Source organism: Microbacterium sp. ABRD28 (assembly GCF_003850245.1).
In the GTDB taxonomy this organism is placed as follows: domain Bacteria; phylum Actinomycetota; class Actinomycetes; order Actinomycetales; family Microbacteriaceae; genus Microbacterium.
On the sequence record NZ_CP031015.1, the window covers coordinates 1412556 to 1526317 of the forward strand.

Here is a 113762-nt window from a genome sequence, read left to right on the forward strand (position 1 = left end):
CGAAGGCGGCCTCACCGAACGATTCAGCGACGCGATGGCCCGCCACCCCGAGGCGAAGGTGCACACGTACGGCAAGGCGCCGCGGCCCGGCCGAAAGGTGGGGCACGTCAACGTGTCGGGCGACGACCTCGACGACGTCGCCTACGCCGCCCGGGCGGCGGCGGCGATGTTCCTTGACTGAGCAGCACCGGCATCTCAGCGCCGACGGCACCCTCGGCACCGGCGCTTGCGCGCCGACGGCACCCTCAGCACCGGCGCTTGCGCGCCGACGGCACCCTCAGCACCGGCGCTTGCGCGCCGACGGCACCCTCAGCACCGGCGCTTGCGCGCCGTTGCGGGCTTCTTCCAGTTCGGCGCCCTAGCCTTATCGGGTGACTGGGTCTTTCGCGAGCGCTGAATCCGACGCGCGCACCGCTCCGCATCACGACTCCCCGCTGCACGCGGCCTCCGAGCCGCTGGTCGGCGTGGTCATGGGGTCCGACTCCGACTGGCGGGTCATGAGCGACGCCTCCCAGGTGCTCACCGACTTCGGCATCCCGCACGAGGTCGAGGTCGTCTCGGCGCACCGCACGCCCGACAAGCTCATGGCGTACGGGCGCGGGGCGCGGGCCCGCGGCATCCGTGTGATCATCGCCGGCGCCGGCGGTGCCGCGCACCTGCCCGGCATGCTCGCCTCGGTCACCGCCCTGCCCGTGGTCGGCGTGCCGGTGCAGCTGGCGACCCTCGACGGGCTCGACTCGCTCCTGAGCATCGTCCAGATGCCCGCCGGCATCCCCGTCGCAACCGTGTCGATCAACGGGGCCAAGAACGCCGGGCTCCTCGCCATCCGCATCATCGGGACGGGCGACCCCCGCGTCGCCGAGCAGGTCGAGGCGTACGCCCGTGACCTCGAGGCGGCGGTGGAGGAGAAGAACCGCCGCCTGAAGGAGTCGCTGTGAGCGTGGCGAGCCCGCCGCGGACGACGACGCGCGGATCATCCGGTGCGCGCGGCCGCGTGCTCGAGGAGCGCCCGCTGCGCTTCCCCGACGCCGGCTCGACGGCGATGATGACCACGCGCGGCTGGTGGCTGGTGGGACTCAACTTCCTGCTCCCGGGCTCGGCGCAGATCGTCGCCGGCAATCGCCGCCTCGGCCGGGTCGGCATCGCCGCGACCCTGGTGTCGTGGGTCCTGGCCGTCGGCGCCGTGCTCACCTCCGCCTTCGCGCAGACCCTTTTCCTCACCCTCGCGACCAACTGGTTCGTGCTGCTGCTCGTCCAGGTGATCCTCATCGCGTATGCCGCCCTGTGGATCGTGCTGACGATCGACACGCTGCGGCTGGTCCGGCTGGTCCGCACCGGACGAGCCGCCCGCTTCGGCATCGCCGCGTTCGCCGTCGCCCTGCTCGTCGTCGCCAGCGGCACCGTCGGGTACGCCGCGCAGGTCACCGGTACGGCACGCGACACCCTCGGCGCGATCTTCGGTGCGAGTGGGCCCTCCGTCCCTCCGTCGGATGGGTACTACAACATCCTGCTCCTCGGTGCCGACAGCGGAGAGGGCCGCGATTCGATGCGGTTCGACAGCATTTCGGTCGTCTCGGTGAACGCCGACACCGGTGCGACGACCATCACCGGCATCCCGCGCGACATGCCCCACTTCCCCTTCGCACCCGGGCCGATGCAGGACCGCTATCCCGACGGCCACCAGGGATTCGCCGACCCCAGCTGCGGGTGGGGGAGCGGGATCAACCAGCTCCGCACCGAGGTGGAGGTCTGCCAGGACGGCAACACCATCTACCCCGATGCGGTGGCCAACGGCTCGGCTCCCGGCATCGAGGCGACGAAGGATGCCGCCGAAGGCATACTCGGGATCGAGATCCCGTACTACGTCTTCATCGACATGCACGGCTTCGCCTCGCTCGTGGACGCGCTCGGCGGTGTCGAGATCGAGGTCGCCGAACGCCTGCCCAAGGGCGGCGGGCCGGCCTACGACGGTCAGCCCGCCGAGGAATGGGCCATCGGATGGATCGATCCGGGCCTGCAGCGCATGGACGGCGACACCGCGCAGTGGTACGCCCGTTCGCGATACACCACGAGCGACTTCGACCGGATGCAGCGCCAGCGCATCCTGCAGCAGGCGATCCTCAACCAGTTCACTCCGCAGACGGTGTTGACCCGGTTCCAGGACATCGCCGCCGCCGGCGCCGACATCGTCGAGACCGACCTGCCGCAGTCGTTGCTGCCCTACCTGGCCGATCTGGCGCTGAAGGCGCAGGAGCAGCCGGTCACGACGATCGAGCTCATCCCCGAGTTCGGCATCGACGAGTACGACCCCGACTACGCCTACGTGCAAGAGCTCGTGCGCACCGCGCTTCATCCGCCCACCCCGACGCCGACGCCGGAGGGCTGATGACCGCCACGCTCCGAGTCATGCTCGACCAGGTCGCGGTGCCGACCGACAATGACCTCGCCGAGGCATCCCGCGAACTCGCCCGCGCACTCGTCGCCGGGGCTCCCTCGGGAACCGAGGTCGAAGCGATCGTGCCCGCGCAGACGGATGCCACGGCGCTGCGTGCCGCCGTTCCCGGGCTTGCGGGGGTACATCCCGCGGCGCTGCCGCGCCGCGAGCTGTCGGTGGCCGTGCAGCTGGGCGCACCCACGGGCATCGGTGCGGGCATGATCCACTCGCCGACGCTCATGGCGCCGCTCGTGCGCCACGACCGGGTGCACAATCACGACCAGACGGTCGTCACCGTCTGGGACAGCCGGGCGTGGGATGCGCCGGGCGAGCTGCCTCGCGGTGCGCTGTCGTTCCAGCGGGCGATGATCAAGCGCGCCGCGAAGCACGCCGACGCTGTCGTCGTGCCGACCCACGCCCTCGCACGAAGGATCGCGGGGGTTGTGAACCTGGGGGAGCGGATCCGTGTCATTCCCGGCGCGGCGCCGCTCGGCTTCGCCGTGCCGAACGACGAGGTCGGCCGGCGGCGAGAGCTCGACCTACCCGAGGGATTCGTGCTGCTCGCCGGTTCGGCGTCACGGAGTTCGGACGGGCTCGCGGTCGGGCTGGCCGCGGTGGCGCGATCGGGTGTGGACCTGCCCGTCGTCGTGATCGACGCGCCGGAGGGGGAGGAGCCGACGATCGCCGACCTCGCCGAGGCGGCCGGGCTCCCCGAACGACGCCTTCACGTGCGCGGAGCGTTGGAGACCTGGAACCGCGCTGCAGTCTTCGGTGCGGCGCTGGCGTTTCTCGCGCCGTCGCGGCGCGAGGCGTTCCCCTGGCGGGTGGTCGACGCGATGACGCTCGGCGTACCGATTCTCGCCGCGGCATCCGATTCCCATGCCGAGGTGGTCTCGGACGGCGGCCAGCTCGTCGACGAGACGGATGATGCCGTGCTGGGTGACGCGCTCGGGTCTGCGTTGGCGGAGGCGCTCGGGTCGGTGTCGGCCGCAGAGCGGCTGGGCGTGCTCGCGGCGGACCGCGGACGGGCGTTCTCCTGGGCGGAAGCGGCCGACAAGGTGTGGCACCTGCACGCCGACCTGTGAGATCAGGCGCGGAGGCGCCGGACGGCCTCCTTGCTGTCGCCGTCGAACGCGATCCTTCCCGATTGCAAGAGAATTCCGCGTTCGCACAAGTCGGACACCATGTTGAGATCGTGGCTCACGACGACGAGTGTTTTCCCGGCCGCGTGCAATTCTCGGATCCGCGCCAGGCACTTCTTCTGGAAGGGCTCGTCGCCCACCGACAGAATCTCGTCGATGAGGAGGATGTCCACCTCAGTGTGGATCGCGACGGAGAAGGCGAGGCGCAGGAACATCCCCGACGAATAGTGCTTGACCTCAGTGTCGATGAACTGCTCGATCTCGCTGAAGGCCACGATGTCGTCGAAGCGCTCCTCGGTCTCGCGCCTGCTCATACCGAGGATCGCCGCATTGAGGAAAATGTTCTCCCGACCGGACAGGTCCGGATGGAACCCTGCGCCGACCTCGATCAGTCCGGCCACCCGACCGCGTGTGAGGACCTTCCCGCTATCGGGACGGAGGACGCCTGAGATCATCTTCAGGGTCGTGGACTTACCGGACCCGTTGAAGCCCATGAGGGCGACCGACTCGCCTTCGCCGATCTCAAAGGTGATGCCGTCGAGCGCGCGGAACCGCGACGACAGCGGCTTGCGGCGCAGCGCGGCCACGAATGACTCCTTGATGGAGTGCGTGTGGCGCAGAGTGAAGTCCTTCCGGACATTCTCGACGACGATGCGGGGCCGCACGGCCACGAGATCAGAGGTCCTGGGCAAACCGACCCTCCAGACGACGGAACACCAGCTGGCCGGCGGTCAGCACCACCAGGGAGATCAGGAGGGCGATTCCCGCAAAGAGCCACAGGTTGGGAAGAGGTTGCGCCCCCGTCGGGCCGAGCGGGAACCACAAGCCGTAGTGGAACAGCTCGACCGTGGGCGTCAGCGGGTTGAGACGATACAGGGTGAAGACCGCCTCCGGCACGGCGTCGGCCACCATCTGCCACTGGTACATCACCGGCGACGCCCAGATGGACATCATCACAATGATCTCGACGAAGCTCTGCGCATCACGGAAGGTCACGTTGATCGCGCCGAATAGCAGGCCCAGACCGGTCGAGAGGATCGCGACGATCGCGAGGGCCAGGACGATCGCCGCAACCTGCCCCAGGGTCGGTGCCCAGCCGAAGAACAGTGAGATGGCGATGATCACGACGATCTGCGGAACGGTGTTCACGGCAGCCACGAACACACTCGCGATCGGGAAGACCTCGCGGGGCAGGTAGATCTTCTTGATCAAAGGAGCGTTGTCCACGAGCGAGCGCGTGCCGTTCGAGAAGGCCTCGTTGAAGAAGGTGACGATTGTGATGCCCGCAAGCAGGTAGATCGGGTAGTACTCGATGCTGCGGTTTAGCCCCAGGAAGACGCCCAGCGCAACGAAGAACACCACGAATTGCACGAGAGGCTTCACGTAGGACCAGGCCCAGCCGAAGATCGACCCGCGATAGCGTATGCCGACCTCCTTGCGGACGATCAGGGTGAGGAGGTACCGCCGACGGAAGACCTCGAGCAGGCCGCTCGATGCTCCAGGCTCAGACAGGCCGGCGGGAATGGTTTCGGATCGGCGCATACTTTTCTTCGGGATCAGTGCCAAACACCGATCTTAGCTGTTGCAGCCGACGGACCAGAACGGCTCCGCAGGTTACCGTGGATCCATGCGTGTCTTGGTAACCGGCGGTGCCGGGTATATCGGTAGCCATGTCGTCACACAGCTTCTCGCGCAGGATCACCAAGTTCACGTCATCGACGACCTCTCCAACTCGTCGATCGAAGGACTTCGGCGCGTCAGGACGATCACCGGCCAAGAAGTCGGTTTCACAAGGGCGGACCTTCGTGAGAAGGACACGCTCACGTCGATTCTGCGATCGTTTGGCCCTGACGCCGTGATCCATCTGGCCGGTCTAAAGTCCGTGTCGGAGTCAGTCGTGAGGCCTGCGCTCTATTACAACGTCAATCTCAATACCACCCTCGTGCTTCTCGCGGCCATGGGTGACGCGGGAATCGGGCGACTAGTATTCAGTTCGTCAGCAACGGTCTACGGTGTTCCTTCCGAACTGCCGCTTCGTGAGACGAGTGCAGTTGGCATGGGCATCACCAATCCGTATGGCCGGACCAAGTACATGAACGAATTGATCATCGCCGATCACGCGGCGGCGCATCCGGACTTCTCCGCCGTCCTGCTCCGATACTTCAATCCCATCGGAGCACACCCCTCGGGGTTGATTGGCGAGGATCCCGCACAAATCCCCAACAATCTCGCGCCGTACGTCACTCAGGTCGCGGTGGGGCGGCTGCCATACCTGCAGGTGTTCGGCGACGAATATGACACCCCTGATGGGACCGGTGTGAGAGATTATGTGCACGTCATGGATCTTGCAGACGGTCATGTAGCGGCGCTCTCACACAGTGATGCCGGAGTCACCGCTGTGAACCTCGGGACGGGGCGCGGAACGTCCGTCCTTGAACTGCTTCACGCCTTCAGCGCCGTCGTGGGACGTGAGATCCCGTACCGCATTGTGGACCCCAGGCCTGGTGACGTCGCAGCCGCCTGGGCGGACGTAGCCCGGGCTCGCGCTATCTGGGGATGGGAGGCGAGTAGGACGTTGTCCGAAGCATGCGTCGACGCATGGCGATGGCAAAGGCAGAACCCGAACGGGTTCTCGGCCCCGCCGGCCTAGTCGCGATCTCGCGGAGGTACGTCCTCATCTTGCCTCGCGGCATCCCCGGCGAGCACGACGTCGGCACGCTCCTCGACCAATGCCTCGTCCAGTGCGATGCGGCGACTCAGCAGCGTGATCCGGCGATTAACTGCGAGATTCCGTCTGTACTGAGTGATGACGAAGAGCAAGAAAACCAAGACGAACGCATAGAGGAGAAGGTCCGTTCCTCTACCCACGCCGACAAGAGAGGCGAGCCAGGTCAGCCACTCCGGAAACAATACCGACGCCACTGCGACGAGAGTGAAGAGCGCGAGGCCCAGGCGTCGTAGGGCAAGGTGACTGTCCCCACCGGGCTTTCGAATCACGAAGACCCCGCCCACGACCACGACCGCGATCAATATCGCCTGAATCCACATGTGCTACCTCACCACCAGGTCAACGAGGATATTGACGGCGTTGAGGACGCTCTGCCCCTTCGCCTTGGAGTAGTCCGTGTAGAGGAGCTGAACCGGGAATTCCTTCCACGGCAGTCCGCTTCGTCCTAGTTGAAGCACGATTTCTGTCGCGTGCGCCATCCGGTCCTGTTGCAAGTCGACCTTGCGAGCGGCGTCAACCCGCATGACCCGGAGACCGTTATGCGCGTCCGACAAGCGAAGTCCGGTCGTAAGGTTGCTCACGACGACGACGGTCTTCAGGATGATCTTCTTCACCAGACCGGGATCGGTCCGATCGTCCAAGAAGCGTGATCCGAAAACGATGGCCAGTCCCTCTCGGCGAGCTTCCTGTACCATCGCCACAGCGTCCTCCACGCGGTGCTGGCCATCTGCGTCGAAGGTAACGATGAATTCGACGTCATCGTGCGCGAGGGCGAAATCTATGCCGGTCTGCAGGGCCGCCCCCTGTCCGAGATTGACGGGGTGGCGCACCACCTGTGCTCCGGCCCGTTGAGCAGCCTCCGCCGAACCGTCAGACGACCCGTCATCGACGCAGACGACATGGACGAATCGCTCCAGAAGTCCTGTGACAACGTCCGCGATGACCGTCGCCTCGTTGTACAAAGGCACGACGATCCATGTGCGGTCGTCTCGCGGACTGATGGTCGTTCGCGACTGGGTCGTCTGCTGCCCGCGCGCATCGAAGTCGGCGTCGCTCATCGGATCACGTGGGTGAGCAGGGGCATGGGGGATCGTTTGGCTTTGAGCGCCTGCGGCAGTGTTGCTGCGGCGTTCATACGGGAGGTGACGTGAAGGCGAGCTGCGCGGGCAGCGCGCTTCCAGCCCATTCGCCTGAACCGTTTCGCCTCCTGCTGGAAGAAGCGTCTCTCCTCCGCGAACCGGCGGCCGTCGACCGCCCGCACAGAAGAATCAGAGCGCGAGTGGCGACGATAGTCGAACAGGGTATCCGGGAGGAGTGCGAGCCTGCCCCCATCGGCAACGATGTCGAGGAGCAGAGCGAGGTCTTGGGCGACGTCGAGGTCGGTACGAAATCCAACTCGCCTCACGGCGGCGGTACGCCACGCGACCGCCGGAAAGTAGGCCCAGTTACCGCGGAGAAGGCTCACGGCGAGCGGTTCGCCGGCGGCAACGGAGCCCCCCGGAGGTACCGAGGGTGAGAGCCACGCTTTCACCCGATCCGCCAGCGGCAGGATGCGACGGTCATACTCGTCGAGGATCTCCACTCGCGGCTGGATGATGTCCACTCCTTCTCGGGCCGCTCGTCCCACGGCGCTCAAGTACCCCGGCCGCATGACGTCGTCCGCGCCCATCATGACGAACCATTCAGCTTCCACAAGACCAAGTGCTTTGCGGTAATTGCCGTTAGCGCCAACATTGACGTCGTTCCGGAGGTAGGTCACCCGCGGGTCCGACAGCGATGCGAACCACCGCGCCGGCTCTGGGTCTGGATAGCCGTCGTCGAGGACGACGAGACGGAGGTCGGTGTGAGACTGCGAAAGAACGCTTTCCACCGCCTTCTTCATCAGTGCCACATCACCGTAGTACGGCAACATGACGTCGATCGCGCTCGACAAATCGCTTCCTTTCGTGGGCCTGGGGGGCACCCGGCTATTCTAGGTGCGCCCCGCCGAGTCTTTGGAAGGAGAGGGCTGTGACCGAAGCCCGATCTTCCGGGCCGCAGATCAGCGTCTGTGTAGCCACGTACAACGGCGCCGCTTTCGTTTCCGAGCAGCTCCTGTCTATCCTCGATCAACTTTCACCTTCGGACGAGGTAGTTGTCGTGGATGACGCCTCCTCGGACGACACGGTGGCGAGGATCGAGGCCCTCGTCGATCCTCGCATCCGAGTGATCGCCCTCGAGCGCAACGCCGGGTATGTTCGTGCATTCGAGCGCGCGATCAGCGAGGCTCGCGGTCACGTCGTCTTCCTCTCCGACCAGGACGACCGATGGCTCCCGAACCGGGTGCGGGACATGATGGAGGCGCTGACTGAAGCTGCCTTAGTGGTGTCGAACTTCTCGGTCTTCGGAGGAACGGCAACCTTCGTGCAGTCGCGACGCCTTCGCGCACAAGACAGTTCGCGGAATCTACGCAACCTGTTCTGGATTTGGATCGGCTTGCGCCCCTATTACGGGTGCTGCATGGCGTTCCGTGCGGAACTCACCCCCCGCTTGCTCCCTTTTCCGGCGTTTCTTTCGGAGACACACGATCAGTGGATCGGGATGGTAGGGAATGCATCCCGCAGCGTCATTCATCTCGAACGAGACACCATAGCCAGACGCGTGCACGCCGGCAACGCTTCGGCGCGGGGTAACAGACCGCTGCGGACCATACTCGCTGCCCGGGTCATGATGGCGCGTGCCATGGTCGAGGCGATTCGCCGAGGCGGCCGCCGCACCCCAACCTCGGGGTGATCAGCGACTGGCCGGACGATCACCCGGGCCCCGCAGACGGAACACCGTCCCCGCCAACCACCCGGCCACGTACTCCACCGCGCTCCGCGGAGATACAGTGCCAGCGCGCACGGACCGGAAGATATGGCTGGTCGTGGCGCTGAGCCGGCGGTCCCGCCCGTATAAAGCCTCCAGGCGGAGATAATCCTGCGGCGCGGGTTGTGGCAGTCGCTCGCCCAGGGCGGCGGCCATGGTCGAGCGCCACCCGACGCCGACGTTGTAAGTCGCGCGCGCCAGGCGTCGCGGCGTGATCCCGTCTTCATACCGACGGGCGGTGCGAGTGAGCGTCGCCCACGATCGCGTCGGACGGAAACGCTCGGTATCACTCTCCCCAATGACGTTCGCTTTGTGCTGGACGTAGTCCTGCACAACGTCGTTGACAACGCTGGCCCCGCCCAGAAAGTGAGCACAGACGGCGAGCCAATGATCATGCACCTCGGCGGGCGTCCGCAATGACGGGAAAGGAAGAGCTAACCCAAGCACTTCTCCGCGAAACACGGAGAGGGAGCCGGTGAACTGATTGTCGAGGAAATAGGACGTGACGCCGACGTTCTTCCGGTTGGTCGATACAGAGAGGATCTCGCCCGCGGGGTACGACACCACGCGGGCCTGCCCGCTCACCAGAGCGCTCTGGCGGAGGTGCGGCAGGAGCTTCTCAAGTTTGTCCGGGTACCACGCGTCGTCCTGATCACTCAGGGCGATCCATCTCGCGTCATGCGGGACCGTGGCGAGGCCGCGCTCGAAGTTTCGATAGAACCCAACTCGATTCTCAAATCCAATGACCTCGAAGCGGGGGTCGTTCCCCACCGCCTGCCGAGTGGCGCCAAGCACGGAGTCGGCTTCGCCGTCGGCGACGATCAAGCAATGGAACGCAGAAACGGTTTGCGCCTGGATACTGCGCAGCTGGCGCCGGAAGAGTTCTGGATCTGGCCGGTAGGCCGCCAGGACGACATACCCCTCACCGCCCGCCCAGTCAGTCTCGAAGATAGTCACGAAGGGAATCCCTCCACGGGCGCGGCGTAAAACCCGTCGACTCGATCTTGGTCAGATCGAGAACGCTCCTCGGAGGGCGCGGCGCCACCGGGCCGCTCGCGCCACGGAAATATGTCAGCGTGTCAACGTCCTGCACGTCCTTTCGGCTCCGGCCGCAGGCAGCGTAGACGTCGCGCGCTATATCTGCCCATGACACCGCGTCGCCCGCACCGGTGACGTTGTAGATGCCAGGCTTCGCCTGGGAATCGAGCAAATGCGCAATCGCCCGGGCCAGGTCGTCCGTAAAGGTGAGACGACCGATTTGGTCGGAGACGACGCGAGGTTGCACGCCGCGCGCTGCAAGCGACTGCATCGTCCGAACGAAATTAGAGCCCTCGCCGATTACCCACGAGGTGCGCAAGACGTAGTGCCGATCGACAGTGGAGACAATCGCATCTGCGGCGGCCTTCGTCTGGCCGTAAACACCGAGTGGGCTCACCGGGTCGTTCTCTGTGTATGGCCGTGCTTTGGCGCCGTCGAAGACATAGTCGCTTGAGATATGCACCAGAGTGAGGCCGTTCTCGCGAGCGAGTCTGGAGAGGACTGTGGTGCCTGCGACGTTGACCGCCCATGCCGTTCGGCGCCCTTCGTCCGTCTCTGCGCGGTCCACGGCGGTGTAAGCTGCCGCGTTCACGACGGCGCCGTAGTCGCGCCAGTGTCGCCGCGCCGTGCTCGCCGGATCGGTGAGATCGAACTCGGCACGACCGGCGAATTCCACCTCGGGCATCCCCTCGTAGAGCTTTCGCAGCGCGCGTCCCACCTGACCGTCAGCTCCGACGACAAGGATCTTCCGCGGCGTGACGTGGCTCGCATGGATAAGGGGAGGATGCGATCGGTCCTTCTCCGAAAGTTCCGCTCGATCCAGCGGGATGGGCCAGGGAATGGAAAGTTGAGGATCCGCCAGGTTCACAAAGGCGTATTCGCCGTCAGGCGACCAGTGATCGTTGACGAGATAGGTGTACGCCGTGTCCGGCATAAGGGTCTGGAAGGCGTTCCCGACGCCGCGAGGGACAAAGACGGCGCGAGAGGGATCGACCTCTGCCGTGAACACTCGGCCGAAAGTCGGCCCGCGCCTCAGGTCCACCCAGGCCCCGAAGATCCGTCCGCTCGCGACCGAGACCCACTTGTCCCAGGGTTCAGCGTGTATCCCGCGAGTGGTTCCAACGGCGCGGTTGAGAGAGATGTTGTTCTGTACCGGCCCGAAATCGGGCAACCCGGCAGCGGCCATCTTCTCCCGTTGCCAGTTCTCCTTGAACCAGCCGCGATTGTCACCGTGTACCGGGAGCTCGAAGAGCATCAGACCGGGGATCGAAGTCGACATCCCCGTCAGGGATTTTCCGAACTGTAAAGAGTCCGTCACGTCACTGACCCCTGGCCTGGTAGAACTCCTCAGTAGCCCGCTTGGCGGGACGCCACCATTGCGCATTTTCTCGATACCAGCGGATGGTGGCGGTCAGCCCGGCCGGGAAGTCGGAGTACACCGGTTCCCATCCGAGTTCGCGTCGCAGCTTGGTCGAATCGATGGCGTAACGGAGGTCATGCCCCGCTCGATCGACCACATGGTCGTATGCCTGCGGATCTTCCCCCATCAACTCGAGGATCAACTCGACAACTTCCTTGTTGCTGCGCTCTCCGTCCGCTCCTACGAGATACGTCTCCCCGATCTCGCCGCGCTCGAGGATCAGCAATACAGCCGCAGAGTGATCGTCCGCGTGTATCCAGTCGCGCACATTGGCGCCGGCTCCGTAGAGCTTGGGCCGCGTCCCTTCCAGGACGTTGGTGATCTGGCGTGGAATGAACTTTTCTACGTGTTGGAACGGACCATAGTTATTCGAGCAGTTGGAAAGCGTCGCGCGTACTCCAAACGAACGTACCCAGGCTCTCACGAGGAGGTCACTTGCCGCCTTCGTCGACGAATACGGCGAAGAGGGATTGTACGGTGTCGTCTCGGTGAAACGCTCCGGATCGTCGAGTTCGAGATCGCCGTAGACCTCGTCGGTGGAGATGTGATGGAAACGTCGGTCGTGCCGTCGAACCGCCTCCAGGAGAGTGAAGGTTCCCACCACGTTGGTGTCGAGGAAGGGCCGTGGTTCGGCGAGAGAATTGTCGTTATGAGATTCAGCAGCGAAGTGAACGACGGAGTCCGCGAGGCTAACGAGTTCATCGACGAGTCTGGCGTCGGAGATATCCCCACGAACAAAAGTCATCCGGTCTTCCGGGACGCCTTCGAGTGACGCGCGGTTGCCCGCGTAGGTCAGGGCATCGAGAACGGTCACGTGGTGATCCGTCCGTCGTACGACGTGATGGACGAAATTGGAGCCGATGAATCCAGCCCCTCCGGTGACCAATAACCGACTCATCGAGAACCACGCTCCAGCAAGCCCAGCAGGTAGGACCCGTATCCCGACTTTCTCAGCTCGTGCCCCCGTTTCTCAAGCTGCTCGTCCGTCAAGAACCCCTGTCGCCATGCCACTTCCTCCGGCACGCCGATCCGAAGGCCCGTGCGACGCTCCATGGTCCTCACGTACTCGGCAGCGTCCGTCATTTGGTCGAACGTCCCGGTGTCGAGCCAAGCTGTCCCGCGGGGCAGAACCTGCACCTGGAGCTTGCCCTGCGAAAGGTATGCCATGTTCACGTCGGTGATCTCGTACTCGCCCCTAGGGGATGGGCTGAGGCTCCGAGCGATTTCCACCACATCGTTGTCGTAGAAGTACAGCCCAGGAACGGCGTAGTTGCTCTTCGGTCGTGCGGGCTTCTCCTCCAAGGACACAGCTCGACCGTCAGCGTCGAAGTCCACAACACCGTACGCGGATGGCTCCGCCACCCAGTACGCGAAAACCGCCCCGCCGTCCACGTCGGTGTGGTTCTTGAGTTGTGTTCCCAGACCTGGCCCGTAAAGAAGGTTGTCCCCGAGGACGAGCGCCACTTTCTCGTTCCCGATGAAGTCAGCGCCGATGGTGAAAGCCTGGGCGAGACCATCAGGCGACGGCTGTTGCGCGAAGCTGAGCGCGACTCCGAACTGCTCGCCGTCGCCCAGAAGACGCTGGAAGGCTGCGGCGTCGTGTGGAGTGGTGATGACCAACAGTTCACGGATACCCGCGAGCATGAGGGTGGACAGAGGGTAGTAGACCATCGGCTTGTCGTAAACGGGGACGAGCTGCTTCGAGACTCCGAGCGTGATCGGATGCAAGCGCGTTCCTGAACCGCCCGCGAGGATGATGCCCTTCACCCGACAATCGTGCCACAACCGGATCACTGCGACCGTCTTCGCCACGGCGAGCACAATTTTCACACTGGTATAAGTGCGAACCATACGTCACAATGTTCACGTGCATCACGAGGAACACGCCAAGCCCCCGCTGACACGGATTGCTGCTTGGATCGCTGCCGCGGCAATCTTGCTGGGCACATTGGCTACGCTGCCCGAAGCAACGGCGTCAGCCGCCCCTCAGTCAGCCGTGGCAGGAGTGGGATCTTCCTCAAGCGCTCCTTCGGTTGCGCGGCCAGCAGCCGACCTTTCGCTCTTCCGGCCGGGGAACATCGTTGCCGACGCCGTCTTCTTCGACGCGGGGTCCATGACCGAGAGCCAGATCTCATCATTTCTCCGAGCCCGCGTGCCCACGTGCCAGGCGGGCTATGTGTGCCTGAAGGACTTCACGCAGACCACGACGAGCCGGCCGAGCGATGCGTACTGCGGGGCATACCAGGGTGCAGTCAACGAGCCCGCCGCCCGCATCATCGCTAAGGTCGCGCAAGCCTGCGGTATCAATCCGCAGGTGCTCCTTGTCACTCTTCAGAAGGAACAGGGGTTGGTGACACACACATGGCCGTCGGAGTGGCGCTACACCATCGCCATGGGGCAAGGATGCCCGGATACCGCCGCCTGTGACACTCGCTATTACGGCTTCCAGAACCAGGTGTATGGGGCAGCCCGACAGTTCCAGGTCTATGGCAAGAGCTCCTACTTCACCTGGTATGCCCCCGGAAAGACGTGGGACGTCTTGTACAACCCGAATCGCTCCTGCGGTTCTTCCCGCGTGTACATCGAGAATCAGGCGACTGCGAACCTGTACTACTACACGCCGTATCAGCCAAATGGGGCCGCGCTACGCGCCGGCTACGGCACAGGCGACGGTTGCTCGAGCTACGGCAATCGCAATTTCTTCAACTACTTCACGGACTGGTTCGGCAGCACCCAGATTGGGCGCGCGTCGATCGTCAAAGCTCCCGACAGGGCGGCGATGTACCTCGTCACACGGGGAACGAAGCACCTCATTCCCAACGAGCAGGAGTTGAGCATCTTCTTGGGCCCGCTCGGCGGCTATGCAACTGTCGCCCAGCAATACGTCGACGCTTTGCCGACCGGACGCCCGGCCACGCGTTACGTCAGGGATACGCGTGATGGCGCGGTGATGATCCTAGATGCGGCCGGCACGAAGCATTGGGTGCAGAGCTTTGATACCGCCCGACGATATGGATACGCCCCTGACGGATTCCTCGAGCTCGATCCGGTCCAGCTTGACCGCTACCGGGCGGGAGCTCCCGTCGGAGACCTTTTCCGCGCCGACTCTTCGCCTGATTACTTCAAGTGGGAGGCTGGGCAACGTCGCTACGTGGTGAACGATCTCGCGTTCGTGCAGGCTGCGTCCGCCACCTCCGCGCACGTCGTAGCCATCCCTAGTGCGAACGTGACCTCCATACCGCTCGGGCGACCTCTCCTGGCTTCGGGAAGCTTGGTAAAGGAAGCTGGCTCAGCGGAGGTCTACGTGGTTGGGGCTTCCGACGAGATCATGCATATCCCGTCGTTCGCATTGGCGGCGGAAGCCGGGGCAACTGGTTATCGCGTGGTACCGGACGGAACCCTCGCGAGCTACCGCAAGGCTGACGCTTCGCTCGCCCTGCTCGTTCAATGTCCGACCGCGACGTACATGACCGCGGGTGGGGCCTTGGTCAAGGTCGATGGACTGCCCGTGGCCATGACCGCTGCGCCAATGCCCGAGGGTATTTGTTCGGCTCTGCCGAAGTCTGCCACTACCGTGTCCGCTCCAATTTTCGTGAAAACCCCGGCCTCCCCTCCGATCTATGTTTTGGACCAGGGTCGCTTCCGACATGTACGCGACCAGCAGCGGCTGCAGGAGCTCAACGGCTCTCGACCCCTTCAGGTGCTCGAATTGTCCACGTCGACTTTGCAGAGCGTTGGTGTGGGGGCACCCCTCCTTTCCGATCGGGCTCTCGTTCGATTCGGCGGACCCGACATCTACGTAGTCGAAAGAGGGGAGCTCCGTTACGTGCCTGACTCAGCCACCTTGTTCAGCATCGCCGGTACCACTTCGCCTGCTATCGAGGACTTGCCGCGCGAGTTTGAATCCGCCTACATCAAGGGGGCGCCCCTTCCGGCCGCAACTCAGTGACGGCCGGAAGGGTCGACTACGCTCACCTGTGTGCCGAACCTGCTGCGTCGTCTGCTCGGGTTCTCGACGCTGCCGTTCCTCGGTGCGGTCCTCCCGTTGGTCGCTCTGCCGATCGTCGCTCGAATCGGGGGCGTTGACGGCTGGAGCGCGCTGAACGTCGGCCAGGCCGTAGGCGCCTATGCCGCGGCGGTCGGCTTTGTGGGGTGGAATGTCCTGGGGACGGCGATGGTCGCTGTAGAGCGGGATGCCGACGAGCGCCGACATCTCTACGCGAGGTCGTTTTACTCCCGGGCCTTCGTAGTGTCGGTCCTCACGGTGCCCACAGCGCTTGTGAGCGCCCTCCTCGCACCCGACGGCACCCGTGCTGTCGCTGTCTTGTTCGCCACTGCGGGAGCCCTCGGCGGTTTGGGCATCAGCTGGTACGGGGTCGGGATCTCCTCGATCTCGACGATCGTGCTCTACGACTTGATTCCTCGCGCCATCGCCACCGCTGTTGCGATCGCTCTCGTCCTGTGGACAGGAGAGATTCTGTGGTACGGCGCAGCGCTGCTCGTTGCTGCGTGTGCTAGTCCACTCGCCTTCCACATGTCTAGCTTCGGAAGGCTCTTCCCTCAATGGGTTGGCGCCCAAACTGTCCGTGAAGACATTTTCGCCTTTCGGTCCGCATGGGGCGTGGAGGTCGTAGGCAATCTTTACGCCAATGCGCCCGTTCCCGTATCGGCTGCCACTGCAGGAGCGAGAGACGTCGCCACCTTCTCCTCCGCGGACCGGCTGTACCGATACGGGCTCATGGCGATCGTCGCTGCAGGCAACGCGTTACAGGGCTGGGTATTGGAGGTGGCTCCTTCTCTCCGAGCAAGGAGGCATCTCGCCGCATTCCTTCTGATGGGAGGGGTCGGCGCGGTGGGGGTGGTTGTTCTCGGTGTGCTCGGACAGCCGTTGACGGCACTGCTTTTCGGAAGCGAGCTGATCGCGGAGTCTGCGACACTCTGGTGGTTGGCGGCAGCCTATTTCGCCGTGGCATCGTCGACCCCGATCATCAGGAACGTTCTCATGCCGGCACGACAGGAGCGCGCCGTCCTTCTCATCACCGTCGTGAGCGCCATCGCGGGCCTAGGAGCGATGATCCTCTGTGGCACCCTGTTCGGTGTGGCTGGCGTGGCCGCCGGATTGGCCGTGGGCGAGAGTCTGACTCTGATACTCTGCGCCTTCGTCGCCGTACGCTCGCGCGCGCTGACTCCTCGGATGGTTCATCCGTGAGATGTTTCCGCACCCCGAGATCGACAGGGGAATTATCACGATGAATCTCGCCCCGAGCGCACACGGCACCGGAGCTGCTGTTCACTTCTGTCTGCTGGAGCCCTCCAGAACCGCCATCGGCGGGTACAAGATCGTGTACGAGTATGCCAATGCTCTCGTCAAGCTCGGGGTGCCAGTGTCCGTTTGGCATTCTGGGGCCTTCGCGTCGCAGTCTTCACGGGGGCTGAGGCGCCTGCGTCGGCGGGTGGGAGCGATCGTTGGTTGGTGGCTTTTGGGAGGTCGACGTCGCTGGCGCCGCGATCAGGTCCCCTGGTTCGAGGTTTCTCCCCAAGTCGCGACCCACGCATCCCCTTTGCTCCCGGCAATGCGCGTTCGGCCTGGGGACGCCGTGATCGCAACGGCGGTCGAGACAACCCCGTTCGTCGCCAGGTACGCAGAAGACCGTAAAGCAAAATCGCTCGCCCTCATCCAGCATTTCGAGACCTGGGCCGCGACCGAGGAGTTCATCTTCTCGGCGTGGCGATCGGTCGACGAGCGCATCGTTATCGCCCCGTGGCTAGAGGAGAAGTGCCGGATGGCGGGTGTTTCCAGCCACCTCCTGCCGAATGCGCTGGACCCCACAGCGTTTCCTCCGGGTCCGCCGCTGAAAGACCGACGCCACCTGGTTCTGTCGCTGCTCTCCCCTCACGACTACAAGCGGCCGGACGTCGTCGTCGCCGCCTTAGAGGCATTAGCGCAACTCAGGCCGGGAACCGAGGTAGTGGCATTCGGACAGGCAACCGAATCCCCTGTCGCGAGTGACGTGGTTCGATACGTGCCTGACCCGTCGCCGTCCGAGCTGCGGTCCCTTTACCAGACAGCGCAGGTATACCTGTGCGGCAGCGATGCCGAGGGGTGGCACTTACCGCCTGCCGAGGCAACATTGAGCGGAGCCGCGGTCGTATCGACAGACATAGGTGGAGTCCGTGCATCGATGGCCGATGATGCGCTGTACGCGCCACCGGGAGATGTCGATGGTCTTGCGCATCAGGTGCTACGAGTGATGAGCGACCTGGACGCCGCACAACGGAGAGTCGACCGCGCGCGGGACCGCCTGTTGAGCGTCACCGTGGAAAATAATGCACGCGCCCTTCTGAATGTCGCTGGCCTTCGCCCGACTGACCTTCCCACGGAGAGCTAGCCGTCACCGTTACCCATCGCAGCCGGTCACTTCGTAGAGAGAGACTGATCCGACGGCGGTTTCCAGCTTGACAGCGGCGGACGAACGGAGGCGCTCCAGCCCCGGATACGGGTGAGCTCCGCCATGCACCTCCTGGTCGCCGAAGTCCAGCACATGAGTTACCCCTTCTCTGGACAACGCATCGCACACGGGTGACCCAGGAACCGCTGTGCGCAATTCATTGTTGATTAGCTCGATGTCAGGGTTCGACTCGGCGATCGTGTGGGCGAGCAAGACGCGTCGGTCCGCAAGCGCATAGGCCAGAGCGGTGCCCGTCCACGGGTTGCCTGCTATGACTCCGTCTGGCGGAACGTAGCGGTCGACCTCTTGGAGTAGCTCCTGCTCGTCATCCGTCAACAGCGGCGCACCAGGCCCCGCGGCATAGGAGCGGCCAGCGTTGACGGTGGACGAGCCAGACGCGTAAACCTGCGCAACGAGGAGAGCACCCAGTACGATCGCCGCTGCCGCTTTTCGTGGGAACGCGGCGTCCCGAAGGGACCTCTTGTTCAGCAAGTGCCATAGCGTAGCCGCACCGCTTGCAGCTACCGGCACGATCAAAGTGGGCATGATAGCGGCAAGGCGCGGGGCATTGTTGTACCAACTGGCCACGAGAAGGTCCCTGAGTGTCCACCAGTCGAACGAGCTCACCGCGAGGTAGAGAAGCGTTCCCGCGGCCGCGGCCGCCAGTATCCAGATATCGCCGGCGGTGTGCCTCCTCGCGGCGGTCACGACACCAATGACCAGGGTCAGCGAGAGCAGAGCAGGGATAGCCGCCCCGTAGTAAGAGGCCGTGGCGGCTTCACCGAGCGCTTGAGCAAGCGTTTCCGTGGGCGGCCACAAACGGGATCCTGGCGGCGGCTTGAGCAATTTCCAGCTTGCGGCGGCGACGACCGCGAACAGGACAAGCCATACGGTCGCGCGGATCACGCGTAGCCGAGGGGGCCGTGTAACGAGCAACGCAACGTAGCTCGTGATTGCCCCCACGCCGACAAACACGAGCCACGCTACGAAGGCGCTCGGATGGGCGAGGACGAGGGCAGGCAGCGAGCCGAGTGTGGCGAGGGCGCAAAGCCAACGTGGTTGCTCCGTCGACCCGACTCCGATGACAGGGAGCGCTGAAGCTACAGCGGCGGGGAGGAACGCGAGAGCCAGATGATACGGATAAAGAACCCCGTAGTCGATCATCAATACCGGGTACGCGGGCGACGCCGCGCTGAGCACGCCGGCGGCAACGGTCAGGACGCCGCTTGGCCGGAAGACGGTACGCGTGAGAAGCAGAACACCGGCTGGCCAGGCGAAGGCCGAGATCGTGAGGGCGAAGGCGTTCGCCGCTAAGGCGATCGGCGCGCCTGTAGTTTCCGCGATGAGGCTCACGGACGCATGCCAAAGGGCGGGATAGAACGCAGCCGCGCCAGACGCACTCGTCATGCCCCCGACGTGGAGGGGGGATGCGTTCGCCGTATCTCCGATGTATTGAACAGCGTTCAGGTGGAAGACGTTGTCGAACGTCTGCGAGATCGCCTGCGGGTCGCCGAATATGACTGCCAGCTGCACGGAGATGATCGAAGCGGCGATCCCCAAAGACAACAAGACAGAGCGGTCGCGGGGACCGCCCCGGGGCCGAACCTCCGATGCGGCCGACGCCGGAATAGGGCGGGGGCGAACAAAGGCCCGGATGACCGAGCACGCAATGGCCAGGATGATGAAGGACACGGCAAACGGCGCTGCCCACCACTGCAGCGGACCCTGGACCCCTGAGATGACGCCGGCGACTGCGATCACCGTCCCGCCGAATGGCCATGCGAGAGCCCAGAGCTGAAGCCCACGCAGCCCGAGGATAAGACCGAGCAGGGACCCAGGCACAGCGACGACCGCCACACTTGCCGCGCACACAGCCGCCAGTACCCACCACGACATCACCGACGACCTCCTCTATGTTTCGCCGATGGCAGGCGCTAGCAGCCCCCACGAGGCAATATCACCTTATCCAGCAGAGTGGGGAGCATCCTGAGCCCCGCCGGGCGCGATGAGCGGCCCAAGTACACTGTTACGGGCGCGGACGCGCCGGAAAGGCCTCACTCTCCATGGATCTCCTCATCGTCGGCTCAGGCTTCTTCGGCTTGACAATCGCCGAGCGCGCCGCAGCCGCTGGCCGCAGAGTCACCGTTATCGACCGGCGCGACCATATCGGCGGCAATGCCTACAGCGAGTTCGAGGGTTCGACGGGAATCGAGGTGCATCGATATGGAGCCCACCTCTTCCATACGTCCAATCCGGCGGTGTGGGAGTACGTGAATCGCTTCACGGCCTTCACCAACTACGTCCATCGTGTGTACACGAATCACAAGGGTGAGGTCTTCCCTCTTCCGATCAATCTCGGAACCATCAACCAGTTCTTCCGAGCAGCCTATGGACCCGCAGAAGCACGAGAGCTCATCGGTCGCCAGGCAGAAGAGTTCGATGCCAAGGACGCGGCCAATCTCGAAGAGAGAGCGATCGCTTTAATCGGTCGGCCCCTTTACGAGGCGTTCATCAGGGACTACACGGCGAAGCAGTGGCAGACGGATCCTCGGAGCCTCCCTGCCGAGGTGATCAGCAGGCTGCCCGTCCGATACGGATACGACAACCGGTACTTCAACGACACCTGGGAAGGACTCCCGGTCGATGGCTACACCGCGTGGCTCGAGCGCATGGCCGACCACCCGAAAATTGACGTGAAGTTGAACGTGGACTTCTTCGACGAAGCCCAGCCGCTGAACAAGCGGGCCACGGTGGGTCAGCTCCCGATCGTGTACACCGGTCCCGTCGACCGCTACTTCGACTACCAGGAAGGGTCGCTGTCCTGGCGGACACTTGATTTCGAGGAAGAGGTGCTCGAAGTCGGAGACTTCCAAGGCACGAGCGTCATGAATTATGCCGATGCTGATGTGCCCTACACCCGCATACACGAGTTCAAGCACTTCCACCCTGAGCGATCACAGCGTTATCCCGCTGACCGAACAGTCATCATGCGGGAGTACTCACGCTTCGCCGCGGAAGGTGATGAGCCGTATTACCCCGTGAACACGCCCGATGACCGCGCTGGTTTGCTTGCTTACCGCCGTCTGACGGAGGGGGAGCCCGACGTGCACTTCGGCGGTCGCTTGGGCACGTATCAGTACCTGGACATGCACATGGCGATTGGATCAGCGCTGTCGATGTGGAACAACCACCTAGCGTGAAAGGCAGGCCCTTCTCGATGAAGGCAGTGATGGAACGGGTGGTCGTGAACCGCACGGTGTTCCCTGTGGAGGGAGTCGCGGAGGTCTCCGCTCTCTATGTCGACACAGGCACCTCAGACGGGTCGCAGCCCGGAGAAGCGTACGAGATCCTAGATCGCCGCTCCATTCGAATCTACGCACACAAGCGTGTGTCCTTGAGCACGTATTTCAACGCTTTCCCGGCGAGCTATTGGCAGCGCTGGACCGGCGTGCGCCAGATCACGCTCGTGGTGGAGCTCAAAGGCAAGGGCCTCTTGTCCGTCTACAAGTCAACGGCCCGGGGACGAGCGACGGCGGTTGCCTCGAAGCAATTCGAGAATGACACGGTGGAATTTGACCTTCCGCTGCGGTCGTTCGTCGACGGGGGCTACTACTGGTTCGACATCGCTTGCGGTCAGGCTGACGCGACTCTCGTCTCCGCAGAGTGGCAGGTCGCCGCAACGGATGACTGGACGCCGGGTCGCGCAACAGTCGGCATCACGACCTTCAACCGCCCGACGTACTGCTTGAATCAGATCATCGCCGTTGGTGAGAACCCGGATGTGCACGACGTCATCGACCGGCTGGTCGTCGTCGACCAGGGCACGGACCTGGTGGAGGCTCAGCCGGGTTTCGGCGCCGCGGCGGCCCGGCTCGGGGATCGACTGGATCTTCTCCGTCAGCCAAACCTCGGTGGTTCGGGGGGCTTCTCTCGAGCGATGTTGGAATCTCTCGATGGCGCCTCGCGCTATGTTCTCCTTCTCGACGACGATGCCATCTCCGAGCCGGAGGCGATCGCCCGCGCCGTTCGGTTCGCCGACTTCGCGTCCGCACCAACGATTGTTGGGGGAGGGATGCTCCACCTGGATGACCGTTCAGTGCTCTACACCCAGGGTGAGGTGTGGGACTCGCGGAAATCTTGGATGTTGCCCTCCGGGGGGAGCGAGTACGACCACGATTTCGCCGAGGATCCTCTTCGGTCGACGTCCGAACTGCACCGTCGCCTCCACGCCGACTTCAACGGTTGGTGGATGTGTCTCATCCCTACGGAGGTGCTCCGTGAAATCGGGCTGTCGCTACCGGTGTTCCTGAAGTTCGACGACATCGAGTTCTCCTTACGTGCGCTCGAACGCGGCTATCCCACCGTCTGCATGCCTGGAGTGGCGGTCTGGCACATGGCATGGCACGACAAAGACCCCACGCGCACCTGGGAGGAGTACTTCATCCATCGGAACAGAATCCTGACGGGCCTCCTACGCTCGCATGTCGCAGACGGCGGCTACCTTCCTCTGCACTCCTTCCTGGGTGATGTGAAGCTCCTCTTCATGCTTCAGTACTCGACGGTTCGGTTGCGGCACCAGGCTCTTCAGGATGTGTTCGCCGGTCCGAGTGCACTGCCTCAGTCACTCGCTTCCAAGCAAGCCGAGGCGCGTTCATTGCGGGAGTCCTACTCGGACGCCCGAGTCGTTGAGGACCTTTCCACTCTTCCCCCCGTCCGGCGGTCATCGCGTGTCTTCTTCGGCGCAGTGCGTCGACCCACCAACCCCCTGGCCGCCCTTGCACTCGCCGTCCGTGTCGCAATTCGCCAACTTCTGCTGAAAGAAGCGGTGGGAAGCAGGGAGAACCCGGAGCGGATCATTCCCGCGCCGGACATCACATGGTGGCGCTTCGCAGACATCGACTCGGCGCTCGTGACCTCTCCCGACGGTGTCGGCGTCGCCTGGTACCAGCGTGACCGCGCCACGATGCGTCGCTTCCTGGTTCGAAGCCTGAGGCTGAACCTGCGTCTGCGTCGTCAGTGGAAGACGCTGCAGGATTCGTATCGTGCGGCGGTGCCGGACCTCACCTCTGCGGAAGCGTGGGCGAAGATCCTTCAGGTGGGTAACTCGAGCTGAGTCGCATGGCAGCACACCTGATCACCGATTCTCCTCTAACGACCACGGAGCCTCAGCGTCTGACCCCGGCTGGCCTCGCCCCGTCCGTGCGGCGCGCCGACATCGATGGACTCCGCGTCCTCGCGATCTCTCTCGTCGTTGTCTACCACGTGTGGATCGGCCGCGTCTCCGGCGGCGTCGACGTCTTCCTTCTGGTCTCCGCCTTCCTCCTGACGGATGCGTTCCTGCGCCGTGCGGAAAGGGGCGCCCCCGCCGCGATCTTGTCGACCATCGTCCGGCGGTTCGCGCGCCTGCTTCCGGCGGCGTCGACCGTCATCTTGGCCGTACTGGGGTGGATGGCACTTGCGTGGGCACCGTCCACCTGGCCACCCATGTGGTCGCAAGCGTGGGCCTCGCTGTTCTACGTGCAGAACTGGGAGCTCGCGTTCTCGTCGGCGGACTACTACTCCCGCGACGTCGACACGCTCAGCCCTCTTCAGCACTTCTGGTCGCTCTCTATCCAAGGACAGGTCTTCGTCCTCTGGCCCCTTCTTCTGGTCAGCGCGATCGCGGTCGGGCGCCGCTTGGGCGCATCCGCCCGTCGAAGCGTGGGTGTGGTGTTCGGGGTCGTGTTCATCGCGTCGCTTGCATACTCGGTCGTGCTGACCACGGAGAATCAGCAGTTCGCGTACTTCGACACCGGCGCGCGGCTGTGGGAGTTCGCGTTGGGCAGTCTCGCCGCGGCCGCCGCGCCAGCCCTGCGCCCGCCCCGAGCGGTGGTGCATGCGATCGCTTGGCTCGGCCTGGTCGGTCTGCTCGTGTGCGGTGTGGTGCTGAACGTCGGCACAGAGTTCCCGGGCTACGCCGCATTGTGGCCGACGCTGTGCGCGGTCGCCCTGCTCCTGGCGGGCGGGAGTGCCACGACGGCCGCTCCGACGGCTTTCCTCTCCTCGCGCCCGCTCCAGCTCCTGGCGCCGCTGTCCTACGGGCTGTACCTGGTGCATTGGCCGATTCTGGTCGCCGCTCTCATCGTGCTCGACACTTCGCACCTGGGCTTCCTGGAGGGCGCGGCCGTCATCGGGCTATCCCTTCTAGCCGCGCTGCTCGTGCATGTCATCGTCGAGCGGCCCCTACTGTCGCGGACAGATCGGCTCCGCTGGTCGTCTGGGGTCGTGGTGGCAACGTTGGCGATCGTGACCGTCCCACTCGCCGGTTGGCAGGGATACGAGCGGTGGCGAGCGGCCAACATCGAGCCGGTCGAGAATCCCGGTGCAGCGGTCCTGATGCCGTGGCTCACCATCAAGACCTCCGCTGACGCGGATCTCATCCCATATGGCTCAGCTCTCGACGAGGAATGGGTCCATCTTGATGAACCTTGTTCCGGCGAGTTCCGCCCAACTCAGGCCGCCGCTCGGGAAACTTGTACCCAGACCCTCGCCGACTCCGCCGACGCGCCGACGGTCCTCGTCCTGGGGGATTCGCATGCGGAACAGTGGATGGGTGCCATTCTTCCCGTTGCGGAGGAACGGGATTGGAACATGGTGGCCATCCTCAAAGGCGGATGTTCTCTGTCGGTGCGTGAGACGCGGCCCTCCAGCACCTCGTGTCTGACGTGGCAGGAGGCGGCTATCCGCTACGCCGAGCGGCTTGAGCCGGACCTCGTGGTCATGATGGGTACGAAAGCCGAACCCGAGGGATCGGGGGAGCGGGTGCCCCGGGGCCTCGACGACGTGATCGATCGCGTCTCCGCGGAACGGACACAGGTGTTGCTTGTCCGAGACAATCCGCGCTTCGAGGTCGATATGTTCGGGTGCATCGAAGAACACGGGCCGGAGAGCGGGCTGTGCAAACGAGAACGCTCCGACGTACTTGCGAAGTGGAACCCTGCTGAACGGCTCGAGTCAGACCGTGTTCACATCCTTGATCTGACGGAGTACCTCTGCCCCAACGGCATCTGCGAGCCGGTGATCGGCAACGTCGCGGTCTACATGGACGACAACCACCTGAGCTGGGCATATGCCCGAACTCTGGCTCCGGCGGTGGAGGCCGCGGTGGAGGAGCTTCCAGGATGGTGAGTCGCCGTTCGCGCACGGTACAGCGGCCTAGACTCTCTCCGTGAGTTCAGCGACAGTCGGCGCCCCCGGGTCTACGCGTCGCTACCTGCACTCGCTGTGGCTGCTCTCAGCGCGCGACCTGCGCGTTCGCTACGCCACGAGCGCCCTGGGGTACCTCTGGTCTGTGCTCGATCCCCTCGTGATGGCGGGGATCTACTGGTTCGTCTTCACTCAGGTGTTCGGCCGCGGCGTGGGCGAAGAGCCGTACATCGTCTTTCTCATCACAGCACTGCTGCCATGGGTGTGGTTCAACGCAGCGGTGACCGACTTCACCAAGGCGTTCAACAAGGATGCGCGGCTCGTCCGCTCGACATCGATCCCCCGCTCGATCTGGGTTACGCGCATCATCCTTAGCAAGGGGATTGAGTTCCTCTTCTCCCTGCCGGTGCTCGCACTTTTCGCGATCGTCGGTGGAGCGACGCTGGACTGGGGCATTCTCTGGTTCCCGGTGGCGGTTATCCTTCAGACCGTCCTGCTGCTCGGCCTCGGCTTGATTGTCGCTCCCCTGTGCACCCTTTGGGGCGACCTGGAACGTACCACTCGCCTGATCCTGCGAGCGCTCTTCTACGCGTCGCCGATCATCTACGGCGTCTCCGACCTGCCGGCGCCCTTCCACGAGATCGCTGCCTTCAATCCGCTGGCGGGGATCTTCACTCTCTACCGGGTGGGCTTCTTCCCCGAGCAGTGGGACACCCTCTCTGTCGTCGTCGGTGCACTGATGAGCTTCGTCTTCCTCGGGGTGGGTGTGCTGGTGTTCCGGCGCCTCGAGCGGCCCGTGCTGAAGGAGCTCTGATTGTGAACGCGATCGAGGCCGACGACCTAGGGGTGCGGTTCCGTCGGAACCGCAGAGGCCGCCGAAACATCAAGGACCTCTTCGCCGGGTCCAACCGCCGAACGGCGCCGGATGAGTTCTGGCCTCTGCGGAACGTGTCCTTCGCCGTCTCCCCCGGCGAGTCCATCGGGGTTGTCGGGCGAAACGGTCAGGGGAAGTCGACGCTGCTGAAGCTGGTTGCCGGGGTTCTGCTCCCCGACGAAGGATCGGTTCGGGTCAACGGTGGAGTGGCACCACTCATTGAGATCACCGGGGGTTTCGTCGGCGACCTCACAGTTCGCGAAAACGTGCGCCTGACGGCGGGACTGCATGGGATGCGACGGGCCGAGGTCTCGCGTCGCTTCGACGGGATCATCGACTTCGCGGAGCTCGACGACTTCGTCGACACCCCCTACAAGCACCTCAGCAACGGGATGAAGGTCCGTCTGGCATTCTCCGTGGTCTCGCAGCTCGAAGAGCCCGTCCTGCTGGTTGATGAAGTCCTCGCCGTCGGCGACCGGGCGTTTCGGGAGAAGTGCTACACGCGCATCGACGAGCTCCTGGCCGAGGGGCGGACGCTTTTCTTCGTCTCCCACAACGAGCGGGATCTCCGCCGATTCTGTCGCCGAGGCCTGTACCTCGACCGGCACCGGCTCGCCCTCGACGCCCCGATCGACGAGGTCCTCCGCCAGTACAACCAGGACCACGGCGGCTGATTCGACTGGAACCCGTCGAGATCAGGACCGCCGAAGAATCCGGCGGACCGCTCGCCGCGCCGTAGCGGCCGGGGAGTAGAGCTGGATGGCATTCCTGAGCTCAGTGACGATGCGCTGCTCGGACTCGGCCATCGCCTGTAGCTGAGCTTCGACGATGCGCTTCTCGGCTCCCTGCACCACTTCGTCGACGAGCATCGCGAGATAGAGGAGATGGCCGGTGCCACCGGCTTCGAGGTCCGTGCGCAGCTGCCGATCACGCACCAGCCGGTCATAGCGGGCATGGGCGCCGTACCCGCCGCCCATGCTGTTCGCGAGCGCTCCATCCGCCTGCGCTCGCTGATGCCAGAAGGCCAGCGGCGTGGCGGGCAGGAAATCGATCCGCCCGGCGCGAGCCAGACGGAGGTTGAACTCCCAATCGCCGACGACAGGAAGGGACTCGTCGTATCCACCGATTCGTCGCACCGCCTCGGAGCGAACCAGGAGACCGATCGGCACCACGCGATTGATCAGGAGGAGGTCGAGCAGTGTGACGACGTCGTGGGGAGGCCCGAAGGGCCGCCGCCCGGTCTCGACGATCTCCGAGCCACGAATCTCCTCGTCGACGATCTCGGTGCGTACGGCGACCGCAATGGCGTCATGGTGAGCCTGCAGATGCCCGACGGTCTCCGCGAGGAAGGTCGGAGACCAGGTGTCGTCATCGTCGTGGATCACCACGAACTCGCCCGCCGCCTCTGCGAGGGCGACGTTGGCGGCGGCCTCCATGCCCTTCGAGTCCTGATGATGGATCACCGACACCCTCTCAGCGAACGGGTCGGCACGGGCCGCAACGACTGCCTGCACCTCGGCGGCGTCCCCGCCGTCGTTCACGATGATCGCCTCCCAATCGGACCGAGTCTGAGCGAGCATGTCGTCCAGTGCTCGGGCGAGGAGGACAGGCCGATCTTTTGTGCGAACAAGGATCGAAACACGGGGGGAGGCGGGGGCAGGGGGCACAAAAGCTCCAGATCGACGTCGAACGTGGGCTGCGCAGAGGCGGCGCGGCGACTCTATCGCGACTTGGCCGTCAGCGCGGAGCGGTGGACAGCGGCGGCATCGGCGACCACGAGCGGTCGTTCGCGATCTTGCGGCCGTCGCGGAGCCCGCGGAAGAGGTGCGAGGTGCCGCGCACCGTCCGCTCCACGAAGAGCAGCCGGATCAGCTCCTTGCCGAAGGTGAGCGCCGTGCCGAGCCCGAAGAGCGCCGGGTTGTACACGCCGAGGGAGCGGTAGTAGCGCTTGATGTGGGCCCGGTTGCGCATGATGTAGTACCGGTAGGCGTTGCTCGAGGCGTTCATGTGGCGGATGCCCATGTCCCACTGCTTGATCTCGCGCGTCCGCCGCAGGACGAACTCGTCGACGATCACCGAGGTGGTCTTCCGCGATGCCAGCCACCCGTAGACCTGGTCGTCCCAGTAGATGAAGAAGCGGGGGTCGGGAAGGCCGATCTCGGTGACGATGTCGCGGTGGATGAACATCCCCTCGAAGCATCCCGAGTTCATCTCCTTGAATCCGGAAGCGTCGAAGCTCGCGGGAGCGAAGGGGATCGGGATGCCGAGCGGCTCGGCGATCCGGTACTGCCAATAGAACTCGCTGCCGTCGTAGTCGTAGCGGCGGCCCTGGATGCTCTTGAATCGCGGAGCCCATTTGCCCATCTTCGCCAGGCCGTCGGGGATGACCTCGACGTCGTCGTCCATCAGCCAGATCCAGGTCGAGCCGAGGTCGTAGGCGACCCGCATCCCCTCGCTGAAGCCGCCGGATCCGCCGGTGTTGGTGTCCATTCGGCGGTACACGAGCTGGGTGCCGAGGCGCTCGCGGAAGGATTCGACGACGTCGCCGGTGTCATCGGTCGAAGCGTTGTCGACGATCACGACGTGGCCGGGCTTCGGGTCCATCCGCTCGATGCTCTCGAGGAGCCGGGAGAGGAGCCCCGAACGGTTGAAGGTCACGATGGCGATGGTCGCCGTCGCCGGGGAGAACTGTTCAGTCACGGTCTGTTCCGGGCGTGCGTCGGCGAGTGTCATGGCGCGAGGATTCTAACAGCGGCGCATCCGAACACCGGGTGAACGCTCCGCTACCGCGGCACGTCGAAGACCGGCAGCGCCGGGCCGACATCGTCGGGGGTGCCCAGGCGCTCGCGCCAGGAGCGGGAATGCCCGGCGCGCACGGCGCAGAGGACGAGCATGAGCCATCCGATGCCGAAGAGGGTGAAGCTCTCAAACAGCGAGTCGATCAGCAACGCCACGAGGATCAGGGGTGTCCAGGCGTAAATCACCGACCGGCGCTCGCTGGCGTCGAGCCACGCGCGCACGAGGGCGGTGGTGCAGAACGCGAGGAACAGCAGAAGTCCCACCCACCCGACCTGCAGCAGCACGTCGAGGTAGGCGTTGAGCCCCGTGGCGTGGTTCGTGCGCGTCAGGGCATTGAGCGCGTTGAAGGGCCACTCGTCGACATCCCAGGGTCCGTACCATCCCTGCCCCTGCACGGGACGGAAGCGCATCAGGTCGACCATGCGGTTCCACAGTTCGACCCGGATGGAGAAATCCGTGCCGGCGCCGAGAAACGTGACGATCGGCTGCCGGGCGACGTACCCGACGCCGATGCCGATGACGACGAGGGCGCCGAGCGCCCCCTGCACCGCACCGCGGCGGGCCGGGGCGGTGTGGCGCACGAGTGCCAGTGCGGCGGTGGCAAGCCCCACCCCGACGGCCAGGACGAGCACGGTGGGGGAGTCGCTGAGCGCGGCCAGGGACCCCGCGAGGATGACGGAGTAGAGCGCCGTTCCGGGCCTGACCGACTGGGTGCGGTACTCGATGAGGAAGGTGATGAGGGCGAGCACAGCGACGAACCCCAGCACGTTGCGGGTGCCGAAGATGCCCTGGATGGGCCCGAGCTGGGCGATGTTGCCCTGGATGCCGAGGAAGCGGAACGGGGTGTCCAGAAGGATGCCGCTGAGGATCTCCACACCGAGTGACACCGTCAGCAGCACACGGAGGACGTCGCCGAGAGCCCGGGCGGTCTGCAGGGTGTCGCGCACATGGCCGAGCGTGACGGCGAGGAACGCGACGGCGACGAAGGACAGCCACCCCCAGAACGATCCCGCCGGGTCGGAGCTCCAGAAGATGCTGACGAAGGCCCAGCCCGCGAGGAGTATGAGGGTGGTCGGAACGAGCCTGAGGAGGGAGATCTCCCCGCGGCGGACGAAGAGCATCGCGCCGCCGAGGAGGCAGAGGACGGTGAGGATCGTGACGTACGTCACGCGCCCGGTCATCCGCTCGATCAGGAAACCGGAGAACACCGCGCCGAGGACGCAGAGGGAATAGGCCCGGGCAAACGCGGCCGAGTCGAGGAGATGCGACACCCACCCGCGGTGGGGCGCGCCCGCCTCCGCTGCCGTCACGGTGCCGGTTTCGCGTCGATGTCCGGTGCGGCGGTGCCGGGTGCGGGCGTGCTGGCCGCGGAGTCGCTCACCGCATCGGTGGGCACCGCACCGACAGGCGCCGAGACCGGCCCGCGGGGGCGGGGGTTGTCGGAGCGGACGGTGTCGAGCATCAGCTCGCCGCGTTCGATGGCGAGCGAGCGCTCTGTCGGGCCCACCCCGACGTGCGGGGCCTGCTTGATCTTGCCGCCGAGCATCACCAGGAACATCCAGCCCCACATGAGCAGCGGCGTGGACTCGGCGACCCCCTGCACGAGGAGGATCGCCCCGACGAGGGTGGGGAGGAGCGTGAGCGGGGAGTAGGGCCGGTCTGCGCGCAGGTCCCACCGGGGGCGGTCGACGGCGAAGAACCACGCCCGCCAGATGAAGGCCAGCAGAGCCGCGGCGAAGATGACGACGCCGATGATGCCGAGCTGGAGATACACGTCGAGCCACATGTTGTGCGCCTGCATCACGGTCTCGCCGTGATCGACGATCCACCGGTCGAACAGCGGCTCCGACGGCAGCCAGGGGGTGGCGAAACCCCACCCGACGAGGGGGCGCTCGTTCGCCCGCTCGAGCACCGCCTGCCAGATGCCCTGGCGGCCGGTGAGGTCGCTCTCGCGTCCGACGGCGCGGAACAGCACATCGCGGAAGACCCACAGTGACACGGCGCCGCCGATCGCGATGACGGCGTAGGCGATGTACCAGCGCGTGCGTTCGCCGGGGCGGCGGGTGCGGCGCATGAGCAGCACCGTGACGAGCACGATGAGGGCCAGCGCGCCGGCGAGGAACGCCGTGGCCGACGCGGCCCGCACGTACAGGAACGCGGCCAGGGCGATCCAGCCGATGAGCAGCACCCGGCGAGGGGCGCGAGCGGCGAAGCGGATCGCGAAGACGATGATGCCGAGGAGGGCCACGGGGCCGAGGAGGTTGGCGTTGCCCATGAGGCCCTGGAGGCGTCCGCCGTCGAAGAGGTTGTCGCGCGACCAGTAGACGATGGGGTCGTAGTCGACATTCGGGTCGGGGAGGACGAAGCCGGGAAGAAGAGGCCCCTGCACGAAGAGCGACACCGCGAGTTCGAACAGCAGCGACAGCCCGAGCACCCACTTCAGCGCCGAGGCCACGGCGCGGACGATCTCGCGCCAGGTCAGCATCGCCCCCACGAACAGGCCCTGCAGGGTGGTGAGCGCAAGCAGGAGCCAGGTGAGGACGGTCGTGCCGATCCACGCCGACCACGCCACCGACAGTGCCGCCCAGGCGACGTACGCCACGGCGAACCAGGGCAGCCGCCGCCACTGGAACGGCGGGCGGATGGCGACCCAGGCCGTCAGCGACAGCACGCCGGCTGAGATCATGAGCACTCCGGCGCCGGCGTCGCCGAGCACGTGGACCCAGGCGACACCGGCCAGCATCGAGGCGAGGACGAAGATGCACCATGCGCGCAGGAGCAGGTGCCCTGTCTTCTCGCGCACGGGCGGGCCGGGGCGTGCCGCGACCGGATGCTTCGTGTGGACGGCCATGGTGCATTCAGGCTACCGGCGGCGGGCCTCCTAGGCTGGACCCATGCTGGTGCCGATCGCGAACGATCCCCGTGACTACGCCTGGGGGTCGACCACCCTTCTGGCCGAGCTCGAAGGACGCGAGCCCTCGGGCCGCCCCGAGGCGGAGGTGTGGTTCGGCGACCACCCGGGGTCGCCGGCGCGGGTCGTCGGGGGGCGGTCGTTGGACGAGTGGCTGGCCGAGGAGGGCCGTGCGGCCGGAGCCCCGGCCAGGCTTCCGTACCTGCTGAAGCTCCTCGCTGCGGCATCCGCCCTGTCGATCCAGGCGCATCCGACGATCGCGCAGGCACAGGAGGGGTTCGCGCGTGAAGACGAGGCGGGCATCCCGGTGGATGCCGCGCACCGCACCTATCGCGACCTCAACCACAAACCCGAGCTCATCGTCGCCGTCTCCGACGAGTTCGTCGCGATGGCGGGGCTTCGCGACGTCGCCGCCACCCGGCGGCTGCTGATGGCGCTGGGCGACGCCGCTGCTCCGCTGGAGGCGGCGCTCGCGGCAGCCGACCCGTCGACGGGTCTGCGCGCGGCTCTGACGTGGGCGCTCTCCGGGGCGACCTCCGATGATCTCGATGCCCTGCTCGGGGCGGTGCGGGCGGCGCGCTCGGAGGAGTTCGCCGCAGAACTGGACAACGCCCGGCAGCTGATCGCCGATCACCCCGGCGACCCGGGCATCGTGGTAGCGCTGCTGATGAATCTCGTCACCCTCCGTCGGGGAGAGGGGCTGTTCGTCGATGCGGGCGTGCTCCACGCCTATGTGCGGGGTCTCGGCGTCGAGATCATGGCCGCGAGTGACAACGTGCTGAGGGGCGGGTTGACGCCCAAGCACATCGACGTCGACGAACTGCTCTCGATCGTCGACACCGCACCCGGGCCTGCCCGCGTGGTGCGGCCGCGCCCCGACGGCGAGGGCATCGGCCGCTACGACGTGCCGGTCGCCGACTTCGCGCTGACCACGGCTGAGGTGCGGGGGAACGCCGTCGAGGTGCCGCTGTCGGGCACCGCGCTCGTCGTGGCCACCGAGGGCGACGTGACGGTCGCCGGCGGCAGCGGCGATGCGGTGCCTCTCCGGCCCGGTCGTGCGGTTCTCGTCGCCCCCGACGAGCGCGCCGTCGTGCTCCACGGCACCGGTCGCGTCTTCCTCGCCGAACCCGGCCGGTGAGACTTCTCTCATCTTCGCCGGAATCATCCGCGGCGTGATCGAACCGCGACACGCCGACGGCGCGTCGTGAAGATTCACCCGCCGGTTGAGGGTTTACGATCTGCGACTTGACCACGGCGAACTACACGGGTGTAATTACTCGTACACGCAGCAGGGCGTGGATGACAGGTGGGAGAACGAGATGGCGGCGCAATACCGTTCCGGCGTTCCCGACAATTGGTTCGTCGATCCGGTTCAGCTGGGGGTCCCGGGCGTTCGTCGCCCCGTCGTCGAAGACGAAGAGACCCAGCTCGGCTGGCAGACCGACGCGCTGTGCTCGCAGACCGATCCGGAGGCGTTCTTCCCCGAGAAGGGCGGCTCGACCCGTGATGCCAAGCGCATCTGCTCCTCGTGCGATGTTCGCACCGAATGCCTGGAGTACGCGCTGCAGAACGACGAGCGGTTCGGTATTTGGGGCGGATTGAGCGAGCGGGAGCGCCGCAAGCTCAAGCGGCGGGCCGGCTGACGACGACAACGAGGGGATGCTGCGGCGTCCCCTTCGTCGTCTTCGCGGCGCGTGCGCCCCGGCCCCGCCGGCTTCGCGCCTAGGCTGACCAGGTCATGCCCGCGAGAGTCCATGCCTTTCTCGTCGTGCGCCCCGACGGGCGGACGACGGTGGCCCCCCACCTGCGTCGCACGCTGGCGGCGCTGCGGCAGCAGTCCCGTCCCGTCGACGCGCTGACGATCGTGCTCTGCGGCGAAAGCGCCGGGCTGTCTGAGATCGCGGCCGCGTCCGGTGCCGAGTCGGTCATCACCGCCTCGGCCTCGACGGGGTTCGCCGCGGCGACGGCGCTGGCCTCCCACCGGCTCGACGGCGACGCGGTGTGGCTGCTCGCCCAGGACACCGCGCCCGAGCCCGACGCGCTCCGGCAGCTCGTCGGCGCCCTGGAGCTCGCGCCGTCGGTCGCGTTCGTCGCCCCGAAACTCGTGCGGTGGGATGACCGCAGCGAGATCGTCTCGCTGGGTGTCACACTGACCCGGCTCGGTCGCTCGGTCGGACTCGCCGACGGCGAGCTCGATCAGGGGCAGCACGACGCCCGGCAGGACGTGCTGGGCGCCGACGTGCGCGGTCTTCTCGTCCGCGCCGACGCGTGGCGAGCGCTCGAGGGCCTGGACCCCGCACTCAGCGGTGCCGACGAGGGGCTCGACCTCGGCATCCGCGCCCGCCTCGCCGGGTCTCGGGTCTCGCTCGTCCCATCGGCGCTCGTCGCCAGCGAGGGCGATGGCGTCGCCGGCCTTCCGGCGCCGACGACGGCCCGGCGGCGCCGCCGGCGGGCGTTCGCGACGCGCGCCGCAGAGCTACATCGCCGCCTCGTCTACGCCCACCCCGCCGCGGTCTTCGCCCTCTGGCTGACGATCCTGCCCATCGCGGTGTGGCGCACCGCGGCCCACCTCGTCACCAAACAGCCCGAACGCGTCCTCCCCGAATGGTGGGCCGCCGTGGTGACCCTCGTGCGCATCCCCCCTGTGGTGCGCGCGCGCCGTCGCATCCGTCGCACCCGCCAGGCGTCGTGGCCGCAGCTGGCCGCCCTCCGCATCTCGCAGAGCGAGCTGCGGGAGCGTCTCGACGACGAGGCCGACGCCGAAGCGGCCACCGACTCGGGCGTCTACGTTCGGCGCGACCTGCACTTCTTCACCGGCGGCGGGGCGTGGCTGGTGCTCGGTGCGCTGGTGGTGTCGGTCGCGGCCTTCACCGCTCTCCTCGCCTGGCCCGTGATGGGCGGCGGCGGTCTGCTGCCGCTGCGCACGACGCTGGCCGAGCTCTGGGCCGACGCGGCCTTCGGCAGGCGCCAGCTCGGCCTCGACGTCGTCGGCCCGGCCGACCCGTTCGCCACCCTCCTGGCGATCATCGGAAGCCTGTGGCCGGGTGACCCGTCACGGGCACTCGTGCTGCTGTGGGTCCTGGCCCTGCCGCTGGCGGCCGCAGGCGGCTGGTTCGCCGCCACGCGCGTCACCGAGCGCTCGGGCCTGCGCCTGCTGGGCGGCGCGCTGTGGGCGCTCGCCCCGGCGTTCCTGGCCGCCCTCACCGAGGGGCGACCTGCGGCGGTCATCCTCCATCTTCTTCTGCCGTGGCTGTTCTACACCGGCGCCGTGGCCCACCGCTCGTGGGCCGCAGCCGGGGTCGCCTCCCTGCTCCTTGCGGCGGTGATCGCCTGCGCGCCGTCGCTCGCCCCGGCGTTCGTCGCCCTGTGGGTGCTGGCGCTGCTGCTGAGCATCGTCGCGCGTTCGGGACGCGGGACCGCGCAGCTGGTCTGGACGCTCGTGCCGACCGTGGTCATGGCCGCACCGCTGGTGTGGTGGCAGGGGATGGCGGGGCAGTGGTGGGCGCTCGTGGCCGATCCGGGTCTGCCGTGGTCGGGTTCGCAGGTCGGTGCCGACGTCGTCGGCCGGAGCCTGCTGATCGCCGGTCTTCCTTCCCCCGACGCCGGGGGATGGGCGACGATGCTCGACGGGATCTGGGTGTGGTGGGTGCCGCTCCTGGTCGCTCCGCTCGCGGTCCTCGCGCTCCTGGCCCCCCTCACGCCGCGGTGGGCGACCGGGATCAGCCTGCTCGTCATCACCGCGCTCGGCATCGTCACCGCTTTCGTCGCGGTGGGCATCTCGGTCTCCATGAGGGAAGGGGCGAGCGTGCCGCTGTGGCCGGGCCCCGGCCTGAGTCTCGCATGGATCGGCCTGGTGGGCGGTTCTCTCGTCGCTCTGGACGCCGGTTTCGCCCCGCGGATGCGCGGTGCACGGGTCGCCGCAGCCTTCACCGCGGGTCTTGCCGTCGCCGTCCTCGCCGTGCCGCAGCTCACCGCGCTCGCCCGGGGCGCGTCGGAACTCACCAACGGACCCGACAGCACCCTCCCCGCCTTCATCGCCGCCGAGGGTGGCGACGACCCCGACGTCGGGACTCTCGTGCTCACCCCGCAGAACGGCGGCGGAGTGGCCGCGGCGGTGATCTGGGGTGAGAGCGAGACGCTCAGCGGGCAGAGCACCCTGGAGGCCACGCGCGCCACCCCCACGGCCGCCGATTCGACCGTCGCGACCCTGGCAGTGGACCTCATCTCCACGACCGGGGAGGGCTCGGTCGCCGAGCTCGCCGATCGCGGGATCGGCTTCGTCGTGCTCGCGCCGGCCGCGATCCCCGAGTCCGACGCCGCTCGCGCGTTCCGGCTGGACGCCGTTCTCGCCCTCGACCAGCGGGACGGGCTGGACAATGCCGGCGCCACCCCGAAGGGCGAGCTGTGGCGCGTGACCGGCGAGGTCGCCGAGCGACCGGATCTGCCGGCGTCCGCCGCCGACCTCTCACGCCTGATCCTCTGGGCGAACCTCGCCGTGCTCGCGATCGCGCTCCTGCTCGCCGTGCCCACGCGGGCGTCGCGCCGCGCGGCGCGGCGGACACCCCGCATCGTCGGCTTCGGCACGAGCGGGCCAGGCGCTTTGGAGGAGCGATGAGCGATCGCCGCAGATTCCGTTGGGCCGCCACGAGTGCCCGGATGCTGGCGGGCACCCTTGCCGCGGCCGGATTCGTCGTGGGCATCGTGACTCTGTCGGCCGTGCCCTGGCCGACGGTCGAACGCGCACCGCTCGCCCTCTCGGTCACCCCCCAGCCCGACACCGTCACGCTCGCGTGCCCCGGCGGCCTGATCGCCCTGGGCCGCACCGCCGAGGACGCGCTCGGGCTGAGCCAGGCGGCCGTCGCCGCCGTGACAAGCGGAGGGACGAGCGGAGGACGACCCGATGACGCCGCCGCGAAGCCTCGCATCCTCGAGACCGAGGTGCCCGAGGCCGTCGGGCCCGAGGCGTACACGGCCGAGCCGGCCGGTCGAGAAGCCGCGGCGCTCGCCGCCGCCGGCGCGGCGACCGTGTCGGACCCCGATCTCTCCGGGTTCGCTGCGTCGGCGTGTCGTCCGCCGCTCACGGAGTCGTGGCTGGTCGGCGGGTCGGGAACGACCGGGGCCGCCGACCTTGTGATCCTCACCAACCCCGGCTCGGTCCCCGCGACCGTCCAGCTCACCCTGTTCGGTGCGTCGGGGGAGCAGCAGCCCGCCGGTGGCGCCGACATCGTGGTGCGCGCGGGGGCTCAGCGCATCGTCCCGCTGGCGGGTCTGCTCCTCGGCGAGCAGAGCCCGGTCATCCGGGTCACCGCCACCGGGGCCCCGATTCAAGCGTCACTGCAGACCAGCGTCACCCGCACCCTGCAGGCGGCGGGCATCGACCAGATCGGCCCGATCGTCGCGCCCTCGACCGAGCAGGTGATCGCCGGGGTGGCGGTGCCCGCCGCGACGCAGGGCGAAGGTGCCGGGGAGGGAGCCGAGACGATCGTGCGCGTCATGGCGCCCGCCGCCGGCGCCGCTGGTCCGGTCTCGGCGACGGTCACCGCCACAGACGCCGCGACCGGGGCGAGCATCGGATCGCCTGTCGTCGTGCCGCTCGAACCGGGTGTGCCGCTCGAAGCGGAGGTGGCCGGTCTCACCGAGGGTGAGTACGTGATTCGCGTCGAGGCCGACGCGCCGGTGGTGGCCGCCGCGTGGCACACCAGCGGGTTCGTGCAGGGAAGCGACTTCGCCTGGTTCACCCCGGCCCCGGCCCTCGGCCAGACGGCCCTCGTCGCCGCTCCCGCGGGCCCTGCGCCGGTGCTCACGCTCGCCAACAGCGGCGAGGAGCCGGCGACCGTCACCGTCTCGACGCTCGAGGGGGCCGTGATCCAGACCGTCGAGGTGCCCGCGGACGGGTCGGCGGTCGTGCCGGCCGAACCCCGCACCGTCTCGGTCATCGAGACATCGGGCGGCGTCATCCACGCCGGGATGTCGCTGTCCGGTGACAACGCTCTCGCCGGCTACCCGGTGTGGCCATCGGATGCGGCGGCGCCGCCGACCGTCGTCTACCCCTGAGCCGACATCCGGGCGCAGCTCAGAGGAAGCGGAAGCGCTCCGGACCGAGGTCCCACGGATCGCGGTCGAGGTACTCGGCAGCGGCGCGGAACACGCAGCTCTCGATCATCATGCGGCGGTGCAGATCGTCGTTGCGGTGCAGATGGCCGAGGCGTTCGATGGGGATCCGGTAGAGGATGATGCGCTTGCGCTCGCGGGAGACGACCCAGCGGGGGATGCCGTCGGCGTCGGTCGCGGGAGGCATGTCGGCCATCTCGAAGCTCACCTCGCGCAGCTCGGGCCACGCGGAGCGGAGGAATTCGGCCACGGAGCCCACCGCCAGGTCGAACCTCTCCACCCGGGTGTCCAGCGGCGGGAGCGGCGGGCGCACGACAGGGCTGCGACCTTCGCGACCATGTCGTCCGTGACGGTCGGGGCGGGAGTACGCCTGCGCGCTTCGTGCTCGACGCCAGGCCATGCGTTCATCCTACGGCGCGGCATCCGGTCGCTGTCCGAGGTCGTGACTAGCGTGAAGGACGATGCGCGACAGACTCTGCTCCAAGGTCGGCTGCGCCCGTGAGGCGACGTCGACACTGACCTTCGATTACGGCGACCAGATGGCGGCCCTGGGGCCGCTCGGGCGGACCGGCGATCCCCATGCGCACGACCTCTGCGCGATCCACACCGAGCGGATGTCGGTCCCGAAGGGCTGGGTCGTCGTCCGGCACGAGACGCTGCGCGTCTGACGCCCCCCCCGCGCGCAGCCTTGAGCTGCCGGCCGGCCGGGAGAAGCGACGGCGTGGGAGAATGGGCCAATGGCCACTCCCTCTGTCGCCGTCGCGCCCGCGGCATCCGATTCCTCCGCCACCACCGTCGACGAAGCCCGCTCGATCGACTACTCCGTCGCCGACCTGTCGCTCGCACCGGCCGGACGCCACCAGATCCGCCTCGCTGAGAACGAGATGCCCGGACTCATGGCGCTTCGAGAGGAATTCGGGCCGTCGCAGCCGCTGCGCGGGGCCCGCATCGCCGGATCGCTGCACATGACCGTGCAGACCGCGGTGCTGATCGAGACCCTCGTGGCTCTCGGCGCCCAGGTGCGCTGGGCCAGCTGCAACATCTTCTCCACCCAGGATGAGGCCGCCGCCGCGGTCGTCGTCGGCCCGACCGGCACGGTCGAGCACCCCGCCGGGGTGCCGGTGTTCGCGTGGAAGGGCGAGACGCTCGAGGAGTACTGGGCGTGCACCGACCGCATCTTCGACTGGTCGGCCGAGGGCGCAACGGGGCCGAACCTCATCCTCGACGACGGCGGCGACGCCACGCTCCTGGTGCACAAGGGCGTCGAGTTCGAGAAGGCCGGCGCCGTGCCCGATGCCGACGAGGGGGCTTCGGCGGAGTACCGGATCGTGCTCGAGACGCTTCGCCGGAGCCTCGCCCGCGATCCGCAGCGCTTCACCCGCATGGCCTCCGACCTCATCGGCGTCACTGAGGAGACGACCACGGGCGTGCACCGCCTCTACGAGCTCGCCGCCGCCGGGACGCTGCTCTTCCCCGCCATCAACGTCAACGACTCGGTGACGAAGTCGAAGTTCGACAACGTCTACGGCATCCGCCACTCGCTGCCCGACGGGCTGAACCGCGCCACCGACGTGCTCATCGGCGGCAAGGTCGCCTTCGTCGCAGGGTACGGGGATGTCGGCAAGGGCGCCGCCGAGGCGCTGCGCGGCCAGGGAGCCCGCGTGATCGTCGGCGAGATCGACCCGATCTGCGCGCTGCAGGCCGCGATGGACGGCTTCCAGGTGGCGCGACTGGAGTCGGTGCTCGGCCAGGTCGACATCGTGGTGACGGGAACCGGGAACACCGGCGTGGTCACCGTCGAGCACCTCCTCGGGCTCAAGCACCTCGCGATCGTGGCGAACGTCGGCCACTTCGACGACGAGATCGACATGGCGGGCCTGGAGTCGCTCGCCGGTGCGGAGCGTGTCGAGATCAAGCCGCAGGTTCACGAGTGGCGCCTGCCGAACGGTCGGAGCGTGCTCGTTCTCAGCGAGGGGCGCCTGATGAACCTGGGGAACGCCACGGGGCATCCGTCCTTCGTCATGAGCGCGTCGTTCACCAACCAGGTGCTCGCCCAGCTGGAGCTCTACACGCGCCGCGAGGAGTACCCGACGGGTGTCTACGTGCTCCCCAAGGCGCTGGATGAGAAGGTCGCGCGTCTGCACCTCGCTGCGCTGGGCGTCGAGCTCACCGAGCTCTCACCCGCGCAGGCGGCTTACATCGGTGTGCCGGTGGAGGGTCCGTACAAGCTGGATCACTACCGGTACTGAGCCGACAGGGCGGATGACCCGGAGTCAGCGCTCCGGGAAACCGCGCGGTGCTGCGGTCTCACCCGAGGTGAGGGCGGCCACGCGCCGCGCCTCCAGGGTGAGCGCGCGATATTCGCGGTCGCGGCGGATGCTCGCCACCGCCCGCAGGAGGGTCTCGGGGTCGGAGGGGGGCAGCGGCGAGACGTGCGCCGCCACCTCGTTCGCGAGCGACATCGCCACCCGGGCGCGAGCGGCCGGCTCGAGGTTCACCGCATTGCGGACGAACTGCGCGATGCGCCGGGCGAGCGGGTCGGGCAGCCGCGCGACATCCGCGATCGTCGCCCAGCCTTCGAGCGCCGGCGGCATGCCGGGCGCCGGGGCGGGGAGGCGCGGGGTGCGGGTGCGCTCGGCGTAGGTGCCGGCCAGCAGGTCACCCAGCCGCTGCGAGCGCGGAGTGAAGGCGCCCACGATGGCGGCGAGGGCCCCCACCGTGAACCAGATCTCGAGGACGCCGACCAGGGCGCGGATGAACGCCTGCCGGAAGCCGGAGGCGCCGCCGTCGCTGCGGACGATGCGCCCGCCGACGGCGAGCTTGCCGACGCTGCGGCCGCGGGTGGCGGTCTCCACCACGGTGGGGAGAACGACGAGCACGATCACGATGACCGCGATGGTGAGGATCGGGGTCACGACCGGGTCGAGGGCGCCGGAGGCGGTCAGCCACCCGGCGGCGATCGCGAACAGGATGAGGATCGCGGCCCCGATGAGAACGTCGATGAGAGTGCCGAGGGCGCGCAGGAAGAAGCCGATCGGCTGCACGTCGAGGGCGACGGCCTCGCCGGTGAGGATCTCGTCCTGGTCGATCTCCACGATCTGCGGACGGGCTGGCCCGGCGTTTCGCGGGTCCGTGCCGGCGCGCGGGGAAGAGGTGGTCGCCGAGCCGTCGGAGGGCATGACTACAGTGAAACACATGGACCTCGACGCCCTCACCGCTGCGCGGCGGGAGGAGTGGGCGCGACTGGACGAGCTCAGCAGGCGCCGCCGCCTGACCGGAGCCGAGGTCGACGAGCTCGTTGACCGGTATCGCGCGGCGTCGGCGGATCTCGCCGAGATCAAGACCACGGCGGGGCGGACACCCGAGGGCGACCACGTCTCGACGATCCTCGCCCGCGCGCGGCTGCGGCTGACCGGTGGGCGGGAGAACCCGCTGCGACAGATCCCCCGATTCTTCCTGCTGCAACTGCCCGCGGCCCTGTACCGGCTGCGGTGGACGACGCTGGTGATCGCGCTGTCCTTCATCGCCGTCGGCGCGGTCGTGGCGTTCTGGATCTCCTCCGATCCGGCGCTCGTCGCGACCCTCGGGCCGCAGGCCCAGTTGGAGTACTACGCCGAGGAGCAGTTCACCTCGTACTACAGCGAGAACCCCGCAGCCGCGTTCGCCGGCACGGTGTGGACCAACAACGCGTGGATCGCCGCCCAGTGCGTCATGTTCGGCATCACCGGGATCTGGCCCGTGATGGTGCTCGTTCAGAACGCCGTCGCCGTCGGAACGGCCGCGGCGATCATGCTCGCGTTCGACCGCGGCGACGTCTTCATCCTGTTCATCCTTCCCCACGGTCTGCTCGAGCTGACGTGCATCTTCGTCGCCGGGGCAGCGGGACTCCACATCTTCTGGGCGTGGGTGGCGCCGGGTCGCAGGCCGCGGGCCGAGGCTCTCGCCGCCGCGGGGCGCTCGCTGGCAACGGTGGCGATCGGCCTCGTGCTCGCCCTGGCGGTCGCCGGTGTCATCGAGGGCTTCGTCACGGCGCAGCCGTGGCCGTGGCCGGTCAAGATCGGCATCGGCGCGCTGGCGCTCGGCGCGTTCCTCGCCTACATGCTCATCGTCGGCCGCCGCGCCGACCGACTCGGCGAGACCGGCGACATGACCGAGTTCGAAACCGGCACACCCACCCTCGTCGCCGGCTGAGGGCGCCGCGCGGGCGCGAAGGTCGCGCAGTTGGCGGGACGGAACTCGCGGCTGCTCTCGACACCTTCGCGCAACGCGCCCGACACCGCGTGTTCTTTTGATCGACTAAAAAGAACGGACTAGGGTGGTGGCGTGACTTCGCCCGCCGCACCGACCTCCGCCGCCGCGCTCCGCGCGGCGGGCCTGCGGGTCACCGACTCGCGGCGCGCGGTGCTCGATGCGCTCACCGATGCGCCGCACTCCAGCGCCGACGAGCTGTATCGGCGCGTCGCGCGGATCAACCCGCAGACGAATCTGCAGTCGGTGTACAACGCCCTGGCCGACTTCGTCGCTGCAGGGGTCGCGCGGCGCATCGAGCCGGCCGGTCACCCGGGGTTGTACGAGCGCCGCGTCGCCGACAACCACCATCACCTCGTCTGCACGTCCTGCGGCGCGGTGGCCGACGTCGACTGCGTCGTCGGCGAGGCACCCTGTCTGCATCCGTCGTCGGCGCACGGTTTCGCCGTGCGCACCGCCGAGGTGACGTTCTGGGGCCTGTGCGCGGACTGCCGGCCCCTCGGCGCCACATCGGACACCGGCGTCCCGGCGCCCGTCCCCCCGACGACGCGGCGGTGACGCGACGGGCTTCGGCCCGGCATCCGCGCCCTGTCCCTCGCGCCGCCACGTCCATCATCCCCACCCCTGAGGAAGGAAACACATGACGCATCACGACGACGTCACCACCGCCACCGACAGCACCGACACCGCCACGGGCATCGGCGGCGAGACCGAGGTCGACCAGGCCGTCACGGTCACCGACGAGCCCGATCAGCAGGCAGGCTCGTGCCCGGTGGTGCACACCGCGATGCCGCACCCCACCGCCGGCTCGGCGAACCGGGTGTGGTGGCCGAACCAGCTGAACGTGCGCATCCTGGCGAAGAACCCGGCCGAGCGCGACCCGCTGGGTGCCGACTTCGACTACCGCGCCGCGTTCGAAGCCCTCGACCTGGCCGCCGTCAAGCGTGACATCGCCGAACTGCTCACCACCTCGCAGGACTGGTGGCCCGCCGACTTCGGCCACTACGGCCCGCTGATGATCCGCATGGCGTGGCACAGCGCCGGCACCTACCGGGTTACCGACGGGCGCGGGGGCGGCGGCGCCGGACAGCAGCGCTTCGCGCCCCTGAACAGCTGGCCCGACAACGTCAACCTCGACAAGGCACGCCGCCTTCTCTGGCCCGTGAAGAAGAAGTACGGCCAGAGCATCTCGTGGGCCGACCTCATGATCCTCGCCGGCAACGTCGCGCTCGAGGACATGGGCTTCCCGACCTTCGGATTCGCCGGCGGCCGCGCCGACGTGTGGGAGCCCGACGACGATGTGTACTGGGGCGCCGAGACCGAGTGGATGGGCAGCGACAAGCGTTTCTCGGGAGAAGGGCGAGAGCTCGACAAGCCGCTGGGTGCCACCCACATGGGGCTCATCTACGTCAACCCCGAGGGGCCTGAGGGAAACCCCGACCCGGTCGCCGCTGCGCACGACATCCGTCAGACCTTCGCCCGCATGGCGATGAACGACGAGGAGACCGTCGCTCTCATCGCCGGGGGCCACACCTTCGGCAAGACCCACGGTGCCGCGCCGGACTCGGCGCTCGCCGACAACCCCGAAGCCTCTCCGCTGGAGGAGCAGGGGCTCGGGTGGCGCAGCTCCCACGCCAGCGGCAAGGGCGATGACACCATCACCTCGGGCCTGGAGGTCACCTGGACCTACCACCCCACCCGCTGGGACAACGAGTTCTTCCACATCCTCTTCGCCTACGAGTGGGAGCTGATGAAGAGCCCGGCGGGCGCCCACCAGTGGCGTCCGAAGAACGGTGCCGGCGCCGACATGGTGCCGCTGGCCCACGACGGCTCGAAGCGGCGCGAACCGCGCATGCTCACCACCGACCTCGCGCTGCGCATGGATCCGGAATACGAGAAGATCTCGCGCCGGTTCCTGGAGAGCCCCGAAGCCTTCGCCGACGCCTTCGCCCGCGCCTGGTTCAAGCTCACCCACCGCGACATGGGTCCGCGTGACCGGTACCTGGGTGCCGAGGTGCCCGAAGAGGTGCTGCTGTGGCAGGACCCCGTGCCGGCGGTCGACCACGAGCTCATCGACGCTGCCGACGCGGCGGCTCTGAAGACCGAGATCCTCGCCTCGGGTCTGACCGCCTCGCAGCTCGTCGGCACGACCTGGGCCGCGGCGTCGACCTTCCGCGGCAGCGACAAGCGCGGCGGCGTCAACGGCGCACGCATCCGCCTGGCCCCGCAGAAGGACTGGGCGGTGAACAACCCCGCGCAGTTGGCGGAGGTGCTGCCCATCCTCGAGGGCATCCAGCAGCGCTTCAACGAGGCGCAGACCGACGGCACGCGCGTCTCGCTCGCCGACCTGCTCGTCCTCGCCGGCAACGCGGGTGTCGAGAAGGCTGCGGCCGAGGCCGGTGTCACCGTCGAGGTGCCCTTCCGGCCCGGGCGCACCGATGCCACCCAGGAGATGACCGACGCCGACTCGTTCGCGTGGCTCGAGCCCGTCGCCGACGGCTTCCGCAACTACTACGGGCCCGACGCGACGCTCCCGGCCGAGTACCACCTGCTCGACCGCGCCAACCTCCTCACTCTCACCGCACCCGAGATGACGGTGCTCGTCGGGGGCCTGCGGGTGCTCGGCGCGAACTGGGACGGCTCGGACCACGGCGTCTTCACCGATCGGCCCGGCGCGCTCACGAACGATTTCTTCGTGAACCTGCTCGACCTCGGGGTGACCTGGAAGCCGCTCGACCCCGGCTCGCACGCCTTCCAGGGACGCCGTGACGGCAGCGGCGAGTCGGTCGGCATCGGCACCCGCGTCGACCTGGTGTTCGGCTCGAACTCCGAGCTGCGCGCGCTCGCCGAGGTGTACGCGAGCGACGACGCGACCGAGAAGTTCGTGCGCGACTTCGTCGCCGCCTGGACCAAGGTCACCGAGCTCGACCGCTTCGACCTCGTCTAACGGTCGCCGCCGAGCATTCCTCGCAGGGATCGGGCCCGTTCTCCTCACGGAGGGCGGGCCCGTCCTCGTCGAAGGGAGGGCGTGAAGAGCGGATGACGCGGCCCGGCGTCAGCGCGTCCGGGCCTCCTTCTGCGCCGGCGGCGCAGGCGTCTTCTCGAACAGCGCCCGGTGCAGGAATCCCGCGAGGAGACCCCCGACGATCGGGAACACGATGAAGACCCACAGCTGCAGGAATGGCTCGGCTCCGCCGTAGACGGCGGTCGCGATCGAACGCGCGGGGTTGACGGAGGTGTTGTCGATCGGGATGGTCGCGAGGTGGATGAGGGTGAGGGTCAGGCCGATGGCGAGCCCGGCGAAGCCCGCGGTGCCGCGCTGCGGGTGGGTGACCCCGAGGATCACGATGACGAAGATCGCGGTGAAGAGCACCTCGGTGATGATCGCGGCGCCGAGGCCGAAACCGCCGGGGGAGAGCTCTCCGAAGCCGTTGCTGGCGAAACCGCCGTCCTGGGCCTGCGCGAGCCAGTCGCCGGGGCCGAAGAGGCCGATGAGCACGATCAGCGTCGTGCCGACGAGTCCGCCGACGATCTGTGCGATGAGGTAGGCGGGCACGTCGCGCCAGGCGAAGCGGCCGGCGGCGGCGAGTCCGAGCGTGACGGCGGGGTTGAAGTGACCCCCCGAGATCGGGCCGAAGGCGTAGATGCCGGCGATGAGGGTCAGACCGAACGCCAGGGACACGCCGACGAATCCGATGCCGAGCGAGGTGCCGTTCTCACTCGCGCCGACGTCGGCGGCGAAGAGGGCTGCCGAGATCGCGCCGAAGACGAGGAGGAAGGTTCCGAGCGCTTCGGCCACCAGCTTCGTGCTCGTCGAGGGCACGGCATCGCGCGCAGCGGGGTCGTGTCCGGCCGTGGGTGGTGCGTCCGACATGTCGGATTCCTTTCGTCGCGCCGAGCGTAGCGTCGCACGGGGGCGGCCTGTGTCCGCACACGCGGCTCACGCGCGGGCTCGCCTTCCCGCCCGAGGTCTGCCGCACACGCGGCCGGTCACAGCCGTCCGGCCGCCTTCAGGGCGAGGTAGCGGTCGGCGACGGCGGGCGGAAGATCGTCGGGCGAGGCGGCGATCGGCTCCGCGCCGGCACGACGGACCGCGGCGGCGACCCGTTCGGCGTCCCGCGCCGCCCGCGCGTAGGCGGCCTGCCGGTAGAGCTCGTCGGCGTCGGGTCGCGGGTCGGCGGGCACGGGATCGTCGGTGACCGAGGCCACGACGACGCGGGTGCGGGCGGTGAGCGCCGGGAGCGACCCGAGGAACCCGCGAGCGGCCTCGGGGGCGTCCTGGGCGGTCAGTAGTACCACGAGCGAGGGGCGGGAGGTGAGGCGTCGCACCTGTGCGATCGCCGCGTCCCAGTCGGTGTCGATCAGCTGCGGGTCCACCGGAGCCATCGCGTCGACGAGGGCGGGGAGGAGCCCGGGGCCGTCGACCCCGGTCACCCGGGCACGCACGAGGCGATCGAACATCACCAGGTGCACGTGGTCGCCCGCCCGCGATGCGAGGGCCGACAGCAGAAGTGCCGCTTCCATCGCCGCATCCATCCGCACCCCGTCGCCGACCCGCGCGGCCGCGGTGCGGCCGGTGTCGATGATGACGACCACGTGCCGGTCGCGCTCGGGCCGCCAGGTGCGGAGCATGGTCGTTCCGGCGCGGGCGGTCGCCCGCCAGTCGATGGAGCGCACGTCGTCGCCGCGGACGTACTCGCGCAGGCTGTCGAACTCGGTGCCCTGCCCCCGCACCTGGACGCTCGTGTTCCCGTCGAGTTCGCGCAGTCGTGCCAGGCGCGAGGGGAGGTGGCGCCGGGAGGTGAAGGGCGGAAGGACCCGCAGCGACCCCGGGGCGTCGAGGCGCCGCTGCCGGCCGGCGAGCCCCAGCGGACCGGCGCTGCGCACCACGAGGAAGTCGGTGCGCAGCTCACCACGCCGGCGGGGGAGCAGCGGCACCCGCACCCGGCGGGACTCGCCAGGCGGGATGTCGACCGCGGCGCGCTCGGGCGGCGCCCCGGCCGTGGGCTGCCAGGCATCGCGAACCCGCCCCCGCAGCGGCCGCGCGCCGGTGTTGCGGAGCGTCACGCCGGTCTCGACCTGCTGACCGAGAAGGCTTCGCCGAGGAGTGTCGCGGACGACGTCGAGCTGGCGCGGATCGGGCGCCGCCGCTGCATCCGCCAGCGCCAGAGCGATCGAGAGCACGGCCCAGCCCAGCATCGCCAGCCACGCGTCGACACCGGCGATCGAGAGCAGCACGACCGGCACCACGCCGAGACCGACGAAGAGGGGGAGGCGCCCGGTGACGTACACGCTCAGACCGGCACGCGCGTCTGCTGCACCACCGCGGTGAGCACAGCGTCGACCGACACGCCTTCGAGCTCGGCGTCGGGCCGCAGCCGGATCCGGTGCCGCCAGGTGGGCACGAGCAGTGTCTGAACGTGGTCGGGGGTGATCGCGGGGTAGCCGCCGAGCCAGGCCCAGGCCTTCGCCGCCGCGAGGAGCGCGGTGGTCGCCCGGGGGCTCACCCCCAGCTGTACCGATGGGCTCTGGCGGGTCGCCTGGGCGAGGTCGACGACGTACCCGAGTACATCGTCGGTGACCGTCACCCGCGCGGCGGCGTGCTGAGCTGCGACGATCTCTCCGGGGTCGATGACCCGCCGGAGGCCCGCGGCGCCGAGGTCGCGCGGGTCGAACCCCTCCGCATGGCGGCGGAGCACCGCAAGCTCCGCCTCGCGCGGCGGGAGGTCGACGATGAGCTTCAGCAGGAAGCGGTCGAGCTGGGCCTCGGGAAGGGTGTAGGTGCCCTCCTGCTCGATCGGGTTCTGCGTCGCAGCGACGAGGAACGGCGAAGGGAGCGCGCGGGTCACGCCGTCGGAGGAGACCTGGCGTTCCTCCATCGCCTCCAGCAGCGCCGCCTGGGTCTTGGGCGGGGTGCGGTTGATCTCGTCGGCGAGCACGATGTTGCTGAACACCGGGCCGGGGCGGAACTCGAACTCTCCGGTGCGCGCGTCGTAGACGAGCGACCCCGACACGTCGCCGGGCATCAGGTCGGGGGTGAACTGGATGCGCTTGGTGTCCAGGCCCAGGGCGGTGCTGAACGCGCGCACCAGGAGGGTCTTGGCGACCCCGGGCACGCCCTCGAGCAGCACGTGACCGCGGGCGAGGAGGGCGATGAGGAGGCCGGTGACCGTGCCGTCCTGGCCGATCACCGCCTTCCCGACCTCGGTGCGCACCCGGTGCATCGCGTCGCGGAGCGCCGGGTCGTCGAGCGTGGGTGCGGGCGCGCCGGCGGCAGTGCCGCCGGGGGCGGAGGCGGGCGGCTGATCGGTCATGGGCGGTTCCTTTCGGGACGGACGGCGTCGCGGAGGGCGGCTTCGAGTTCGCGCAGGCGCGAGGCGATGACGGTGAGCTGGGCGTCGTCGGTCGGCACATCGTCGAGGAGGATGCCGCGGACGACCCGCCGATCGGCGGAAAGCCGGTCGGCCGTGGCATCGGAGATCTCATCGGCCGCGGCGTTCGGGGCGAGGCCGACGAGCCGGGCCATTCGGCGCAGGGCCGCGATGCGGAGATCATCGGCGGCGTGCGCGGCATCGCGGGTCTGGGCGTACAGGCGCGCGCGGCCCTCGGCGGTCTCCGCGGCGCGGACCGTGACCGGGAGGCGCTCGCGCACGAGCGGACCGAACCGGCGGCCGCGCCAGATCGCGGCGGCCGCGGCGGCGAGGAGCAGGAGGGCGATGGCGGGACTCACCCAGGGCGGAGTCGACTCGCCGAGCGAGGGGTCGGTGTTCTCCAGGTCGGTGTCGCCGAGCATCGGGTCGTACCAGACCACGAGCGGATGCCGCGCGAGCAGGTTCACGCCGAGAGCGGCGTTTCCGTCCTCGGCCAGCACCTCGTTGACGAGGATCGCGCGGCCGTCGATCGCTGCGACGCGGCGCCCCTCGGTGTCGGAGACGACGAGGCCTGCCGCACCGTCGTCGGTGAGGTAGCAGCCCCGGGCGTCGTCGCCGGCGTCGAACACCGCGCCGGGGGCGACCGGGCCCGACCGCTCGGCGTCGGCGAGGTCGCACTGCGGGTCGAGCAGTGCGTCGGCGCGGCCGCCGACGGTCGTGCCCGGGAGGAAGAGACGGAGCGTGCGAGAGCGCGGATCGATGAGGACGACGTCGTCGGCGGGGGCGGCGAGAGCGGCGAGCCCGTCGTCGGAGAGGGCGGGGGTGTCGGGAAGCACCAGCGTGGACCCCGCGTCGCCTCCGTCGAGCGCGCGCGTGACGGCGTCCCGCGTGCGCGCGACCTCGACCTCGACGCCCTGATCGCGCAGCACCTCGACCAGCGCCCGCGTTCCGGTCGGGCCGGCCGACTCGGGGTCGAAGGCGTCGCGCTGGGCCCACTCGCCGAGACCCGACAGCAGGGCGCCGAGGCTGCCGACGGCGAGGAGGGCGACCGCGAGTGCGATCCAGCCCCCGATCCGCCGTCGCCGCGAGGGGGGTGACGGCGCGACGGAGGGGCCGGAATCGGTGCCGGGAGAGGCCGCGGTCATCCGATCGCACCCCTCCGGGCGAGCGCTGCCGGCCTCGCCGCGGCGAGCTGCTCGTCCAGGCGGCTCAGCCGGTCGTAGTCGTCGCGGGAACCCGGTCGACGCAGGTAGCGGACGTCGTCGAATGCGGAGGCGCCCGCCTCGAGATCCGCTGCGGCACTGGGGAAGACGCGCCCGGCGGACCGGGCGAACGCGTGCACCGTGGCGCCGGGCGGCGTGCTGACGACGCCGCGTTCGGCGAGGCCGCGCGCGAGCGCGCGGAATCGGAGGATGAGGGCCTCGTCCCACTTCCCGGCGTCGGCCGCGGATGCCGCGGCGCGGCGAAGATCGTCGGCGCCGCGTTCGTCGGAGTCGCCGAAGAGGGCGGCGACCGGCGCGGCGGCACGACGTCGTGCGCGGGGAAGACCCCACACCAGGAGGGCGACGATGATCAGGGCGGCCACGCCGATGGCCGCGATGAGGGCGAAGGTCGATCCCAGACCGCCGGAGACGTCGGTGGAGAAGAGTCCGCCGAGGAACTCCCCGATGGCGCGGGCGATGCGGTCGAAGGCCGTCGGCTCTGCTTCCGCGTAGATCGGATCCGACAGCTCCCGCTCCGCCCATTCCCGCGCCTCGTCGCCGTCCGGGGTGACGGGTGTCGCGCCGAGCATCCGTGCGACGCCGGAGATCACGGTGCGTCGCGGTCGGCGGTGTCGCCGCCGGGAGCGCCGCCGGGTGCCGTCCAGCTCGTCGGCGTCGCGCCTGCGGGCGGCGAGGGGGCTTCGACCTGCCCAGCCGGCGGCGGGGCGTACCCGGGCGGCGGGCCGTAGCCCTGGGGCGCGGGTGGGCCCGGAGGCGCAGGCGGCGGTCCGTAGCCCTGCGGCGCGGGATATCCCGGCGGTGGTCCGTAGCCCTGCGGAGCCGGGTACGCGGGGGAGGCCGGTACGGACGGTCGCGGCGCGATCGAACGGCCCACGTGCAGGCGGTAGGGGTCGGCGAGGTCGGTCCGCCCGGCGTCGCGCTGCTCGACGTAGCTCTGCAGATCGAGGTCGAGGCCCTCTCGACGCATGCGGCAGTCGATGTAGACCAGCGCCGATGCGGTGGACTGCACCACGACGGCCACGGCCTGGATGAGCAGGGTCACGACCTGGGTCAGGACCAGCCCGAAGATGAGGGCGACGATGGCGCCCGGCTCGGGGTCGCCGGTGGGGGAGATGATCGTCGTGACGCCGCTCGTGAGGAGGCTGAACGGCACGCTCACCAGCTGCGCGAGCACCGAGAAGGTCAGCGAGACGAGCACCAGCACACCGAGGCCCACCCAGAACCGGCCCCGGATGAGAACCCACGACCGCACGATGGCGCCGCGGATGGTGGCGTGCTCGAGGATGATCGCCGCGGGCGCGAGCATCAGCTTCGTCGACAGCCAGAGCACCAGCGGGATCGCGGCGAGCACTGCCAGCACGCTCAGGACGATGGCGACGGGGAGCGCCGCGAAGCCGATGGCGACGAGAAGGAGCACCACCAGGGTCACCGCGACGATGCCGGCCGCCGCGAGCAGGAACGCGTAGCCGATCAGTCGCCAGACCACGGGCTTCAGCTGGGCCCAGATCGCGCCCAGGGTCGGCTTCTCGGCGACGGCACCCCGAGCGACCTCGGTCACCACGACACCCTGGACGATGACGCCGACGGCGCCGGCGAGCAGGCCCAGCACGATGCCGGCGACGACCACGAGGGCGATCGATCCGGCGAGCACCGTGTCGAACTCCTCAGACCCCGGCCGCAGGGTGTCCAGGCGTGAGAACGCGCCGATGGCGATGGCGCCGATGGCGACGATCACCACGATGTAGGTGACGGCCTGGATGCCGAGGGCGAACCCGAGCAGCACCTTCGGGTTGTGCCTCAGTGCCGTGAACGACCTGCCGAGGATCGTGCCGAAGGTCAGCGGGTGCAGTGGGATGATGCCGGGCCGGGATGCCGGCGTCCACGCCGGGTACGACGTCACGGGGCGGTCCTCCTCGCGTGTGCGGCCATGCGGTCGCGGTCGCGCCGCACCGATTCCATCGTGTCATACCGTCGCGCAGCGGCCTCCGGACTCCCTGCTGATGCTCGGTGCGCCCCCAGGCGCCGTCGACTAGTGTTGCTCAGAGCGTTCGACACCCGTGGCGTCTCACCGAGCCCGACCGGACCCGAAGGACGAAAGACCCGATGACATCACGGATCCTGGTTGTCGACGACGACACCGCTCTGGCAGAGATGATCGGGATCGTGCTGCGCACCGAGGGCTTCGAGACCGCGTTCTGCGCAGACGGTGCTCGCGCGGTCGACGCGTGGCGCGAGGAGCGGCCCGACCTCGTCCTGCTGGATCTGATGCTCCCCGGCATGGACGGCATCGAGGTGTGCACCCGCATCCGGGCGGAGTCCGGCATCCCGATCATCATGCTCACCGCCCGCACCGACACCGCCGACGTCGTGCGGGGGCTCGAATCCGGTGCCGACGACTACATCGTCAAGCCCTTCAATCCCAAAGAGCTCGTCGCGCGCATCCGCACCCGCCTGCGCCCGGCCTCGCAGACGACCCCCGATGTGCTGCGCATCGGCGACCTCACCGTCGATGTCTCGGCGCACGAGGTCCGGCGCGGCGACGAACCGATCGCCCTCACCCCGCTGGAGTTCGAACTGCTCGTGGCCCTCGCCTCCAAGCCCCAGCAGGTGTTCTCGCGCGAGATGCTGCTCGAGCAGGTATGGGGCTACCACTACAAGGCCGATACGCGTCTGGTGAACGTCCACGTGCAGCGCCTGCGTGCCAAGGTCGAGCGCGACCCCGACAACCCGCGCATCGTGACCACCGTCCGCGGCGTCGGCTATCGCGCGGGCGCCGTTGCGTGACGGTCTGACATGAGGGCCCCATGACGACCGGCTCGGGTCCGCGCACCGTGACGAGCGCGGCGCCGACGATCGGGACGGGCACCGGGACCACCGCGATCGGCCGTCGCATGGCGACGTGGCGAGACTGGCGCTCGTGGCCCGATCGCCTCACGAACCTCTGGCGGCGCTCTCTGCGGTTCCGCACCGTCCTCATCACCCTCGCCCTCACGGCGCTGACGATCCTCATCGCCTGCGTGTGGATGGCTCTCGCGATCCAGCACGACCTCTTCACCGCCGGCCGCGACCAGGCCACCGGCGGGGCGCTGCGGGCCACGCAGTCTGCGCAGGAGCGCCTCGACTCGGCCGAGCCGGGGAACGACCCCGTGCAGCTGCAGCTGCTGATGACGACCCTCAGCACCGATCTCGCCGAGCAGTCGGGCAGCGACCGGATCGCGATCTTCCGGATCGACCGGGCGTCTCGTATCGCGCCGCAGGACCTGGTGACCCCGGGCCTGCCGGAGGACGTGCTGAGCGAGGGTCTTCGCCAGAAGGTGCGGGCCGACGGCGACGTGCAGCAGTGGTGGCAGTCGGTGGCGCTCGAATCCGAGAACGGCGGCACCGTGCCCGGCATCGTCGTGGGCCAGCAGCTGTCGTTCCCGGTCGTCGGCGCGTACGAGGTCTACATCGCCTACGACCTCGCCGGCGAGTCGCAGATCCTCGCCTTCATCCAGGGCACCCTCTGGGTGGTCGGGGTCGGCCTGGTCATCCTCATCGGGCTCATCGCGTGGTTCGTCCTCCGCTCGGTCACCACGCCGATCGGGGAGGCCGCCGAGACCAGCGCGAAGCTCGCCCGCGGCGAACTGAACGTGCGGCTCCCGGTGCGGGGACAGGACGAGCTGGCGACCCTCGGCCAGTCCTTCAACGCGATGGCCGACAGCATCGAGTCGCAGATCAAGGAGCTCGCCGAGCTCTCCCTCGTCCAGCAGCGCTTCGTCTCCGACGTCTCGCACGAGCTGCGGACGCCGCTGACGACCATCCGGCTCGCCGCCGACATGATCAACGATCAGCGCGACTCGTTCGACCCCGCCACGGCGCGCGCCGCCGAGCTGCTGAACGCTCAGGTGCAGCGCTTCGAGACCCTCCTCACCGATCTGCTGGAGATCAGCCGCTACGACGCCGGGTCGATCCAGTTGGAGCTCGAGCCCACGAGTCTCGCGCACCTCGCGGGCGACGTCATCGAGTCGATGAGTCAGCTCGCCGAGCAGCACGGATCGGATGTCCGCCTGGTGGCTCCCGGGGGATATTCCCCGGTCGACATGGATCCCCGCCGGGTGCGGCGGATCGTCCGCAACCTCCTGGGCAACGCCATCGAGCACGGCGAGGGGCGTCCGATCGTCGTCACCGTCGACAGCGACCAGCAGGCGGTGGCGCTCGGGGTGCGCGACTTCGGGCTCGGGATGCGACCCGAGGAGGTCGAGCACGTGTTCGACCGGTTCTGGCGTGCCGACCCGTCCCGCAAGCGCACGATCGGCGGCACCGGTCTCGGCCTGTCGATCTCGCTCGGAGATGCACGCCTGCACGGCGGGGAACTCGCGGTCTGGTCGGAGCTCGGCCGGGGATCGCACTTCGTCCTCACACTGCCGCGCCTGGCGCAGGGTCTTCAGGGAGCCTCGCCCATCGCCGTCGTCCCGGGGGAGGACAACACCGCGCCGCTGGACGCCCTCGGGCTCACCCAACCGATCCAGGTGCTGTCCGAGAGTGCCGCGGGCGCGGCATCCTCCGGCGATGGCGGCCGGTCGCCGGGGGCATCGTGAAGCGCAGGGAGAGGGCCGTTCGCGCGATACGCGCCCTGGCTGTCGCCGTCGTCGCCGTTCTGGCGCTCACCGCGTGCGCGGGGCTTCCTCTCACGGGCACGGTGCAGGGCGGGCGCTCGACAGGGGAGCAGCTTCCGGGGCCCGACTTCCTGCGTCTTCCCGACCGGCCGCAGCCGGGTGCGACACCGGAGGAGATCGTCGACGGATTCCTCCGCGCGGGGGCGGGTCCGGTCAGCGACTGGGCCCGGGCGCGCGAGTTCCTCGCTCCCGCTCTTCGCGACACGTGGGATCCGACGGCCGGGGTCATCATCGAGCCCACCGGCACGACCCGCACCCCCGTGGCCGTCGGCGAGAACGCCGTCGAGGTGGCGGTCGCCCCGACGGCGACCGTGGACGCGACCGGGGTCTACGAACCGGCGACCGGCGGCACCCTGCCGCTACGGTTCGAACTGCTCCAACAGGCGGATGGCGAGTGGCGGATCAGCCAGGCTCCCGACGGCATCGTGCTCGACCGCGATTCGTTCGTCACCGCGTTCGACCGGTACACGCTCGCGTTCTTCGACCCGACCTGGGAGTACCTCGTTCCCGACGAGCGGTGGTTCCCGACGACGAATGCCCCGACACGCATCGCCGCGGCCCTCGTCGACGGTTCGCCGGTGGAGTGGCTGGCAGGATCAGTGGTCTCGGCCTTCCCCGACAGTGTGGCGCTCAGCCCGACAGCGGTCCCGGTCTCGCTGGGTGAGGCGCAGGTGAGTCTCAATGAGGCGGCGCTGACCCTCGAGCAGCTCACCCTCGACCGGATGCAGACCCAGCTCGATGAGAGCCTGGCATCGGCCGGGGTGACCCGGGTGCAGATGCGAGTGGGGTCCTCCGACGTCGATGCGGGAACGGTCGCGGTCCGCTCCACCCGCGTCGCGGCTCAGCCGCTCGTGGTCACCGCTGACGGATTCGGATTCCTCACGGGCGATGAGCTCGACCCGGTGCCGGGCCTCTCCGATGCCCTGGAGCAGGCCGCTCAGGTGGACGCGCTGCAGCTGTCGCCCGACCGGGTCTTCGCGGCCGCACGCTTCGCCGAGGACGGGTCGACGGGCCGCGTCGACGCCGACGGCGACGTGCAGGTGTTCGATCAGCGTCCCGGCCTGACCGCCCCGACGATCGATCCGTTCGGCTACGTCTGGACCGTGCCCGAAGCGACGCCGTCGGCGGTGCGGGCGTGGGTGCCGAGCGGACCGATCGAGATCGCGAACGCGTGGCCGGGCGCAGCGTCGATCTCGGCGATGGCCCTGTCGCGAGATGGGACGCGCCTGGCCGCGGCCGTGACCGTCGGAGGACGCACGACCCTCAGCGTCGCCGGCGTCATCAGGGACGGCGACGGGGTGCCGAGCGGCCTCGGCGACCCGGTCGTGCTCGGCGATCTCGAAGGCCCGGTGTCGTCGGTGGCCTGGCTCGACGACTCCTCGGTGGCCGCCCTCGTCGATGCCGGCACCGAGCCGCGCCTGCGGGAGCAGGTCGTGGGGGGCGAGGGGACGGAATCCGCGGCGCCCGTCGGGGCCGACACCCTCGCGGGTGGCAACTCCGCGTCGACGCTCCGGGTCCACACCGATCAGGGCGGACTGTTCATCCGCCGCGGCGCGAACTGGACGCAGACGGCGGAGGGCATCGCGGTGCTCGCGACCCAGCAGGGGTCGCCGCGCTGACTCCTCCCCAGGTGCGCGCGAAGCGACCTTGTCCACAGATCACGCGGCCGCGGCCAGGGTCCGCGCGTGGAGGGGTCAAGCTGGCGGCATGCCGCTCCTGACCACCGTGTCCGAGTCGCTCGCAGACGCGCTCGCCCTCGTTCTCCCGGTCGAGTGCGCCGGATGCGACGCCGAGGATCAAGCGCTTTGCGGGGGGTGCCGCCGGGCGCTCGCCCCGCGGCCGACGAAGCGTCTGCTCGGCGACGAGATCTCCGCCTACAGCGCCCTCGCCTTCGAGGGGGTTCCCGCCCGCGTCATCCGCGGCCTCAAGGAAGACGGCCGCACCGCGCTCACCCGGCCGCTCGGACGGGCGCTGCGCGCCGCGGTCCTCGCCACGGGGGTGGCCGAGGACGCCATCCTCGTTCCGGTGCCGTCGTCGCGCGCGGCACTGCGTCGGCGCGGCTTCGCGGTGGCGCCGCTGCTGATCCGACGCGCCGGCTTCCGGGCCGTCGCCCTGCTCGCGCCGGCGCGCGTGACCGCCGATCAGCGGGGGCTCGACCGCGACGCCCGGGCGCGCAACGTGGCGGGGAGCCTGCGCGTGCGCGCGCGGCGCGCAGAGCTCGTGCGCGATCGCCCGATCGTGATCGTCGACGACGTCCTCACCACCGGAGCGACCCTCCTCGAGGCCGCCCGGACACTTCGATCGGCGGGCCTCGTCGTGGTCGCCGCGGCCACGGTCGCCGCGACGCCCCGGCGCTCATCCGCAACTCACAGGTGATCGGGTGGTCGTCGTGCGTGACAGGTGTGTGCCCCGGCACTACGTTGGGGGACACACGCACACTGCCGTGTAAACAGAGGCGACTGGTGGTCCGCCCTTGTCCGGGCGGACCGGATCAAGGAGGTCTGACATGGAGAGCAGCATCGTCGGCGTAGGGGTCGGTATCACCGATCGGTTCCGCTCGGTCGTCGAGGAGAAGGCGCCCCGGATCGAACACCTCGCGCCGCGAGCCCAGCGTCTGGACGTCAAGGTCACGCACCGCACCTACCGCAACGGTCACGTCGAGGACCACACGGTGGAACTCACCGTCACGGGAAAGGGCCCGATCGTGCGGGCGGAGGCGACCGACGCCGACAAGTTCACCGCCCTCGACCTCGCGGTCGACAAGCTCTGCGAGCAGTTGCGCCGCGCGAAGGACAAGCGGGTCGATGCACGCAATCACCCGCGTGGCCCGAAGTTCGAAAAGGGCACCGGATCACTCGAGGGGATCGACGTCGAACCCGCATCCGTCGACGTGCTCCGCGCCGTCGCCACCGGCGAGGTGCCGATCGTCAACGGCGAGTCGGACGAGGAGGACTACACCCCCGTCGTCATCCGCACGAAGGAATTCGGGGCGGAGTGGATGACGGTCGAAGACGCCGTGGACCGGATGGAACTCGTCGGACACGACTTCTTCCTCTTCATCGACGTCCGCACCGACCGCCCGAGCGTGGTCTACCGCCGCAAGGGCTGGGACTACGGCGTGATCTCGCTGTCCACGCAGGCGCAGCCGGCGGAGCTGGTCTCCTGACCCCCTGACGAAACGAGCGGATGCCCCGGGCGAAGGTCAGCCCGGGGCATCCGCTCGTTCGGCGTCCTTCAGGACGGCATCAGTCGATGAAACCGTCGAGCAGGCTGCCGATCACGAGGCCGCCGAGAATGCCGCCCATCAGGCCGCTCCCACCGCTGTTGCCGCGGCCGCCTCCCCAGCCTCCGCCCCACTGGTCGGGGCCGTTCTGCGGGCGGGACGAGTCGATGTCGCGCTGCGCGAGCTGCAGGGCTTCGCTGGCCAGGTGCGCGACGCGTCGCGACATCGTCATGGCCTGCTCGCGGTGGTCCTCGTCGATGTCGATCGCCGCCGACGCGGAGGTTCCGAGGTAGCGGTCGAGGTCGACGCGGATCCGCTCGGCCTCGGCGATCCGGGTGCGGGCGTCCGCGCCGATCCATCCGCGGTGGCCGGCGATGACGTCCCGCGCCACGGCGAGCTGCCGGTCGGCGTCGTCGATGGAGTGCCGCACGTGCGCGATGTCGGGGATCGGCCGAGCCGCACGTTCGCGCGCCTTGGCGACGGCATCGTCGAGGGCGATGTTCGCCGCGCGCAGGCGCGTCAGCTGGGCGAACGGGTCGGTGTTGACGCCGGCGGCGGGAAGGGCGGCCAGTGCCGCCTGCAGCTCCCCCATCGCCTGGGCCACACCCGCGGTCTGCGGTGCGGTGCGGGCCGCGATGAGGTCGCCGCGCGAGTCCTCCACGACGGCGGCGAGGGTCGATTCCGCGCGGAGCGCCTCGACTTCGAAGGTCTCGACGGCGTCGATGAGGGTCTCTGCGCGGCGCACCGCCTCGGTGCAGGCTTCGAGGGCCAGGTTGGCCTGCTCCCGCTGGCCGGCCTCGCGACGACGCTCGGCGATGCCTGCGCTGTGCTCGGCGAACCCGAGGAGCTGCTCGGCCTCCGCCGGATTGGCCTCGATCTGGCGAAGGGCTTCGTCGGAGTAGCGGGCCCCGAGTCGGGTCACGGTCTCTCGGGCCTGGGGCAGGCGTCCGCGCAGCCGATCGGCGTCGCGCCGGACGCCGGCGATGATCTCGGGCGCCCGGCGGGCGCGGGCGATCGGCTCCGCGAGGGCCTCGGTGCGGTCATCCAGCAGTTCCTCGGCCCACTCGCACAGCTGCACGATCCGGGCGTTGCGGGTGCGCAGCTCCTCGGGGGTGTCGGGGATCTCGTCGTGGTTGAGCTGGTGGAGGTGGAACGCCTCGCTCATGTGGGTGCGCACCGACTCCAGCGCTTCGCGCAGATCGGCGGTCGGACCGGTTCCGAGCTCGGCCTCGGCGAAGGCGAGCTCGTCGGTGGTGGAACGGATGCGCTCGTCGGTGGCGACGAGGGAGGACTGCGCCCGACGGGCGAGATCGGCGTCCTGCGCCGCGAGTTCTTCGCGTTCTTTCTTGCGACTGCCCCAGAATCCGGCCATGAACCGATCCTACGGTTCCCGTTCGGGCAGGCCGCTGGAGAACGGCTGGAGAACAGCGCGGTGACGGGGAGGCTTCGCCCACGGCGTAACCGATCCCGCGGTCACGGCCGCGGAGGGCGCCCTCGGCGAGGCCTGTCGGTCGCCAGGGTCACGCCGAACGCGGGATCCGGATGCTGCGCCAGCACCGCCGCCGCGTGATCGAGCCAGCGCACCTCGGCCTCGAGCGCGTCACGTCGGGCCGTGAGGACGAGCGTGCGGCCGAGGGCACCGGCGCGCTCGGCGGCGCTCAGCTCCTCGCGCACCCGCGTCAGCTCCGCGGCGGAAGACAGGTGCTGCGTCGTCAGCACACCGTCGACGTCGACGCCCGGGAGGCTCGCGGCCAGGGCGACTTTCGCCGCGACATCCTCTCTCCCGGCGCCCCTGCGCGCGGCGGCGGCGCCGAACCACTCCGCGACGGCATCGGATCCCGCGGGGGTGATGCTCCAGTAGATGTGGCCCTGGGCGTCGGGTTCTCCTCGCATCACGAGTCCGTCGCGCTCGAGCCGCTCGAGGGTCCGGTAGATCTGTCCGACATTCATCGGCTGATCCGCGCCGGTGCGCCGCTCGTGCTCTGCGCGCAGCTGGTAGCCGTAACAGGGGCCCTGATCGAGGATCGCGAGCAGACTCTGCGGTGCCGACATCCGTCTCTCGCTTTCGCTGCAGGTGCGGCTCGAGTATATGCATACCCGGCAACATCTTTGCCGCTGCGGGCCCTCGCCCAGCCCACGCCAAGGTCACGGGTGGATAACATGGGGAGGTTCGCCCGACAGTATGGAGATTTCGTGGCCAATCCTCTCGAGAAACTGCTCCGCGCCGGCGAGGGCCGGATCCTGCGGCAGCTGCAGCGGATCGTGAAGGCGGTGAACGCGCTCGAAGAGGATTACGCGCAGCTGACCGACGAGGAGCTGCGCGGCGAGACCGCCGAACTGCGCGCCCGTCACGAGGCCGGCGAGACGCTGGACCAGCTGCTGCCCGAGGCCTTCGCCGCCGTGCGCGAAGCGGCCAAGCGCACGCTCGGTCAGCGGCACTACGACGTGCAGATCATGGGCGGCGCCGCCCTGCACCTCGGCAACATCGCCGAGATGAAGACCGGTGAGGGCAAGACGCTCGTGGCGACACTGCCCGCGTACCTCAACGCGATCGCCGGCAAGGGCGTCCACGTCATCACCGTCAACGACTTCCTCGCCAGCTACCAGTCCGAGCTCATGGGCCGCATCTTCCGGGCTCTCGGCATGACGACCGGCACGATCGTCTCGGGGCAGAACCCGCAGGTGCGCCGCGAGCAGTACAACGCCGACATCACGTACGGCACGAACAACGAGTTCGGCTTCGACTACCTGCGCGACAACATGGCGTGGCGCAAGGAAGACCTCGTCCAGCGCGGGCACTTCTTCGCCATCGTCGACGAGGTCGACTCGATCCTCATCGACGAGGCGCGCACTCCGCTCATCATCTCGGGTCCGTCCTCCGGCGAGGCCAACCGCTGGTTCACCGAGTTCGCCAAGATCGCACGGACGCTCGAACCCGGCGTCGACTACGAGATCGACGAGAAGAAGCGCACCGTCGGCGTGCTCGAGCCCGGCATCGAGAAGGTCGAGGACTACCTCGGCATCGACAACCTCTACGAGTCGGCCAACACTCCGCTGATCTCGTTCCTGAACAACTCCATCAAGGCGCTGGCCCTCTTCAAGCGCGACACCGATTACGTCGTCATGAACGACGAGGTCATGATCGTCGACGAGCACACCGGCCGCATCCTCGTCGGTCGTCGCTATAACGAGGGCATCCACCAGGCGATCGAGGCCAAGGAGGGCGTGCCGGTCAAGGCGGAGAACCAGACCCTCGCCACGGTGACGCTGCAGAACTACTTCCGCCTCTACGACAAGCTCTCGGGTATGACCGGCACCGCCGAGACCGAGGCCGCCGAGTTCATGTCGACCTACAAGCTCGGCGTCGTCCCCATCCCCACGAACAAGCCGATGGTCCGAAAAGACCAGTCCGACCTCGTCTACAAGAACGAGGAGGCGAAGTTCGCGCAGGTCGTCGAGGACATCGTCGAGCGTCACGCCAAGGGTCAGCCGGTGCTGGTCGGAACCGTCAGCGTCGAGAAGAGCGAGTACCTCTCCCGGCTTCTGGCCAAGAAGGGCGTCAAGCACGAGGTGCTCAACGCAAAGAACCACGCCCGTGAGGCCGAGATCGTCGCCCGCGCCGGGCGCCTGGGCGCCGTCACCGTCGCGACGAACATGGCCGGCCGCGGCACCGACATCATGCTCGGCGGGAACGCGGAGTTCCTCGCCGTGCAGGAGATGAAGGCCAAGGGCCTGGACTCGCTCGAGACCCCCGATGAGTACGAGGCGGAGTGGGACGGCGTCTACGAGGCCGTGCGCGAGCGCGTCTCGGAGGAGGCGGCGAAGGTCGTGGAGACCGGTGGCCTGTACGTGCTCGGCACCGAGCGGCACGAGTCCCGCCGCATCGACAACCAGCTGCGAGGTCGGTCGGGCCGCCAGGGCGACCCCGGCGAGAGCCGCTTCTACCTCTCGCTCACCGACGACCTCATGCGACTGTTCCAGTCGGGGGCGGCCGAGGCGATCATGGCACGGACCAACTTCCCCGACGACGTCGCGATCGAGTCGGGCATGGTCTCTCGCGCCATCAAGAGCGCCCAGTCGCAGGTCGAGGCGCGAAACGCCGAGATCCGAAAGAACGTGCTCAAGTACGACGACGTGCTGAACCGGCAGCGCGAGGCGATCTACGCCGACCGCCGCCACATCCTGCAGGGCGATGACATCGCCGACCGGGTGCAGCACTTCATCGAGGACGCGATCAACGCCGTCATCGACGACCACACCTCGTCGGGTCACACCGAGAGCTGGGACTTCGACGCCCTGTGGACCGAGCTGAAGACCCTCTACCCCGTGAGCGTCACGATCGACGAGGTCGTCGCCGAGGCCGGCAACAAGGGCCGCATCACTCCCGAGGTGCTCAAGCGCGAGCTGCTCTCCGACGCCAAGATCGCCTACGACAACCGCGAGGAGTCGCTCGGATCCCCGGCGATGCGTGAACTCGAGCGCCGCGTCGTGCTGCAGGTGCTCGACCGCCGTTGGCGCGACCACCTCTACGAGATGGACTACCTCAAGGACGGCATCGGCCTGCGGGCGATGGCCCAGCGCGACCCGCTGATCGAGTATCAGCGCGAGGGCTACCAGATGTTCCAGGCGATGATGGGCCAGATCAAGGAGGAGTCTGTCGGCTACCTCTACAACCTGGACGTCGAGGTGCGGCGTGCCGGCGAGGGCGACCAGCCCGCCGAGGTCGAGGCCAAGGGCCTGGGCGCGGTGCCCGTCGAGGGCGAGCGGCTGCAGTACTCCGCGGCCAACGACGCCGGTGAGGTCGAGGTGCGCAACGACCGCGGTCAGGTGCAGCAGGCCGCGACCAACCGCATCCGTCAGGCCGCGGCCGCGGCCGCGGCCACCGCCGTCGCCGAGCCGCCCCAGGCCGAAGCGCCCCGCGGCGCCTTCGGGCAGCGGACCGGAGCCGACGCCGGCGGCGGACAGAGTGCCGCCCCGCAGAATCGTGCGGAGCGTCGCGCGGCGGGTAAGAAGCGCTGAGGTCCGCGGCGGTCCACGGGCCGGCGATTGGACGGCTGCGGCCGTCGGTGACGGCCGATCCGCCGCCGCTATCCTGAACCGATGACGCTCCTTCGCCCGCTCGACCAATCGCGCAAGCTCCGCGACGTTCTCTACGAGATCCGCGGTCAGGCACTGGTGGAGGCTCAGCGGCTGGAGGCCGAGGGTCACAACATCCTGAAGCTGAACACCGGCAACCCCGCGGCGTTCGGGTTCGAGGCGCCCTATCAGATCGTCCGCGACATGATCGATGCGGTGCCCCATGCCCACGGGTACAGCGACAGCCGCGGCATCATGTCCGCGCGGCTCGCGGTGGTGTACCGGTACGAGCAGACGCCCGGGTTCCCGCAGGTCGACCCCGACGACGTCTACCTCGGCAACGGTGTGTCCGAGCTCATCACGATGACCATGCAGTCGCTCCTCGACGAGGGCGACGAGGTGCTCATCCCCGCGCCCGACTACCCGCTGTGGACCGCGATGACGAGCCTCGGCGGCGGCACGCCGGTGCACTATCGCTGCGACGAGTCAGCGGGGTGGCAACCCGACCTCGAAGACATCCGCTCCAAGATCACCGAGCGTACGAAGGCGATCGTGGTGATCAACCCCAACAACCCCACCGGAGCGGTGTACACCCGCGAGGTGCTCGAGGGCATCGCCGACATCGCCCGAGAGCATTCGCTGCTGCTCCTGGCCGACGAGATCTACGACCGCATCGTCTTCGACGGCGCCGAGCACATCCCGATGGCCGCCGTCGCCCCCGATCTGCTGTGCCTCACCTTCAACGGGCTGAGCAAGACCTACCGGGTCGCGGGCTACCGGTCAGGATGGCTCGTGATCACCGGGCCGAAGGATCACGCCGCGGGCTTCCTCGAGGGCATCACCCTGCTCGCCTCGACGAGGCTCTGCCCCAACGTCCCCGCACAGCACGCCGTGCAGGCTGCGCTCTCGGGCATCCAGTCGATCGACGCGCTCATCGCGCCGACCGGCCGGCTGCACGAACAGCGGGATGCGGCCTGGGAGGGGCTGGAGGCCATTCCCGGGGTGACCTGCGTTCGGCCGGCGGGTGCGCTGTACGCCTTCCCGCGGTTCGATCCCGAGGTGTACGAGATCCGCGACGACGCGAAGCTCGTCTACGACTTCCTCGTCGCCGAGCACGTGCTCCTCGTGCAGGGGACGGGCTTCAACTGGCCGACGCCCGATCACGTGCGCATCGTCACGCTGCCCGAGGCACGGGTGCTCAGCGAGGCGATCGAGCGGCTCGGCAACTTCCTGGCGTCGTACCGCCAGTAGACCCACGACTTGCTCAGCGACCTGCGGGTCAGAGCAGGGCGAGCGAGGTCGTGCGCCAGCGACCGTCCATGCCCTCCAGTCGCACTGCCACGGCCCGGGTGCGGGCCGGGCCCGCGACCACCACGACGCCCTCGATGATGCCGTCGGCGGGGGAGGAGTGCCGGATGCTGAGGATCTGGTGCACCGGCCGCTTGGCCGGCACCCCGCGGGCGCTCCGGGCGCGGGCGGCGAGGTTGGCCCGCGTGAGGAGCTTGCGATACGCATCCTCCGTCAGCCAGCGCGCGAGCTGCTCCACCTCCCGCACCCCGGCGAAGACCTCGAGGACGCCGCGGGTGAGGTTCTCGATGAAGACCTGCGGATCCGGAAGCGCTTCGGTCGAGGTGCGCTGCGGTGCGAAGTACTCCGAAAGCTCTCGCGCACCCGTGGGTGGTTTGGGTGCGCGGGCCGGTGCCGGCGGCGTCGGTGCCATCTCTCGCCAATCTCGTCAGGACATCGGTTGCCGAAAAGTAGAACACACGGGCAACTCTCAGAAAGAGCCCGGAAAGCCCCTGGGGATAAGTTCTCATCGACTCCTCACGTTCTGCTCTACTCTCTCGGGGTGCGATGGGACCGCTTCTTCGACGACCTCGAAGACCAGCTCGCCTCCGAATGGGAGGCTGAGCGGGCCGCCCTCGACACCGAGGCCGAGCGCCTGCGGCTGTCCCGCCTCGAGATGCGTCAGCGTCTGACTGCGCTGCAGGCGTCGACGTCCGACGTCGCGGCTTCGTGGGAGCTGAGCGACGGTTCGACCTTGCGTGCGGACCTCGCCGGCGTCGGTGCCGACTGGGTGGCGTTGAGCGAGACAGGTCGGCGGGCCGGCGTCATCCTCGTTCCCCTCTTCGCGATCGTGGGGATCCGGATGAGCCAGCCCGACCTCCTCCGCACCGCTCGCGCCGACTCCGTCGCCTCCTCGAGCCTCGCCGGTCGGATGACGTTCGGCTTCGTCGTGCGTGATCTCGTGCGACGCCGCGCAGCGGTGGCGCTCCAGCTGTCATCCGGCCGAGGCTTGACGGGGACGATCGACCGGGCCGGAGCCGACCACCTCGACATCGCCCTCCACGAGCCCGGTTCGCCGCGGCGGACGGGGGAGGTGACGGGGTACCGGATGGTGCCCTTCTCTGCGCTGGCATGGCTCCGAGCCGAGGAGGGGGTCAGCGTCCTCTGACGCCTTCGGACGCCGTCAGTCGGGGTTGCGGACGAAACCGGTACCCCACAGCTCCGGGAAGCTGGCTTCCTGGGACTGATGCCAGAGGGCGATCCGCCGGGCCTCCTCGGCCTGATCGTCGAGGTAGTCGGTCACGCTCTTCTCCTCCACGCGCCAGCGGGCGGGGGATCCGACCCGCGCTCCGCGGAGTCGGCGCTCATGGACGAGCGCGATCACCTCGTCCACCGAGACGCCCAGCACTTCGGCGACCTGGGCGGGCGCCAGCATGCGCACGTCGGCGGACGGGGATTCGGGCATGACCCCCATTATCGTCGCGGGCCTGCGCGGGCCGAGGAGCCCGCGCGGCGCTGTGGATAACGCCCGGCTGTGGATAACGCGCCGGCCCGTTCCTCGGCCTGAGCGAACATGGCCTCATGACCGCTGTGGATACCGGCCGCCGCCACCGCGCCTTCTGGGCCGACGCACGCTTCCTCCTCGGCATCCTGCTCATCGTGGCCTCGGTGGCCGGCGTCTGGTTCGTCGTTTCGGCGGCGCGGCAGACGGTACCCGTCGTCGTCGCCGCCCGCACGATCGTGTCGGGCGAGGTCGTCTCGACCGATGATGTGCGGGTCGAAGAGGTGGCTCTCGGCGCGATCGAGGGGTCGTACCTTGATCCCACGTCCTGGGAAGGCTCGCTGGAGGAGGGGATGGTGGCCTCCCGCACCATCGCCTCCGACGAACTGGTGCCGCGCAGCGCCGTCGAGTCCGCCGACGCGGTGCGCACCACCACCGTCGTCCTCCGCAGCTCCGTCGACGTCCCGGCGGCGGTCGAGGCGGGATCGGTGGTGGAGGTGTGGGCCGCTCCGCTCGTGGAACCGGGCACCTACGATGTGCCGCGGATCCTCGTGGCAGATGCCACGGTGGCCTCCGTCGCGCGCGACGATTCGATGATCGGCGGGGGCGCCGCGGCCCTGGAGATCGTCATCCCCCGGGCAGACGTCGCCGTCGTGCTCGCGGCCATGTCCGACGAGTCCGCCCTCTCGGTCGTGCCGGCCGTCGGAGGCGCACGATGAAGGTGCTCGTCGCCGTCGATGAACCGCGCGGGGCGGATCTCGCCGACCAGCTCGCGGCGGAGGACATCGAGGTCGTGGCGGTCGTCGCCGCCGATGCGTTGGCCCTCGCCGGGGAGGATGCCGCCTACGGCAGCGATGCCCGCATCACCGCGGTGGCGCTCCGCGAGGTGGAGGCGGTCATCCTGCAGGCCGATCGGCGGACCATGACCGCTGCCGCGGTGGCGCTCTGCGATCGTCAGGGCGTCCGCATCGTGGCGTTGTGCGCGCGGGACGCCGACCGGCCCCTCGTCGACGCGTACGGAGTGTCGTCGATCCTGACGCTGACCGACCCCGGCTGGCGGATCGCCGAGGCGCTCACCATGGCCGGCCTGACACGCGGCAGCGCCTCTGCCTCGGCCGCCGCCGACGAACCGGGCGCGGAGCCCGGGCGTCCGTCGCCCCGAGTCATCGCCGTGTGGGGTCCCGCCGGGTCGCCGGGTCGATCCACGGTCGCCGTCGAGCTCGCGCTCGAACTGGCCCGCGGCGGACGACGCGTCGCCCTCGTGGATGCCGACGCGCACGCCCCCGCTCTCGCTCTCGCCCTGGGTCTCGCCGACGAAGGACCCGGCTTCGCCGCGGCCTGTCGTCACGCGGGGCGCGGCGAGCTGACCACCGCCGAACTCGAACGCATCAGCACCCCGCTGGGTCAGACCGGCGTGCGCGTTCTCACCGGGATCAACCGCCCGTCGCGGTGGCCCGAGCTCTCGCACGCCCGCGTGGCGGCTGCGCTGGAGGCCTGCCGCAGCTGGGTGGAGTTCACCGTCGTCGACGTCTCGTCGTCGCTCGAGCGCGACGAAGAGATCGTCAGCGACCTCGACGGGCCGCGCCGCAATGCCGCGACGCTTGCGGCGCTCGACGTCGCCGACCAGGTCGTCGCGGTCGCGGCGGCAGACCCCGTCGGTATCGCCCGTTTCCTCCGCGGCTACACCGAACTGCGCGCGACCGTCGGGTCGACTCCCGTCGCCGTGCTCGCGAACCGCCTTCGGCCGGGAGCCCTCGGCATCGACGCGCGGGGCCAGGTGCGCCGCACCCTCGACCGGTTCGCCGGCATCCGCGACGTGTGGTTCGTCCCCTACGACGCCCGCTCCGCCGATGCGGCCCTCCTCGCCGGGCGACCCATCGCCGAGGTCGCGCCGCGCTCGCCGTTCGCGGCGGCGATGCGACGGTTCGTGGGCGAGACCCTCGCGCCGCCGGCACCCGGCGTTTCGCGGCGCGAGCAGCGCGAGAGGAGCATCCGCCCGGCTCGCGGCAGACGTGAACGCGCCGTGCGCGGAGACGACCGGGCTTCCGAGCGGCCGCATGACCACCGGGCGCAGCGCCGCGGAGCGGTCGCCGTCCCGAAAGCGCGCTGAGCTCGCGCATCCGTCCCCGCACCGGATGGCACCGCCACCGCGCATAGGCTGGGAGCCGTGTCGACGCTCAGTGATCTCGTGTACGCGCAGGGCCGCTCCCGGTCGGAGGAGGTCGAGTGGCTCCACCGCCTCGCGGGCGACGGGCAGCTCTTGGCCGACCTGGCCTTCGCCGACATCGTGATCTGGGTGCCCACCGCCGACGATTCGTTCGTCGCGGTGGCGCACACGAGGCCCAGCGGCGCGGCGACGCTGTTCTACCGCGACATCGTCAGCGACCGGGTCCGCCCCCAGTGGGCGACCCAGGTGCGCGATGCCTTCGTCTCGGGCCGCATCGTCGACTCCGCCTCACCGGACTGGTTCGAAGAGACGCCCACCCGCGTGCGGGCCGTACCGATCGTGCGTCGAAGCGGAGAGACGGTCGAGACGGTCGGCGTGCTCACCCGCCACACCAACCTCGGCGAGACACGCACACCGTCCAGGCAGCAGATCACCTTCAACGACTGCGCCGACGATCTGTTCGGCATGATCGCCTCGGGCGAGTTCCCCGACCTGTCGACGCCCACCGCGCCGCGGCGCGGCGCGCCCCGCGCGTCGGACGGGCTCATCCGCATCGACCCCGCGGGCGTCGTCACCTTCGCCAGCCCCAACGCGCTGTCGGCCTTCAACCGGATGGGCTTCGACGACGAGCTCGAGGGCGAGTCGCTGGTGGAGGTCACCACCCGCATCCTCACGACGCGACGCGAGTTCGACGAGTCGCTGCCCCTGGTGGTGACCGGGCGGGCACCGTGGCGCGCCGACATCGAGGCGCAGGGGGTCACGGTGTCGCTGCGGACCATCCCGCTCCGCGATCGCGGCACGCGCATCGGCGCGATCGTGCTGTGCCGCGACGTCACCGAGCTCCGCCATCAGGAGCAGGAGCTCATCACCAAGGACGCCACGATCCGCGAGATCCACCACCGGGTGAAGAACAACCTGCAGACGGTGGCTTCGCTGCTGCGGATCCAGGCGCGGCGCTCGCATTCCGATGAGGCGCGCGAGGCGCTCACGCAGGCCATGCGCCGGGTGTCGGCGATCGCGGTCGTCCACGACACCCTGTCGGAGGGACTCACCCAGAGCGTGGACTTCGACGACGTGTTCGCACGCGTGCTGAAGCTCGTCGCCGAGGTCGCCGCCGCCGCGCCCAACACCCGCGCGCGCACGCGCTCGACCGGTCGGTTCGGCACTCTGCCGAGCGCGTACGCGACCCCGCTCGCCCTCGCGCTGACCGAGCTCGTCACCAACGCGGTCGAGCACGGACTGGCGGGACGGGAGGGCGACGTGGAGATCCTCGCCGACCGCACCGATGAGCGGCTCGAAGTGCGGGTCCGCGACAACGGCGTGGGGCTGCCCGAGGGTCTGGTCGGGCGCGGGCTCGGGACGCAGATCGTGCGCACGCTCATCCAGGGCGAACTCGGGGGCACGATCGACTGGCACACGCTGGTCGGCAGCGGCACCGAGGTCACGATCGAGATCCCCCTGCGCTACATCGAGCGGATGCAGGGCTGAGTCGTCGCGGGCGTTCCGTGACCCGTCACGGAACGTCCTTTCCCGGCGCGTGCAGGCGCCTTTCTTGACGAGTCGCGGGGAATGGACTCCTCGGACGGGTCGCGGGGAACGCAATTCTCGGACGTGAGGCCCCGGCCGAACCCGGCCGCGGAGGGGCGCGCGTCAGCTCGCGCGACGGGCGCGCGCGGCGCGGCGCTTCAGGGCGCGACGCTCATCTTCGGACAGTCCGCCCCAGACGCCGGAGTCCTGGCCGCTCTCGAGGGCGTACTGCAGGCACGTCTCGGTGACGGTGCACCGGGCGCAGACCGACTTCGCCTTCTCGATCTGGTCGACGGCAGGCCCGGTGTTCCCGACGGGGAAGAACAGCTCGGGGTCGACGGTGAGGCAGGCGGCCTTGTCGCGCCAATCCATGGTGGTGCTCCTTGATGCAGAATGGTGGGGGGAAATGGTATGTCCCGAAACCGGGGCCGATACCCTGTGGGAGTGCGAGCGGTTGCTCGCCCCACGTCGCTGTGGGAGCACACGGCTTGTTCAATGCTCGCATAGCACATGAAGGGAATCAAGAGTCGACGTCTCGGTTTCGGCCAGGTTTCCTTCCGCCCCCCGGAACGAGAGAGGTTCATGCGCGACATCATCGCCCACCGGATCGCCGGATTCCTGTTGGCTCTCGAGGGCATCGGGCTGCTGATCCTCGTCGGGTGGCAGGTGGTCGCGCTGGTGGGCGGCGACACCGGCATCCTGACGACCGCGCTCGCTCTCCTCGTGCTCACCGTCGCCGGTGCAGCGATCGTCCTCGCCTTCGCCGCGGCCACCTGGCGACGGGTGTCGTGGGGGCGATCGGGAGGGATCGTCACTCAGCTGCTCATCCTCGCCGTCGCGCTGGGGGCGGCGACGGGCGCCTACGCGCAGCCGTTCTCGGCGCTGCTGCTCGCGGCGCCGGCCCTGGTGGTCCTCGCCACCCTCATCTGGGCGACGCGCACCTCGGCGCCTCGAGAAGCCTCCGACGAGGACGCGGGCACCGAGGCCTGACCCGGCGCGACCTCAGGCGGCGAGGCCCAGGATGCTCCGCACCCGGGCGACGTGGCCGGTGGCCTTGACGTTGTAGAGGGCGTGCGCGATGCGTCCGTCGGCGTCGATCACGAAGGTCGAGCGGATGACGCCCTGGACCGTCTTGCCGTAGTTGGTCTTCTCGCCCCACGCGCCATAGGCGTCGTGCACCGCGTGATCGGGATCGCTGAGGAGCGGGTAGGTCAGACCGTCGCGCTCGCGGAACTTCTGGAGCGTCGCCGGGTCATCGCGGGAGATGCCGAGCACGGCGTAGCCGGCGGCCTGGAGCGGGGCGAGCGAGTCGCGGAAGTCGCATGCCTCGGTGGTGCAGCCGGGTGTCATCGCGGCGGGGTAGAAGAAGAGCACCACACCGGTGCCGCGGAAGTCGGCGAGCGAGACCCGCGTGGAGTCCTGGTCGTCGAGGGTGAAATCGGGGGCGGGGTCTCCGGGTTCCAGACGCGTCATAACTCCAGCCTAGGGCGAGCGGGATGCCGCGTCGCGGCACGATCGCCACGGTCGGCGAAGGTCGAGAGAAGCCGCTGCAGCGAGTCGAGCCGCGCAGGTCCGGTCGGACCCAACCGCCCCTCCGCGGCTGCCTCGACGAGGGCGCAGTCCGGGGCGTCGGGCAGGTGCGTGCATCCCCGCGGGCAGTCCTCGGCGACCTCGGCGAGCTCGGTGAAGGCGCGCAGGATGTTCGCGGGATCGACGTGACCGAGACCGAAGGAGCGGACGCCGGGGGTGTCGATCACCCACCCCGATCCCGACGCCCCGCGGTAGCGCAGCGACACCGTCGAGCTGGAGGTGTGACGCCCACGGCCGGTGACCTCGTTGACATGTCCGGTGGCCCGGCGCGCGTCGGGGACGAGGGCGTTCACCAGGGTCGACTTGCCGACGCCGGAGTGCCCCACGAACACCGTGGCGTGCCCCGCGAGTGACGCGCCGATGCGCTCGACCGGCATCTCACCCCGCGCGCTGGTGAACACGTCGAGCTCGAGTCCCTCGAAGTGGCTGAGGAAGTCGGCGGGGTCGGCGAGGTCGGTCTTGGTCACGACGAGGAGCGGGCGGATCCCGGCGTCCAACGCCGCGACCAGGTACCGGTCGACCAGCCGTTCCCGCGGCTCGGGATCCGCCGCCGCGACGACGACGAGCATCTGGTCGGCGTTGGCCACGATGACCCGCTCGACCTGATCGGTGTCGTCGGCACTGCGGCGAAGGAGCGAGGAGCGCTCTTCGATGCCGACGATCCGCGCGAGGGTGCCCTCGTCGCCGGAGGTGTCGCCCACGAGCCGCGCGCGGTCGCCCGTGACGATGGCGACCTTCCGCAGCTCACGTGCCCGCATCGCGATGATCTCGTGCTCGTCGTCGCCGTCCTCATCGACGAGGACGGCGTACCGACCCCGGTCGACACCGAGAACGCGACCGATCTGAGCGTCGGCGTGCGCCGGGCGGCGCTTGGTCCGCGGACGGTTGGCTTTCGGATTCGGCCGGACGCGCACATCGGCCTCGTCGAAGTCGAGGTCGTCGTCATCGTCGGTGTCGTCCAGCCAGCTCACGGCGGGGTCATCCCTCCGCGGCTGCGCCCGGGGCGCCGGACAGCATCCCCCGCCACAGCTGCGGGAACTGGGGCATGGTCTTCGCGGTCGTGCCGATGTCGTCCACCGCCACCCCCTTCACACGCAGGCCGATGAGGGCACCGGTGGTGGCGAGGCGATGATCGTGGTGGGCGCGCCAGAGGCCGCCCTGCAGCGGCCGGGGAACGATGCGGATGCCGTCGTCGAGTTCGTGCGCCTCGCCGCCCAGAGCACGGAGGTTGTCCACGAGCGCCGCGATGCGATCGGTCTCGTGCCCGCGGATGTGTCCGATGCCGTACAGGGTCGTCGGCGCATCCGCGAAGGCCGCGAGGGCGAACAGGGTCGGGGTCAGCTCGCCCGCGGCGGAGAGGTCGAGGTCGACGCCCGCGATGGCGTCGCCGGCGGTGACGGTCAGTGCGCCGCCTCGGCGCACCACGCGCGCACCCATGAGGGACAGGATGTCGCTGAGCATGGCCCCGGGCTGGGTGGAGTGCAGCGGCCAGCCGGTCACCGACACCGATCCGCCCGCGATCATGGCCGCGGCCAGGAACGGGGCGGCATTGGAGAGGTCGGGTTCGATGGCGACATCCTTCGCCCGGATGGGCCCCGCGGGCACGACCCACTCGCCGGGCGCGGGTCGCTCGACGTGGACGCCTCTGCGGGCGAGGGCCTCGACCGTCATGTCGATGTGCGGGATGCTCGGGAGCCGACCCCCGGAGTGGATGAGGTGCAGGCCCACGTCGAAGCGCGGAGCGGCCAGGAGCAGTCCCGAGACGAACTGGCTGGACGCGCTGGCGTCCATCGTCACCTCGCCGCCGCGCACGTGCCCGCGACCCCGCACGAGGAAGGGGAGCGACCAGTGGCCCCCGTCATCGATGTCCACACCGACGTCGCGGAGGGCCCGGATCATCGCCCCCATGGGGCGGTGGAGCGCCGTCTCGTGGGCGGTGACCTCGACATCGTTGTCGGCGAAGCCCGCGACGGGGCTGATGAACCGCATCACGGTGCCGGCCTGGCCGCAGTCCACGGCGCCGCCCCCGTGCAGCGGCCAGGTGGGGGTGATGACCAGGTCATCTCCGAAGTCGCCGTCGCCGGGTTCCTTCTCGACGGAGACCCCGAGCGCCCGCAGGGCATCGATCATCCGCGCCGAGTCGTCGCTGTGCAGCGGGGCGGTCAGCCGGCTGGGGCCGTCGGCGAGGGCGGCGAGGACGAGTTCGCGGTTGGTCAGCGATTTCGACCCCGGCACCGTGACGACGGCACGCAACGGCGCCTCCGTCGTCGGGGCAGCCCACGCGCGGACGTCGGAGTCGGGGGAATACCCGGGCGGTGTCATCGGGTTCTACCCTAACGAACCACCGAGAGGAGCCGGGATGATCGCCACGCTCGAACGGCCTGATGCACAGGCTGTCGAGGAGGTCGCCGCCGTAGACTGGCGCGTGATGTCTGACCAGCCAGCCTCCGTCGAGGACACGCGTACGCAGTTCGAGCAGCAGGCGCTGCCGTTCATGGACCAGCTGTACGCCGCGGCGATGCGGATGACGCGCAACCCGGCCGACGCAGCCGACCTCGTCCAGGAGACGTTCGTCAAGGCGTTCGCGTCGTGGAAGAGCTTCACCCAGGGCACGAACCTGAAGGCGTGGCTGTACCGGATCCTCACCAACACCTACATCAACACCTACCGGAAGAAGCAGCGCGAGCCCTTCCAGGGGGCGATCGACGAGCTGGAGGACTGGCAGCTCGGCGGAGCCGAATCCACGACGGCGATCAGCACGCGCTCGGCCGAGGCCGAGGCGATCGATCACATGCCGGCGTCGGTGGTGAAGGACGCCCTGCAGGCGATTCCCGAGGACTTCCGGTTGGCGGTCTACCTCGCCGATGTCGAGGGCTTCGCCTATCAGGAGATCGCCGACATCATGAAAACCCCCATCGGCACGGTCATGAGCCGCCTGCACCGAGGCAGGCGGATGCTGCGTGACCTGCTGGCCGATTACGCGAAGGAGCGCGGCATCGACACCGCCGCGACGGGAGCAAAGAAATGACGGACTGCGGCTGCGAGAAGGCACGGCGCGACCTCGAGGAGTACCTCCGCAACGAGGTGTGCAAGACCGAGCACAACGACATCACCGAGCACCTGGACAACTGCCCCGGATGCCGCGACGAGGCGTTGGTCGCCCGGACGCTCACCGAGGTCGTGGCCCGGGCGTGCAAGGAGACGGCTCCCGAGGAGCTGCGCGACCAGATCCTGGCGCGGCTGCGCGCCGTTCAGGCCACGCACTGACCCCGCTCCGACCCGGCTCCCCGTCGGTGACGGCGGCCGGGTCGCACGGCGTCAGAAGCTCAGAGCAGCCCGCATGATCTCCGCCTGTTCGGCGGCGTGCACCTTCGGCGATCCGGTCGCCGTCGAGGCCATCGCGGGGCGCGAGATCAGTTCGATGTCGCGACCGTCGAGGTGCTTGCTCAGCTCGAGGGCGATGAACGGCCACGCGCCCTGGTTCTCGGGCTCGTCCTGGACCCACACGAGGTCGGCGCCGGGGTAGTTCGCCAGCACGCGGTGCAGCGCCTCGACCGGGGACGGGTAGAACTGCTCCAGGCGCACCAGGGCGATCCGCGGGTCGGGCTTCTTGTCGAGCTCGGCCCGCAGGTCCCAGTGGAGCTTGCCCGAGTGCAGCAGCACCCGCTCCACCTTCGAGGCGTCGATGCCGCGATCGTCGTCGAGCACCGGCTCGAACCGGCCGGTGAGGAAGTCCTCGACCTTGCTGGTCGCTCCGCGCAGACGCAGCATCGCCTTCGGTGTGAAGACGATCAGCGGCCGGCGCGGACGCGCGTAGGCCTGGCGACGTAGCAGGTGGAAGTACGATGCCGGGGTCGACGGGCGCGCGACGATCATGTTGTCCTGCGCACACATCTGCAGGTACCGCTCGATGCGCGCCGACGAGTGGTCGGGCCCCTGACCCTCGTACCCGTGGGGGAGGAGCAGCGTGACGCTGGACTGCTGTCCCCACTTCTGCTCGGCCGAGGAGATGAACTCGTCGATCACCGACTGGGCGCCGTTGGCGAAGTCTCCGAACTGCGCCTCCCAGAGCACCAGAGCGTCGGGACGCTCGACCGAGTAGCCGTACTCGAAGGCCATCGCCGCGTATTCGCTGAGCAGGGAGTCGTAGACCCAGAACCGTCCCTGGTTGTCGGCGAGGTTCGCCAGCGGAATCCACTCCTGGCCGTTCTGACGGTCGTGCAGCACCGAGTGGCGCTGGACGAACGTGCCGCGGCGCGAGTCCTGTCCTGCCAGACGCACCGAGGTGCCCTCGACCAGCAGCGAGCCGAAGGCGAGCAGCTCGGCGAAGCCCCAGTCGATGTTGCCGTTGCGGCTCATGTCCAGGCGCTTGTCCAGCAGCTGCTGGAGCTTGCCGTGCACCGTGAAGCCCTCGGGCTTGTTGACGAAGGCGTCGCCGATGAGGTGCACCATGTCGCGCGAGACACCCGTGGTGTCGAGCTCGCCCGCGGGCGTGGCCCCCGCGTCCTCAGCGTCCGGACCGACGGTGGGTGAGGACCCGGTCTCTGCCGCGTGCGTCTCGGCGAAGGCGATCTCGAGACGGTTCTGGAAGTCGCGCTTGGCCTGCTCGTACTCTTCCTCGGTGATGTCGCCGCGACCGACGAGCGCCTCGGTGTAGAGGCGTCGCACCGAGCGCTTGGCCTCGATGAGGTTCGTCATCAGCGGCTGCGTCATCGAGGGGTCGTCGCCCTCGTTGTGGCCTCGGCGGCGGTAGCAGACGAGATCGATCACGACGTCGCGGTGGAACTTCTCGCGGTAGGCGAAGGCCAGCTGCGCCACGCGGACGACAGCCTCGGGGTCGTCGCCGTTGACGTGGAAGATCGGTGCCTGGATCGTCTTGGCGACGTCGGTGGCGTACACCGAGGTGCGGGCGTCGGTGGGCATCGTGGTGAAGCCGACCTGGTTGTTGACCACGATGTGCACGGTGCCGCCCGTGCGGTAACCGCGCAACTGCGACATCTGAAGGGTCTCGACCACCACACCCTGGCCGGCGAAGGCCGCGTCGCCGTGGATGAGCACCGGCAGCCAGGAGAAGGTGCCGACGGGCTTGCGGTCCTGCCGGGCCCGCACGATGCCCTCGAGCACGCCGTCGACGGTCTCGAGGTGGGAGGGGTTGGCCGCGAGGTAGACCGGCAGCTCACTGCCGTCGTCGGCGACGAAGGTGCCCTCGGTGCCGAGGTGGTACTTCACGTCGCCCGAGCCGCGCTTGGACCCCACGGCGACCGAGCCCTCGAACTCGCGGAACACCTGTCCGTAGGTCTTGCCGCCGATGTTGGTGAGGACGTTCAGGCGGCCGCGGTGGGCCATGCCGATCGCCGCGCCGTCCAAGCCCGCCTGCGCGGCGCCCTGCAGCACCTCGTCCAGCAGCGGGATGAGGGACTCGCCGCCCTCGAGGCTGAAGCGCTTCTGGCCGACGTACTTCGTCTGCAGGAAGGTCTCGAAGGCCTCGGCCTGGTTCAGCTTCGACAGGATGCGCAGCTGCTCGTCGTGGCCGGGCTTGGTGTACTTGACCTCGACGTTCTGCTGGAACCACAGTCGCTGCGCCGGGTCCTGGATGTGCATGTACTCCAGGCCGATGGTGCGGCAGTACGAGTCGCGCAGCACACCGAGGATCTCACGGAGCTTCATGAGGCGCTTGCCGCCGAAGCCGCCGGTGACGAACTCGCGATCGAGGTCCCAGAACGTGAGGCCGTGCTGCTCGATCTCGAGATCGGGGTGGGTGCGCTGGACGTACTCGAGCGGGTCGATGTCGGCCATGAGGTGCCCGCGTACGCGGAAGGAGTTGATGAGCTCCTGCACGCGAGCGGTCTTGTCGACGCGCTCGGCGATGTCGACGTTGATGTCGCTGGCCCAGTGGATGGGGGCGTAGGGGATGCGCAGTGCGGCGAAGATGTCGTCGTAGAACCCGCGCTTGCCGATGAGGAGCTCGTGGATGATCTTCAGGAACTCGCCCGAGCCGGCGCCCTGGATGACGCGGTGGTCGTAGGTGCTGGTGAGGGTGATCGTCTTGCCGATCGCCATCTCGTTGAGCGTCTTCTCGCTGGCACCCTGGAACTCGGCCGGGTAGTCCAGCGCGCCCGCGCCGACGATGCAGCCCTGCCCCTTCATCAGGCGCGGTACCGAATGGACGGTGCCGATACCGCCGGGGTTGGTCAACGAGATCGTGGTGCCCTGGAAATCGGCCGCGGTGAGCTTGTTGCCCCGGGCGCGGGTGACCAGGTCCTCGTACGAGGCGAGGTACTCGCCGAAGGTGAGGCTCTCGGCCCGCTTGATGCTCGGAACCAGGAGCGACCGTGTGCCGTCGGGCTTGGGGAGGTCGATCGCGATGCCGAGGTTGATGTGGGCGGGAGCTACCACGGAGGGCTTGCCGTCCACCTCGGCGTAGAAGACGTTCTGGCTGGGGAACGCCTTCAGCGCCTGGATCATGGCCCAGCCGATGAGGTGGGTGAAGCTCACCTTGCCGCCACGAGTGCGCGACATGTGGTTGTTGATGACGATGCGGTTGTCGATCATCAGCTTCGCCGGAACGGTGCGCACGCTCGTCGCGGTGGGCACGGTCAGCGACTGGTCCATGTTCGCTGCGAGGGTCTTGGTCATGCCCTTGAGGACGGTGACCTTGTCCTCGTCGGCCTGCTCCGGTGCGGCCGACGGGGTGGCCTTGGGGGCCTGCGCCGGGATCGGCTGCGGGGCCGCGGGCTTCGCGGTGGTCCGGGCGACCGGCTGGACGCCGATCACGGGCACCGGTGCGGTGATCGGGTGGGCGTCGTTCGCGGGGGCGGACGCGGGGGATGCCGCGGGTGCGGCGTTCCCCGCGGGCGGCGCGTCCGTCGCGGCGGCGCCGGCGTCATCCGAGGTCTCACCGTCCACTTCGACGGGGTGGTAGGCCTCGAGGATCGGCCACCACTCCTTGTCCACGGAGTTCTTGTCGACCTTGTACTGCTCGTAGAGTTCGTCGACCAGCCATTCGTTGGCCCCGAACTCTCCCTCGCTCGACACCCCGACGCCGGTCACCTGGCTCGACACGCTCGATCGCCTGCTTTCATCGCCGAAATTCGTCCGTCGTACAGGTCTCGGTACGGCCCGCACGCACGATTGTTAAGACTAACCCAGTCTGCCAAGGCCGTTTCCGGGTCCAGCCCCGCTCAGTGGGCCAAGAATCGCCGCTCTTTACGCCATCGCAAAGGTCTCTAGGATCGGTGCAATGGAGTTCTACGGCGAGAAACCGCAGGTCGACCTCACCTATTCGGACGTGTTCCTCGTTCCGCGCCACTCGGCGATCACGAGCCGCCTCGACGTCGACCTCGCCCCTGCCGACGGCACACCCGCGACCCTGCCGCTCGTGTCCGCGAACATGAACTCCGTGACCGGGGCGCGGCTGGCGGCCACGCTCGCGCGACGGGGTGGACTGGGCGTCCTGCCGCAGGATCTGCCGCTGCAGGAGCTCGACGCGGCGATCCGCTGGGTCAAGGGGCAGCCGGTGCCGTGGGACACGCCGCTGGTGCTGCCCTCGTCGGCGACCGTCGCCGACGCCGCCCGGCTCCTGCCGGCCACCGAGGGACACGGGATCGTCGTCAGCGACGCGCCCGCCGGTCGCGTGCACATCGACGACGTCCTGGGTGTGGTGCCCGCCCGCAGGCTGGGGTCGGCCCTGCCCGATGCGCGCCTGGGCGACCTCGCCCGCGGACATGCGGCGTCGATCGACGCCGACGACGTCGACGACGCACGGCACGCCTTCGATCTCATCGTCGACGCGGACGCCGAGACGGTGTGCGTGCTGCATCACGGTTTCGTCGTCGGCACACTGTCGCGCCGCAGTGCGCTGCGCACCACGCTCTACCGGCCCGCGGTCGACGCGTCGGGGCGCCTCGCGGTCGCCGCGGCGGTGGGTATCAACGGCGATGTGGCCGCAAAGGCCCGTGCGCTCGTGGCGGCCGGTGTGGACGTCCTCGTCGTCGACACCGCGCACGGACATCAGGACGGCATGCTCCGGGCCCTCCGCGCGGTGTCGGCCGAGGACCTCGGTGTGCCCATCGTCGCCGGCAACATCGTCACCGCTGACGGTGTCGCAGACCTCATCGACGCGGGCGCGACGATTCTCAAGGTCGGCGTCGGTCCCGGTGCGATGTGCACCACCCGGATGATGACGGCGGTCGGTCGCCCGCAATTCTCGGCCGTCCTCGAGACCGCCGAGGCCGCGCGGGCTCGCGGCGCGCACGTCTGGGCCGACGGCGGGGTGCGCTACCCCCGCGATGTCGCTCTGGCGCTCGCGGCCGGGGCAGCCTCGGTCATGATCGGCTCCTGGTTCGCGGGCACCATCGAAGCCCCGGGGGAGTTGCTGCGGGATGATGCGGGCCGGGCGTACAAGGAGTCGTGGGGCATGGCATCGACCAAGGCGGTGCAGGAGCGCTTCGGGCGGCTCGATCCCTATCAGCGAGCACGCAAGGAACTCTTCGCCGAGGGCATCTCGTCATCGAAGATCTACCTCGACCCCCTCCGCCCCGGCCTCGAGGACCTTCTCGACATGATCACCTCCGGCGTGCGGTCGTCCTTCACCTACGCGGGCGCGCATACCGTGGCTCAGTTCCACGAGCGCGCCCGCGTGGGGCTGCAGTCCGCCGCCGGCTATGAGGAGGGCAAGGCGCTTCCTGTCAGCTGGTGATGCGGTCGGCAGCGAGGCTCTTCAGAGCGGGTACTGACCCGGCTCCCGTCGGATCGTGATCCAGCGGGTCTCGGTGAACGCGTCGATGTTCGCCTGCGCGCCGCCGTGACGCGACCCGGTTCCCGAGGCGCCGACGCCGCCGAACGGGGCGTTGGCCTCGTCGTTCACGGTCTGATCGTTCACGTGCACGATCCCCGAGGGGATGCGCTGCGCCATCTCCCACCCGGCCATCGCGTCGGCGGTGACGATGCCGAGCGACAGTCCGTACTCGGTGTCGGCGGCGAGGGCGACAGCCTCTTCGTCGGTCGCGAACGACACCACTGACGCGACCGGGCCGAAGACCTCGTCGCAGTAGGCGGCGGCGTCCTTCGGCGGATTCGCGAGCACCGTCGGGCGGTAGAAGAGGTCGTCGTAGGTGCCACCCGCGGCCAGGGTCGCTCCCTGCGCGACGGCGTCCTGGACGAGCGTGTGCACGCGGTCGCGCTGGACCTCGTCGATGAGGGGGCCCAAGTGCACCTGCCCCGCCGCGGGATCGCCGACGACCATCGACTCGGCCTTGGCCGCGAGCTTCTCCACGTACGCGTCGAAGAGCGACTCGTGCACGATGTGCCGGCCCACGGTCATGCAGATCTGACCCTGGTGGAGGAAGGCTCCCCAGGTGGCGAGGTTGACCGCTTGGTCGACATCGGCGTCCTCGCGGATCACGAAGGCGGAATTGCCGCCGAGCTCGAGGTGCGCGCGGGTGAGGTGGCGTCCGGCGAGTTCGCCCACCGCGCGCCCGGCGCGCGTGGAGCCGGTGAATGCCACGACCCGCACGCGCGGGTCGGCGACCATCGCCTCGCCCACCTCTGCACCGCCGGGCACCAGCTGGAGCAGTCCCTTCGGAAGGCCCGCCTCTTCGAAGATGCGCACCATGCTGACCCCGCCGGTGATGACGGTGCGGGGGTCGGGTTTGAGCAGCACGGCGTTGCCGAGGGCGAGCGCGGGGGCGACGGCGCGGATGCCGAGGATCAGCGGCACATTGAAGGGTGAGATGACCCCGACCACGCCCACCGGAACCTGCTGCGCCAGGGACAGCCGAGGCTCCTCGCTGGCGAGGATCGAGCCGAGGGGCGCCGAGGGGAGGGAGGCCGCCTCGTAGCACTCCGCTGCCGTCACGTGCAGGGCGAAGCCGGCGAGAGGCGGGATGGCGCCGACCTCGCGGACGTTCCAGCCCATGATCTCCTCGGCGTGATGCTCCCACAGCTGTCCTGCCTTGCGAAGGACGCCGGCTCGCACCGGGTGCGGGGTCGCCGCCCACTCGCGCTGCGCGCGTGCGGCACCCTCGGCCGCCTTCGCGACATCGGCGGGGCCCGCCATCCCGACCATCGCGAGCGTGTCGCCGGTCGCGGGCTCGACCGAGGCGATCTGTCCTCCCTCGCCCGGCACCCACGCGCCGTCGATGTGGATGAGCCCTGCGAAGACATCAGGGTCGATCAGGGTGGTGGTGGCGGAATCGGTGACGGTCGACATCGTTGTTCCTTCGTCGGTCGGTGGACGGGGTCCACAGATGGATTCGCATGAATGCGTCGGGGGGAAGGATACGGCGGTCACGGCTCGCGCGGCCGGCGGGTTCCCACTCACCGGTACCCCGGTCCGCCAGCGCGGCCGCACGCGTCCTGCCGTAGACTTCTCGGCGAAATGGACGACCCTCCCAGTTGTAGACCCTGGCCCCACCGCCCTGCCCCCACGCTGATCGGGGGTGACGCGTGATGGATTACGTCATGTTGGGCGTGGGGCTCCTGCTGACCGTCGGCACCGGGCTGTTCGTCGCGAGCGAGTTCGCGCTGGTCAACCTCGACCGTGCCGACCTCGAGGCCCGCCGGGAGGCGGGGGAGTCGCGGTTGTCGCTGACCATCAGCGCGCTGCGCATCACCTCCACGCACCTCTCCAGCGCCCAGCTGGGCATCACCCTGACGACGCTGCTGACCGGCTACACGATGGAGCCCGCCATCTCCAACCTGCTGCGTCCGGTTCTGGTCGGCTGGGGATGGCCCGAGGGCGTGGTCGTGGCGTTGTCCTCGATCATCGGCGTCTCGATCGCCACGGTGTTCTCGATGATCATCGGCGAGCTCGTCCCGAAGAACTTCGCGTTGGCCGTCCCGCGCCAGACCGCCAAACTCGTGATGCCTTTCCAGGTGGCCTTCACCACCGTTTTCCGCCCCGCCATCCGGCTCCTCAACGGCAGCGCCAACGCTGTTCTCCGAGGCCTGGGCATCGAGCCCAAGGAAGAGCTGTCGGGCGCGCGCACGGCCGAAGAGCTGTCGAGTCTCGTCCGTCGTTCGGCCAGCGCCGGGGTCTTGGAGAAAGACACCGCCAGTCTGCTCGACCGGAGCCTGAACTTCGCCCGGCTCACCGCGGCCGACGTGATGACGCCGCGCCCCAGCATCCATGCCCTGTCGTCCTCCGAGAATGCGGACGATGTCATCCAGCTCGCGCGTCGGACGGGTCACTCGCGATTTCCCGTGACGGGGGAGTCGATGGACGACATCACCGGCATCGTGCACTTGAAGGCTGCCATCGGCGTGCCGCGGGAGCGGCGAGCCGACGTGCCGGCGGCGGCGCTGGCGAGCGAGGTCCTGCGCGTGCCTGAAGCGGTGCACCTCGACGCCCTCGTCTCGGAGCTGCGGGCGCGGGGCTATCAGATGGCGGTCGTCGTCGACGAGTACGGCGGCACCGCGGGCGTGGTCACCCTCGAAGACCTCGTGGAGGAGATCGTCGGCGAGGTGCTCGACGAGCACGACCGCCGCCGCGCCGGCATCGTGCGGGGGAGCGGCTACGTGAGCTTCCCCGGCGAACTGCGCCCCGACGAGGTGCGCGACCGCACCGGCATCCGCATCCCCGAGGGAGACGTGTACGACACCGTGGGCGGATTCATCATGAGCGTCCTCGAGCGCATCCCCGCCGTCGGCGACACCGTGAGCATCGAGGACGGCGACCTGGAGGTGCAGCGGATGGACGGCCGCCGCGTCGACCGGGTGCGCTTCACCCCGGCGGTCGTCGCCGCCCACACCGAGGCGGGGGGTGAGGGCCGATGAGCGATTGGGCCGGAATCGCCTGGCTGGTCGTGCTGCTCCTGGGCAACGCGTTCTTCGTAGGCGCCGAGTTCGCCGTGATCTCGGCGCGGCGCTCGCAGATCGAGCCGCTGGCCGAGAAGGGCGTGCGCGCTGCTCGCACCGCCCTGTACGCCATGGAGCACGCGACCCTGATGCTCGCGACCTCGCAGCTGGGCATCACCATCTGTTCGCTGTTGATCCTGAACGTCTCCGAACCCGCCATCCACCACTTGCTCGAAGAGCCGCTGGCGCTCACGGGTCTGCCCGAGGGGCTCGTCGACGCGATCGCCTTCGCCATCGCGCTGGTGCTGGTGTCGTACCTGCACGTCGTCTTCGGAGAGATGGTGCCGAAGAACCTCGCCTTCTCGGTGCCCGACCGCGCGGTGCTGATGCTCGCGGCTCCGCTGGTGTGGGTGTCGAAGGTCTTCCACCCGGTGATCTTCACGCTCAACTGGATCGCCAACCACATCGTGCGGCTGTTCCGGGTGGAGCCGAAGGACGAGGCCGCGTCGACGTTCACGCTCGAGGAGGTCGCCACGATCGTCAACCAGTCGCGCATCGAGGGCGTGCTGGACGACTCGGCGGGGACGGTCGCGGCGGTGATGGAGTTCACCGACAAGAAGGCGAAAGACATCGCCGTGCCGCTGGCCGACCTGGTGACCCTTCCCGAGACCACGACGCCCGGCGACATCGAGCGGGCCGTCGCCCGGCACGGCTTCTCCCGGTACGTCATCGTCGGCGCCGACGGCGCCCCCGTGGGCTACGTGCACCTCAAAGACATCCTCCGGGTGGCCGAGGGGCCGGATGCCGCGGTGGACACCCCGATCCCGGCCAAGCGCATCCATCACATGGTGCCGGTGCAGGAGACCACCGACCTCGAGGACGCCCTCGCGCTCATGCGTCGCGACGGCCGCCACCTCGCCCAGGTGCGGGATCAGGGCGGAACCATCACCGCGGTCCTCTTCCTCGAGGACGTCATCGAGGAGCTCGTCGGCGAGGTGCAGGACGCGACGAGGCGCCGTCGCTGAGAGCCTGAGGCGGGTGACCGGGCGCCTGAGTAGGGTGACGGGATGAGCACCTGGGATCTGCCCGCCACCGCGGCCGAGCTGCACGCCCCCGCCGATAGCGACGACAAGTACCGGCGGGGCGTCCTCGGCATCCGCACCGGCTCGGACCAGTACCCCGGCGCTGCGGTGCTGGGCGTCGAAGCGGCGTGGCGGACGGGTGTCGGCATGGTCCGCTACCTCGGCCCCGACCGGCCCACCACGCTCGTCCTGCACCGCAGGCCCGAGACGGTCACCTCGGGCGGGCGCGTGCAAGCCTGGCTGATCGGGTCGGGAACGGATGCCGCGGCGAGGCCCCGCGGCGAGATGTCGGCGCTGCGCGACATCCTCTCCCGTCCCGAGCCGGTCGTCATCGACGCCGGCGCCCTCGACCTCGTCGCCGACGGCGCACGCGAGGGCGGGGTGCGGGTGCTGACCCCGCATGACCGGGAGCACGACAGGGTGCGGGAGGCTTTCGGGCTCGCCCCCCTCGGCCCCGACGCCGGAGACCGGCGCGTCGATGCAGCCGTGGAGACCGCGCACCGCACCGGTGCGGTCATGGTGCTCAAGGGCGCGCGCACGATCGTCGCCGAACCCGGGGGGTGGCACGTCGTGGTCGCACAGGAGGGCACCTCCTGGCTCGCGACCGCCGGAACCGGCGACGTGCTCGCCGGGATTCTCGGGGCGGTCGTGGCCGGCGCGGCGGCTCGCGAGGAGCGGGCGGGAAACGCCGGCGACGGCGCGGGCGCGGCTGAGCCGGGCCTGGTGCCGTGGGCGCGGCGCGCCGCCGCCGCGGTGTGGCTGCACCAGCGCGCGGGTGCGCGGGCAGCCGAGCGGGCTGGCGGCGGTGCGGGGCGGCGTGGCGGCCCCGTCACGGCGCTCGATGTGGCCGGCGCCCTGCCCGCCGTGGTCGCTGAAGCGCTCGCCGGCTGAGCCCGGCGCACATCCTTCGGCCAGACAGGGGATGGCGGGCACCGCGTCTTAGGATGGGCGCGTGTCGAAGCGGGCGGTGCTCTGGGTCGCGTTCGTGCTGGTGCACGTCGCGGTGGCGGTGCTCGGCTTCCTCCAGCCCAATCAGCCCATGGGCGACGTGTACATGGTCTACGAGCCGTGGGCGAGCCGTGCGGCGGCGGCCGACGGGGTCGTCGGGATCACCGAGACCTGGGTCTACCCCGCCCTGGCGCTGGCGCCGATCTTCGTCACCCACGTGCTCGCGCCGGTGTTCGGCTCATACCTCGTCGCCTGGCCCGTCGTCGTCACCGCCCTCGATGCCGCCGCCTTCGCGCTCCTCGTCGGGCGGGGCCGGTCGCAGGGCCGCACGGTGGCGGCCTGGTTCTGGCTGGTGTTCATCCTGGGGCTCGGTCCGGTGGGGATGTACCGACTGGACGCGATCACCGTGCCCCTGGCCGTCGCGGGCTGCCTCTGGCTTCTGACCAGACCCCGGCTGGCGGCGGTGCTCCTGGCCGCGGCGACCTGGATCAAGGTCTGGCCGGCGGCGCTGCTCGTGGCCGCCGTCATCGCGGTACGCCGTCGCCTCGCGCTCGTCGGCGGTGCCGCAGCGCTGTCGGCGCTGGTGATCGGGGTCGTCGTCGCCGTCGGCGGAGCCGCGCACCTCTTCGGCTTCGTCTTCGACCAGACCGAGCGGGGCCTGCAGGTCGAGGCGCCGGTCAGCGCCTTCTGGCTGTGGCGGGCCGTGGCGGGCTTCGCCGACTCCCGGGTGTTCTACGACGACGAGATCCTGACCTGGCAGGTGACGGGCCCCGGGGCAGCCGCGGTGAGCGATGCGATGACCGCCGTGATGGTGGCGGCTGTCGCTCTGGTGGCGGCGATCGGAGCGCTGCGCGTTCGCCGTGGCATCCCGTTCCTGCGGGTCTTCCCGGCTCTCGCGCTCAGCCTCGTGCTGGTCTTCATCGTGACAAACAAGGTCGGTTCGCCGCAGTACCTCACGTGGATCATCGCGCCCCTCGTCGTCGGGCTCGTCCTCGACCGTGACCGCTGGTGGTCGCCCGCCTGCCTGGCCCTTGTGAGCGCCGCCCTCACCCAGCTGATCTATCCGCTCTGGTACGACCGCGTGCTCGGTGGCGACCCGATCGCCGTCGGCGCGCTGACGCTGCGCAATGTCCTGCTCGTGGCGCTCCTGACGTGGAGCGTGACGCTGCTCGCGCGAACGCCCCGGCGCGTGCCGGCCCCTGCCGTCGTCGACGCCCTGGCCTGATCCGTCAACCGAAAGGACCCCATGCTCGTCGCCTTCTCCGTCGCTCCGAGCGGCACCGGCCGCTCCGACGGCTCCGTCCACGACGCCGTCGCCGCCGCCGTCCGGGTGGTGCGCAGCTCGGGGCTTGCGCACCGCACCACGTCGATGTTCACCGAGGTCGAGGGGGAGTGGGACGAGGTGATGGATGTCGTCAAGCGAGCCACCGAGGCGGTCCTGCCCTTCGGCTCGCGGGTGTCGCTCGTTCTCAAGGCCGACATCCGTCCGGGGCGCACGGGCGAGATCGAGGCCAAGATCGACCGCCTGGAGCGCGCGCTCGGCGAGGAATCCGACCCGCACGCAGAGGCGTGACCGGGTCGGCGACCCACGAGCCGGGGGCCTCCGCCGCGGCCGATCGGCTGGCCCGGGTGCTCGCCGACGCGGCGGGGCAGTCGCGCCCGCGCGCGGAGCGCGACGCCGGCGACCCCGATGTCCCTGTCGCCGGAACCGCGGTCCTGCTGCGCGACACGGCCCGCGGCGTGGAGGTGCTCATGCTCGAGCGCCCCGGTCAGGGATCCTTCGCCGGGGCGTGGGTGTTCCCCGGCGGCAAGGTCGAGCCCGGCGACGCCGGCGATGCGGGAGCGGACGACGAGGAAGCCACGGCTCGACGCGCTGCTGCGCGAGAGACCCGCGAGGAGGTGGGCCTCGAACTGCCAGGCGAGTCGCTGTCCACCGTGTCGCGATGGGACCCGCCTCCGGGCCTGCCGCTGCGAATCCGCACGTGGTTCTTCGTCGCCGATCTTCGGGGCGAGGCGGCCGGCGAGGTCGACGGCCTCGTCCTCGCCGACGGGGAGGTTGTGCGCGCCGAGTGGCTGCGTCCCGACGAGGCCCTCGCCGCGCACGGACGAGGGGAGCTCGTCCTGTACCCGCCCACCTGGGTGACCCTCCACGATCTCGCCGATGCGGCGAGCGCGGAGGAAGCGATGCAGAGAACGCGGATGACGGGGGTGCGTCGTTTCGACACCGTGGCCCGGCGGGGACCCGAGGGTCCGATCCTGCTCTGGGAGGGGGATGCGGAATACGACGCGCCCGGTGCGGGCGTCGCCCGTCATCGGCTGGAGATCGGCAGTCTTCCGTGGCGGTACCTGCGTCGCTAGGTGGCGAGCAGGCGCTCCAGGTGGAGCCCGACCGGTGAGGTCTCGATGAGGAACCCGTCATGGCCGAAGTCGCTGACGAGCTCCACCGCGCGGTCGCCGTCGATGTTGTGGCGGAGTCCGCGTGCGATGCGGTGCTGCCCGTCGACGGGGAAGAGGCGGTCGCTGTCGATCCCGAGCACGAGCGCGCGCGCCGTCACCCGTTCCAGGGCGCTTTCGACCCCGCCGCGGTCGCGGCCGATGTCGTGCGAGTTCATCGCCTCGACGAGGGTCAGGTAGCTGTTGGCGTCGAAGCGACGCGTGAACTTGTTGCCGTGGAAGTCGAGATAGCTCTCCACAGCGAAGCGCCCGCCGTGGCCGAGGGGGCTGACCCCCGACTGCCATGACCGCTGGAAGCGCTGATTCAACTCGGTCGGCGAGCGGTAGTTCAACAGCGCCATCCGTCGTGCCAGCGCGAGCCCTCGGTGGGGCCCGTCGCCGTCGCCGGCGTCGTAGTACTCCCCGCCCTGGAAGCGCGGATCGATCCGGATCGCCTCGAGCTGCACCGAGTTCAGGGCCACCTGGTCGGCGGTCGTGACCGGGGGAGCCGACAGCACCGCCATCCGTTCCACGCGCTCCGGATGCGAGACTGCCCATTCCAGCGCGTGCATGCCGCCCATGGAGCCGCCGATGACCGCTGCCCAGGTGTCGATCCCGAGCGCGTCGGCGAGCCGCACCTGGGCGGCGACCTGATCGCGCACGGTGAGGTAGGGGAAACGGGATGCCCACTCGTAGCCGTCGGGCGCGATGCTCGCCGGTCCCGTCGAGCCCTGACAGCCGCCCAGCATGTTCGGCGCGACCACGAACCAGCGGTCGGTGTCGACGGGCTTGCCCGGCCCGACGATGTCGTCCCACCAGCCGTCGGTGGGGTGCCCCGGGCCCGCCTCACCGGTGACGTGACTGTCGCCGGTGAGGGCGTGGAGGACCAGCACGGCGTTGTCGCGCGCCGGTGTGAGCTCGCCCCAGGTCTCGAAGGCGATGCGGATGCCGGGGAGCTCTGTTCCGCCCTCCGTGCGGAACGCGCCGAAGGCGGCGAACTGGCGTGCTCCGGCGGGGTCGCCGTCGCGCCAGGCGCCCGTGACGGGCGGGCGGCCGAGAAGCAGACGCGCGTCGGCCTCCGTCACCGGTGCGCTCGGCACCGTGTCTTCGGAGGTCTGCCAGTCCATGCCTGCCATTCTCGCCGCTGGGAAAGGTGGCCAGCGCTGTGTTACGACCCGGCTAGTGTGGGGCGGGGGGACGGACGTGAACACAGCTCAGGACGCGACGCGCCGAGAGATCATCGCGCAGTACGGCATCGTCGGGGAGCCCCCCGAGCCCGACCTCGAGGGTCTGGTGCAGCTGGCCGCGACCATCTCGGGAGTGTCGACCGCGGTGATCAACATCATCGATGATCGGCACCAGCATCAGATCGCCACCGTGGGGATCTCTCCCGCCGTCTGCGCACGAGAAGACTCGATGTGCGCGGTCGTCTTCGAGGGCGCCCAGCGGGTGGTCGTCAGTGACGCCCGTCGCGATGAGCGGTTCGCCGAGAATCCCTTCGTCACCGGCGACGTCGCGCGCATCAGGTTCTACGCCTCGAGTCCGCTGGTGACGCCGGGGGGAGTCGCGATCGGAACGCTGTGCGTCTTCGACGACGATCCCGGCGTGCTCACCGAGGAACAGGGCCACGCGCTCGATGTCCTCGCCCATCAGGTGGTCGACGTGCTGGAGCTGCGCAGACTTGCGCGCGAGCTCAAGCGATCCAACGAGGCGCTGGAGGGCTTCGCCCGCCAGGTCAGTCATGATCTGCGCAACCCCCTCACCGCGATCAGCGGTTTTCTCGAACTCGCCGTCGACAGTCCCGAGCTCGCCGAGGCGCCGGTTGCGGCCCGCGCGATCGAGAGGGCGGAGGCTGCGGCTCAGCGGATGTCCGAAATGCTGGATGACCTCCTCGCCTTCGCGCGCGTGGGTGGCGTCCCGCCCGCGACGGCGAGGGTCGATGTCGGCGAGCTCCTGGAGGAGATCCAGGACGATCTGCACTCGGCGCTCAGCGAGAGCGGTGCCCGCATCGATGTCACGGCGTCGGCCGACATCGAAGGAGACCGCACCATGCTCCGCGTGCTGGTGGAGAATCTCGTCGCCAACGCCGTGAAGTTCGCCAACGCCGCGGGCGGAAGGCCCCACGTCGACGTCCACGTGGAGCGATCGGCATCCGGCATCCGGCTCATCGTCGACGACGACGGACCCGGCATCCCGGAAGACGACAGGGAGCGGGTCTTCGGGCTGATGGAACGAGGCCGCAACGCCCTCGCTCCGGGACTGGGGATCGGACTGGCCACTTGCCGCCGCATCGCCGAAGCGCACGGCGGACAGATCGGCATCAGCGATTCCCCGCTCGGTGGCGCACGCGTGTGGGTGGTTCTGCCCGGATCTGACAGATTCGAGCCCGCCGCCGTCTGAGCGCACGATGATGGGAGCATGGCGCGCTTCCTTCTCATCGCCGCTTCGAGCGGCATCGGTCAGGCCACGGCGGAGATCCTCCGTGAGAGCGGACACGAGGTCGTCACGACCGCGCGCGGGGATGACACCATCACCCCCGACCACGTCGTCGACGCCACCGACTTCGCTGCTGTCGACGAGGTGTTCGCCGCAGCGGGTGACCTCGACGGCGTCGCCTGCTTCGCCGGATCGCTGCTGCTCAAGCCCGCGCATCTGACGACGGCCGAGGAGTACGACGAGGTGATCGCCGCATCGCTCACGACCGCCTTCGCGACGGTGCGGGGTGCGGGAAAGCACCTCAAACGCGGAGGATCGGTGGTGCTCGTGTCATCCGCGGCGGCTCTGCACGGAACGGCCAATCACGAGGCCATCGCCGCCGCGAAATCAGGGGTGGTCGGTCTTGCTCTCTCGTCCGCCGCGACCTACGCGTCGCGCAACCTGCGGGTGAACGCGGTCGCCCCGGGACTCACCGAGACGTCGCTGACGGCGTCGCTGACCGAGACCGAGGGGGCGCGGAAGGTGTCGGAGGCCATGCACGCCCTCGGGCGGCTGGGCAAGCCCGACGACGTCGCCCGAGCGGTGGCCTTCCTCCTCGACCCGGCGAACGACTGGATCACCGGGCAGGTGCTGGCCGTCGACGGAGGCCTCGCGCGGGTGCGCCCGCGCATGAAGGTCTGACCCGCGGCGCGCGCGATCCGCGACCGAAACGCGAAGCGCCCCGCGAACCCTGGTCGAGTTCGCAGGGCGCCTCGAGGCGCGCCGGGTCAGGCGCGCGCGGCCTCCGAGACCCGGCGCGCAGCGGCGAGGGCCTGCTCGAGGTCGGCCTTGAGGTCATCGACGTTCTCGATCCCCACCGACAGGCGCACGAGCCCCGGGGTCACCCCGGCGGTCAGCTGCTGCTCGGGCGTGAGCTGCGAGTGGGTGGTCGAGGCGGGGTGGATGACGAGCGAGCGCACGTCGCCGATGTTGGCGAGGTGGCTGAACAGCGTGAGCGAGTTCACGAACTCGCGGCCTGCATCCACACCGCCCTTCAACTCGAAGGACAGCACCGCGCCCACACCCTTCGGGGCGTAGCGGTTCGCCGCGGCGTACCAGGGCGAGGTGGGCAGGCCCGAGTAGTTCACCGACGCCACGTCGGACTGGTTCTCGAGCCACTCGGCGATCTCCTGCGCGTTCTGCACGTGACGCTCGATGCGCAGCGACAGCGTCTCGATGCCCTGCAGGAGCAGCCAGGCGCTGTTCGGCGAGATGGACGATCCGAGGTCCCGCAGCAGCTGCACGCGGGCCTTGATGATGTAGGCCAGGCCGTCGCCGACGGCTGCGGTGTAGCTCGCTCCGTGGTACGACGGGTCGGGCTCGGTGAACCCGGGGAAGCGGTCGACGTGCTTGGACCACTCGAACGATCCGCCGTCGACGATCACGCCGCCGATCACGGTACCGTGGCCGCCGAGGAACTTCGTCGCCGAGTGCAGCACGATGTCGGCGCCGTGCTCGAACGGGCGGATGAGGTAGGGCGTCGCGATGGTGTTGTCGACGATGAGCGGGACTCCCGCCTCGTGCGCGACGTCGGCGACGGTGCGGATGTCGAGGACGTTGATCTTGGGGTTGCCGATCGTCTCGGCGAAGAACGCCTTGGTGTTCGGCCGCACCGCGCGGCGCCACTCCTCGGCGTCATCCTGGTTCTCGACGAAGGTGACCTCGATGCCGAGCTTGGCCAGGGTGTACTTGAACAGGTTGTAGGTGCCGCCGTAGATCGAGCTGGAGGAGACGAAGTGGTCGCCCGCCTCGGCGAGGTTGAGGATCGCGAAGGTCTCGGCCGCCTGGCCGCTGGAGACCAGCAAGGCGCCGGTGCCGCCCTCGAGCGCCGCGATGCGCTGCTCGACGACATCCTGCGTGGGGTTCTGGATGCGGGTGTAGATGTTTCCGAACTCGGCCAGCGCGAAGAGGTTGGCGGCGTGATCGGTGTTGTCGAACACGTACGACGTGGTCTGGTAGATGGGCGTGGCGCGGGCCTTCGTCACCGGGTCGGGCTGTGCGCCCGAGTGGATCTGCTTGGTCTCGAAACGCCAGTTCTCGGGTGCGGACATGGGCTGCTCCTACCGGTCGATGGGTGCCGCGGCGGGTTCCGCGACCTCTTCGAGGGTACGGAAGGCCCCCCTCGTCGACAACGCGGGGGAAATGTGACGTAACGCGGGCGCGTGCGGGCCGTGCGCCCCGCGCCGGGTGCGCCTTGTAGCGTGAGGAGTATGACCGATGCCACGCCGACGGATGCCGCACATCGACCGACCGCCCGACGCGCGGTGGTGACCGGAGCGAGTTCGGGGATCGGCGAGGCGACGGCGCGGAAGCTCCGGGCGCTCGGCTGGGACGTGGTCGCCGTGGCCCGACGTGCCGAGCGCCTCGCCGCACTGGAGAACGAGATCGGTGCGGTCGCCTTCGCCGCCGATCTCACCGCCGCCGCCGATGTCGAGGCGCTCGCCGAGTGGCTGGCCGAGACGGGGCCGGTCGACGCGCTCGTCAATGTCGCCGGGGGCGCGCGCGGCACCGATCGCGTCGAGGACGGCGACCCCGACGACTGGCAGTGGATGTTCGAGGTCAACGTGCTCGCCACGCAGCGCCTCACCGCCGCCCTGCTGCCGCTGCTGCGCCGCGCCGCCGCCGATCGGGCAGCTCACGCCGACGTGGTCTTCGTCACCTCGACGGCCGCGCAGATCGCCTACGCCGGCGGTGCCGGATACAACGCCGCGAAGGCGGGACAGTCGATGATCGCGCATGCGCTGCGCCTCGAGGTCAACGGCGAGCCGCTCCGGGTCATCGAGATCGCGCCGGGCATGGTGCAGACCGAGGAGTTCACTCTCAATCGCCTCGGCGGTGATCGCGCCGCGGCCGACCGGGTGTACGAGGACGTCCAGGCGCCGCTCACCGCCGACGACGTCGCGGACGTCATCGGGTACGCGCTGTCGGCGCCGGGGCACGTCAACCTCGACCTCGTCACGATGCGACCGGTCGCGCAGTCGGCGCAGCACCTGCTGGCTCGCGGGCCGCTGCACGTGCGCACTGCCGGCTGATGGCGCGCACGCTCGACGACCTGGCCGGTGCGGGTCTGCTGGATGCCGGGTGGGCGGAAGCACTCGCGCCCGTCGCCTCCGACATCGCCGCCCTCGGCGAGCGGCTGCGGGCCGAGACCGCCGGGGGCGGCCGGTACCTCCCCGCCGGCGAGCGCGTGCTGCGCGCCTTCTCGCAGCCGCTCGACGACGTGAAGGTGCTCATCGTGGGGCAGGATCCCTACCCCACGCCGGGTCATCCGATCGGCCTTTCGTTCGCCGTCGATCCGAGCGTGCGGCCCCTGCCGCGGAGCCTGGCGAACATCTACCGCGAGCTGCACGACGACCTCGGTATCGAGCCCGCCGCCCACGGCGACCTGTCGGCATGGAGCGACCAGGGGGTGATGCTGCTGAACAGGGTGCTGACCGTCCGCCCTGGTGAGCCCGGCTCTCATCGCGGCTGGGGCTGGGAACGCGTCACCGAGCACGCGATCCGCGTGCTCGCCGCGCGCGACGAACCCCTCGTGGCGATTCTGTGGGGGAGGGATGCCGCGACCCTGCGTCCGCTCCTCGGTGACACCCCGGTCGTCGCCTCGGCGCACCCGTCGCCCCTCTCGGCCAGTCGGGGATTCTTCGGGTCGCGGCCCTTCTCGCGCACGAACGAACTCCTCACCGCGCAGGGCGCTTCGGCGGTCGACTGGCGCCTGCCCTCCGCCGCGTAGGCTGTCGCCATGCTGGAGGAGGAATACGAGACGGCGAGACGCCGCCTTCCCCGTCATCTTCGCCGCCGGCCCGAGCCGGAGCGCCCGTTCTCCTTCGAGATCCGTCCGGTCGCCGACGGCGACATCCCCGATATCCGGGAGATCTACAACTACTACGTCACCAACTCGGTGGTCACCTTCGATGAGAAGAAGTGGTCGATCGCGCAGTGGCGCGAGAAGGTGGCTCACCTGAAGAAGCTGGGGCTGCCCTTCCTCGTCGCCGAGTCGCCGTCGGGTCAGATCCTCGGGTACGCGTACGTGCAGCCGATGTCGAGCAAGTCGGCGTATCGGTATTCGGTGGAGAACTCCATCTACCTCGGGCAGGCCGCGACCGGGAAGGGACTCGGGCGGGCGCTGCTGGAGGCGCTGATCGTCGCCTGCGAGCAGGCCGGCATCCGGGAGATGGTGGCCGTGATCAGCGACAAGGGGGCCGAGGCCTCCATCGCTCTGCACGAGAAGATGGGCTTCGAAGAGGTCGGCCGCATGGGCCGGGTCGGCTTCAAGTTCGGCCGGTGGCTCGGGACGGTGTACCTGCAGAAGTCGCTGAAGCCGGTGAAGAAGCGGCGGGCGCTCTTCGGTCGGTGATCAGCCGGGGCGTCCGTGCTCGCGCACGCGCTCCACGAGGGTCTGCCATGGTCCTTCCAGATCGGCATCGCCGAACTCGGCCTCACGATCGGCGCCGTGCGAGGTCGCGTGCACCCGCCAGCGGAATCGATCAGCTCCACGCGTCGGGCGCGGTGCCGCGTCCCAGGGGCAGGCGTCGATGAGAGGAAGCCAGGATGACGCGTCGTCGCCCTCGAGCTCTGCGCGCCATCGACGGGGGATGCCGGTGACACCGCCGGTGCGCTCCACCAGGATCACCACGATCGCCTCCCCGCTGGGCCCGCCCCCGTCCGTCTGATCGCTCATCCCCGTCCACGATGCTCTCTCGGGGCCGAAGCGCCTACCCGGCGAGATCGACCCCGACGCCCGCCCAGGCGGCGCGAACGGCCGCTGCTTCTTCGGATGATCCACCGTACTCCGACTGGGCGGTGGCCACCGTCGCGGCGGCGAACTCGGAGAAGTCCGCGGTGGGGGAGAGAGTGCCCGACGTCAGGGCGAGGTACCACACGCGCCCCGCGCGCTCCCAGGCGTAACCGCCGAGCGCGGTGGCGCACAGGTGGAATGCCCGGTTCGGGATGCCGGAGTTGATGTGGACGCCGCCGTTGTCATCGGCGGTCACGACGTAGTCGTCCATGTGCCCCGGCTGCGGGTCGCGGCCGAGGATGTCGTCGTCGTACGCGGTTCCCGGCGCCGCGAGCGATCGCAGGGCCCGCCCCTGCACCGCGGGGGTGAAGATCCCCGCGCCGATGAGCCAGCTGGCCTCTTCGGCGGTCTGGTCGAGGTGGTGCTGCTCGACGAGCACGCCGAACACGTCGGCGAGCGATTCGTTCAGCGCGCCGGACTGGTCCTGGTATTCGAGGCCGCCGGCGGCCTCGATGACGCCGTGCGCGAGTTCGTGGGCGATGACGGTGAGCGAGCCGGTGAAGCCGGTGAACACCTCGCCGTCGCCGTCGCCGAAGACCATGCGCTCACCGTTCCAGAAGGCGTTGTCGTAGTCGCGGCCGTAGTGCACGGTCGCCAGCAGCTGGCCGCCGTCACCGTCGATGCCGTTGCGGTCGAAGGCGTCCCAGAACGCGTCGAAGGTGATGCCGAGCCCGTCGAAGGCCTCGTCGACGGCGGCGTCACCGGTGGCGGGGTCGTCCTCGCCGCGCACGCGGCGACCGGGGAGCACCTCGCGACCGCCGGCATCGGAGATCGTGCGGTCGGGCGCGGGGGCGGTCTCGGCGGTGATCGTGCCGTCATCGCCGATGGACAGGCGCAGCCGACTCCGGGTGATGCGGTACGGCGGGGTGGCCTGCAGGGTGGCGCGCGCCGCGGCGGCCGCGTGGGCGAAGGTCGGCTCGTTCACGGAGGCGATCCGGGCGAGGAGATAGGGAGGGATGATCGCGCGCATGGCGACCACGCTAACGCTCACCTCCGACGCCGGGTCAGGTCGCCGGAGGATCGATCAGGGGCACCGACGCCAAGAGGCGCCGGGTGTAGGCCACCTGCGGTTGCTGCAGCACCTTCTCGGTGGGCCCCTCCTCGACGATGCGGCCGTCCTTCATCACGACCACCTCGTCGCAGATGCTCTGGACGACGCCGATGTCGTGCGACACCATCACGAGCGTGAGGTCCTCCTGACGGCGGAGGTCGGCCAGCAGGGCGAGGATCTGCGCGCGAACGGTGACGTCGAGGGCCGAGAGCGGCTCATCGCCGATGAGCAGACGCGGCCGATGCACGAGCGCGCGGGCCAGGGCGATGCGCTGGCGCTGGCCGCCCGAGAACTCGTGCGGGAAGCGCTCGGTCATCTCTGCCTCGAGTCCGACCTGTTCGAGGACTTCGCGCACCCTCGCCCGCCGGTCGCCCTCGATCCCGAGGGCCCAGAGGGGTTCCCCGACGATCCGCCCGACGCTCATCCGCGGATCGAGCGAGGCATAGGGGTCCTGGAACACCACGCCGGTCAGGCGCCGGAGCCAGTGCAGCGAGCGTGCGGATGAGGTGGCGTCGACCGCGCGCCCATCGACCTCGACGGTGCCCGAGGTGGGGGCATCGAGCCCCAGGAGGATCCGCACGAGAGTGGACTTGCCCGACCCCGATTCGCCGATGATGCCCAGCGCACTCCCCGCGCGGACATCGACGTCGGCGTCCTCGAGCGCGGTCGTGTACGTGCGCCGCTCGAACAGGGTCTTCTTCGGCAGCGCGTGACGGCGAGTGAGGCGCCGGGCGCTCAGCAGGGTGTCGCTCACGGCGTCCTCCCCTCGGGGCGCCAGAGCGTGGCGGTGGCGTCGCGGAGGAGACCGCGCGTGACGGGCGACGCGGGGTTGCGCAGGATCGTGGCCACCGGGCCCGCCTCCACGACCCGTCCGTCTTCGAGGACCACGGCGTCGGTGGCGACCTGGGACAGCACGGCGAGATCGTGGGTGATGAAGATCAGCGACATCCCGTCAACGGAGACGAGGGTGCGGAGAAGCTCGAGGATCTCGGCCTGGATCGTGACGTCCAGTGCGGTGGTGGGTTCGTCGGCGATGAGCAGGCGGGGCCGGCAGGCGAGGGCCATCGCAATCGCGACCCGCTGGCGCTGTCCGCCGGAGAGCTGGTGCGGGTAGCGCCCCACGATGCGTTCGGGCTCGGGCAGGGCGACGCGCGCCGCCTCGGCGACGGCCCGTGCCGCGGCATCCTTGCGGGTCGCCCTCTCGTGGATGCGCACCGCCTCGGCGATCTGCCGACCGACCGTGCGGATCGGGTTCAGCGCCGTCCGCGGTTCCTGGAAGACGATGCCGATCTCGTCGCCGCGGAGTTCGGCGAGCTCGCGCTCGCGAAGACCGATGAGCTCGCGGCCGTTCCAGCGCACGCTCCCCGACGCCGTCGCGCCGTCGGGGAGGAGCCCGAGGATCGCCAGTGCCGTGAGCGACTTCCCCGACCCCGACTCGCCGATGAGCCCCACCCGCGCGCCGCTCGGCACCTCGAACGAGATGCCGTCCACGACCCGTCGGCCGTTGATCTCGACGACGAGGTCCCTCACCGACAGACTCATGCGACCACCTCGGGCACATGCGTCCGCGCGCGGCGGGCCGACCCGCCGCGGCGGGAGAGGGTCGGGTCGGTGGCGTCGCGGATGCCGTCGCCGAGGAGGTTCAGCCCGAGGACCGTGAGGGTGATCGCGAGGCCCGGCCACAGCACCGAAAGGGGATACACGGTGAGGTATTGCTGAAGCTCCGCCAGCAGCAGCCCCCACGACGGCTCGGTCGGGGGCGCGCCGAAGCCGAGGTACGACAGACCCGCCTCGGCGAGGACGGCCACGGCCATGCCCCACGACAGCTGCACGATGAACACCGGCGCGACGTTCGGCAGCAGGTGGCGGACGAGGTTCTGCGCGGGGGTGAGGCCCGAGGCGCGGCCCGCGAGCACGAAGTCGCTCTGCAGCACGCGCCGGAGCTCGGGTCGCGTGACGCGGGCGATGTTCACCCCGAAGCCGATGCCCACGGCCCAGATCACGACCCAGAGCGACCCGCCCCAGACGGCCGAGATCATCATCGCGATGAGGAGCACCGGGAAGGCGATGAGGATGTCGACGGCCACCGCCACCGTCTCCCGCACCCAGCGGCGGGTGAGGGCGCCGAGCGCGGCGAGGGCGAGCCCGAGCACGGTGGCCACGAGGCCCGCGCCGACCGCGACGACGACCGTCGTCCGCGACCCGGCGATGAGGAGGCTGAGGATGTCACGGCCGGTGCCGTCGGTGCCGAGGACGTGCGGCCACCCGGGCGGCGCCCAGCGGTTCGGGATGTCGACCTGTTGCGGGTCGAACGGCGTCCACACGAGCGACACCGCGGCGGTGAGGAGGATGACGGCGACGACGATGAGACCGAAGCGGCCGGTCGACAGCGCCCAGAGTCGTCGGAAGGCGCTCATGCGGCCTCCCGCTGCCGGGGGTCGAGGAGGCGGTGGACGAGGTCGACGAGGAAGCCGACGAGGAGCACGAAACCGGTGAGGATCAGCAGTTCGCCCTGCACCATCGGCAGATCACGGGCGTCGACGTCATTCACCAGCATCCGTCCGATCCCGGGCAGGCTGAACAGCTGCTCGATGATCACGGCGCCGACGACGATGCCGGCCACCTGGAGACCCAGCACCGAGATCACCGACAGACCGACGTTCGGCAGCCCGTGCCGGATCAGGGCGGCGTTGCGGGTGAGGCCCTTGGCTGCGGCGGTGCGCACGTAGTCCTGCCCGATCGCTTGGAGGGTGGCGCTCCGCACGAACCGCAGCAGCATCGCCCCCTCGATGATGCCGATCGTGAGCGCGGGGAGGATGAGGGCCCGGAGGGCGTCGACGGGCTGGCTCCAGCCACCCCTGGGGAAGCCCTGGGCGGGGAGCCAGCCGAGCCACACCGCGAAGACCACGACGAGCATCATCCCCGCCCACACCACGGGCACCGCGGCGAGGGCCTGGGCCCCGACGCTCAGCGCGGTGCCGTCGGCGCGTCCGCGGCGGAGGGCCGAGAGCACGCCGAGCGGGACGCTGACGGCGAGGGCGAAGAGGAGGGACAGGATGCCGAGGGGCACCGTCACGCGGGCCTTCTCGGCGAGCTCGGCGGTGACCGTCAGGCCCGTGTAGAGCGACGTGCCGAGATCGCCCCGGAACACCCCGCCGATCCAGTCGACGTACTGCGCCCACAGCGGTGCGTTCAGCCCGAGGCTCTCCCGGATCGCGGCGACCTGCTCGGGGGTGCCGTTCGTGCCGGCGATCTGCTGTGCGACGTCTCCGGGGAGGACGCGCAGGGTGAGGAAGATGAGCGCGCTGGCCACGAACAGCCCCAGCAGTAGCAGGGCTCCCCGGGTCAGCGCGTACCGGATCACTCGCTCTTGGTCAGCTCTGAGAGATCGAGGCGGGCGTTGACGTTGTCAGCCGGCATCCCGTCGATCCCGGTGGCCACCGCACTGACCCCTGCCCAGTTGTAGAGCCAGTCGGCGGCGGCATCCTCGGCGACGATACGCGCGGCCTCGGCGAGGAGGGCGTCGGCCTCCGCCTCATCCGTGGCACGCAGCGACTGCTCGTAAAGATCTTGCACTTCGGGGTTGTCGTAGGTGAAGTAGTAGTCGGGGTTCGCCCAGTTCTCGAAGTCGCGGGGCTCGGCGTGGTTGACGTAGCTGAGCTCGTAGTCCTTGTTCGTGTACACGTCGTTGACCCACACGCCGAAGTCGACCGCGTCGACCTCGAGGGTGATGCCGACCTCGTTGAGGTTCGACACCAAGATCTGCGGGATCGTCGTGCCGTAGAACGAGGGGATGGTGAGGGTCAGCTCGAGGTCGTCGACCCCTGCTTCCTCCAGCAGCGCGCGCGCTGCCTCGGGATCGTACGGCGCCGTGTCGCTGAGGTCCTCGTAGCCGGGGTCGGGCTCGGGGATGGGGCCGTACAGGGTCTGGCCGGCACCGACCGCCTCGACGATGGCGTCGTGATCGATCGCCTGACGGATCGCCTGGCGAACGCGCTGGTCGTCGAGGGGTGCGGCCGTGCTGTTCATCGCCAGCACGCTCTTGTCGGTGGCGGTGCCGAGAACGACGGTCCAGTCGCCGTTCTGCTCGATCTGCTCGGTGAGGTTCGGATCGAACCCGGTGAGCACGTCCACTTCGCCCGCGGCCGCGGCGTTCACCGCGGCTTGGTCCTCGGCGATGTACTGGAAGACCACTTCGCCGACGCCCGCGGCGTCGCCCCAGTAGGCGTCGTTGCGGGTGAGGGTGATGCTCGCCCCCTGCTGCCACTCCTCGAGGACGAACGGCCCGGTGCCGTTGGCCGCCGTCTGGTAGTCGACGGTGTCGCCCTCCTTGAGGATGATCCCGGCGCGGCCGGTGAGGTTCCACAGCAGGCTCGAGTCGGGCTGCGCGAGCGTGAGAGTGACGGTCTGCCCGTCGGCGGTGATCGACGACACGTTCGCCAGACGGGCGGAATCGGCCCACTCGGGGGTGTCCTTGCGGGTCTGCAGCGACCACACCACATCCTGCGCGGTCAGCTCCTGACCGTCGTGGAAGGTGACGCCCTCCTCGAGGGTGAAGGTGTACGTCAGGCCGTCGTCCGAGACCTCCCAGTCGCTGGCGAGCGCCGGGACGATCTCCTGGTCGGTGGTCCGCGACACCAGGCCCTGGTAGACGTTGTCGATGAGCACCTGGTCGAGGGCCGCGCCGGTGGTCTGGCGGATGTCGAGGTTGCCGGGCTCGAGCACGAGGCGGATCGCGACCGAGGCATCGGGGTTCGGCTCGCCTGTCGCGCCCGTCGGACCCGGGTCGGCGGTGGAGGTGCATCCGGCGAGCACGAGGGCGGACGCGGCGAAGAGTGCGGTGGCGGCGAGGGCCGTGCGGCGAAGCATGTGATTCCTTTCGGGACGGCACCCGGGGGAGGGGGATGCCGGCAGGCTCGCCCGAGCGAGCCGTGGTGCGGATACAGCCTAGGGAACCGCCGGGAACCCTGCCGAACCCGCTACCCGGAACGCAACAGAAGCGTTAATCCTTCCCGGCGGCCCGTCGGACTTCGGCGGCCAGGGCGACGGGGGCGTCCTCCTGCAGATTGTGGCCGCCGGCGAGAGTGAGGACGGATGCCGCGGGCACACGCTCGCGGAAGACCTCGGCGTCGGCGTCGGTGACGTAGCCACGCTCGCCCCGGATCAGCTGGAGCGGAGCGCGGACGGCGGCGAGGTCTTCCCATCCCGCCTCACCGAGCACGGCAGCCACGGCATCGCTCCCCGCGCCCGCGTCGGCGTCGGTGGCGGGCCGGTCGCCCCCGTCGGAGGCGGCGGCCGCGATGTGGGCGAAGTGGTGCTTCCACTCCACCCGCCCGTCGGCGCGGATGCGCGAGTTGAAGTACACCCCCCGCGCCGCCTTCTCGCGCGTACCGCCGCCGAGTCCGAATGCCATGGCCTTCTCGACGAGCTCGTCGCGGTCGGCCCAATCCGTGGGCCCGGCGAAGAACCGGCGGATCTGTGCGGCCCCGGCGTTCGGATCGAGGCCCGGGGTGATGTCGATCACGACGAGGCGCTCGACGAGGTCGGGGCGAGCGGCGGCGACGGCAGCGGCGGTGAGACCCCCGAGGGACTGTCCGACCAGCACCTGCGGACGATCGGTCCAGGCGGTCATCGCCGTGGCGACGTCGGGTGCCAGCATCCGTCCGACATAGGCGGCGTCGGCGCGCCACGACGAATCGCCGTGTCCGGGCAGGTCGATCGCGAGGGCCGGAAGACCGAGGGCGATGACGGTGGTGTCCCAGGTGTGGGCGTTCAGCCCCGCACCGTGGAGGAAGGTCACCACGGGTCGGTCACCGGGGGAATCGAACCACCACCGCAGTCCGCTGACGACCCGACCGTCGGGAAGGTCGATCCGACGGCGCTCACCGTGGGGGAGCGGGCCCGGCAGACCGGCGTCGGCCGCCTGGGCGGGGAGGAATGAGAACTCATCGGCGGGTTCGGTCACGCGGCCATTCTGCCTCAGGCCCGCTCGCGGCCGCGCGGGTAGGCTGACGCCATGACCGCGGAACAGCGCGTACACCTGGCGAAGTCGGCTCCCCCCGCCTACAGCTCGCTCGCGGGCCTGGCGAAGCAGGTCGGGGCGATCGCGGCCGAGGCCGGCATCGATGACCGCCTCAAGGAGATCGTGCAGATCCACGTGTCCCAGCTCAACGGCTGCGCCTACTGCGTTCGCGTGCACGTGGAGAAGGGGGTGAAGGCGGGGCTCGACGCCGACGTCGTCGCGCAGATCGCCACGTGGCGTGACTCGGGCGTCTTCTCCGAGCGCGAGCGGGCCGGGCTCGAGCTGGCCGAGGCCTTCACCTTCATCCACGACGACGGGATCCCCGACGACGTCTACGACCGTGTCGGGGGTGTCCTCAGCGAGGCCGAGTACGTCGCCCTCAGCTGGATCCTCATCTCCATCAACGCCTTCAACCGCCTCGCCATCGCCGGGCGGTACCCGGTTGCGTCGCGGGAGACCAGCGCGGCGACCTCGCGATGACCTCGGACGACCCGCACGTCCCCGGCAGCGTCAACCTCCGCGACACCGGGGGGCTCCCGGCCGGTCGCGGCACGACGCGATCCGGCGTCCTCTTCCGGTCGGGGAATCTCGCCCAGCTCCACGACGACGGTGTGGCGGCGCTCGGTCGCCTGGGCATCCGGACCATCGTCGACCTCCGCGCCGACGACGAGGTCGCCCACGCCCCGAGCCGCGTGGGTTCGCTCGGGGTCACCACGGCCCATGTGCCGCTCTTCCTCGGCTCGGTGACCTCGTTCTTCACCCAGGACATGAGCCTGTCCGACATGTACCGCTCGCTCGCCGAGGAATCGGGTGAGCAGATCGTGACCGCGATCCGCGCCATCCTCGGTGATCCCCCCGCCCTGGTCCACTGCACGGTGGGGAAGGATCGCACGGGGGTCACCGTCGCCATCGCGCTCGCCGCGGCGGGCGTCGACCGCGAGGCGATCATCGCCGACTACGCCCGCACCGAGGGCCTGCTGCCCGAGTGGCGCAACCGCGACATCGTGGCGCGGCTGAAGCAGCGGCATCCCGAAGCCGTTCACCTGGAGGAACTGGCCACCCGCTCGCCGGCGCCGGTGATGCGCGCGTTCCTCGACGACCTCGACGAGCGATACGGGTCGGTGGCCGGCTTCCTCGTCGCGCACGGGCTCGGCGAGGACGAGGTACGGCGGCTCCGCGAGGTTCTCGTGGAGGAGGCGAGGGGCGCCTCCGAGAAAGACCTCGCATCGAACGACTCAGGTTAGGCAACCCTTCCTCGGCGGTATAGTGAAAGGGCCATGTCGAAGATCGCCCCGTCGCCCACCGAGCACAACACCGCTGCCTGCCGCTCATCGCGGCACACGCGCGTGCAGCACGTGATCGCCGCCGACGAAGCGTCGCTCGTCGAGCTCGAGACGCTCCTGGCGACCCTCCCGCTGTGCTCGACCGGACGGGTGTTCATCGAGATCCCCGACGACGCCGCGCGCCGCGACATCGCCGTTCCGCCGAGGATGGTGCTCACCTGGCTCGACCGCTCGCGCCGCAGCGGCGCACCCGGCACGGGTCGTGGCTGCACCTCGGGCGAGGCCCTGTCTCGCGCGGTGATCGCGTGGGCCGACGAGATGCTCTGCGACGACGGCGACGCCACGCGCATCCATCTTCTCGGCGGCTACCTCGGGACCGTCGACATCGTCGAACACCTCACCGGGGTGCGCGAGATCGACCCCTCGCACATCCACACCCCGGCTCGCTACGGTCTCAGCTCCGCGCGCTGACGCGCTCGGGCCGGCGGGGGAGATAGCGGCCGTCCTCCAGGCCCGCCTGGACCTCGAAGCGGTTGCGCAGCGGATCACGCCCCGCCAGCAGATACAGCACGGGCATGAGGAACCCGTACCGGCGCCACTGGCGCTTGTGCACCGCCTCGTGTCGGAGGAGCCGGTCGTCGACGGTGCCCGTGCCGGTGAGGAAGCAGTCGCCGACGCACACTCCGCCTCGCGCGAAGGTCCAGTTCGGCATGCCGCGGAAGACGAGCAGCCCGCCCCGGCGCTCGACCCTGCCCGTGCTCCACAGCGCGCCCCACACGCGGCCGAGGGCGCACCCGTAGAGGTACCCGAGATAGCTGAACGGCGAGTCGAGAAGCAGGGACGGGATGAACCGGTCGGGGTCGTCGCTCACGCCAGCGCCCCGACAATGCGCAGGATCGTGCCGAGATCGTCGACGGCCACTTCGGGTTCGGTCGGGGAGAACTCGGTGAGCGTCGCTCCCGCAAGCGGAAGGCGGGCTCGAACGGCGCGGATCGTGCCGACGACCTGCTCCACCGTGGCTCCGAAGGGCACCGGATGACTCACGCCGCTGATCAGCCCGGGATCGAGCACGTCGAGGTCGACGTGGATGTACACGCGGCTCGCCCCTGTTGCGGCGACCGCCTCGGCGACGGCCTCGGGGTCGGCGAGGGCGTCGGGGCCGAGGAGGGTGATCCCGGATGCCGGGGCGAAGTCCTCCTCCTCGGCATCGAATTCGCGGGTCCCCGCCAGCAGAACACGTGAGGCGGGAAGCGGGAAATCCAAGGCGAGCCCCGCCGGGGCGTCGCCGAGGAGGGCTCGCACGACCATTCCGTGGAAGGCGCCGCTCGGCGAGGTCGCCGGCGTCTGCAGATCGGCGTGGGCGTCGAGCCAGAGGACGGTCACGTCGGAGGTGTCGAGCGCCGCGAGAGAGGGGAGCGCCACCCCGCAGTCGCCCCCGACCACCACCGCCGGCCCGTCACCGTCGGCGACCGCGCGCGTGACCAGTTCGGCGATGCGGGTAAGCGAGCTGAAGCGACGCACCCCCGAGCCGAGGTCCTCGCCGGCTTCGGTGGGGACCTCGAGGATCGTGGTCGCAGTGCGGGGGAGATCGCCGGCGATCGCCAGCGCCCCGTCGATGAGACGCATCGCCCGCGATGACGATGACCCCTGCCATTGCGGGACGACGATGAAGCGTGCCACGTCGGCTCCTTCCGTGAGAACGGCGACGGGGGTGGGCGATCGTGCGCCCACCCCCGTCGATGCGATCAGACCGCGTCGGGGCTGGCCGGCAGCGCCTGGGGCGTCGGGCCCCCGGTCTTCAGTGCGGCCAGGCGCGCCTCGACCTCGGTGAGCTCACCGACATCCTCCAGCGCGTTGAACTGCGCGTCCAGGCTCGAGGCGGCCAGTTCCTGCTTGCCCTGGGCCAGGGCCTCCTGGCGGCGGACCTTGTCCTCGAACCGGCCGAGCTCGCTGGTGGGGTCGAGCACGTCGATGGAGCGGACCGCGTCGTGCACCTTGGTCTGGGCCTCGGCGACCTTCGCGCGCGACAGCAGCTCGGAGCGCTTGGACTTCAGCTGCTCGAGCTTCTGCTTCATGCCGTTGAGGCCGTCCTTGAGCTTGTCGACGACCTCGGTCTGGGTGGCGATGGTGGGGGCGATCGCCCGCGCCTCGTTCTCTTCGCTGATCTGGCGCTGCAGGGCGATCTTGGCGAGGTTGTCGAACTTGTCGGCGTCGACGGTGTTGCCCTGGGCGCGCAGCTCGTCGGCCTTGCGGCTGGCCGCGAGCGCCTTGTTGCCCCACTCGGCAGCCGCCTGCACGTCCTCCTGGTGGTCGCGCTCGAGCAGGCGCAGGTTGCCGATCGTCTCGGCGATCGCCGACTCGGCGTCGGCGATGGAGTTGGTGTAGTCGCGCACCAGCTGGTCGAGCATCTTCTGCGGATCCTCGGCCTGGTCGATGAGGGCGTTGATGTTCGCTCGGACGAGCGTGGAGATGCGACCGAAGATGGACTGCTTGGCCATCATGTTTCCTTCCTGTCGGTACGTGGGGTGAGCCGGAGCTCTGGGTCGAACGATGCGAGTGTCGGTGGTGGGTCCGGACGTGGGCGGCGGATCAGAAGCGGCCACCTCCGCGGCGCCCGCGCGTTCCTCCGCCTCCGAAGCTACCGGTGCGGAGTCCGCCGCCGCCCGAACGGCGCCCGCCGAACGAGGCGGACCCGCCGGAGCCCCACGATGAACCGCCCCCTCCGCCGCGCAGGGAGTTGACGACGATGCCGCCGAGGATCGCCCCGAGGATGTCGCTGCCGGCGCCTCCGGCTCGGCCCCCGCCGAACATGCCGTCGCTGTTGTATCCGCCGCCGTCGAAGGCGCCGACATCGCGCTGGGCCGTGGCCAGGGCCTCGTCGGCGAGCGCCTGGGCGCGCTCGGCCTCGGCCAGTGCGGCGCGCGGATCGGAGGTCTGGAGGTGCTCGGCGCGGACGGCGGCGGCGCCGGCCTCGGCGAGGCGGGTACGGGCGTTCGCGCCCACCGCCCCGCGCCGCGTCATGATGTAGTCCTCTGCCGCGGCGACCCGGGCGCGGGCGCCGGTGAGGGTGCGGGCGAGCGCCTCGGTCAGCCGGCGCTGCTCGGCCTGGGCGTCGCGGATGCCCGCCACCAGCGCATCCAGCTGCTGATCGGCGGCTTGCAGCCGGTGCAGCGTCGCGAGCGGGTCACGGGGGCTCGCCGACAATTCGTCGCGTGCGAGCCCGGTGACCTGCCGCGTGGCCGCGACGGCCGCGGCGACCTGGCCGTCGGGGTCGGGGAGTGCCCCCGACGCGGCCGTCTCGCGCTCGAGCTCGGCGATGAGATCGGATGCCGCCTTCTCGGCGTTTCGCAGATCGGCGGCCAGCTTCTCCACCGCGTTCTGAAGCACCTCGGCCTGGTCGACGGCCTCTTCAGCAGCACGGATGCCGACAGCGGCCTCGCCGCCGTCGCCGCCGTCCAGAGCGGTCCGTGCCTCGGTCAACTGCTGCTCGGCGAACCCGAGACGCTGACGCGCCTGTTCGACGTTGTCGGCGACGGCGCTGAGGGCGGTGTCGCGGTAGGTCGCGCGCAGCTGCGTCATCCGCTCTTCGGCGGCGCCGAGCCGGGCGATCGCATGCTCTCGCTCGGCAGCGACACGGGTGAGGGCCTCGGGGGCGGTGCGCTCGAGCTCGCGCAGCGCATCGAAGTCGGCGGCCTTCTCGTCGAGCCCGGCGTTGGCGGCCTGGCAGAGCTGGAGGATGCGCTCGTTCCACTCGCGGCGATCCGCGTCGGTGTCGGCGATCTCGTCGTCGAGGCGCTGCTTGAGCGTGAAGGCCTCGGCGAGCTGCGCCTTGGCCGTGTCGAGGGCGGCGACGAAATCGGCGGTGGCGTCGTCGCCGAACTGCGCGCGGGCGAAGCCGAGCTCCTGCTCGCTGGTGCGGACGGCGTCGTCGGTGTCGACCAGGGCCGAGGCGGCCTGTCGTTCGAGGTCGGCCAGGGGCATCTGCGGAGCCTCGGCCGACGCGGGGTGCGCGCCGGCGGCGGCACCGACGGCGCGGCGGCGGCGTCGCACGAGGAGCCAGATGACGACGACCGCGGCGACACCCACCAGAACAAGAACGAAGATCCACCCCGCTCCGGCACCGGAGGTGGTGGCGGACTCGAAACCGTCGACCGTCGTGGTCACGGCACCCACCCAGTCTCCGTCGCGGAGGAAGGGGCGGATCTCTCCTTCGATGGCGGTCAGCTCGTCGGCCGACACCGGGCCCGCACTGTCGGCCGAGATGTAGTACTCCCGCCCGTCGGTCGAGACCGCGAGCACGTACTGGTCGATGCCGAGGCCGTTGCGCGAAGCCACCTCGTCGGCCCACTGCTGACTGTCGTCGGGGTTGGTGAACTCCGAGACGAAGACCGCGTAGAGATCGATGCCGGTCTGGTCGTACAGCGCGGCGAGCTGGTCCTGGACGGCCGACTCCTCAGCCTGGTCGAGCACGTCGGACTCGTCGACCACGTACCCGGCGCCCAGCTCCACCGGGTCGGTCGCCGAGGCGGCGGGTCCGCCCGCCACGAGGATCATCGTCAGCGCCGCCGTGACCGCCGCCGCCCATCGCGCACGCATGGATCAGCCTCCCACCGTGAGTCTATGCAGGGGGGCTGACCACGCGGTAGGGAAACGTCCAGGCTCGCCCGAGTCGCGGGTCGCTGCACCTCACGGCGACCGCTCACGGGTATGGTCTTCGCGGCCGCGGAGGGAACACATGGACGATCGATACGGTGGCGACGTGCTGTCGGCGGGTTGGCGCGAGCGCGGCCGTCCGGTGGTGGCGCGCGTCGGCGCGGAGCGCGACCTGGTCGTCGAAGTCGCCGACGACGGGTTCTGCGGCGCCGTCACCGGCGTCACCGGGGGACTGGTCGAACTCGAGGACCGCCTCGGGCGGCGACGGGTGTTCCCGCTCGGCCCCGGATTCCTCATCGACGGAGCCGACGTGATCCTCGACCCCCCGCGTCCGGCAGCGGCATCGGCGCCGCGACGCACGGCATCCGGATCGTTCGCCGTCGCCGACGCGCGGGCGCGGACGGCCCGGGCGAGCCGCATCCTCGTCGAGGGGCGACACGATGCCGAACTGGTCGAGAGAGTCTGGGGCGACGACCTGCGCGTCGAGGGCGTCGTGGTCGAGTATCTGGAAGGGGTCGACCATCTCGCCGATGTCCTCGACGCCGATCCGCCGAGCTCCGACCGCCGCTACGGCGTGCTCGTCGACCACCTCGTGCCGGGCTCGAAGGAGTCGAGACTGGCGGCCGCAGTCGAGGCGACCCGCCACGGGCCCTTCGTGCGGATCGTGGGGCATCCGTTCGTCGACGTGTGGCAGTGCGTCACACCCCGGGCGATGGGGATCAGCGCGTGGCCCGAGGTGCCACGGGGCATCGAGTTCAAGGTCGGTGTCTGCCGGGCGCTCGGCTGGCCGGCGCGGGATCAGGCCGACATCGCCCGTGCCTGGCAGCGGATCCTCGGACGCGTGAGCTCGTACCGCGACCTCGAACCGGCTCTCCTCGGGCGTGTGGAGGAGCTCATCGATTTCGTGACCGAACCCGGCGCCGCCTGAGCGGTCGGTAGCCTGGGGGTATGCCCGAATCCACCGACGTCCGCGTCTTCCGCGAGCGGCCGGTGTCGTTCGTCCGGCGCAGCGGTCGGATGTCCGAGGCGCAGGAACGCGCATGGGAACAGCTGTCGGCGCACTACGTGCTGGATTTCGAACGCGGCGACGCGGCGACGAGCGTGCGACCGGATGCCGCCATCGACCCCGCACGGGTGTTCGGCCGTCGAGCTCCCCTCGTGGTGGAGATCGGGTCGGGCCAGGGGCATGCGATCGTCCACGCCGCGGCCTCTCGTCCCGACACCGACTTCCTCGCCGTCGAGGTGTTCAAGGCGGGCCTTGCCCGCACCATGCTCGATGCCGATCGCGCCGCGGCGCGCAATCTCCGACTGGCCGAGGCCAATGCGCCCGAGGTGCTGGAGCACCTTCTGCCCGCGGGCTCGGTGGATGAGCTGTGGATCTTCTTCCCCGATCCGTGGCACAAGAAGCGGCACACCAAGCGGCGCCTGATCGACCCGGATTTCGCCCCGTTGGTCCGGCAGGCGCTCCGCCCCGGCGGCGTGGTGCGATTGGCCACCGACTGGGAGGACTACGCGCGGCAGATGCGCGTCGTGTTCGATGAGGCGCAGGGATTCACCCGCGATTTCTCCGGGGAGTGGGCCGAGCGTCACCCCGGGCGGGTGCTCACCGCGTTCGAGCGCAAGGGCGAGCGAGCGGGGCGCGCGATCCGCGACCTCGCCTACCGCACCGCCGGTGGGCGCTGATGCCCGCGCTTCCCGAGGTCGCGACCCTCCACCGCCCGGCGCTGTCGGCCAAACTCGCCCCGGCGATCCTGGTGTGCCTGGCCGCTCCGGCGTTCTTCGTCCTCCTGCTGCCCTGGCTCGGGTGGACCCTCCTGGCCGCCGGTCTGCTGGCAGCCTTCCTGGTCGAGCGATCCGACGCCCGCCGTGCGATGACCTCGGGCACGGCGGCGGAGGGCTTCGAGGGACGTCGGCCCCCCGGCATCCTTCGCGACCTGTCTCTCATCGCCGCCGGTCTGCTCATCGTCAGCGCCATCCCGCTCAAGGCCGAGCTCGACAACATCGCCATGCTGCGGTTCACCGTGGCCCTCGGCGGGGCGGTGCTGGTGCCCTACCTGATCTCGCGATTCGTGTATCGCGACTACGCCATCCGCTTCCCGTGGCGAGGCGGTGGCCGGTGGACCTCGCTGCAGTGGGGCTGGCTCGTTGGCGTGCTGGTGCTCGGCTGGCTGATCCTGCCGTTCTACTTCATCACGTCGGGGGTCTACCAGAACTGGCCGGTCGTGGACACCCCCGACCTCATCGCGCGACTGTTCGTCGGCGTGGGCGCGGTGGGCATCTGGGACGAGCTGTTCTTCATCTGCACGTGCTTCGCCCTGCTCCGCCGCCACTTCCCCGACGTGCAGGCCAATGTGCTGCAGGCGATCGTCTTCGTGTCGTTCCTCTGGGAACTCGGCTACCGCGCGTGGGGTCCGGTGCTGACCATCCCCTTCGCGCTCCTTCAGGGCTACATCTTCATGCGCACGCGGTCACTCGCCTACGTCGTCACGGTGCATCTGCTCTTCGACGCCGTGGTGTTCGCCGTGCTCGTGCACGCCCACAACCCGGGGCTTCTCGACGGGCTGTTCTTCGTTCCGAGCCCCGGCTGAGCCCCACCGGGGAGGCCGTCCTCCTCAGGACCTTGGTCCCTGCCTCGTCCGCGGCGCCGCCCTAGCGTCGGGGTAGCGCCCGCGGCACAGGGGCCGAGTCGCCGAGGCTGGAGGAAACGACATGAGTACTGTCAGAACGACGGGCATGGACACCGCCGAGACCACCGGATGGGCAGGGTGGGTCGTCTTCGCCGGGGTGATCCTTCTCGTCAGCGGAGTCTTCAGCGGCGTACAGGGCCTCGTCGCGCTCGTAGGTCCCGACACGTATTACGTGATGACCAACGGATCGCTGTGGCTGATGGACGTCGCCGGCTGGGGCTGGTGGAACCTCATCGTCGGGGCGCTCCTGGTGCTGACCGCTGTGGCGCTGTTCGCCGGGCAGGCGTGGGCGCGGGTCATCGCCGTCATCCTCGCCGGGCTGAGCGCCGTGGGCCAGCTGATGCTGATCCCGGCTCAACCCTGGTGGTCGTTGATCGTCATCGCCATCGATGTCGTCATCATCTACGCGCTGACCGTGCACGGCCGCGAGCTGCGCACCGACGTCTGAGACGCGGCGGCTCGTTCCAGCCCGACGGGAGGGGACGCGCGGGAAAGGACACGCCCATGACCACCTTCGACTACGGTCCGATCGAGTTCTACGCCATCGCCTTCGACGGCGATCGCCCCGGTCCCACCGTCCTGCAAGCGATCGACGACCTCGTCGCCACGGGTACGGTGAACCTCCTCGATCTCGTCTTCGTCCGACGTTCGCCGGAGGGTGAGATCGAGACGCTCGATGTCAGCGACACCGTCGACGACGGTGCGCCCGCCCTCGACCTCGTGGGACTCGCCGGCCACGAAGACATCCAATACCTCGCGGACAGTCTGGAACCGGGCACCTCGGCGGCGATCGTCGTCGTCGAGTTGTTGTGGGCGAAGGCGTTCGCCGCCGCGCTCTACGACGCAGGCGGCGCTGTCATCGCGCGGGAGGGAATCCCCGCACCCGTCGTCAATGCGTTCCTGTCCGAGTACGCGGACTGAGAGAGGAGAACGACATGCCCTTGGGTCGACGAGGCCGCCCAGGCCTCATCGGGATGGCGGCTCGAACGGCGGTCGTGGCAGGCACAGCGACTGCTGTGTCGGGTCGCGTCCAGCAACACCAGCAGCAGAAGTACGCTGAGCAGTCGCAGCAGCAGGCCGACGAGGCCGCGGCGCAGCAGGCGGCCATCGATCAGGCGGCCCCGCAGGCCGTCGCCGATGCGCAGGCGGCCCGGACGCCTCCCGTCCCGCCGCCCGCAGGAGGAGACGATGTGATCGCACGGCTCACCCAGCTCGCGCAGCTGCATGCGCAGGGCGCCCTCACCGACGACGAGTTCGCGGCCGCCAAGGCGAAGCTGCTGAGCTGAAATGCCGGCTCGCCTCTTGGCCTCTCGCGTGAGCGCAGAATACCGCCGGGCGTCGTGTTCTGCTCTTCTGGAACTTCAGCTCTCAGGGGCCCACGAACATCCCAGGTTGGGGACTCAGCCTTCATGAACTTCGGACTCTCGGCGCTTGCAGTCCTTCGCGCGTCGGTAGTAGCTGGATCGGGACATCCCGAGATCACGCGCGACCTCGGTCACGGGCTCTCCGCTTCGGACGAGCCGGATCGCATTGTGGATCTGGCTGTCGGTGATGCGCTGTGGACGGCCGCCAAGGTTCTTGCCAGCGGCACGACGCTTGCTGATTGAATCCAGGATGCGTTCGCGCTTGATCTCGTGTTCCATCTGCGCCAGCGCCGCCATAATGGTGAACACCATCGCCCCCATCGGCGTCGACGTATCCACGTCTCCGCCGCCCAGGTTCAAGACCCGGAGACCCGCCCCGCGGGTGCGGAGCTCATCCGCGAATTCGAGCATATTCTGCGTGGATCGCCCGAGTCTGTCCAATGTCGTAATGACTAGCGTGTCGCCTTCGATGAGCGCTTCCACAGCCCGATCGAACTGAGGACGAGACGCGCGCGCACCGGAAACGCCGTGATCGACGTAAAGGTCGTCACGTCGGACGCCCGCGGCGAGGATGTCCGCCTCTTGTCGGTCAGTCGATTGCTGCCTCGTCGATACCCGCGAGTATCCGATGAGCTTTTGCATGGTGTCCTCCGATGTGTCTCGGAAGGGACGGCGAGTCCGTCGATTCCGCCCAAAGCCTGCGGCACATGGTTACGGGAATCCACAGCGATGCCCGCCTAGCGCTGTTGTATTCCTCCCACCGAACTGCACCGCGGGGCTCGGCATGGCTGTCATCGTCGCCAACGGAGGCTCACTCTCGACGGGTCGTCAGCCGCCGCGACGTGTCGGCGATGCGTCGCGCAAGGTAAGCGTTACGAGACAGGTGGCTCCGCCAGCGGCCCGCGCAAGGGGCGCTTTCCTGTCGGTGGAGGTTGGGGGGCGCTTTGGACTCAGGTTCCCGTTACTGACGGTCCAGGTGTGCCCATTGCTATGGTCGATGGTCACATCAGATGGACCCTTAGTCGTCCGAGGAAGGTGGCCGCAGGTGCCTGAGCCAATGACACGGACGGGTGCGAAGCGTCGGCTACTGTCTTGGGTTCCGATCTCGATCGTCGCGCTGATCTGTCTCGGTTTCGTCGTGGCGGTGGTTTCGATGGAGAACTCGTGGTGGGTCGACGAGGATCGACCGGCAACTGCGGATCAGGAGGCGTCGGACGGCATGTCCGTGTTCACCGAAGCAGGAGTGGACTACCTCACGCGCGAGGGCAGACTCCTTATGCGTGTGGGGTCGGGGTCACTGCCCAGCTCGGAGCTGGGACTCCAAGCAAATGAGACCCAAAGCTTTGAACCGATCGTTCCTATCGAGGCGGTCATTGTCGCGCCCGATGGTTCGTTCTACGTTGACCTGCTTCGATCCTTCACCATCACCACATCTCGGGGTGAGGTCGAGTCCGTACAGCTGGTGCGGGAGGCCAACGGCGCCTGGCTGACGGTATTTCCAAACTTGCAGCGCACGGCGAGGTTCTGGGGGTGGACAGACTCCGACCTTGAACAGCTGCAGCGCGATCTCACCGCCGCGTCTCACGAGGGGAACGGCAACCAGTACTCGGCTGAGCTTCCTGCGGTCGAGCACAATGGCGCACTGGTGTCCGCTCACGTCGATGTCGATCTGTCACAGTCGGAGATCACTGCAACCTTCCTCATCAGCCCGCTCGCTCAGTAAGCGTGAACTTGCCTTGTCAGAGCAAGGTCGACGAACGGCCCAGGCGATGAGTGTAAGGGTGAACGCGATCCCGGGCGCGTTCCATCGCTCGATGTAGTTGACGGGAACATTGCCGGCCCGAGCGCAGATGCTACTCAAGCGCGTCGCAGCACGATCAGAATCGGCGGCAAAGCCAGGCGCGAGCGTCTCCATCCGCACCACATTGACCCCACGGACGACACCCTGTCCGGCTTGCATCGTATTCACCACGCCGCCCGGTGAGATCAGCATGACCACCGGCCGCACTGAGCGAGACCCATACCGGACGCGAGGAACACCACTCCCGGAAACGCTGATCTGCGACGACGCGGTAAAGGACACCGAGCGAAGCGGGTTACGAATAACGAACTCACCGTTGCGATAGCTCATGCTTGGATACGCCCATAGGACCCAAATCACCCACAAGAGCAGCGCCGCCGGCGCAAGCACGGCACCGGGAGCCACGCGCGCCGGAAGCACAGCCGTCAACGCCGCGAGAAACCCAAAGCCCAACGGCAGCACAACGGCGAGTGACTCAGCGGCCGGAAGACGAAGCTCCCACTTCACTCATCTCTCCCATCCGTGCGCTGGCAATAGGTCGACCCTATGCGACCAACGCTTGAAGG

At 69.3% G+C, this 113762-nt stretch carries 107 protein-coding genes (1 of these 107 only partly in view); 59 read left to right on the top strand and 48 right to left on the bottom strand.

Annotated features, from left to right (window positions below):
- From DT073_RS06855 to DT073_RS06870, 4 genes are all read left to right on the top strand, one after another.
- On the top strand, window positions 1-181 hold the end of the coding sequence (locus DT073_RS06855) for a 5-(carboxyamino)imidazole ribonucleotide synthase (RefSeq protein ID WP_124292713.1). 953 nt of this gene lie to the left of the window's left edge; the window shows 181 of its 1134 coding nt (coding positions 954-1134); its start codon lies off the left edge, out of view; its stop codon occupies window positions 179-181.
- A gap of 289 nt (window positions 182-470) precedes the next feature.
- A complete protein-coding gene (gene purE, locus DT073_RS06860; RefSeq protein ID WP_124294396.1) occupies window positions 471-938 on the top strand; it encodes a 5-(carboxyamino)imidazole ribonucleotide mutase in 468 nt (155 codons plus the stop codon).
- Window positions 935-2386: an LCP family protein gene (locus DT073_RS06865; protein WP_124292714.1), complete on the top strand. Its 1452-nt coding sequence runs from the start codon at window positions 935-937 to the stop codon at window positions 2384-2386. Before purE ends, DT073_RS06865 begins: the two co-directional genes overlap by 4 nt.
- Window positions 2386-3519 (top strand): glycosyltransferase, encoded by a 1134-nt coding sequence (locus DT073_RS06870; protein ID WP_124292715.1) that lies wholly within the window; start codon window positions 2386-2388, stop codon window positions 3517-3519. The genes DT073_RS06865 and DT073_RS06870 overlap by 1 nt, the downstream gene beginning before the upstream one ends.
- Window positions 3520-3521: 2 nt before the next feature.
- Here DT073_RS06870 and DT073_RS06875 read toward each other — a convergent pair whose 3' ends face one another.
- Window positions 3522-4268 (bottom strand): ABC transporter ATP-binding protein, encoded by a 747-nt coding sequence (locus DT073_RS06875; RefSeq protein WP_124292716.1) that lies wholly within the window; start codon window positions 4266-4268, stop codon window positions 3522-3524.
- Window positions 4252-5118, bottom strand: a complete 867-nt coding sequence (locus tag DT073_RS06880) for an ABC transporter permease (protein ID WP_124294397.1) — start codon at window positions 5116-5118, stop codon at window positions 4252-4254. The genes DT073_RS06875 and DT073_RS06880 overlap by 17 nt, the downstream gene beginning before the upstream one ends.
- 85 nt (window positions 5119-5203) lie before the next feature.
- Between DT073_RS06880 and galE the strand changes: the two genes are divergently transcribed.
- Window positions 5204-6226 (top strand): UDP-glucose 4-epimerase GalE, encoded by a 1023-nt coding sequence (gene galE, locus DT073_RS06885; protein ID WP_124292717.1) that lies wholly within the window; start codon window positions 5204-5206, stop codon window positions 6224-6226.
- On the opposite strand, the gene DT073_RS06890 is transcribed toward galE, so the two are convergent.
- From DT073_RS06890 to DT073_RS06900, 3 genes are read right to left on the bottom strand one after another with little or no spacing between them, the layout of a single operon-like run.
- Window positions 6223-6624, bottom strand: a complete 402-nt coding sequence (locus DT073_RS06890) for a DUF2304 domain-containing protein (protein WP_124292718.1) — start codon at window positions 6622-6624, stop codon at window positions 6223-6225. The two genes, galE and DT073_RS06890, sit on opposite strands and share 4 nt — an antisense overlap.
- A 3-nt stretch (window positions 6625-6627) precedes the next feature.
- On the bottom strand, window positions 6628-7362 hold the full coding sequence (locus DT073_RS06895; protein ID WP_124292719.1) for a glycosyltransferase family 2 protein: 735 nt from the start codon (window positions 7360-7362) through the stop codon (window positions 6628-6630).
- The gene (locus DT073_RS06900) at window positions 7359-8267 is read right to left on the bottom strand and encodes a glycosyltransferase family 2 protein (RefSeq protein WP_240638799.1); all 909 of its coding nucleotides are present in this window, start codon (window positions 8265-8267) and stop codon (window positions 7359-7361) included. The genes DT073_RS06895 and DT073_RS06900 overlap by 4 nt, the downstream gene beginning before the upstream one ends.
- Before the next feature lie 47 nt (window positions 8268-8314).
- Between DT073_RS06900 and DT073_RS06905 the strand changes: the two genes are divergently transcribed.
- Window positions 8315-9076, top strand: coding sequence for a glycosyltransferase (locus DT073_RS06905; protein ID WP_124292720.1), 762 nt, complete (start codon window positions 8315-8317; stop codon window positions 9074-9076).
- On the opposite strand, the gene DT073_RS06910 is transcribed toward DT073_RS06905, so the two are convergent.
- The 4 genes from DT073_RS06910 to rfbA are packed head-to-tail and all read right to left on the bottom strand — an operon-like array spanning window position 9077 to window position 13376.
- Window positions 9077-10108 (bottom strand): glycosyltransferase, encoded by a 1032-nt coding sequence (locus DT073_RS06910; protein ID WP_164478162.1) that lies wholly within the window; start codon window positions 10106-10108, stop codon window positions 9077-9079.
- Complete coding sequence (gene rfbD, locus DT073_RS06915; protein ID WP_240638800.1) at window positions 10089-11468, bottom strand: dTDP-4-dehydrorhamnose reductase; 1380 nt, start codon at window positions 11466-11468, stop codon at window positions 10089-10091. Before rfbD ends, DT073_RS06910 begins: the two co-directional genes overlap by 20 nt.
- A 40-nt stretch (window positions 11469-11508) precedes the next feature.
- On the bottom strand, window positions 11509-12507 hold the full coding sequence (gene rfbB, locus DT073_RS06920; protein ID WP_124292723.1) for a dTDP-glucose 4,6-dehydratase: 999 nt from the start codon (window positions 12505-12507) through the stop codon (window positions 11509-11511).
- Window positions 12504-13376, bottom strand: coding sequence for a glucose-1-phosphate thymidylyltransferase RfbA (gene rfbA, locus DT073_RS06925; RefSeq protein ID WP_124292724.1), 873 nt, complete (start codon window positions 13374-13376; stop codon window positions 12504-12506). The genes rfbB and rfbA overlap by 4 nt, the downstream gene beginning before the upstream one ends.
- A gap of 100 nt (window positions 13377-13476) precedes the next feature.
- Between rfbA and DT073_RS06930 the strand changes: the two genes are divergently transcribed.
- From DT073_RS06930 to DT073_RS06940, 3 genes are all read left to right on the top strand, one after another.
- The gene (locus tag DT073_RS06930; RefSeq protein WP_124292725.1) at window positions 13477-15558 is read left to right on the top strand and encodes a hypothetical protein; all 2082 of its coding nucleotides are present in this window, start codon (window positions 13477-13479) and stop codon (window positions 15556-15558) included.
- 30 nt (window positions 15559-15588) lie between these two features.
- On the top strand, window positions 15589-16818 hold the full coding sequence (locus DT073_RS06935; RefSeq protein WP_124292726.1) for a polysaccharide biosynthesis protein: 1230 nt from the start codon (window positions 15589-15591) through the stop codon (window positions 16816-16818).
- Window positions 16819-17206: 388 nt separating this feature from the next.
- On the top strand, window positions 17207-17998 hold the full coding sequence (locus tag DT073_RS06940; protein WP_164478163.1) for a glycosyltransferase family 4 protein: 792 nt from the start codon (window positions 17207-17209) through the stop codon (window positions 17996-17998).
- 9 nt (window positions 17999-18007) lie between these two features.
- Here the strand turns inward: DT073_RS06940 and DT073_RS06945 are convergent, their stop codons facing one another.
- Window positions 18008-19954 carry a DUF6541 family protein gene (locus DT073_RS06945; RefSeq protein ID WP_353681955.1) on the bottom strand — a complete coding sequence of 649 codons (1947 nt, stop codon included), beginning with the start codon at window positions 19952-19954 and terminating at the stop codon, window positions 18008-18010.
- A gap of 167 nt (window positions 19955-20121) precedes the next feature.
- On the opposite strand from DT073_RS06945, the gene glf reads away from it, so the two are divergent.
- From glf to DT073_RS06970, 5 genes are read left to right on the top strand one after another with little or no spacing between them, the layout of a single operon-like run.
- Complete coding sequence (gene glf / locus DT073_RS06950) at window positions 20122-21258, top strand: UDP-galactopyranose mutase (protein WP_124292729.1); 1137 nt, start codon at window positions 20122-20124, stop codon at window positions 21256-21258.
- Between the two features lie 29 nt (window positions 21259-21287).
- Complete coding sequence (locus DT073_RS06955) at window positions 21288-23171, top strand: glycosyltransferase (protein ID WP_164478164.1); 1884 nt, start codon at window positions 21288-21290, stop codon at window positions 23169-23171.
- A gap of 5 nt (window positions 23172-23176) precedes the next feature.
- Window positions 23177-25225: an acyltransferase family protein gene (locus DT073_RS06960; protein ID WP_124292731.1), complete on the top strand. Its 2049-nt coding sequence runs from the start codon at window positions 23177-23179 to the stop codon at window positions 25223-25225.
- 40 nt (window positions 25226-25265) lie between these two features.
- Complete coding sequence (locus DT073_RS06965) at window positions 25266-26057, top strand: ABC transporter permease (RefSeq protein ID WP_124292732.1); 792 nt, start codon at window positions 25266-25268, stop codon at window positions 26055-26057.
- The gene (locus DT073_RS06970; protein WP_124294399.1) at window positions 26057-26791 is read left to right on the top strand and encodes an ABC transporter ATP-binding protein; all 735 of its coding nucleotides are present in this window, start codon (window positions 26057-26059) and stop codon (window positions 26789-26791) included. The genes DT073_RS06965 and DT073_RS06970 overlap by 1 nt, the downstream gene beginning before the upstream one ends.
- A gap of 21 nt (window positions 26792-26812) precedes the next feature.
- On the opposite strand, the gene DT073_RS06975 is transcribed toward DT073_RS06970, so the two are convergent.
- The 4 genes from DT073_RS06975 to DT073_RS06990 form a co-directional block, all read right to left on the bottom strand.
- Window positions 26813-27784 carry a glycosyltransferase family 2 protein gene (locus DT073_RS06975; protein ID WP_164478165.1) on the bottom strand — a complete coding sequence of 324 codons (972 nt, stop codon included), beginning with the start codon at window positions 27782-27784 and terminating at the stop codon, window positions 26813-26815.
- A gap of 70 nt (window positions 27785-27854) precedes the next feature.
- The gene (locus DT073_RS06980; RefSeq protein ID WP_124292734.1) at window positions 27855-28850 is read right to left on the bottom strand and encodes a glycosyltransferase; all 996 of its coding nucleotides are present in this window, start codon (window positions 28848-28850) and stop codon (window positions 27855-27857) included.
- 50 nt (window positions 28851-28900) lie between these two features.
- Window positions 28901-30226 carry an O-antigen ligase family protein gene (locus tag DT073_RS06985; protein WP_124292735.1) on the bottom strand — a complete coding sequence of 442 codons (1326 nt, stop codon included), beginning with the start codon at window positions 30224-30226 and terminating at the stop codon, window positions 28901-28903.
- Window positions 30223-31767 (bottom strand): O-antigen ligase family protein, encoded by a 1545-nt coding sequence (locus DT073_RS06990; protein WP_124292736.1) that lies wholly within the window; start codon window positions 31765-31767, stop codon window positions 30223-30225. The genes DT073_RS06985 and DT073_RS06990 overlap by 4 nt, the downstream gene beginning before the upstream one ends.
- 43 nt (window positions 31768-31810) lie before the next feature.
- Between DT073_RS06990 and manA the strand changes: the two genes are divergently transcribed.
- The 4 genes from manA (at window position 31811) to DT073_RS07010 (ending at window position 37881) form a co-directional block, all read left to right on the top strand.
- On the top strand, window positions 31811-32965 hold the full coding sequence (gene manA, locus DT073_RS06995; protein WP_124292737.1) for a mannose-6-phosphate isomerase, class I: 1155 nt from the start codon (window positions 31811-31813) through the stop codon (window positions 32963-32965).
- Between the two features lie 181 nt (window positions 32966-33146).
- Entirely contained in the window at window positions 33147-33470 is a 324-nt protein-coding gene (locus DT073_RS16155; protein ID WP_124294400.1) for a WhiB family transcriptional regulator, read from the top strand.
- A 95-nt stretch (window positions 33471-33565) separates the two neighbouring features.
- Window positions 33566-36442, top strand: a complete 2877-nt coding sequence (locus DT073_RS07005) for a glycosyltransferase (protein ID WP_124292738.1) — start codon at window positions 33566-33568, stop codon at window positions 36440-36442.
- Complete coding sequence (locus tag DT073_RS07010) at window positions 36439-37881, top strand: DUF5719 family protein (protein WP_124292739.1); 1443 nt, start codon at window positions 36439-36441, stop codon at window positions 37879-37881. The genes DT073_RS07005 and DT073_RS07010 overlap by 4 nt, the downstream gene beginning before the upstream one ends.
- 19 nt (window positions 37882-37900) lie before the next feature.
- Here the strand turns inward: DT073_RS07010 and DT073_RS07015 are convergent, their stop codons facing one another.
- Complete coding sequence (locus DT073_RS07015; protein ID WP_200829947.1) at window positions 37901-38338, bottom strand: metallopeptidase family protein; 438 nt, start codon at window positions 38336-38338, stop codon at window positions 37901-37903.
- A 61-nt stretch (window positions 38339-38399) separates the two neighbouring features.
- Here DT073_RS07015 and DT073_RS07020 point away from each other — a divergent pair, with 61 nt between their 5' ends.
- Both DT073_RS07020 and ahcY read left to right on the top strand, forming a co-directional pair.
- Window positions 38400-38606, top strand: coding sequence for a DUF3499 family protein (locus DT073_RS07020; protein ID WP_124292740.1), 207 nt, complete (start codon window positions 38400-38402; stop codon window positions 38604-38606).
- 69 nt (window positions 38607-38675) lie between these two features.
- On the top strand, window positions 38676-40187 hold the full coding sequence (ahcY, locus tag DT073_RS07025) for an adenosylhomocysteinase (protein ID WP_124292741.1): 1512 nt from the start codon (window positions 38676-38678) through the stop codon (window positions 40185-40187).
- 24 nt (window positions 40188-40211) lie between these two features.
- Here the strand turns inward: ahcY and DT073_RS07030 are convergent, their stop codons facing one another.
- The gene (locus tag DT073_RS07030; protein ID WP_124292742.1) at window positions 40212-41117 is read right to left on the bottom strand and encodes an RDD family protein; all 906 of its coding nucleotides are present in this window, start codon (window positions 41115-41117) and stop codon (window positions 40212-40214) included.
- A 16-nt stretch (window positions 41118-41133) separates the two neighbouring features.
- On the opposite strand from DT073_RS07030, the gene DT073_RS07035 reads away from it, so the two are divergent.
- The 3 genes from DT073_RS07035 (at window position 41134) to katG (ending at window position 45133) form a co-directional block, all read left to right on the top strand.
- Complete coding sequence (locus DT073_RS07035) at window positions 41134-42129, top strand: stage II sporulation protein M (RefSeq protein WP_124292743.1); 996 nt, start codon at window positions 41134-41136, stop codon at window positions 42127-42129.
- Window positions 42130-42261: 132 nt separating this feature from the next.
- Window positions 42262-42744, top strand: coding sequence for a Fur family transcriptional regulator (locus DT073_RS07040; protein ID WP_124292744.1), 483 nt, complete (start codon window positions 42262-42264; stop codon window positions 42742-42744).
- A gap of 82 nt (window positions 42745-42826) precedes the next feature.
- The gene (gene katG / locus DT073_RS07045; RefSeq protein WP_124292745.1) at window positions 42827-45133 is read left to right on the top strand and encodes a catalase/peroxidase HPI; all 2307 of its coding nucleotides are present in this window, start codon (window positions 42827-42829) and stop codon (window positions 45131-45133) included.
- A gap of 108 nt (window positions 45134-45241) precedes the next feature.
- Here katG and aqpZ read toward each other — a convergent pair whose 3' ends face one another.
- The 6 genes from aqpZ to DT073_RS07075 form a co-directional block, all read right to left on the bottom strand.
- Window positions 45242-46060 (bottom strand): aquaporin Z, encoded by an 819-nt coding sequence (aqpZ, locus tag DT073_RS07050; protein ID WP_124292746.1) that lies wholly within the window; start codon window positions 46058-46060, stop codon window positions 45242-45244.
- A 116-nt stretch (window positions 46061-46176) separates the two neighbouring features.
- The gene (locus DT073_RS07055; protein ID WP_124292747.1) at window positions 46177-47478 is read right to left on the bottom strand and encodes a DUF58 domain-containing protein; all 1302 of its coding nucleotides are present in this window, start codon (window positions 47476-47478) and stop codon (window positions 46177-46179) included.
- Window positions 47479-47480: 2 nt separating this feature from the next.
- A complete protein-coding gene (locus tag DT073_RS07060) occupies window positions 47481-48500 on the bottom strand; it encodes an AAA family ATPase (protein ID WP_124292748.1) in 1020 nt (339 codons plus the stop codon).
- The gene (locus DT073_RS07065; protein ID WP_240638801.1) at window positions 48497-49702 is read right to left on the bottom strand and encodes a DUF4350 domain-containing protein; all 1206 of its coding nucleotides are present in this window, start codon (window positions 49700-49702) and stop codon (window positions 48497-48499) included. The genes DT073_RS07060 and DT073_RS07065 overlap by 4 nt, the downstream gene beginning before the upstream one ends.
- Window positions 49699-50370, bottom strand: a complete 672-nt coding sequence (locus DT073_RS07070; RefSeq protein WP_124292749.1) for a DUF4129 domain-containing protein — start codon at window positions 50368-50370, stop codon at window positions 49699-49701. Before DT073_RS07070 ends, DT073_RS07065 begins: the two co-directional genes overlap by 4 nt.
- Window positions 50367-51680, bottom strand: a complete 1314-nt coding sequence (locus tag DT073_RS07075) for a glycerophosphoryl diester phosphodiesterase membrane domain-containing protein (RefSeq protein ID WP_124292750.1) — start codon at window positions 51678-51680, stop codon at window positions 50367-50369. Before DT073_RS07075 ends, DT073_RS07070 begins: the two co-directional genes overlap by 4 nt.
- A gap of 203 nt (window positions 51681-51883) precedes the next feature.
- Between DT073_RS07075 and mtrA the strand changes: the two genes are divergently transcribed.
- The 5 genes from mtrA to hpf all read left to right on the top strand — a co-directional run bounded on the left by mtrA (window position 51884) and on the right by hpf (window position 57601).
- Window positions 51884-52564: an MtrAB system response regulator MtrA gene (gene mtrA, locus DT073_RS07080; RefSeq protein WP_124292751.1), complete on the top strand. Its 681-nt coding sequence runs from the start codon at window positions 51884-51886 to the stop codon at window positions 52562-52564.
- 20 nt (window positions 52565-52584) lie between these two features.
- Window positions 52585-54357 (top strand): MtrAB system histidine kinase MtrB, encoded by a 1773-nt coding sequence (gene mtrB, locus DT073_RS07085; RefSeq protein ID WP_442927890.1) that lies wholly within the window; start codon window positions 52585-52587, stop codon window positions 54355-54357.
- Window positions 54354-56054 carry an LpqB family beta-propeller domain-containing protein gene (locus tag DT073_RS07090; protein WP_124292752.1) on the top strand — a complete coding sequence of 567 codons (1701 nt, stop codon included), beginning with the start codon at window positions 54354-54356 and terminating at the stop codon, window positions 56052-56054. The genes mtrB and DT073_RS07090 overlap by 4 nt, the downstream gene beginning before the upstream one ends.
- 88 nt (window positions 56055-56142) lie before the next feature.
- The gene (locus tag DT073_RS07095; RefSeq protein WP_124292753.1) at window positions 56143-56811 is read left to right on the top strand and encodes a ComF family protein; all 669 of its coding nucleotides are present in this window, start codon (window positions 56143-56145) and stop codon (window positions 56809-56811) included.
- Between the two features lie 130 nt (window positions 56812-56941).
- A complete protein-coding gene (gene hpf, locus DT073_RS07100) occupies window positions 56942-57601 on the top strand; it encodes a ribosome hibernation-promoting factor, HPF/YfiA family (protein WP_124292754.1) in 660 nt (219 codons plus the stop codon).
- Between the two features lie 79 nt (window positions 57602-57680).
- Here hpf and DT073_RS07105 read toward each other — a convergent pair whose 3' ends face one another.
- Window positions 57681-59030 carry a hypothetical protein gene (locus tag DT073_RS07105; RefSeq protein WP_124292755.1) on the bottom strand — a complete coding sequence of 450 codons (1350 nt, stop codon included), beginning with the start codon at window positions 59028-59030 and terminating at the stop codon, window positions 57681-57683.
- A gap of 101 nt (window positions 59031-59131) precedes the next feature.
- Window positions 59132-59710 (bottom strand): PadR family transcriptional regulator, encoded by a 579-nt coding sequence (locus tag DT073_RS07110; RefSeq protein WP_124292756.1) that lies wholly within the window; start codon window positions 59708-59710, stop codon window positions 59132-59134.
- Window positions 59711-59851: 141 nt separating this feature from the next.
- Between DT073_RS07110 and secA the strand changes: the two genes are divergently transcribed.
- Complete coding sequence (secA, locus tag DT073_RS07115; RefSeq protein ID WP_124292757.1) at window positions 59852-62677, top strand: preprotein translocase subunit SecA; 2826 nt, start codon at window positions 59852-59854, stop codon at window positions 62675-62677.
- Window positions 62678-62758: 81 nt separating this feature from the next.
- Window positions 62759-63985, top strand: coding sequence for a pyridoxal phosphate-dependent aminotransferase (locus DT073_RS07120; RefSeq protein ID WP_124292758.1), 1227 nt, complete (start codon window positions 62759-62761; stop codon window positions 63983-63985).
- A 28-nt stretch (window positions 63986-64013) separates the two neighbouring features.
- On the opposite strand, the gene DT073_RS07125 is transcribed toward DT073_RS07120, so the two are convergent.
- Window positions 64014-64454 (bottom strand): Rv3235 family protein, encoded by a 441-nt coding sequence (locus tag DT073_RS07125; RefSeq protein ID WP_124292759.1) that lies wholly within the window; start codon window positions 64452-64454, stop codon window positions 64014-64016.
- A 129-nt stretch (window positions 64455-64583) separates the two neighbouring features.
- Here DT073_RS07125 and DT073_RS07130 point away from each other — a divergent pair, with 129 nt between their 5' ends.
- Complete coding sequence (locus DT073_RS07130; RefSeq protein WP_124292760.1) at window positions 64584-65189, top strand: hypothetical protein; 606 nt, start codon at window positions 64584-64586, stop codon at window positions 65187-65189.
- A gap of 15 nt (window positions 65190-65204) precedes the next feature.
- Here the strand turns inward: DT073_RS07130 and DT073_RS07135 are convergent, their stop codons facing one another.
- Window positions 65205-65486 (bottom strand): helix-turn-helix domain-containing protein, encoded by a 282-nt coding sequence (locus DT073_RS07135; protein ID WP_200829948.1) that lies wholly within the window; start codon window positions 65484-65486, stop codon window positions 65205-65207.
- Window positions 65487-65602: 116 nt separating this feature from the next.
- Here DT073_RS07135 and DT073_RS07140 point away from each other — a divergent pair, with 116 nt between their 5' ends.
- Genes DT073_RS07140 through DT073_RS07150 form a run of 3 tightly spaced genes read left to right on the top strand, consistent with a single transcriptional unit; the run spans window position 65603 to window position 69177 of the window.
- Window positions 65603-66241 (top strand): flagella basal body P-ring formation protein FlgA, encoded by a 639-nt coding sequence (locus tag DT073_RS07140; RefSeq protein ID WP_124292761.1) that lies wholly within the window; start codon window positions 65603-65605, stop codon window positions 66239-66241.
- A complete protein-coding gene (locus tag DT073_RS07145; RefSeq protein WP_124292762.1) occupies window positions 66238-67632 on the top strand; it encodes a CpaE/TadZ family protein in 1395 nt (464 codons plus the stop codon). The genes DT073_RS07140 and DT073_RS07145 overlap by 4 nt, the downstream gene beginning before the upstream one ends.
- Before the next feature lie 57 nt (window positions 67633-67689).
- A complete protein-coding gene (locus DT073_RS07150) occupies window positions 67690-69177 on the top strand; it encodes a sensor histidine kinase (protein WP_124292763.1) in 1488 nt (495 codons plus the stop codon).
- Window positions 69178-69339: 162 nt separating this feature from the next.
- Here DT073_RS07150 and DT073_RS07155 read toward each other — a convergent pair whose 3' ends face one another.
- Entirely contained in the window at window positions 69340-69588 is a 249-nt protein-coding gene (locus tag DT073_RS07155) for a WhiB family transcriptional regulator (RefSeq protein WP_124292764.1), read from the bottom strand.
- Between the two features lie 210 nt (window positions 69589-69798).
- Between DT073_RS07155 and DT073_RS07160 the strand changes: the two genes are divergently transcribed.
- Entirely contained in the window at window positions 69799-70206 is a 408-nt protein-coding gene (locus tag DT073_RS07160; protein ID WP_124292765.1) for a histidine kinase, read from the top strand.
- A gap of 12 nt (window positions 70207-70218) precedes the next feature.
- Here DT073_RS07160 and bcp read toward each other — a convergent pair whose 3' ends face one another.
- From bcp to aroA, 3 genes are read right to left on the bottom strand one after another with little or no spacing between them, the layout of a single operon-like run.
- Window positions 70219-70689, bottom strand: coding sequence for a thioredoxin-dependent thiol peroxidase (gene bcp / locus DT073_RS07165; RefSeq protein ID WP_124292766.1), 471 nt, complete (start codon window positions 70687-70689; stop codon window positions 70219-70221).
- Window positions 70686-71777 carry a ribosome small subunit-dependent GTPase A gene (gene rsgA / locus DT073_RS07170; protein WP_124292767.1) on the bottom strand — a complete coding sequence of 364 codons (1092 nt, stop codon included), beginning with the start codon at window positions 71775-71777 and terminating at the stop codon, window positions 70686-70688. The genes bcp and rsgA overlap by 4 nt, the downstream gene beginning before the upstream one ends.
- 7 nt (window positions 71778-71784) lie before the next feature.
- Window positions 71785-73128 carry a 3-phosphoshikimate 1-carboxyvinyltransferase gene (gene aroA, locus DT073_RS07175; protein WP_124292768.1) on the bottom strand — a complete coding sequence of 448 codons (1344 nt, stop codon included), beginning with the start codon at window positions 73126-73128 and terminating at the stop codon, window positions 71785-71787.
- Window positions 73129-73165: 37 nt separating this feature from the next.
- Between aroA and DT073_RS07180 the strand changes: the two genes are divergently transcribed.
- Both DT073_RS07180 and DT073_RS07185 read left to right on the top strand, forming a co-directional pair.
- The gene (locus DT073_RS07180; protein WP_124292769.1) at window positions 73166-73834 is read left to right on the top strand and encodes a sigma-70 family RNA polymerase sigma factor; all 669 of its coding nucleotides are present in this window, start codon (window positions 73166-73168) and stop codon (window positions 73832-73834) included.
- The gene (locus DT073_RS07185; protein WP_124292770.1) at window positions 73831-74073 is read left to right on the top strand and encodes a zf-HC2 domain-containing protein; all 243 of its coding nucleotides are present in this window, start codon (window positions 73831-73833) and stop codon (window positions 74071-74073) included. The genes DT073_RS07180 and DT073_RS07185 overlap by 4 nt, the downstream gene beginning before the upstream one ends.
- A gap of 51 nt (window positions 74074-74124) precedes the next feature.
- On the opposite strand, the gene DT073_RS07190 is transcribed toward DT073_RS07185, so the two are convergent.
- Window positions 74125-77868, bottom strand: coding sequence for a multifunctional oxoglutarate decarboxylase/oxoglutarate dehydrogenase thiamine pyrophosphate-binding subunit/dihydrolipoyllysine-residue succinyltransferase subunit (locus DT073_RS07190; RefSeq protein ID WP_124292771.1), 3744 nt, complete (start codon window positions 77866-77868; stop codon window positions 74125-74127).
- A gap of 178 nt (window positions 77869-78046) precedes the next feature.
- Here DT073_RS07190 and guaB1 point away from each other — a divergent pair, with 178 nt between their 5' ends.
- Window positions 78047-79504, top strand: coding sequence for a GMP reductase (gene guaB1 / locus DT073_RS07195; RefSeq protein WP_124292772.1), 1458 nt, complete (start codon window positions 78047-78049; stop codon window positions 79502-79504).
- A gap of 21 nt (window positions 79505-79525) precedes the next feature.
- Here the strand turns inward: guaB1 and DT073_RS07200 are convergent, their stop codons facing one another.
- Window positions 79526-81016 (bottom strand): aldehyde dehydrogenase family protein, encoded by a 1491-nt coding sequence (locus DT073_RS07200; protein ID WP_124292773.1) that lies wholly within the window; start codon window positions 81014-81016, stop codon window positions 79526-79528.
- Window positions 81017-81255: 239 nt separating this feature from the next.
- Here DT073_RS07200 and DT073_RS07205 point away from each other — a divergent pair, with 239 nt between their 5' ends.
- From DT073_RS07205 to DT073_RS07230, 6 genes are all read left to right on the top strand, one after another.
- A complete protein-coding gene (locus DT073_RS07205; protein WP_124292774.1) occupies window positions 81256-82581 on the top strand; it encodes a hemolysin family protein in 1326 nt (441 codons plus the stop codon).
- Window positions 82578-83627, top strand: a complete 1050-nt coding sequence (locus tag DT073_RS07210; protein WP_124292775.1) for a hemolysin family protein — start codon at window positions 82578-82580, stop codon at window positions 83625-83627. The genes DT073_RS07205 and DT073_RS07210 overlap by 4 nt, the downstream gene beginning before the upstream one ends.
- 42 nt (window positions 83628-83669) lie before the next feature.
- A complete protein-coding gene (locus tag DT073_RS07215; protein WP_124292776.1) occupies window positions 83670-84575 on the top strand; it encodes an ADP-dependent NAD(P)H-hydrate dehydratase in 906 nt (301 codons plus the stop codon).
- Window positions 84576-84636: 61 nt separating this feature from the next.
- Entirely contained in the window at window positions 84637-85857 is a 1221-nt protein-coding gene (locus DT073_RS07220) for a glycosyltransferase 87 family protein (protein ID WP_124292777.1), read from the top strand.
- Between the two features lie 21 nt (window positions 85858-85878).
- Complete coding sequence (locus DT073_RS07225) at window positions 85879-86205, top strand: thiamine-binding protein (RefSeq protein ID WP_124292778.1); 327 nt, start codon at window positions 85879-85881, stop codon at window positions 86203-86205.
- A complete protein-coding gene (locus DT073_RS07230) occupies window positions 86202-86990 on the top strand; it encodes an NUDIX domain-containing protein (RefSeq protein ID WP_124292779.1) in 789 nt (262 codons plus the stop codon). The genes DT073_RS07225 and DT073_RS07230 overlap by 4 nt, the downstream gene beginning before the upstream one ends.
- Here DT073_RS07230 and metX read toward each other — a convergent pair.
- Window positions 86987-88192: a homoserine O-acetyltransferase MetX gene (gene metX, locus DT073_RS07235; protein ID WP_124292780.1), complete on the bottom strand. Its 1206-nt coding sequence runs from the start codon at window positions 88190-88192 to the stop codon at window positions 86987-86989. The genes DT073_RS07230 and metX overlap by 4 nt on opposite strands.
- 76 nt (window positions 88193-88268) lie before the next feature.
- Between metX and DT073_RS07240 the strand changes: the two genes are divergently transcribed.
- Both DT073_RS07240 and DT073_RS07245 read left to right on the top strand, forming a co-directional pair.
- Window positions 88269-89465 (top strand): sensor histidine kinase, encoded by a 1197-nt coding sequence (locus DT073_RS07240; RefSeq protein ID WP_240638802.1) that lies wholly within the window; start codon window positions 88269-88271, stop codon window positions 89463-89465.
- Window positions 89466-89483: 18 nt separating this feature from the next.
- Window positions 89484-90182 (top strand): SDR family NAD(P)-dependent oxidoreductase, encoded by a 699-nt coding sequence (locus tag DT073_RS07245; protein ID WP_124292782.1) that lies wholly within the window; start codon window positions 89484-89486, stop codon window positions 90180-90182.
- A gap of 86 nt (window positions 90183-90268) precedes the next feature.
- Here the strand turns inward: DT073_RS07245 and DT073_RS07250 are convergent, their stop codons facing one another.
- The gene (locus DT073_RS07250) at window positions 90269-91591 is read right to left on the bottom strand and encodes a bifunctional o-acetylhomoserine/o-acetylserine sulfhydrylase (protein ID WP_124292783.1); all 1323 of its coding nucleotides are present in this window, start codon (window positions 91589-91591) and stop codon (window positions 90269-90271) included.
- 159 nt (window positions 91592-91750) lie between these two features.
- Between DT073_RS07250 and DT073_RS07255 the strand changes: the two genes are divergently transcribed.
- Genes DT073_RS07255 through DT073_RS07265 form a run of 3 tightly spaced genes read left to right on the top strand, consistent with a single transcriptional unit; the run spans window position 91751 to window position 93894 of the window.
- Entirely contained in the window at window positions 91751-92572 is an 822-nt protein-coding gene (locus tag DT073_RS07255) for an SDR family oxidoreductase (protein ID WP_205783053.1), read from the top strand.
- Window positions 92572-93270, top strand: coding sequence for a uracil-DNA glycosylase (locus DT073_RS07260; RefSeq protein ID WP_124292784.1), 699 nt, complete (start codon window positions 92572-92574; stop codon window positions 93268-93270). Before DT073_RS07255 ends, DT073_RS07260 begins: the two co-directional genes overlap by 1 nt.
- A 9-nt stretch (window positions 93271-93279) precedes the next feature.
- Window positions 93280-93894 (top strand): GNAT family N-acetyltransferase, encoded by a 615-nt coding sequence (locus DT073_RS07265; RefSeq protein WP_124292785.1) that lies wholly within the window; start codon window positions 93280-93282, stop codon window positions 93892-93894.
- Here DT073_RS07265 and DT073_RS07270 read toward each other — a convergent pair whose 3' ends face one another.
- The 8 genes from DT073_RS07270 to DT073_RS07305 all read right to left on the bottom strand — a co-directional run bounded on the left by DT073_RS07270 (window position 93895) and on the right by DT073_RS07305 (window position 101351).
- Complete coding sequence (locus DT073_RS07270) at window positions 93895-94218, bottom strand: protealysin inhibitor emfourin (RefSeq protein WP_124292786.1); 324 nt, start codon at window positions 94216-94218, stop codon at window positions 93895-93897.
- A gap of 34 nt (window positions 94219-94252) precedes the next feature.
- A complete protein-coding gene (locus DT073_RS07275) occupies window positions 94253-95305 on the bottom strand; it encodes a M4 family metallopeptidase (RefSeq protein WP_124292787.1) in 1053 nt (350 codons plus the stop codon).
- Between the two features lie 34 nt (window positions 95306-95339).
- A complete protein-coding gene (locus tag DT073_RS07280) occupies window positions 95340-96125 on the bottom strand; it encodes an ABC transporter ATP-binding protein (protein WP_502697162.1) in 786 nt (261 codons plus the stop codon).
- Window positions 96126-96136: 11 nt separating this feature from the next.
- Window positions 96137-96928: an ABC transporter ATP-binding protein gene (locus DT073_RS07285; RefSeq protein ID WP_124292789.1), complete on the bottom strand. Its 792-nt coding sequence runs from the start codon at window positions 96926-96928 to the stop codon at window positions 96137-96139.
- Entirely contained in the window at window positions 96925-97803 is an 879-nt protein-coding gene (locus DT073_RS07290; protein ID WP_124292790.1) for an ABC transporter permease, read from the bottom strand. Before DT073_RS07290 ends, DT073_RS07285 begins: the two co-directional genes overlap by 4 nt.
- Complete coding sequence (locus DT073_RS07295) at window positions 97800-98750, bottom strand: ABC transporter permease (protein WP_124292791.1); 951 nt, start codon at window positions 98748-98750, stop codon at window positions 97800-97802. Before DT073_RS07295 ends, DT073_RS07290 begins: the two co-directional genes overlap by 4 nt.
- The gene (locus DT073_RS07300; protein WP_124292792.1) at window positions 98747-100255 is read right to left on the bottom strand and encodes an ABC transporter substrate-binding protein; all 1509 of its coding nucleotides are present in this window, start codon (window positions 100253-100255) and stop codon (window positions 98747-98749) included. The genes DT073_RS07295 and DT073_RS07300 overlap by 4 nt, the downstream gene beginning before the upstream one ends.
- Window positions 100256-100388: 133 nt before the next feature.
- Window positions 100389-101351 (bottom strand): alpha/beta fold hydrolase, encoded by a 963-nt coding sequence (locus tag DT073_RS07305; protein ID WP_124292793.1) that lies wholly within the window; start codon window positions 101349-101351, stop codon window positions 100389-100391.
- Window positions 101352-101402: 51 nt separating this feature from the next.
- Between DT073_RS07305 and DT073_RS07310 the strand changes: the two genes are divergently transcribed.
- From DT073_RS07310 to DT073_RS07320, 3 genes are read left to right on the top strand one after another with little or no spacing between them, the layout of a single operon-like run.
- The gene (locus DT073_RS07310; RefSeq protein WP_124292794.1) at window positions 101403-101888 is read left to right on the top strand and encodes a carboxymuconolactone decarboxylase family protein; all 486 of its coding nucleotides are present in this window, start codon (window positions 101403-101405) and stop codon (window positions 101886-101888) included.
- On the top strand, window positions 101885-102652 hold the full coding sequence (locus DT073_RS07315; protein WP_124292795.1) for a tyrosine-protein phosphatase: 768 nt from the start codon (window positions 101885-101887) through the stop codon (window positions 102650-102652). The genes DT073_RS07310 and DT073_RS07315 overlap by 4 nt, the downstream gene beginning before the upstream one ends.
- Window positions 102653-102685: 33 nt before the next feature.
- Window positions 102686-103162: an SIP domain-containing protein gene (locus DT073_RS07320; protein ID WP_124292796.1), complete on the top strand. Its 477-nt coding sequence runs from the start codon at window positions 102686-102688 to the stop codon at window positions 103160-103162.
- On the opposite strand, the gene DT073_RS07325 is transcribed toward DT073_RS07320, so the two are convergent.
- From DT073_RS07325 to DT073_RS07340, 4 genes are all read right to left on the bottom strand, one after another.
- Window positions 103146-103562: a Fe-S oxidoreductase gene (locus tag DT073_RS07325; protein WP_124292797.1), complete on the bottom strand. Its 417-nt coding sequence runs from the start codon at window positions 103560-103562 to the stop codon at window positions 103146-103148. The two genes, DT073_RS07320 and DT073_RS07325, sit on opposite strands and share 17 nt — an antisense overlap.
- A complete protein-coding gene (locus DT073_RS07330; RefSeq protein WP_205783055.1) occupies window positions 103559-104371 on the bottom strand; it encodes an arginase family protein in 813 nt (270 codons plus the stop codon). Before DT073_RS07330 ends, DT073_RS07325 begins: the two co-directional genes overlap by 4 nt.
- Before the next feature lie 65 nt (window positions 104372-104436).
- Window positions 104437-105189 carry a PspA/IM30 family protein gene (locus tag DT073_RS07335; protein WP_124294407.1) on the bottom strand — a complete coding sequence of 251 codons (753 nt, stop codon included), beginning with the start codon at window positions 105187-105189 and terminating at the stop codon, window positions 104437-104439.
- A gap of 91 nt (window positions 105190-105280) precedes the next feature.
- The gene (locus DT073_RS07340; protein ID WP_124292798.1) at window positions 105281-107287 is read right to left on the bottom strand and encodes a TPM domain-containing protein; all 2007 of its coding nucleotides are present in this window, start codon (window positions 107285-107287) and stop codon (window positions 105281-105283) included.
- 139 nt (window positions 107288-107426) lie between these two features.
- Between DT073_RS07340 and DT073_RS07345 the strand changes: the two genes are divergently transcribed.
- The 6 genes from DT073_RS07345 to DT073_RS07370 all read left to right on the top strand — a co-directional run bounded on the left by DT073_RS07345 (window position 107427) and on the right by DT073_RS07370 (window position 111317).
- Window positions 107427-108272: a DUF3097 family protein gene (locus tag DT073_RS07345; protein WP_124292799.1), complete on the top strand. Its 846-nt coding sequence runs from the start codon at window positions 107427-107429 to the stop codon at window positions 108270-108272.
- Window positions 108273-108292: 20 nt separating this feature from the next.
- The gene (gene trmB / locus DT073_RS07350; protein ID WP_124292800.1) at window positions 108293-109027 is read left to right on the top strand and encodes a tRNA (guanosine(46)-N7)-methyltransferase TrmB; all 735 of its coding nucleotides are present in this window, start codon (window positions 108293-108295) and stop codon (window positions 109025-109027) included.
- Window positions 109027-109932: a CPBP family intramembrane glutamic endopeptidase gene (locus DT073_RS07355; RefSeq protein ID WP_124292801.1), complete on the top strand. Its 906-nt coding sequence runs from the start codon at window positions 109027-109029 to the stop codon at window positions 109930-109932. The genes trmB and DT073_RS07355 overlap by 1 nt, the downstream gene beginning before the upstream one ends.
- A 121-nt stretch (window positions 109933-110053) precedes the next feature.
- Window positions 110054-110479, top strand: a complete 426-nt coding sequence (locus tag DT073_RS07360) for a DUF7144 family membrane protein (protein ID WP_240638803.1) — start codon at window positions 110054-110056, stop codon at window positions 110477-110479.
- Window positions 110480-110535: 56 nt separating this feature from the next.
- Window positions 110536-110952 (top strand): DUF6325 family protein, encoded by a 417-nt coding sequence (locus DT073_RS07365; RefSeq protein ID WP_124292802.1) that lies wholly within the window; start codon window positions 110536-110538, stop codon window positions 110950-110952.
- 95 nt (window positions 110953-111047) lie between these two features.
- Window positions 111048-111317: an SHOCT domain-containing protein gene (locus tag DT073_RS07370; RefSeq protein WP_353681953.1), complete on the top strand. Its 270-nt coding sequence runs from the start codon at window positions 111048-111050 to the stop codon at window positions 111315-111317.
- A 114-nt stretch (window positions 111318-111431) separates the two neighbouring features.
- Here DT073_RS07370 and DT073_RS07375 read toward each other — a convergent pair whose 3' ends face one another.
- Complete coding sequence (locus DT073_RS07375; RefSeq protein WP_124292804.1) at window positions 111432-112037, bottom strand: recombinase family protein; 606 nt, start codon at window positions 112035-112037, stop codon at window positions 111432-111434.
- Window positions 112038-112440: 403 nt separating this feature from the next.
- Between DT073_RS07375 and DT073_RS07380 the strand changes: the two genes are divergently transcribed.
- Window positions 112441-113118, top strand: coding sequence for a hypothetical protein (locus tag DT073_RS07380; RefSeq protein WP_124292805.1), 678 nt, complete (start codon window positions 112441-112443; stop codon window positions 113116-113118).
- Here the strand turns inward: DT073_RS07380 and DT073_RS07385 are convergent.
- Window positions 113068-113703: a hypothetical protein gene (locus DT073_RS07385; RefSeq protein ID WP_124292806.1), complete on the bottom strand. Its 636-nt coding sequence runs from the start codon at window positions 113701-113703 to the stop codon at window positions 113068-113070. The genes DT073_RS07380 and DT073_RS07385 overlap by 51 nt on opposite strands.
- Window positions 113704-113762: the final 59 nt, after the last annotated feature.

Bases quoted from the DNA above. Each gene is read 5' to 3' on its own strand.
- purE (WP_124294396.1), top strand. From the start codon at position 471: ATGGGGTCCGACTCCGACTGGCGGGTCATGAGCGACGCCTCCCAGGTG.
- DT073_RS06870 (WP_124292715.1), top strand. From the start codon at position 2,386: ATGACCGCCACGCTCCGAGTCATGCTCGACCAGGTCGCGGTGCCGACC.
- DT073_RS06880 (WP_124294397.1), bottom strand. From the start codon at position 5,118: ATGCGCCGATCCGAAACCATTCCCGCCGGCCTGTCTGAGCCTGGAGCA.
- galE (WP_124292717.1), top strand. From the start codon at position 5,204: ATGCGTGTCTTGGTAACCGGCGGTGCCGGGTATATCGGTAGCCATGTC.
- DT073_RS06890 (WP_124292718.1), bottom strand. From the start codon at position 6,624: ATGTGGATTCAGGCGATATTGATCGCGGTCGTGGTCGTGGGCGGGGTC.
- DT073_RS06895 (WP_124292719.1), bottom strand. From the start codon at position 7,362: ATGAGCGACGCCGACTTCGATGCGCGCGGGCAGCAGACGACCCAGTCG.
- rfbD (WP_240638800.1), bottom strand. From the start codon at position 11,468: ATGTCGACTTCGATCCCCGGTCTGATGCTCTTCGAGCTCCCGGTACAC.
- rfbB (WP_124292723.1), bottom strand. From the start codon at position 12,507: ATGAGTCGGTTATTGGTCACCGGAGGGGCTGGATTCATCGGCTCCAAT.
- DT073_RS06945 (WP_353681955.1), bottom strand. From the start codon at position 19,954: ATGTCGTGGTGGGTACTGGCGGCTGTGTGCGCGGCAAGTGTGGCGGTC.
- glf (WP_124292729.1), top strand. From the start codon at position 20,122: ATGGATCTCCTCATCGTCGGCTCAGGCTTCTTCGGCTTGACAATCGCC.
- DT073_RS06955 (WP_164478164.1), top strand. From the start codon at position 21,288: ATGGAACGGGTGGTCGTGAACCGCACGGTGTTCCCTGTGGAGGGAGTC.
- DT073_RS06960 (WP_124292731.1), top strand. From the start codon at position 23,177: ATGGCAGCACACCTGATCACCGATTCTCCTCTAACGACCACGGAGCCT.
- DT073_RS06980 (WP_124292734.1), bottom strand. From the start codon at position 28,850: ATGACACTCGCCGACGCACGCCCGGAACAGACCGTGACTGAACAGTTC.
- DT073_RS06990 (WP_124292736.1), bottom strand. From the start codon at position 31,767: ATGGCCGTCCACACGAAGCATCCGGTCGCGGCACGCCCCGGCCCGCCC.
- manA (WP_124292737.1), top strand. From the start codon at position 31,811: ATGCTGGTGCCGATCGCGAACGATCCCCGTGACTACGCCTGGGGGTCG.
- DT073_RS16155 (WP_124294400.1), top strand. From the start codon at position 33,147: ATGGCGGCGCAATACCGTTCCGGCGTTCCCGACAATTGGTTCGTCGAT.
- DT073_RS07005 (WP_124292738.1), top strand. From the start codon at position 33,566: ATGCCCGCGAGAGTCCATGCCTTTCTCGTCGTGCGCCCCGACGGGCGG.
- DT073_RS07010 (WP_124292739.1), top strand. From the start codon at position 36,439: ATGAGCGATCGCCGCAGATTCCGTTGGGCCGCCACGAGTGCCCGGATG.
- DT073_RS07015 (WP_200829947.1), bottom strand. From the start codon at position 38,338: ATGGCCTGGCGTCGAGCACGAAGCGCGCAGGCGTACTCCCGCCCCGAC.
- DT073_RS07020 (WP_124292740.1), top strand. From the start codon at position 38,400: ATGCGCGACAGACTCTGCTCCAAGGTCGGCTGCGCCCGTGAGGCGACG.
- ahcY (WP_124292741.1), top strand. From the start codon at position 38,676: ATGGCCACTCCCTCTGTCGCCGTCGCGCCCGCGGCATCCGATTCCTCC.
- DT073_RS07030 (WP_124292742.1), bottom strand. From the start codon at position 41,117: ATGCCCTCCGACGGCTCGGCGACCACCTCTTCCCCGCGCGCCGGCACG.
- DT073_RS07035 (WP_124292743.1), top strand. From the start codon at position 41,134: ATGGACCTCGACGCCCTCACCGCTGCGCGGCGGGAGGAGTGGGCGCGA.
- katG (WP_124292745.1), top strand. From the start codon at position 42,827: ATGACGCATCACGACGACGTCACCACCGCCACCGACAGCACCGACACC.
- aqpZ (WP_124292746.1), bottom strand. From the start codon at position 46,060: ATGTCGGACGCACCACCCACGGCCGGACACGACCCCGCTGCGCGCGAT.
- DT073_RS07060 (WP_124292748.1), bottom strand. From the start codon at position 48,500: ATGACCGATCAGCCGCCCGCCTCCGCCCCCGGCGGCACTGCCGCCGGC.
- DT073_RS07065 (WP_240638801.1), bottom strand. From the start codon at position 49,702: ATGACCGCGGCCTCTCCCGGCACCGATTCCGGCCCCTCCGTCGCGCCG.
- mtrA (WP_124292751.1), top strand. From the start codon at position 51,884: ATGACATCACGGATCCTGGTTGTCGACGACGACACCGCTCTGGCAGAG.
- mtrB (WP_442927890.1), top strand. From the start codon at position 52,585: ATGACGACCGGCTCGGGTCCGCGCACCGTGACGAGCGCGGCGCCGACG.
- DT073_RS07095 (WP_124292753.1), top strand. From the start codon at position 56,143: ATGCCGCTCCTGACCACCGTGTCCGAGTCGCTCGCAGACGCGCTCGCC.
- hpf (WP_124292754.1), top strand. From the start codon at position 56,942: ATGGAGAGCAGCATCGTCGGCGTAGGGGTCGGTATCACCGATCGGTTC.
- DT073_RS07105 (WP_124292755.1), bottom strand. From the start codon at position 59,030: ATGGCCGGATTCTGGGGCAGTCGCAAGAAAGAACGCGAAGAACTCGCG.
- DT073_RS07110 (WP_124292756.1), bottom strand. From the start codon at position 59,710: ATGTCGGCACCGCAGAGTCTGCTCGCGATCCTCGATCAGGGCCCCTGT.
- DT073_RS07120 (WP_124292758.1), top strand. From the start codon at position 62,759: ATGACGCTCCTTCGCCCGCTCGACCAATCGCGCAAGCTCCGCGACGTT.
- DT073_RS07125 (WP_124292759.1), bottom strand. From the start codon at position 64,454: ATGGCACCGACGCCGCCGGCACCGGCCCGCGCACCCAAACCACCCACG.
- DT073_RS07135 (WP_200829948.1), bottom strand. From the start codon at position 65,486: ATGCCCGAATCCCCGTCCGCCGACGTGCGCATGCTGGCGCCCGCCCAG.
- DT073_RS07140 (WP_124292761.1), top strand. From the start codon at position 65,603: ATGACCGCTGTGGATACCGGCCGCCGCCACCGCGCCTTCTGGGCCGAC.
- DT073_RS07145 (WP_124292762.1), top strand. From the start codon at position 66,238: ATGAAGGTGCTCGTCGCCGTCGATGAACCGCGCGGGGCGGATCTCGCC.
- DT073_RS07155 (WP_124292764.1), bottom strand. From the start codon at position 69,588: ATGGATTGGCGCGACAAGGCCGCCTGCCTCACCGTCGACCCCGAGCTG.
- DT073_RS07160 (WP_124292765.1), top strand. From the start codon at position 69,799: ATGCGCGACATCATCGCCCACCGGATCGCCGGATTCCTGTTGGCTCTC.
- bcp (WP_124292766.1), bottom strand. From the start codon at position 70,689: ATGACGCGTCTGGAACCCGGAGACCCCGCCCCCGATTTCACCCTCGAC.
- aroA (WP_124292768.1), bottom strand. From the start codon at position 73,128: ATGACACCGCCCGGGTATTCCCCCGACTCCGACGTCCGCGCGTGGGCT.
- DT073_RS07180 (WP_124292769.1), top strand. From the start codon at position 73,166: ATGATCGCCACGCTCGAACGGCCTGATGCACAGGCTGTCGAGGAGGTC.
- DT073_RS07185 (WP_124292770.1), top strand. From the start codon at position 73,831: ATGACGGACTGCGGCTGCGAGAAGGCACGGCGCGACCTCGAGGAGTAC.
- guaB1 (WP_124292772.1), top strand. From the start codon at position 78,047: ATGGAGTTCTACGGCGAGAAACCGCAGGTCGACCTCACCTATTCGGAC.
- DT073_RS07200 (WP_124292773.1), bottom strand. From the start codon at position 81,016: ATGTCGACCGTCACCGATTCCGCCACCACCACCCTGATCGACCCTGAT.
- DT073_RS07205 (WP_124292774.1), top strand. From the start codon at position 81,256: ATGGATTACGTCATGTTGGGCGTGGGGCTCCTGCTGACCGTCGGCACC.
- DT073_RS07210 (WP_124292775.1), top strand. From the start codon at position 82,578: ATGAGCGATTGGGCCGGAATCGCCTGGCTGGTCGTGCTGCTCCTGGGC.
- DT073_RS07215 (WP_124292776.1), top strand. From the start codon at position 83,670: ATGAGCACCTGGGATCTGCCCGCCACCGCGGCCGAGCTGCACGCCCCC.
- DT073_RS07225 (WP_124292778.1), top strand. From the start codon at position 85,879: ATGCTCGTCGCCTTCTCCGTCGCTCCGAGCGGCACCGGCCGCTCCGAC.
- metX (WP_124292780.1), bottom strand. From the start codon at position 88,192: ATGGACTGGCAGACCTCCGAAGACACGGTGCCGAGCGCACCGGTGACG.
- DT073_RS07245 (WP_124292782.1), top strand. From the start codon at position 89,484: ATGGCGCGCTTCCTTCTCATCGCCGCTTCGAGCGGCATCGGTCAGGCC.
- DT073_RS07250 (WP_124292783.1), bottom strand. From the start codon at position 91,591: ATGTCCGCACCCGAGAACTGGCGTTTCGAGACCAAGCAGATCCACTCG.
- DT073_RS07255 (WP_205783053.1), top strand. From the start codon at position 91,751: ATGACCGATGCCACGCCGACGGATGCCGCACATCGACCGACCGCCCGA.
- DT073_RS07260 (WP_124292784.1), top strand. From the start codon at position 92,572: ATGGCGCGCACGCTCGACGACCTGGCCGGTGCGGGTCTGCTGGATGCC.
- DT073_RS07265 (WP_124292785.1), top strand. From the start codon at position 93,280: ATGCTGGAGGAGGAATACGAGACGGCGAGACGCCGCCTTCCCCGTCAT.
- DT073_RS07270 (WP_124292786.1), bottom strand. From the start codon at position 94,218: ATGAGCGATCAGACGGACGGGGGCGGGCCCAGCGGGGAGGCGATCGTG.
- DT073_RS07275 (WP_124292787.1), bottom strand. From the start codon at position 95,305: ATGCGCGCGATCATCCCTCCCTATCTCCTCGCCCGGATCGCCTCCGTG.
- DT073_RS07285 (WP_124292789.1), bottom strand. From the start codon at position 96,928: ATGAGTCTGTCGGTGAGGGACCTCGTCGTCGAGATCAACGGCCGACGG.
- DT073_RS07290 (WP_124292790.1), bottom strand. From the start codon at position 97,803: ATGAGCGCCTTCCGACGACTCTGGGCGCTGTCGACCGGCCGCTTCGGT.
- DT073_RS07300 (WP_124292792.1), bottom strand. From the start codon at position 100,255: ATGCTTCGCCGCACGGCCCTCGCCGCCACCGCACTCTTCGCCGCGTCC.
- DT073_RS07310 (WP_124292794.1), top strand. From the start codon at position 101,403: ATGACCGCGGAACAGCGCGTACACCTGGCGAAGTCGGCTCCCCCCGCC.
- DT073_RS07315 (WP_124292795.1), top strand. From the start codon at position 101,885: ATGACCTCGGACGACCCGCACGTCCCCGGCAGCGTCAACCTCCGCGAC.
- DT073_RS07320 (WP_124292796.1), top strand. From the start codon at position 102,686: ATGTCGAAGATCGCCCCGTCGCCCACCGAGCACAACACCGCTGCCTGC.
- DT073_RS07335 (WP_124294407.1), bottom strand. From the start codon at position 105,189: ATGGCCAAGCAGTCCATCTTCGGTCGCATCTCCACGCTCGTCCGAGCG.
- DT073_RS07340 (WP_124292798.1), bottom strand. From the start codon at position 107,287: ATGCGTGCGCGATGGGCGGCGGCGGTCACGGCGGCGCTGACGATGATC.
- DT073_RS07345 (WP_124292799.1), top strand. From the start codon at position 107,427: ATGGACGATCGATACGGTGGCGACGTGCTGTCGGCGGGTTGGCGCGAG.
- trmB (WP_124292800.1), top strand. From the start codon at position 108,293: ATGCCCGAATCCACCGACGTCCGCGTCTTCCGCGAGCGGCCGGTGTCG.
- DT073_RS07355 (WP_124292801.1), top strand. From the start codon at position 109,027: ATGCCCGCGCTTCCCGAGGTCGCGACCCTCCACCGCCCGGCGCTGTCG.
- DT073_RS07360 (WP_240638803.1), top strand. From the start codon at position 110,054: ATGAGTACTGTCAGAACGACGGGCATGGACACCGCCGAGACCACCGGA.
- DT073_RS07365 (WP_124292802.1), top strand. From the start codon at position 110,536: ATGACCACCTTCGACTACGGTCCGATCGAGTTCTACGCCATCGCCTTC.
- DT073_RS07375 (WP_124292804.1), bottom strand. From the start codon at position 112,037: ATGCAAAAGCTCATCGGATACTCGCGGGTATCGACGAGGCAGCAATCG.